This is a genomic window from Chryseobacterium sp. SIMBA_028 (genome assembly GCF_046535285.1).
Classification (GTDB): Bacteria; Bacteroidota; Bacteroidia; order Flavobacteriales; family Weeksellaceae; genus Chryseobacterium.
Genome location: NZ_JAWRWZ010000001.1, coordinates 173,014 through 288,356, shown reverse-complemented (window position 1 = coordinate 288,356; position 115,343 = coordinate 173,014). Strand labels below are relative to the sequence as shown.

Here is a 115,343-nt window from a genome sequence, read left to right as displayed (position 1 = left end):
TGTGGAAGCAATTCCAGCAATCTATGACGCGTTAGAAATTACAAAAGAAAACGGTGAAAAAGTAGTTTTAGAGGTAGAACAACATATTGGCGAAGATACAGTAAGATGTATTGCAATGGACGCTACTGATGGTCTTAAGAGAGGTCAAGATGTAATTGGATATGGAAATCCTATTACTATGCCAATCGGAGAGGCTGTAAACGGAAGACTATTCAACGTTGTTGGTGATGCTATCGACGGACTTCAAGATATTTCTAAGGAAGGTGGTCTTCCAATTCACAGACCAGCTCCAAAATTTGATCAACTTTCAACTTCTGCAGAAGTTTTATTTACAGGTATTAAAGTAATCGATTTAGTTGAGCCTTATGCAAAAGGGGGTAAAATTGGTTTGTTCGGAGGTGCCGGTGTAGGTAAAACAGTATTGATCCAGGAGTTGATTAACAATATTGCAAAAGGACATGGAGGTCTTTCAGTATTCGCCGGAGTAGGTGAAAGAACGAGAGAAGGAAATGACCTTTTGAGAGAGATGTTGGAATCAGGTATTATCAAGTATGGTGATGATTTCATGCACTCTATGGAAAATGGAGGTTGGGATCTTTCTAAAGTAGACCTAGAGGTTATGAAAGATTCAAAAGCAGCATTCGTTTTCGGACAGATGAACGAGCCGCCAGGTGCAAGAGCGAGAGTAGCCCTTTCTGGTCTTACATTAGCGGAGTACTATAGAGATGGTGGTGAAAGCGGACAAGGTAGAGACGTACTTTTCTTCGTAGACAACATCTTCCGTTTTACTCAGGCTGGTTCTGAGGTATCTGCACTTCTTGGTCGTATGCCATCAGCGGTAGGTTATCAACCAACTCTTGCTTCTGAAATGGGGGCGATGCAGGAAAGAATTACTTCAACTAAAAATGGTTCAATTACTTCAGTACAAGCGGTATACGTACCTGCGGATGACTTAACTGACCCGGCTCCTGCAACTACGTTTGCTCACTTAGATGCAACTACGGTACTTGACAGAAAGATTGCTTCATTAGGTATTTACCCAGCGGTAGATCCATTGGCTTCTACTTCAAGAATCCTTGCTCCGGAAATTATTGGTCAGGAACACTATGACTGTGCTCAAAGAGTAAAAGAAATTCTTCAAAGATACAAAGCTCTTCAAGATATCATTGCAATCCTTGGTATGGAAGAACTTTCTGAAGAAGATAAGTCTGTTGTTTACCGTGCAAGAAAAGTTCAGAGATTCTTATCTCAGCCTTTCCACGTAGCAGAACAGTTTACAGGTATTCCAGGATCATTGGTAGATATCAAAGATACTATCAAAGGATTTACAATGATTATGGATGGTGAGTTAGATCACTTACCAGAAGCTGCTTTCAACTTGAAAGGAACTATCGAAGAAGCTATCGAAGCAGGACAAAAAATGTTAGCTGAAAACGCTTAATAAATTAGACATAAAGAGATCAGATACTAGACATGAGACTTTAAGGTTGTCTGAAATCTGAAATCTGAAATCTTCAAATCTAAATTAAAATGAATATAAAAATTTTAACACCAGAATACGTAGTTTTTGAAGGAGAGGTAAACTCTGTATTATTGCCTGGAAAAAATGGTGAATTCCACATCATGAAAAACCACGCAGGAATTGTTTCTTCTTTAATCGGTGGTAAAGTAAAGTTATTTGCTAATTCTGTAGATGAAGCTTATGCTAAAAACTTAACCAAAGAAAACGATAAAGACTCTGTTTTTTCTTATGCTATTAAAAGCGGTGTTGTAGAATTTAATCATAATAAAGGAATTATCCTTTGTGAATAATTAAATGAAAAGCTAAATATATTTTCAAAAAAGTGTAACTTTGGTTACACTTTTTTTATTTCATGTAAAAATTTGATTCTATGAAGAGAAGTATAATCATATTCTTTACAATCCTGGGCCTTTTTCTTAATGCCCAGAATATTAAGACCAAAAGAGGGATTATCAACTTAGACGGAGTTCCGGTTGCTAAAATTTCCAATAAATCCAATGAATATACTTTTATGGATTTGAAGGAAACGCCGCTGTATACCATAAAGTTTATTGATAAAAGTATTGTAGACTCCGTGAGAGACAGTTATATACAAATTAATAGAGTATATAACAGAGATAAGACCATAGAGCTGGATTATATTTCGCCCTCTGCATTTTCAGGAGAAGAAAAGTCCGCAGTATATACCTGTGTGAAAGGTCTTAAAATTATTGATAATAAAGGAATCAATGTGAAAACCCTGGATGAATTGTTTTCAAATGCACCAAAAAGAAAGCTGGATAATAAAACAAAGGATGCCTATACAACCAGAAAAAAAATTGATAAACTTAATCTTGAGGTAAATAAGGTGGGTGAGATCTTAAGCAATGGTGTTCCGGTAGGATATTTTACCAATTTACCGGTAAGCTTTGGATCAGATGATAAAATAGTAGATAAAACCTTTATCGATATTGAGATCTATGATGCTAAAAGTAAATATATTGGAAAATATATTACAACAACGAAGCAACTGAAAACAGCCGGAGGTAAATCTTTTGTGGTGTACAAAGAAATGTCAGGAAGAGCATCGATTCTTAAATATCCGACTTATAAAGCTATTGCTGAGCGTATGGCGATGATGGATCCTAATTTTATTAAAATACAGGAAAAAGTAACGGTGGGGCCTGTTTCAAAAGATACGCCTAATTAATCGATGCAAGATTCAATAAGAATAGAATAATTTAGCCCAAACTTAAAAATAAAAAACCTTGAAAGACTATTTCAAGGTTTTTCTTTTATATTGTTATTTAATATCTCTGGTAAATCATCAGTTAGATTTCTTCAGAAATACAAAATGGGTAGTAATTTCTTATTTTTAATAAAAATTACCCGAATCTTTGAAATCCCTGAAAAAAAACCGAACATTTTTATAAACTCAAAATGACCCCATTTTCCTTTAATTGCTGCATTGGTTTTGAGAACCAAAATAATTCAAAATCCTCAAAATCTTCTTCAAACTGATTCTTAAGTTGCTGAACTGTAGGTTTTTTTAGATTTTCTATAGAGTTTTCTTCTAAAATATTCATCAACCATTCTGCTTTATCTTCTTCCAGTTCTACCTTTACAATATTGGTTTTTAAGTGGAATGTAAGAAGCGTATAGGTACCAGAGTATTTCTTTTTATTTTTTACACGATTCTCAGCGATTACATTTTTGGTCAAAAAGATAACTTTTGAATTTCCTTTAAATTTAAAATCTTCATCTTCCAATAAACTGTCGTGAATATAATCGGGATGAATAGTTGTTCTCGGAATTTTAAAATCAAACCATTCCTGAAGGGGAAGTTCAAAATTAATTCCATGCATATAATTGAACAAAGATTTTTTTAAACCTGAACTAAACTTACCATGATTGATTCCTGTTTTGTCTGTAAAATCAATATCGTTATTCGCAAATAGAATTTCCTGCTTGATTGGGGTAACTCCAAATTCTTCAGGGTTCAATCCGACAGGTGAATGAGCGGTCATTGCAAACTGATGCCAAAAACCACTTTGTAAAATTCCCATTTCAAATAGCTGGCGAACCATTTCCATAGAATCAATAGTTTCCTGAATGGTTTGCGTTGGGTAACCATACATTAAATAAGCATGGATCATAATTCCGGCTTCTGTAAAATTTCTTGTTACCTTTGCCACTTGTTCTACAGAAATTCCCTTATCGATTAATTTTAACAAACGATCACTTGCCACTTCCAATCCGCCAGAAACTGCGACGCACCCTGAAAGTTTTAATAAAAAGCATAAATCTTTAGTGAAACTTTTTTCAAAACGAATATTGGTCCACCAGGTAACCACAAGATTTCTTCGGAGAATTTCCAGCGCTACCTCGCGCATCAAAGCGGGTGGTGCCGCTTCATCCACAAAATGGAATCCGGTTTCACCAGTTGTTTGGATCAGTTCTTCCATTCTGTCTACCAGAATTTTGGCTGAAATAGGTTCGTATATTTTAATGTAATCTAAGGAAATATCACAGAAAGTACATTTTCCCCAGTAGCACCCATGAGCCATCGTCAGTTTATTCCATCTTCCGTCGCTCCATAAGCTATGCATGGGATTGGCGATTTCAATTACAGAAATATATTGGTCTAATTTTAAGTCAGTATAATCCGGTGTTCCGATATCTGCCTGTTTATAATCGTGTCTTTTAGAATTATTTTTATACGTAACTTCTTTATGTTCAATTAAAAATGTTCTTTTGTATTCTGCTATTTCGGGTTGTATTTCCAGATTTTGGTAAAGAAGTTCAATAGGTAATTCACCATCGTCAAGAGTAATAAAATCAAAAAATTCAAATACTCTCTGATCTTTAATTTCCCTTAATTCTGTATTAGGAAATCCTCCTCCCATTGCTATTTTTATGTGAGGGAAATTCTTTTTTATAAATTGTGCACAGCGGAAAGCTGAGTATAAATTTCCAGGAAATGGAATTGAAAAACAAACCAATTTTGGCTGAATGGCTTCAATGGTTTCATGAAGAATTTTCAAAGTAAATTCATCAATGAACGTTTGTTGATCAGATAATTTTGAGTATAATTCATCAAAGGAATTGGCACTTTTTCCAAGGCGTTCAGCATATCTGCTAAAACCGAAATCAGCATCAATATTTTCAACAATATAGTCTGATATGTCTTCTAAATAAAGAGTTACCAAATGTTTTGCTTTATCCTGCAAACCCATATTTCCGAAAGCAAATTCCATATCATCCAGCTGATTAAATCGGGAAGCTTCCGGAAGAAAATTCATACTGCAAATCTGTCTTGCCAACGTAGGATTCTTACCTTGTAGAAAAGGAATAACCTGGTCTATGGTTTTTAAATATTCTTCTCTTAAGGCAAATATTCTTTGGGAATTTTCAGATCTATCATGAAGATCATTTTTTTTATTAAAAACCTTTTTAAGTCCCTCTTTTGAAAATAATTCCAAGATAACATCTATCCCTAAATCAATTTGATAACTGGAAATATTTTTAGTATTTAAAAATCCTTTAATATAAGCAGTTGCAGGGTAAGGAGTGTTAAGCTGGGTAAAAGGCGGGGTAATAAGAAGCAGGTCTTTCAACAGAAATTTTTTGCAAAGTTATTCTAAAGTTTTTTCAGAAAAAAATTTTTTGCATTGATTATATGCTGAGAGAAAACAGGTCCTTAGAGTATGTGGATTCGTGATTACTTAAATAGGGCTTCTACAGGATGATTATTAATAAGATTTAAGAAAGAGTCTTCATCAAAATATCCATTTTCGTCTATCATTTCAGAACTTAACATTTCAATATTATCTGTATTTTCCAGACTTGGCTTTTCAATAAATCGACCTGACTTCCCTTCTATTTCGTTATGAAAACTGATCAAATATTTTGAGTGGATATTTCCTTTAGCAACGGTATAATGCCCGTTTTCAGCAATTAGTACAGAAGAAATATTCCTTTCAATATGGGTTTCATTATCATTGGATGAAGCTCCAAATAAAATATTACAGGTAACGTTTCCTGAACAGTAGAGTGAACCATTGACTATAATATTTTTAGCTTTTATATTGCCTGTTATAATAAGGACAACATATTCTTCAATAAACAGGTTTCCGGATAGATTAATATCATGTTCAATGAGAACGATTTTATAGCCTTCTCCATTTTTTGTCGTTACATCAAGGGAGGTAGTAAGACCTTTGGCTTCTGCAAGCACAATATTGGGAAAATCATCCTCGTCATTTACCTGTGCGGAAGCTTCTTTTATCTTTTCTGCTGTTTCTTCATCCAGCATTTGAAGGAATTCTGAAAGGTCTTCATCATTTAGCGTATGTTCATCAAACAAAGTATTTTCCAAGGCAGTACAAACAGTGGAATTGAAGTTCTCTGATCTGTTTTTAAGTTTATTATATAATTGATCTTTAGTGAGTTGTTGTAGTTCATTCATCATTTGTATTCTATATTGCACCTATAAATTTCTATAAAAAATGGTGTATTATTATTTAAAATAGATAGATGCAATATAAGCAGATAAATCTTGCTATTTCAGAAAGTTAAATTTATTTTCAAATATTTTTCCGACTACAGGAATTGGCTTTTTCTGTTCATTGGCTGTATTGATAATTCCGAATATCCATCCATAATAATAAAATTATATAATGTTGGAATAACTAAGATCACAATAGACAGGGTAATATTTACAACAACTGATAGGAGGAAAATTTTACTATTGAGACTGAAATAGTTATTTTTTTATATATTGTCTTATCTATTTTTTCATGGTTTTCTTTGAAAATTTGAAAGCCAAATAAAAACACATCTTATTTGCAATGTCAAAAGAAACGACTTTACTGATCAACTATTTTAAAAGTTTCATTCCTCTTTCTAAAGAAGAAATTGAAGCATTGGATGAGCGTATTACAGAAAGGAGAATCAAACGAAAACAATTTATTTTGCAGGAGAATGAAATATGCCAGTACTATACATTTGTAGTTTCTGGATGCCTCAAGATGTATAGTATAGATCATCATGGAGAAGAGCATAATCTTCAGTTTGCAGCAGAAAATGAATGGATTGTGGATATTGATAGTTTTCATAATAGAAATCCCAGCAAATTATATATCGTTGCCCTGGAAAACTCTATTGTACTGCAGATTGAAAAAAATGATCTCTGGTATCTTTATACCTATTACCCAAAGTTTGACAGAAACTTTAGAGTGATTATTGAAAATAAGTTTATTGAGCTTCAGAATAGAGTACTGCAAAATATAAGTGCAGCAGGCGAGGAAAAGTACGAATTTTTTCTCAGACAATATCCTCAATTGGCCAACCGCATCTCTAATGTAGAAATTGCTTCCTATCTGGGAATAACCCCACAATTCCTTAGCAAAATCCGGCAAAAAAGAATAAAGAACTAATTTACATATGAAACTAGTTTAAGAATTGATCTTACCAAATATCAAGATGATTTCTTAAACTAGTTTGCTGTTTTTTCATAGCCTTTCCGAGTAATTTTGACTTCAATAAATATTAAAATTTAAAGAAATGGAAACATTGAAAAAAGTAGCTGTAATTGGCTTAGGAAATATCGGAAAAGCAATCGCTAATGATCTGATAAAAAATAATCATGAAGTAATTGTTGCTTCAAGAAATAGTGAAGAGGCCAATAATTTTGCTGAGCAATCCGGAGGGCTTGCCCAAAGTATGAGTATTAAAGAGGCAATCAATACCGTGGATCTTGTTATCCCTGCAATATGGTTTGGCTCATTTAAGGATTTTTTTAATGATTATGGTGATATTTTGAAAGACAAGACCATTATTGATGTATCCAATCCTATTGCGCCTGATGGCAATGGCGGATTCAAAAAAATTATTGGAGAAAGAGAGTCAGCAGGAGAACTTAACAAAGCGATTCTTCCTAAGGGTTCTAAACTGGTGAAGGCATTTGGAACTCTTGGTGCAGGAACTCTTGCAGGGGCATCAAATGGCAGCCCTGAGAAATCTGTATTATTTTATGCATCAGATGATATGGAAGTGAATCATGACGTGGAAGAAGTTATTAAGAATGCAGGATTCGATCCTTTAAGAGTGGGCGGGATTGATCAGTCGATCCGTATAGAGGTTTTTGGGGATTTGCATGAATTCGGGGCACTGGGGAAAACAGTTAACCTTACAGAAGCAAAGTCAAAACTTTAACATTGAGCAGATGAAAAATATTTTAATTCTGATTCAGGCTTTTTTTATAGTGGTAGCCTGTTCGGGAAAGCCGGAAAAAAATAATACACCCAATACAACTCACGAAAAGAACACGATGGAAGCAGCGACAAAAAAAGATATAGAAACAGTACTTTATACCTATCAGAATGCCCTTAATGAGTCATCCACTACCCATACACTTCCTTTGTATACCCGGGATGGGGTATTTATGCCGCAGGGAGGACCTTCTGCAAAAGGTCAGGAACAGCTCAAAGAAGCCTATGATTTTGTATTCAAAACCCTTACACTGGATGTAAAGTTTGAGATTGAAGAGATTACCGTGATCAATGAAAATTATGCCATAGCCCGCACAGTTTCAAAAGGGACTCAAATGCTGCATGCAGATCATAAAACCACCCCTGAAGAAAATCGGGAATTGTTTATACTACAGAAAGAAGATACAAAATGGAAGATAGCCAGATATATGTTTAATAAACAAAAGTAACTGATCTTTTTTATTGTAAAATAGTAAAGCCGGACTAAGGAGTTCCGGCTTTTATTAATATAATTAAAGAATAATATTTTTAAATAGGGCTTTCTTTCTTACGATCTGAAATAACATTCAGGATAACTCCCAGCAGAATCAACGTAATACCTATCAATAGGTTGGTGGTGAAATTTTCATGAAATATCAATACACTTACCATTACTGCAACCACCGGTTCTAGGGCTCCTAAAATGGCAACTGGTGTAGAACCGATATTTTTAATGGCATATACCAGGCAAAGGCTGGAAATAACCGTGGTAAGAAAAGCAAAAATAAGAAAGTTAAAAAAGATTGCCGTTGATGGAATAGCAAAAGATGCATTGCCAATCATCGCTTTTGTCATAAAGAACATGGAAGTAAAAAGCATTGAGTAAAAAGTAAGCTTAAACCCGGATACCTTAAGATTAGACTTATTGACGATCACCATGTACAGTGCATAAAAAAGAGCACTCAGCATTACAATTCCCAAGCCTGCAAAATTGATCTCCAGACCATTTCCTTTAAGGCATAAAACAATTACCCCTGCAAAGGCAAGAAGTAACGAAACGATAGATAAGCCGTTAAGTTTTTCCTTATAAAAGAAAAACATAATCAAAGCTACAATAACCGGATAGATAAATAAAACGGTAGAGGCAATTCCGGCAGTAAGAAAATCATATCCTATAAATAGAAATTCTGAAGAAAGGGCATAGCATATTCCCAGGACTGCTAATATCAAAGCCTCTTTTTTGTTGACTCTAAAATTTTGTCTGGAATAGATCAGATATCCCCCCACCATTAAGGCAGAAAAGAAAAACCTGTAAAACAGGGTAATGTCCATTGAAAAATGAGCCTGCTTGATAGGCAGGATAAAAATTGGAATCAATCCATAGGAAACGGCTGATAAAACGCCCAAGATATACCCCCTAAGTTTCATTTGTTTTTATAGCTTTTATAGTTTTTAAAATAAAAAACCACTGAATCAATCAGTGGTTTTTTTTCTTTATTATTTTAAAGATTAAATCGGTTTAAAACTTAATCCTTGTTCTTGCAATAATTTTTGTTCCTGATCTTTATAGTAACCACTTACTAATTTATCATGAATTCCTTCAAATGCGGCTAGAGTTTCATTAATCTCTGCATCCGTATGAGAAGCGGTAGGAATTAATCTTAAAAGAATCATTCCCTTAGGAATGACAGGATATACCACCACGGAGGTGAAAATGCCATAATTTTCTCTTAAGTCCTTTACCAATAGAGTCGCTTCCACAGGAGTTCCCTGCATCATGACCGGAGTTACACAAGTATTGGTATCCCCAATATTGAATCCTCTTTCTTTTAACCCACTCTGTAGTTTTTCAACATTCTCCCAAAGCTTAGCTTTGATCTCAGGTCTTGATCTCAATAGCTCCAATCTTTTCAAACCTCCAATTACCATTGGCATTGTAAGAGATTTTGCAAAAATTTGTGATCTTAGGTTAAACTTAAGATATCTGATGATTTCTTTGTCTCCCGCAAGGAATGCTCCGAAACCAGCCATTGATTTAGCAAAAGTAGAGAAGTAAACATCAATCTGATCATTACAGTCTTGTTCTTCACCAACTCCGGCACCTGTTTTACCAAGTGTTCCGAATCCGTGTGCATCATCTACCAATAATCTGAACTGATATTTTGATTTAAGCTCACAGATCTCCTTAATTTTTCCCTGCTGACCTCTCATTCCGAAAACTCCTTCAGTAATTACCAGGATACCTCCTCCGGTTTCTTCAGCAACCTTAGTTGCTCTTTGAAGATTCTTTTCAAGGCTTTCCATATCATTATGCTTGTAGGTAAATCTCTTACCAGAATGAAGTCTTACCCCATCCACGATGCAGGCATGAGAATCCATATCATACACAATAACGTCATTTCTGCTCACCAGGGCATCAATGGTAGAAACCATTCCCTGATAACCGAAATTCAATAAATATGCTGATTCTTTTTTTACAAAGTCTGCCAATTCTCTTTCCAGCTGAAGGTGCTGATCTGTTTCTCCAGACATCGCCCTTGCTCCCATAGGATAGAACATTCCGTATTCTGCAGCCGCTTTTGCATCCGCTTCTATTACTTCAGGATGATTACATAATCCTAAATAATCATTGGCACTCCAGAAAATTACTTCTCTACCCTGAAATTGCATTCTAGGTCCGATAGGTCCCTCTAATCTTGGGAAAATAAAATAACCTTCTCCATAATCTGCAAATTGTCCAAGAGGTCCTGGATTTTCTTTTATTCTTTCAAAAATATCCAACATTGTATCGTAATTTTTAAGTAAAAAAGCCTTTCTTGTAGAACACGCAAAAGGCTTTATTATATCGTGATTTTATTTGTTACTATTTAATAAACTCTGTCTTGAAGACTTCGTCATAGTTGTGAACACAGTTGTTGACAAACCCTTGTTCGGCCATCCATTTATCACTGTATACTTTAGTGATGTATCTTGAACCATGGTCTGGGTATATTAAAACAACCACGTCATTTTCTGTTAATTCATGAGATTGTGCATACTGCATCAACCCCTGCGTTACAGCTCCTGTTGTATAACCTCCCATAATGGCTTCTTTCAAAGCTATCTCGCGGGTTCTGTAGGCAGCCATTTCATCATTTACCCTTACAAATTCATCTACCTTATCAAAAAGTAGAGCAGAAGGGATCAAGTTTTTTCCCATTCCCTCAATCTGATAAGGATGTACATCTTCCTTATGAATCTCACCTGTCTCGTGATAGCTCTTTAATATAGATCCATCTGCATCCACCCCGATAATTTTAATATCCGGGTTTTTCTCCTTCAAAAACTTTGCTGAACCAGATAAGGTTCCTCCCGTTCCGGTGCAGGCAAAAAGGTGAGTGATCTTACCTTCTGTCTGTTCCCAGATTTCAGGACCTGTCGTCTGATAGTGGGCATCAATGTTCAGTTCATTAAAGTACTGATTGATGTAAATAGAATTGGGAGTTTCCAAAGCAATTCTTTTCGCTACTTCATAATAAGATCTTGGATCATCCGCCGGCACATTGGCAGGACATATATAGACAGTAGCTCCTAATGCTTTTAGATAAGCAATTTTCTCAGGTTTTGTTTTGTCGCTTACTGCGAGAATACATTTATATCCCTTGATGATACATACCATTGCAATAGAAAACCCTGTGTTTCCGGAAGTAGTTTCTACAACTACGGAATCTTCTTTCAATAAGCCTTTCTCCTCTGCGTTCTCTATAATATGAAGTGCGATTCGGTCTTTGGTGGAATGTCCAGGATTATATGATTCTAACTTGGCATAAATGGTTGCTGGAATATCTTTTGTAACAGTATTTAGCTTCACCATCGGAGTGTGTCCTATCAGGCCAAGAATATTATCGTAAACATTACTCATTATTTGTTATTTTCAATAAAAATCTGACTGCAAAAATACAAAAAAATAAATAATTACTAAACTTTTGTTTGATTTCTCGGAGGCTGTTCCTTAAATATTTATTTTCGTGTTTACAGTTTTAACAGGACTTTAATCGCAAATACCAAGCCAATTTTTTAAAATTTGTTAAAAACAATATAAAATAATATAAAAGCCTTATTTTCGCATAATTGATTTAATACTATGAAAAATTGGACTTTTAGGCAATGGAACACCGTTTTAGGATGGGTGATTTTCGTCATTGCGTTTTTCACGTACTTGTCCACAATAGAACCCAATTTCAGTTTTTGGGATTGTGGAGAGTACATTTCTTCTGCAGTAAAACTTGAAGTAACGCACGCTCCCGGAGCAGCTTTATTCCAGATAGTGGGTGCCGTGGCAGCCATTTTTGCATTAGGGAAAGGCGAAAATTATTCCATCGTAATTAATGCGATGTCTGCATTGTTCAGTGCGCTGACTATTTTATTCTTGTTTTGGACGATCACTCATTTTGTGAGAAGGCTTCTCAACAAGGATTTTGAAGAAATTACGAAACACCAGGAAATCTCTATTTTATTTGCCGGAGCTATTGGAGCACTTTGCTTCACGTTCTCAGATACATTCTGGTTCTCTGCAGTAGAAGGTGAGGTTTACTCTATGGCTTCTATGTTTATCGCGCTTTTGGTCTGGTTGATCACAAAGTGGGAAAATGAGTATAAGGCGGCAGACAGTGAAAGATGGATTATCCTTATTTTCTTTGTTTTGGGACTTTCTGTTGGGGTACACATGATGGGTATGTTGGCAATTCCTGCAGTATGTCTTGTATACTATGCCAGAAATTATAAGTTTACCTGGAAGAATTTCATCTGGGCAAACCTTATTACATTGGGGATTTTGATTATTGTTTTCAAAATTATCTTCCCTTTGATCATGACTATGTTCGGAAGATTGGAAATTTTCTTTGTAAACGGTCTTGGTCTTCCTTTCCATTCAGGAACAATTGTAGCTTTTATTTTAATGGTGGCTATCTGTTATTTCCTGATTAAGTATGCAAGAAAGGCAAAAAGAAACATGTATCAAACAGCTGCTTTATCGGTGGTTTTTATGATGATCGGGTTCTCTTGTTGGATGGTTATTCCAATCAGAGCCAATGCGAATCCACCTATGAACCTTAATGATCCGGATACAGCAATTGGTATGTTGGATTACTATAACAGAGAGCAATATGGTGACTGGCCAACAATATATGGACAGAACTATACGGCTTTCCTTGATGCGAATGGAATTGAGAAAAATGAAGATGGAAGCTTTAAAACAAAAAAGACCGGAGAAATCTACGAAAAAGATGAGAAAACCGGAACCTATAGAAAAACTGGAGACCGATTCAACTATGTTTTCAGTAAGTCGCAGATAAGCTTAATGCCAAGAATGTTTAATGAGGATAAAGATGTAATGGCGAACTATATTTCAATGTATGGTGCTCCTGATTTTACATTCAATTATGCTAATGAAGATGTAGCAGATAACCCTCAGGCTAAGCAAATTTTTGATGAATTGAGAGGCAAGTATGAAGATAAATCCATTACTGCATCAGATTATTTAAAGGTGAAACCTTATAATCTGATCAATGTCCAGAAGCCGTCATTGCTTCAGAATATGGACTATTTTATTTCTTTCCAGAACGGATATTACTTTGTAAGATATCTGATGTGGAACTATGTTGGAAGACAGAATGACCTTGAAGGAAATATGGAAAGCACAAAAGGAAACTGGATTTCGGGTATTCCTTTTATCGATAATGTAAACGTAGGAAATCAGGATAAGATGCCTGCTAAATTTAAGAATGAAAGTACAGTTAAGTTCTTCTTCCTGCCATTAATTTTAGGTTTAATCGGATTCTTTTTCCAATTGAACAGAGACTTTGGAAGATTCTACGCACTACTATCTCTATTTATTTTGACAAGTGTGGGGATTATTTTCTATACAGGAGTAAAGCCATTTGAACCAAGAGAAAGAGATTATGCAATGGTAGGTTCATTCTATGCTTTTGCTATTTGGATCGGAATGGGAGCCGGAGCAATCTTATGGTTCATTCAATCTAAGATCAAATCAAACGGTGCTAATATCGCACTAGGAGTGGTTCTATTAGGTGTACCTTTTATGATGGGCTTCCAGAACTATAATGTTCACGACAGAAGTAACAGATATACCGCCTATGATTATGCATATTCAGTATTGAAATCATTACCTAAGAACGATATCTTATTCGTGTATGGTGATAATGATACTTATCCGGTTTGGGCTATTCAGGAAACAGAAAGGTTCAGAGATGATGTAAAAGTGGTTAACTTTACCCTTGCATCCACCCCTTGGAATCTGGATCAGGTGAAGAGAAGAACGTACAATGCAATGGGAATTCCAAGCCAATTGACCCACGAAGATTATAGAGACGGAGTAAACGATCAGATCTATATGATGAAGAAAGAAGACTGGGAGGGTGTTTTCTCTATGTTGAAAGAACAAGGAGTTCCGGATACAGAATTCCAGGTATTCAGAAAATATCTTACCCAAGATTCACTAACGTTGAAAGAGGCTATTAACTTTATCAAATTCAAGTCTCCTGAAAAAGATCAGTTATTGAAAATGTATTTCGGAGAAGAAAAATATGAGAAATATAATATTCTTCCGGTCAACAAGTTTATTCTTCCGGTGAATAAGGCAAATGCCCTACAGGCAGGAATCATTAATAAGGAAGATCTTCCAAATGTGGTAGACCAGATTATGATTACCTATAAAGGAAATACACTTTATAAAAATAACCTGATCTTATTGGACCTATTGGCGAACTTCGATTGGAAACGTCCTATTAACTTCTCTTCAGGAGGAATTTATGACAGCGAAAATATTTTCTACCTTAATGATTATCTTCAGTTTGACGGATTCAGCTACAGGTTGATACCAATTCAAACCCCACCATCAGTGGACGGAGATATGGGAAGAGTAGATCCGAATTCTCTTTATAATGTAGTGAAAAACTTCAGATGGGGTAATTTTAAAAATCTGAATACCCACTTTGATGAGACCGCTACTTCCAATATCATCAGCTACAGAATGTCAGCAAGCAGAGCAGCTTCAGCACTTGCATTAAATGGACAAAAAGCGAAGGCTTTAGAAATATTGGATCTTGCTGCGAAAGAAATTCCTGCAGAAAAATACAACGATCCTCGTTCATTAAGTTCAATTGTATCCGGATATATTATTGCAGGACAGGAGCAAAAAGGACTACAGCTGGCAGAAGTCCTTAAAAAAGGAATCTTTGAAGAATATGATTACTATTTAAGCCTTTCAAAGTCTGATCAAAGCTATCTGAGAAGACAGATGAGAACAAAACCGATGGAATATTCCTTAGTAGTTGCTGCTGTTACAGACGCTTATACTAAGATTGGGCAAAAAGAAAAAGGATATGCTTATCTGGTAAAATCCATTGAGCCTATTGATAAAAAATTCAATGCCTTTGTAAAAGAACTTCAGCAGATGGGCAAAGAAAAGGCCATGAAAGAATCTGAAGAAGTTCAGAAGATCACGCCATTCTATCAATACTTATTTGATGTTATGCAGCCTTATGATTCTACTTATTCAAAAGAAAAAGAAGATCAGATCACATCAGCGATTATCAAGGCAACACAATAAAATACTTTTAAAACGGAACTTCGGTTCCGTTTTTTTTGTTATTGGGAATCCTAAATTTTAAGATTATATTTGTGGAACTAAAAATGCATAATGGCAAAAACACAAAATAGCAGGTTCCCAATCTATGCCGTAATCGCTACGGTTGTTTTTAAACTTCTTTTTTTATTGACGCATTACATTCAGGAAGATGCTTTCATTACCTGGAGGGTGGCTCAGAACCTACTGGATTACGGAGTAATTGGCTTCAATGGAGATACTAAAATCTCTGCTTCTACCACGCATTTGTATGTTTTTGTATCCTATATTTTCAATTTGGTCTTTGGTAAAGAAAACTTTATTGAGCCCCTTTTGATCTTCAATTCTATACTTTTTACGATAGGAACACTGTTTCTTTCTCATTTGGTTCTTAAAACCCCCTGGCATAAAGCTCTATTTATATTTTTGATAGGTATTTTACCACCTGCCATCAAGATTTCGATCCTTGGAATGGAATACGGAATTTTGTTTTTTCTGGAGATGGCGCTGTTGTACTATGGATTCAATAAAGGAAAAAAATGGGTTCTGACCCTTCTTCCTGTTTTGGTTATGTTTACAAGGATTGATACCGTTATTTTCCTGGGGATTGTATTTATTGTAGATGTGCTTTGGAACAAAAAAATCAGATGGAATTATGTTTTTGGAGGAATTCTGGGTGTTTTATCAACGGTTGCCTTTAACTGGTTCTACTTTGGAGAGCTTGTCAACAATACCATTACCGCAAAAAAATTATTGTACGAACAGCAGTTTACATTAGGGCAGCATATCAACTATTTCATGGTGAGCTTTGGTAATTTCTGGGGAATGCTGAAAGTTCCCGGGAATTTCAACCCAATCACCATTATTGTCCTTATTTTTGAATTACTATGTTTCATTTATCTTATCAGACAGAGAGAAAAGAGAAACTATTTCTTGTGGATGATTTTTATTTTCGGATGGGTAAAGCAGATCGTTTTTATCTCCCAAAAGAGCTTATTTGATTGGTATTATTGGGTTCCTCAGATTCTGCTTTTTGTTCCGGTTCTTATCTTTGTTTTGGAGCAAAAGGAAAGAAGAAATCTGTGGCTATCATTGCTTATTGTATTCTATATTACTCCAATGTTGGCTTTCCAGACCATTCACTCGATTGCAACAGGAAATGGGGAATGGAACTACCGCAGAACCATCGGCGTATTCCTAAACCAATATGAAAAAGATAAAAATCAATGGATCTTGCTGGAACCTGCAGGGTATGTTCCTTATTTTTCAGGATTAAAAACCATTGATGAGGTAGGGCTCGTAGACAAGCAGATTCAAGAAGAAATTAAAAAAGATAAAACGAATTACTGGATCAATACAGTAAAGACAAGAAAACCAAGATACCTTCTTTCTTACCAGAATTTGTACGAAGGAAAAAATGCCGAATATTATCAAATCCATTATAGAGTTTTGAAAGAATTCAGGGTAAAAGATCACTTGAAAAGTAATCATAAGATTTTAGAAAAGATCTATAACCTAAAGCCTTCAGGAACAGACTATAACTTATATATAAGAGTTGATTAAAAGAAGCTAATAAGTTATCAACACCTGCAACCCATTATCTATCACCTAATACCTAATCTATGAAATATTGTGCTTTTCTCCGTGGCGTTAATGTAAAAGGAACCAATATGAAGATGGCAGATGTCTGTCAGGTCTTTAAAGATGCCGGAATGAAAGAGGTGAGTTCTGTACTGGCTTCCGGAAATATTGTTTTTTCTTCAGATAAAAATGTTGATGATTTAAAGAAAATTCTGGAAAAGGCGATGTCAGAATACTTTTCCTATGAGGCTTTTCTGTTTGTAAAATCACAGGAAGAAACAGAGGTATTCTGGAATAGCATTCCTTTTGAAAAGAATGAAAATCTACATATCTATGCCTTTGTAGGAATACCCGGTGTGGAGAATATCCTGATGGAAGAATTTCAAAAAGCCACTCAAGCTGAAAAGGCCGAAATTGTCAATGATATATTTTACTGGCAGGTTTCAAAGGGAAATACCCTGGATTCCACCTTTGGAAAGGTGCTGGGAAAGAAAAGTCTTAAAGATCAATTTACCAGCAGGAATATCAATACGTTTGAGAAAATTTTAAAAAAGTTTTAGAATGGCGGATATATTTCCTTCCTTTCTGATTGCTGTTTCTTGCACCGTATTAATGCATGAAATTTTTAATTACTCTAAAATCCCAAATAATTTCCAAGTCTGAAACTTTCTCAGTATTTTTACTGAACTTTTAATTACAACAAAATGATTCAGTATTTAGATAATATTCAGCACAAAGATTCAAAAAATTTTTTCCTTATTGCAGGTCCTTGTATTATTGAAGGAGAAGATATGGCTTTAAGAATTGCTGAAAAAGTGATTAACATTACAGACAAGTACAATATTCCATATATTTTTAAGGGAAGCTTCAAAAAGGCAAACAGAAGCCGTGTAGATTCTTTCACATCCATTGGAGAAGAAAAATCTCTTGAAATCCTTAAAAAAGTAGGAGAGACATTCAACATTCCTACTACAACAGATATTCATGAAAATGAGCATGCCGCATTGGCAGCACAATATGTGGATGTACTTCAGATTCCTGCATTTCTTGTACGCCAGACCGATTTATTGGTGGCTGCAGCAAAAACAGGAAAATGTGTTACCCTGAAAAAAGGACAGTTCCTTTCGCCGGAATCTATGAAATTTGCCGTTCAGAAAGTTACGGATTCTGATAATCAAAAAGTTGCGATCATTGAAAGAGGAAATTCTTTTGGGTATACAGATCTGATTGTTGATTACAGAGGAATTCCTACCATGAGAGAATATGCGCCTGTAATTCTGGATGTTACCCATTCTTTACAACAGCCTAACCAAAGCTCAGGAGTAACAGGTGGAAGACCAGATCTTATTGAAACCGTTGCCAAGGCCGGAATTGCGGTAGGGGCAGACGGAATTTTCATTGAGACACATCCAACACCTGAAACAGCTTTATCTGATGGTGCAAACATGTTAAGATTAGATTTATTAGAAGATTTGTTACAAAAATTAACAAGAATTAGAGAATCGATTTTGTAATTGTTAAAAAAACATTAATTTTAGAAATTCTAAAATATTTCTTTTGAAAAAACTAGTTTTACCGCTAAGCCTTATGGTCCCAATGCTTATTTTCTCCCAACAAAGGAAAAAAGATACGGCGACCACTAAAGTGACCGATATAGAGGAAGTCGTATTCCAGAAAAAAACAACCGGAAGAACAAATGACCTTACCAACGTAAGAATTTCTGCAAAAGAAGCCAAGGCAGTAGCCTCCATCAGTGGCGGAATAGAGGGGTTGCTTAAAACACTCCCTTCTGTAAACTCCAATACTGAGCTATCTTCCCAGTATATGGTACGTGGTGGAAACTATGACGAAAACCTTATCTACATTAATGATATTGAGATCTACAGACCTTTCCTGATCAGAAACTCTCAGCAGGAAGGGATGAGTATCATCAATCCGGATATGGTTTCAACCGTGAATTTCTCCGCAGGAGGATTTGAACCCAAGTATGGGGATAAAATGTCTTCTGCCTTGAATATCTATTATCGTGAACCTGAAAAATTTGAACTTTCAGGAGAAGCAAGTTTAATAGGAGGTAGATTAACAACCGGTTTGGCATCTAAAAATAAAAAGTTTACCGCTTTATTTTCCGGCAGATACAGAAATACCAACCTTGTTCTTAATACCTTAAAGGAAGATACAGACTTTAATCCTACCTATTGGGATTTCCAGTCCTACCTTAATTATCATGTTAATGATAAGCTTTCCATGTCATTCATAGGGTATTATTCCAAGAATGATTACGAAATGATTCCTAAGGCAAAAAGTGTAACCTTTGGAAGTCTTCAGCAGCCTATTCAGGTAAACATCGGCTATGCTGGTAAAGAAAATGACCAGTATAAAAATATGATGGGTACATTCTCCCTGAACTATAAACCATCCGATAAATGGAGATTAACATTGGATAGTTTTGCCTATCAAAACAGAGAGAAAGAATACTACACCATCCGATCAGAATATGATCTGCAAACATTTGACCCCATCACAAAGGAGCCTGTTGCTACTTATGACGTTGGAGGACAGACAGAGCATGCCAGAAATGATTTATTTGTAAGAACTTACGGAACTCAGTTTAGAGCAAAGTTTTCCCCTAATATCAATACAGATATCGAAGTTGGATTTAAGTATGAAAAGGAAAACCTGAAAGACCTTACCAACGAATGGAAACTGGTAGATTCTGCAGGATACAGCCTTCCAAGACCGGAGGTTATTGACCCAAGAACTGGTACTACAGGAGATCTTCGAATGTTTTATCATATTGCAGGGAAAAATGATATAGAGCCTACAAGACTATCTGCCTATGCTCAATATTCTCAGAAATTTTACTGGGGAGCAAGCAAGGTATTTATCAATGCCGGAGCAAGAGTTTCCAACTGGAGCTTCAATAAGGAAACATTATTCTCTCCAAGATTCCAGTTTGCCATAAAACCAGACTGGGAATCTGATATGCTATTCAAGCTTTCCGGAGGAATTTACTATCAGGCACCATTTTATAAGGAGATCAAAGATTTGGACGGAAATTTCAACTCCAATATCAAGTCACAAAGATCGATGCAGTTGATCCTTGCCAATGACTATGAATTTTATATGTATGACAGACCGTTTAAATTGACGACGGAGCTTTATTACAAGAAAATGGATAACCTGATCCCGTATTATATGGATAATGTAAGGATCCGTTACTCAGGGCAGAATAATTCAAAAGGATATGCATACGGAATTGATACAAGATTATTCGGGGAATTCGTTCCTGGGGTAGATTCTTGGTTGTCCGCAAGTTATGCGCGAGTGTATGAAAATATTGATGGAAGAGGAAATATTCCAAGACCTACCGATCAGAGATTGAGGTTTGCCATGTTCTATCAGGATTATATGCCGCAGTTTCCATCCATGAGGGTAAACCTTACCTTGGTGTATGCAATGGGACTCCCAACAGGTTCTCCTGTAATGTTTAATGGTAACGGACAGCCTGATTTTACTTCAGCGTATAACTATCAGCAAACATTACCGGCTTATAAAAGAGTAGATATCGGATTGACAAAAGTATTCATTGATCCGAAGGATAAAAACAAGAGATACGGCTTCTGGGGGAATTTCCAGGAATTATCATTAGGAGTTCAGGTTTTCAATGCGTTTAATATCAATAATACTGTTGCCAACCAATGGATCACAGATTACAATACCAATTATATGTATCCGGTACCGGTACGTCTTACAGGACGTTTCTTTAATGTAAAGTTAGAATTTAAACTATAGTAAAGTTTCTCGGTAAGAGATCACAAAAAATATAAAAAGCTCCTGAATATTTTTCAGGAGCTTTTTTGTTTACCTGAATTTTATAACAACATTACTGAATTTTATAACAACGGTTTCCGGGATATTTTTAACTTTGCTGTAACAATGAAAAAGATTCTTGCCATATTGTTTTCTATTTTCTACTTCGGATTTTCTTCCGGAGCAGCTTTTAGCGTTCATTATTGTATGCAGGAATTTGTTTCTGTAAGCCAGAAAACAGACGATATCTGTGGAAAATGTGGGGTAAAGGAAAAAAAAGGATGTTGTAAAACAGAGATTAAAATTGTAAAAGTTGACGATTCTCAGAAATCAGATTTGATGAATGTTGACTTTTTAGGACAAATCTCTGAAATCCCGACCACCCATCAGTTTTTCTTTGCAGACAAGTCTTTTTCAGCATCAAAATTTACTCAAATTCAGATCAATGGGCCTCCGGAATACAAACCGGTACCTATCTATCTCCATCATTGTAATTTTAGAATTTAGAATGGGTCTGTCGTTTTTCGGTATTACAATAATATCGATCAAGTCGACACGTTCAGACGCATGTACTTATGTGTCATCCATTATTCTTTATTAAAAAATTAATTCTAAAATTTAAAACAATGAAAAAGTATATCATTACAGCAGCCCTATCTTTATTTTCAATCGTTTCACTTTCAGCACAATCTAAAAAAGACGCCCAGGTTTCAAAACTGTATCAGAACTATATTGCAATAAAATCTGCATTAGCTTCAGATGATGCAGACAAAACTTCAAAGGCTGCCACAGAATTCATTAAAACAGCGTCTGCCATTGATTATAAGTTAGTATCAGAAGGAAACCTTAATATACTTAGAAAAGATGCTTCCGCTATTTCTGATGCAAGAACTGTTGCTGCCCAGAGAGAAACATTCTTCAACCTTTCCGATAATATGATTGCTCTGACAAAAGAGTTCAAGCTTTCCGAAAAACCGGTGTATGTACAATATTGCCCAATGGCTGATGCAAGCTGGTTAAGTGACGAAAAACAAATCGCAAACCCATACTATGGGAAGTCTATGCTTACTTGTGGAAGTGTAAAGTCAGAAATTAAGTAATATATTGTATTAATCTTTAAAACAATAAGTTGCATGATTTAATTTATGTTTAAATGTAAGTCATGCAGCTTCTAAAAAGTTCGGAATATTATGAAAAAGCTAATCATGTTTCTGGTGCTTTTGTTTTCTGTTTTTACCTTCGCACAAACAACAAAAACCTATTATAGCTGTCCTATGCATCCAGAAGTAGTTTCCTCAAAGCCGGGAGACTGCCCAAAGTGCAAAATGACCTTGGTAAAGAAAACAGTTGTGATACAGTCAAAAGTGGTTGCAAAGCCGGTAGTAAAACCTATACAGAAAGTAGAGACTAAAACAAAACCAGTAGAAGGTAAGGTCAATAAGACTAAGATTGATAAAAAAGCTGATGTTAAAAAGGCAAAGAAAGTTGAGAAAGCTCAGGTTGTGAAACCTGATTTGAAACCTAAAAGTCAGATTTCTTCTCAACAATCTAAACCTCAATCTCAAATCACCTACACTTGTCCTATGCATCCTGAAGTTACTTCAGAGAAACAGGGAAGATGCCCTAAATGCGGAATGGACCTAGTTGAAAAAGAACAGCATCAACATGCTGTAGCTGAGGAGCAAAAAGAAGAAAGGCCTGTTCTCAAAAGAAATTCTGAAAATGGAAGACTTACTTTTGGAGGGAAAACAGTTCGTTATGATCTGTATGTAAAAGATACTATTGTCAATTTCACAGGGAAAAACAGAAGAGCACTTGCCATCAATGGAAAATTGCAGGCTCCTACGATGTATTTTACAGAGGGAGATACAGCAGAGATTTATCTGCATAATATGCTTAAGGAAAATACAGGACTTCACTGGCATGGTGTTATCTTGCCCAACGAACAGGATGGTGTGCCTTATCTGACAACAAAACCTGTAAAACCAGGAGAAACGCATTTGTATAAATTCAGAGTTTCTCAAAACGGAACGTATTGGTATCACTCGCACGAAGCCCTTCAGGAACAAATAGGAATGAACGGAATTCTGGTCTTTAAAAAAAGAGAGGGAGAACCAAAGACAGAGTATAATGCAGAAATCCCTGTACTATTAGGAGATTGGAGTGATGATGATCCCATGCAGATTGCCAGAAGGCTTCACATGGCCAATACAGATTGGTATGCCGTAAAGAAAAATGCCGTTCAAAGTTATTGGGAAGCGATAAAGTCCGGAAACTTTGGAACAAAAGCCTTGAATGAGTGGAAAAGAATGGAAGCAATGGACGTAAGTGATGTATACTATGATACATTTTTGATTAACGGAGTACCAAGTTCTGATTATTCCAATCTAAAAGCGGGAGACAAGGTAAGATTAAGAGTAGCCAACGGCGGGTCATCCACTTATTTCTGGCTAAATTATGGAGGCGGAAAAATAAGGGTAGTTGGAAATGACGGAAATGATGTGGTTCCTGTAGAAGTTGACCGCCTGATTGTAGGTGTTTCCGAAACATATGATATTGAAGTCACCATTCCTGAAAGCAAAAGTTTTGAGTTCAGAGCTACTTCAGAAGACAGAATAGGACATGCTTCACTTTGGCTAGGATCGGGTGATAAAGTAGAAGCGCCCAACCTCCCTAGATTAATGCTTTTTGAAGGGATGAAAATGATGAACGGAATGATGGAAATGAGCGGAAACATGAAACCAATGAACATGACGATGGGAAACCAGATGATGGACATGAATGAAGTGATGTATCCGGAACTTTCCGAAAGTCAAAGAAAAACAACAATGAAGCATATGAATGAAATGATGGGGGTAAAAACAAAGGAAGAGAAAAAAGAGGAAGATCATTCTCAACATTCAGGAATGAATACGAAAGAAGAAAAGTCCATCAAAAGATTATCCTACAACATTTTAAAGTCTCCGGAAAAAACAATTCTTCCAACGGACAGTATTCGTGAAATGAAATTTACGCTGGAAGGAAATATGAACCACTATCTATGGACACTGGACAATAAAACGGTTACAGAAACGGATAAGATTTTGGTTAAAAAAGGAGAAATTCTTAGGATTAAAATGTATAATAACTCTATGATGCGCCACCCAATGCACTTGCATGGGCACGATTTCAGGCTGATTAACTCAAAAGGAGAATATTCACCATTGAAAAATGTAGTAGACATTATGCCCATGGAAACCACTACCATTGAATTTGCAGCCAATCAGGATGGAGACTGGTTCTTCCACTGTCATATCCTTTATCATATGATGGCCGGTATGGGAAGAATATTCAGCTATGAAAATTCAAAACCAAATCCGCAGCTTCCTAACAGAAAACTGGCCTGGAAAAACTTCTTACAGGATAACAAGATGGTAAGCTCTATGGCCATGCTGGATGTTGCAAGCAATAAAATACACGCAGAAACCATGACAATGTTTGGACCAAGATGGGCCAACCTAAATGAATTTCATTCTAACTGGAACTTCGATCATTTTGAGGGAAGTGCAAAAGTGGGAAGATTTTTAGGAAAATTCCAATGGGCACTTCCTTATGCAGGGTTTAGGGTTCAGAAGAACCATGAAATTATGGAAAGACAAATGGCGGAAGATATGGGAATGGATTTTCATGGTAAGAAAACCTGGTTCGGACAGCAGAAAGCTTCTAAAAGCAGATATGCGTTTATGGTCGGAATGCAGTATGTATTGCCAATGTTGATAACGGCTGATGCAAGTGTAGACCAAAACGGGAAAGTGTTGCTGGAACTGAGCAGAGAAGATATTCCAATTTCCAGAAGGTGGAGAGGAAACTTCAGTGTCAATTCTGACGGAGAGTTTTCTACAGGACTGAGATACATTGTTCAGAAATGGTTATCCCTTTCCGGAAACTATGATAATGAAATGGGATTTGGAGCGGGAGTTACCTTAACCTATTAATATAAAGCAAAAGACTGTCTCTTGGGGCAGTCTTTTTAATTACTACCAATCTCTGTACAGTAAAACTACATTTCCAATTCAATAATTTTCTTTGCCATTTTCTTATTAATGCTTTCTGGAATTAAACTCATCAGAAAATTACGGAGTGAATTTCCCTTTTCCCACTGAGAAATTTTTCCAATCGTACGGCTTGTACTCACAATATAATCAACCTTTTTTCTTCTGATTTTCTGAAATTCCTCAAATACAGAATTGAAATCCTGATTATTCTCCAGTAACTTTCCAATAATGTAAGCATCCTCAATGGCCTGGCAGGCACCTTGTCCCATATTGGGAGTAGTAGCATGGGCAGCATCCCCAATCAGGCATAGATTTTCAGAATACCATTTCGGGATAGGAGTGAGGTCGGAAATTTCATTACAGATGATATTTTCTTTTGCTGTAGCTTCAATAAGCTTCAAAACCAGAGAATGATACTCTTTAAAAATGTCTGTTAATTCCAAATATCTGCCAAAGCTCCTCTCATTGATGCAGGCATACCAGTATATTTTTTTTTCCGAGATCTTTACAAAGCCAAAACGTTTTCCTTTTCCCCACATTTCAAAGGCCTCATGATGATGTTTTTCAGGCAGCTCAAAGTCTACAAGCCCACGCCAGCATTTTTGTCCGGAACTTCGGATGGTTCCTGTTTTTAATATTTGATTTCTAATAGGAGACTTTATACCATCTGCTCCAAAGACAATTGTACTTTCTACCCGGGTTCCATTATCAAACTCCAAAATATAGTTTTCTTTCTTTTCAATGGCCTTTAAAGAATGATTGAGCCGAATAGCCGCAGGATCTAAATTTTCTGCAAGAATTCTCTGTAGTTCAGCTCTGTGAATAGCTACATTGCAGGAATTATACTTTTTTTCCAGTTCAAGAATCTCTGTTTTTGAAAACGGTTTCATTGACTCGTTGGATAGAGTGATTCTATGGATTTTATTTCCAGCATTTTCAATTTTTTCCTTTAAACCTAATTGATCAAAGACTTGCATTGCATTGACGGCCATCATGATTCCTGCTCCTACAGGCTTTATTGCAGGAGCAGATTCATAGAGCGTAAAATCATATTGATGCTGCTTCAGGATATTTCCAAGAGTGAGACCGCCAATTCCGGCTCCTATGATTGAAATTGAATTCATCAGTATTGGTTTGTTTTATATAAAGCCTGTTGTAAATTTATAGGGTTAGCATATAGCTTTCGGATACTTTTTTAAAACCATATTTACCGAAAAAATGATGCGCACCATGGTTATCAACACCACTTTCCAGCATAATAAAACTGATATTCCAGTTTTTGGATTCCCGAATCACTTCCTCCAAAAGTGTACTTCCAAGAGACTGACCTCTTACGGCTTGATCTAAAAGCATATCTTCCAAAATAGCATACTTTTTAAAAGGACTGTTAATAACATTGAAAACAAGCATTCCTACAATCTCTCCGTTGTCATTTTCTGCAATTAAGATATGCAATTTTGAAGCCTCACTGTAGTCATAATCACTCATAAGCTGTTCTGTGAATACAGCTCTGAGATCAGGATTCCAATGATTAGAATCTAAAGCTCTTCCATACATAATTTCACTGTGGGAGATGTAAGAGTCTGTTTTATGGGCGATAAAAAAATCGACCAGTTCCGGGACACGTGTTTTATCCGTAAGCCATTTTGTAGTATATTTCATAAGAGGTTGTTTATTTTATATTCTTTAATTCTTCCATTAACTTATTTTGCCTTTTGATAAAGCTTTCCAGACTGTCTGTTTTTAAAGGATGGGCATTTTGAAACTTTTCAATTTCTGAAAGTGTTTTTCTGATTTTAAAGGCAGTATATAAATTACCTAACGTTTCATTATTTTTATTGATCTGAACAATAAGCACTTTTATATTTCCGGTTTTAAGATTGTATCTCTCAGCACTGGTCTTAACCGCTGTTTCAACCTGTTTCTTAATCAGAGAATCAGTAATCGACTTCATCTGATATTCTGCTTCCCGATAATAAGATTCAGATATACTGAGTACTTTGTTATAGTTCTGCAAAACCTTTTGAGTTTCCTGACCCGCTTTTTGTACTTTATCGTCAAGTGCTTTAAGGTTTTTATCATTCTTAATTATTTCAGAATAGATTTGATCAATCTGATTTTCATAACGGCCCGATTTTAATGAGCCGGAGATAGAAGATTTTGCATTGTCAACAGCATTTTCTACAATGGGAGCATTTTCAGTCCTATTTTCCTTACATGAAAGCAAGGATAAAGCCATTACCGAAGCGAAAAGTATTTTTTTCATTGTGATTATTTTAAAATTATAATTTAGTGATAGGTTTTAAAAGGTCTGCATTACTAATCGTGTAGAATAAATTGGGATAAATGAAATCCAGCACTCTGTTTTCCTGACCTCTCAGCTGGAAAAACTCTGATTCCTGATCTTGATCTGCCAATGTCAATGTCTCACCAGTAGAAAAATAAGGAAGCTCTTCTTTGAACTGAATATAAGTTTTTGAAGTTCGGAAAGTTATTCCCAACCACTTATTATTGGATGTCGTATTTAAATTTGATGATGAATTCAATATGATTTTATGCTGAAATTTTTTATTAGTTTCAACAGAAAATAAAACCACAGAATTATGATGGAGTATAATTTCAGCCTCTTCATTGCTCACTTTGTCTTTAATAACAAGTTTTCTAAAATGAAACTCCTCGAGTTCTTCAGGTTTCTCATAGCATGTAAAAAGTGCGATAAAAGAATTGCTGTCCAAGTCCAATGCCTGATCAGAATGGTAATTCATTTTAGAATACGTAGAATCATACACTTCAATTAAAGCGTTGTTGAAATTCTGTACAGGTATATCAGCATGATCAGCGCGTAATGTATCATTCATATGATCTACAAGCTGGTGATGAATATCTGAAAATGCAACAGCCGGAGTAGCATATCGGGTGGTGGTTCTCACAATCGGAATAAGTAGCCCATTTGTATTGACAAGATGGTTGCCAAGCCTACCTTTTCCGGTAGATTCAAATTCAGCAGAATTAAATAGTGGATCGAAAAGATTTTCTTCCGTGGTAAGAGTTATGGTATAAAATTCAGGGAAACTCATTTTTCTTTATTTATATATTTAAAAAATAGGTTTTTCATAATCACCAGAGTTCATGCTGAAATGAATTTTCCCATATTCCATCATCTTTTCAGAGATATTTTCTTCATAATAAGAACTGCGCAATTCTTCCTGAAGTTCAGGCGTCATTTTTTCAAGTTTAATATAGCTGCCGTTTTCTTTAATATAAGTCTGATTATCTGTATGCATGGCTTCCAGATCAGAACAACGCACGACATACCCCATTCTTATAGGAATTTGATCAACACCCAAAACAGAAGGTTTGATTTCATGGGTATAGAGCCTGTTGGTGGAAAGCGGGATTATGAATGCAGAATTTGGGTATAAAGTAACACTGAATTCCTTTGCCAAAGAATCATCCTCCACATTTTTCTTTAACTTGAAATGCAATCTTGTCAGGGCACTTGTTTGTTTATAGCACCAATCGAATCTATCGGTAGTTGATGGTTTTAGCTGTTCAGTATTAGAATCATCATAGAAAGTACAAAATGCAATAAGTCCTTCCTTAGGCATGTCTTTGGTTTTATCCGAATGTGCCTTGATTTTAGCTTTTACTTCTTTTTCAGAATCAACAGTTTTCTTTTTATTCTCATAGATCTGTACCAGAGCGTGATTAAGTTCTGTTTTATTATCGAAACTTTCCTGCACGCAATTATTTAATATATTGATAATTTTTGTATCCATACTACGGAAATTATCTGTAGGTCCTGTTAAATTACTGGAGCATCTCAAAAGATGATAATGAAAGGCATCTTTTCCGTCTTCAGCAGTATCTTTGGTGACTTTGCTGAGGTAGATCCCTTTTCTTAGAGCCTTGCTTTCCTTATTGGATTCTGTAAGTTCCTGAAAATCATGTTCAGATTTGATTTGATCAAAATTACGTTCATCTACAAAGAGTTTCCTGTAGTAAACACCAGCATTGCTGATGACTACTGGAACTTCTCCCAGTGTTACTATTTTTGATTTTTCCGGGTTATAATTTTCATCATTAACCGAAAATTCTTCTATAATGTTAAGAAAGAGAGTGGTCTTTGTAAGTAGGCTGAGGTCTCCACATACGTATATCTTTTTATTGCTAAAGTCAATCTCTGTATCAGAAAGGGTATTGATCACCAATCCGCAGAAATTCTCGATGAGGTATTGAAGCTCAGAATTGATAGTATTGTCGTTTTGTAAAACGACAAGAACGTTTTTATCTTTAGAAATTTTGTTTTCAAATGGTGGAGTATTCATGTTTAATCTTTTTCGAATGGAATATTATAATGGTATTAGTTGAAGGTATTTAAAAAATTGTTACAAATGCTTATCAATAGAATGTAATTCAAAAATAAAAAAAACGGAGCCTGAAAAACAGACTCCGCCTATAAAAATAGTTTGCGCTAAAATTATTTACCTAGGTAAGATTTAAGGATCTTACTTCTGGTATTGTGTTTTAGTCTCTTAATTGCTTTTTCTTTGATCTGACGAACTCTCTCTCTTGTAAGATCGAAAGTCTCACCAATTTCTTCTAAAGTCATTGGGTGTTTTCCGTTCAGTCCGAAGTATAGTCTTACCAAATCAGCCTCTCTTGGAGTTAAAGTATTCAATGCTCTTTCAATCTCAATTTGTAGAGATTCAAGCATCAAGTCTTTATCAGGACTTGGTGATTCTCCTGAACGTAATACATCATAAAGGTTAGAATCTTCCCCTTCTACTAAAGGTGCATCCATAGACAGGTGTCTTCCGGAGTTTTTCATAGATTCTTTAATGTCCTCCTCACTCATGTCAAGAACTTCAGCCAATTCTTCCGGAGAAGGTGGTCTTTCATTTTCCTGCTCAAGGTGAGCGTATGCTTTATTAATTTTATTGATGGAACCAATTTTGTTCAACGGAAGTCTTACAATTCTAGATTGCTCAGCTAACGCCTGTAAAATTGATTGACGGATCCACCATACTGCATAAGAGATAAATTTGAAACCTCTAGTTTCATCGTACCTTTTTGCCGCCTTCATTAATCCTAGGTTACCCTCATTAATCAAATCGGGTAAGGAAAGACCTTGATTTTGGTATTGTTTGGATACAGAAACTACGAAACGAAGGTTGGCTTTGATTAATTTCTCTAGTGCGGCTCTGTCGCCAGCACGTATTCTTTGTGCCAATTCTACTTCCTCGTCCGCAGTAATTAGTTCCACTTTACCAATTTCCTGCAAATACTTGTCTAATGAAGCAGTTTCCCTGTTGGTAACCTGCTTAGTGATTTTTAATTGTCTCATTTATTTTATCCTCAAAAAAAGAGTTACTATAATATATACGTTTGGCAAAGTAAAAAGGTTACACCTATTTGGATTTTTTTTGTGAAAAGTAGTATTATGGGGGAATCAAGAGCTAAAACTGTAGAAGTTAATTTAATTATAAAATTGGTAAGAACATTATTTTTAAAGCTTACACATTGAAATAGTGCAAGAGCTTTACATTGTAAACAAAAAAAACGAAACCGAAGTTCCGTTTTATAACTATTAGTAATATTTTAACTGTAGCCAGTATTTTTAAATGTTTACAAGCAATCGGTAATTAAAACAATTCATTCAATACCTTCGCCAGTCTTAATCCTCCGTACAATAATTGTCTCTCCATTGTTTCGTTGAATTTATACTGGTAATCGTAGGATAATTTTGAATCGTTTGGAGTCTGTGCATAGATTTTATTGGCAATTTTGTGCGAATCATACAACCAGTCTTCCAGGGTTCCGGATTGAATTTGTGCTACTTCTTCTTTAGATTTGATATCCAAAAGCTTAGAATATTCAGTATAGCTGTATTTTTGAGAGTCCACTAATTTTCCGTCCCAAACAGAGTGTAAGTTTGTTTTTTCTCCGAAATAAGTAACATTGATCTTATTTCCTCCCAAATCTTCGGCTCTTCCTACGTGTAGCGGCTGAGCAAGATCACCCATAATATGAATAAGGAAGATCAAAGCAATTTTTCTGTCCTTTTCAGAAGTATTTTTATCCTTAATTTGGCTGGATAAAGTGTTTACCTGAGTATAAAGACTTGGACCTGCCTGCATCTTTAGGTTTTGATCAAAAGCCTTAAGGTCTGTTTGTGGATCAATGTTTACATAATGCCAGGTTGAAGCCTGCTTCCATACGCCTGTAGTGTCGGACTTGATAAAATCCGGCCAGTTGGCCCAATATGCCAAACGTTCTTTCCCCATTATTTTTTTGATTTCTCTTCTTGCCTTTCTCGAAAGGTGGTTTTCAGCAATGTCAGCAATGACTCTATGCCCTGTAAGTCCCCACGCATAAGAATAAAGTGAAGAGGAAATGAATGCTAAAATCAGAATTTTAGAATAAATACTTTTCATTTTAAATAACAATTTTCAATCTGCAAAGATACGGCCCGCTTTCCGAATGAGCATAAATTATCCTGAATTTATTCCGTAATAAAGTGTTAATAAAATTTAATTTAAATAAAATAGGGAATTGTACTAGGTTTGGAGAGGAAAGTTAAAGAGGAAGATTATTTTTGTATAATGTATAATGTATAATGTATAATGTATAATGTATAATGGAGGAGGGTAGCATTGTAATAGAATGGGTATTACAAAATAACTGAACAAAATTTTAAATAACTGATTTTTAATACTAAACTTTTACATTTAAACATTGGGCTGATATGCTTTTTACCGTATTTTTACGGAATTTACTTAAAATTATTCCTTTTAATGTCAATAAATTAGTATTTTTAGAATAAAATTATTACCAAAATATTTTTTCAAACTTACGAGATATATTATCTTTACAAGTCATAATCACAGGAAACACTATGCATGAGAACAATATTGTAGACATGAATTACAATAAGCTGCAGACAGACTTTAAGGCTGAAGCGGTGGCTGTTAATCTTTTAAAATATCAACGGACAGTAAGTAATATCTTTATTGAAAGAGTCGGTGTGAATGACCGTGCCTATCTAAAGGATATTAAAAGCATTTCAAGCAGTTATCTAGGCTTTGATGAGGAAGTATTCACTATAGAAAGTTATAGGGAAGGAATTTATGATTATCTTCCTGAGGGATTATTTCATCCGCCGTCCCTTGGAGCTTCCAGAAAAAATGTAGATACTGTAGTAAGGGAAATTCGGAAGCAGAAAAGGGTGGAAGATGATGCCCGAAAGTTTTTTCGCCCTTTTGAGCTGGAGGTGTTTTTTACAGAGATCAGTGCCCTACTTAAGGAATCTGAGTTTGATATTTCCAGTACTACAGATTCTTTGCTGGAAACAGTAAGTGAACTTTGGCCACTAATTAATATGCTGGATAAGAAAAATGCCTATGTCTTTATGCATATTTTGCCATTTTTTCACCAGATCCGCGGAGATAAGAAATGGTTTGAGAGATGTATGACTGCATTTCTACAAGTACCTGTAGAAGTAACTTTCTCTCCAAATGTTATTGACGGAATAGAGAAAAATAATGACTCTATGCTGTTGGGAAACTCAAGGTTGGGAGTTACTTATATTCCCAGTGGAAGACATATGGACGGACAACGGAACTGGGTGGTTAATATTGGCCCGATTCCTTATGAGGAGATGAAAAAATATATTCCCGGAAGCCCGTTCAGAAATGTTCTTCAGGCTCTATATGATTATTTTCTTCCGGTAACGGTGGATATAGAGGAAAATTTTGTCACAGAAAAGGTAGAATACTCATTCAGCCTGATGGACGATGATAGAAATGCCAGCCGCCTTGGATACTCTACCTTCCTCTAAATTATTTTATTATATTTACAACTACCAACAAAGTATAAATTCGAAAAGAAAAAAATGGAAATTTCTTCAGTAAAAGGTATTTTTTTAAGGTATATCCTAATGCCTTTAATCGCAATTATAATGATGTTTATCCTGGGAATTATCAGGAGAAATAAGCCTGCGATAAAAATTAAAGTCATTATTATATACGTTCTTCTGTGCAGTTTATGTCTGGCCATTCCGGGTGTTTTTGGATTTGCCGGAAATCTTTTTAACCCTTACTGGTATCTCATTGCACAGGTTGTTTACCTTATTTTTGGGATTATTCATGTAAACTTATTACACAGATACTTTAAAAAGCATATTGAATCTCTGTCAATGAGTATTCTATTTGAGTCTATCCTTTCATTAACGTGTATAGCATTGGGCGGATTTTTGTTTACCTTGTTATTTAACTGGATGAGCAAAGGAACAGGGTATGCTGTAATGGCAGCCACCAGCATGCTGATCTTTGTGGTACCCATGGTATTTTATTACTGCTATATTCAGTTTATCAGTATTCCTTTTGATATCTATAAAACATGGAGATATTCTCCGGAGCAGAAACTTCCTGATTTTGATGGGGTTGACTTTGACAGATTAATGGTATTAAACGTTGAACTGAGTAAAAACCTTGAGGATACCAACCGATTCAGAATTAAGGCAAAAACACTTCCGACAGGAATTACTTTTGGGGACTGGTTTTATAGAGTAGTGGATGATTATAACCACAAAAATCCAGGATCTATTATTCATCTTTCAGATGAAACAAGAGAGCCTTATTACTGGATCTTTTATACTAAAAAATCGTTTTTCAGCTTCAGAAAATATATAGATTTCGACCAGGACATTACTACAAACAGCATTTCTGAAAATGAAGTGGTTATTTGTAAGAGAGTTATTCAGCATGAAGAGGAGGGAGTCGCCAGAAAATCATAAACACAAAAAAAATTAAAAAGTATTAAGCATGATACAACCTATTAAACATTTTGCAATCAATTGGGTGGATGGGATGAAAGTTTCCCAAAGACACCTTAATGATCAGGATAATTTCTTAATTGATACCATCAGAGATTCCAATTCACTTGGGATTACTACATATAACTATGGCCTTCTGCCTATTTCCACAGAATTTACAGATCGTACTATTTTTGATGTTCACAATACTGCAACCAATGATGTGCAGCTGGTGATCAAAAGATGCAGCGCTGTTACTATGGCCGGATATCGTATAGAATTAATCGATAGAAGAATTAGTGTGAAATCATTGGCAAAGTCAATGAATGAGGAGCAGGTAGATGGAGAGTATTATATCCTGATCTCTGTAAATCCTTTTGATAAGGTTCCGTTTGGAGATATTGACCCGGAAGAGATTCCGCCACGTCACCCTAATGCACAGCCTAATCACCACATTGAGTTGCTTCCTGTAACTTCTCTGAACAGCAGTTATTCGGGAGGAAATTACTTGATTATCGGGAAGGTGGATTTAAAAGCTAATATTGCACAGGTAGATTCCAACTTTATTCCGCCATGTACTTCTATTCAGAGTCATCCGGCTTTAGTGGATTATTACGGAAGCTTTGCAAAATCGATCGGGAATTTACAGCAGTATGCTTTTAAGATTATTCAAAAAGCATCTCACAAAAATCAGAATACAGCATTGGCACAGAATGTTAAGTTTTTGTGTAGCACGATGGTGAACAACTTTGGGGATATGTATTTCCAATTCAGAAATATTACACCTTGGCAGCCACCTGTATTTTTAATTGAATCGTTTGCAAGACTGGCGCTTCATTTATACAACTCAACGCAGCTTCTGGTTCCTGCTGAACTGGAAGAAATGCTAAACTACAGTTTAGAATGGAGTGAGATTGCCCCACATACCTTACTGAACCAGCTTTCTATTGTGGCTGAGACTAATTATGACCACCACAATTCCGGTGAGCCGTTACTTTATATTCAGCAGATGTTGAGAAGCTTAGAAACTATCTTTGCCAAACTGAGCGAACTGGATTATATTGGTCAGAGAAAAGAAAATATTATTGTTAATGAGCAGGAGGTTTCTAGCAATTCTAACCCTAAGAGAGGTTGGAGTGTACTAGATTAATACTATCTGTTACTAAAATATAAATCCCGAATTGAAATTCGGGATTTTTTTATTGTAAAAAAATATAAGCAAATTTATTTTTTGTTCAGAAGATCAAGAGTATGCTCTACATGTCCGCCTCCTTTCCATTCATCATGTCCCGGAATGACCAGAGTTGCCTGAGCGTACTTAGACTTTAGTTTAGCCATAGTTTGTGGCCATTGCGCAACATTGGCCTCTCCGGTATAGCCCAGATCAACTGCCGATTTGCTTTTTACAAGACATCCGCCATCTAATATCTTATATTTTGGAAACCACACCACAACATTGTCAGCAGTATGCCCTTCACCAAGAAAATCTACTGTAAATTCCTCCCCGCCAATGCGGTAAGGTTTTCCTGTTTTTATAAGTTCTGTAGAGGTAGCTTTTCCGTCTTTCTTTAGTAATTCATTGGTTTTTGCGGTTGCATAGGTTTTAATTCCTTTATTGTTATAAAAGCTTAGGTCTCCGGCTCTGTCTTCGTGTGAATGAGTAGCAAATACCGCAATTACAGGAAAGTTATGACGTTTTTGAATCGTATCCATTAAGCTTTGATACTGTGTTTTCTGCCATGGAACATCAAATAATACAACTCCTTTTTTAGTTACCAGATAAACAGCATTGGTAGAATATTCTTTACCTCCGAATACTCCGAAAGTTTTGTAAATATAGAAGTTAGGCTGGATGGGAGGTTCAATCACAAAATCTCTTACCTGAGCATTTGCTAGCGGGCTCAGCAACATAGAAGCAATTAAAAATGGAATGCTTTTTTTCATAATTTTTTTAAGTAATAATTAAGTTTTGTAGTTGTTGGAATGACAAAGTCTGTAGAACGTTTTGCAAACCTAGTTAAAAATAAATCTTCAGATATTTTAGGATGGAGAGTTTAACCCTTTTTTAACAATTACGCTGTCAATACCTTTCAAAAAAGCACTGTAATTAATAGAAACTAAATTATGTTCAATATGAGAATTTGTATAATTTTTTTTGCAAGTCGAAAATATGATGTAAACAATAAAAACTTAAAAAAAATACATTTTTTTTATTGATTCTACTATGAATATAAGTAAAGTAATTGCTAAAAACATTGCTAAAATAGAGTACGGATTAGCAAAGTTAACGGTCCAGCCTAAAAATTTATTTCTTTTCGGCGGAAAAAGCCTCTTGTCATCTTTATTATAATAAAAAATCCCCAATTTCCAGTGGTTTTCATCATCTTTCATAACTTAATATTTTTTTGTTAAATAAATAATACACATCGTTATTTCTATCTCTATAGTATTAATGCTCCTATCATCGAAAACATAAAAGACATAAGACCATGAATTATAAATATACTCAAATGAAATAAAATGCCCAAAAATAATAAAAACAAGAAATTAAAATTAAATAACGCAACATTGTTGCGATAGTGATTTTTTTACTACTTTTGATTTTTATTAATAACCATTTTTTTTACGTTTAACAGAATTTAATAAAAATCTTAATGTATATGAAATTCAGACTGATGCTGGCAGCATCTGCTATCTTTATTGTTTCTACGGTAAATGCTCAGGAGACAGAAGTGACAGGGAAAGTGATTTTTGAAAATGGGGGCAGTCCGACTGCTGAAGTAATGATTAAAGACACTTCGGCAAAAACTATGGTCGATAGAAATGGTGGCTATACGATCAAAAATCTGGCTCCCGGAAATTATAGACTTTTGGTAAAAGCTAAGGGATATGAAGAATTTGAACAGGAGATCTATGTAGAAAAAAAAAGTATGCTTATTCCAAATATTGTACTCATCCGCAATAGTAATAGCATTGATGAAATAGCAATAACAGGAGTTTCAAGAGAAACCTTAATTAAAGAAACACCTGTTGCTATGCTCAGTATTTCTTCCAAACAGATTGAAAGAACTGTGGCTACAAACATCATCAGTTCATTGGTGAAATCTGCTCCGGGATTAAGTGTTGTGGAAACAGGACCTAATATTTCCAAACCTTTTATCCGGGGTCTGGGTTATAATAGGGTACTCACTCTTTATGATGGTATACGTCAGGAAGGCCAGCAATGGGGAGATGAGCATGGCATAGAAGTCGCTCCCTATATTGTGGAACGGGCAGAGGTCATAAAAGGACCTGCCAGTTTGATGTTTGGTTCTGATGCTTTGGCAGGAGTGGTAAGCCTTTTTCCTTATTTGCCCTCTCAGAATGATGGTATGGTGCATGGAAAAATAACCAGTGAATATCAGGGAAATAATAATCTTATCGGAAACGGGATGCAGCTGGGCTACAAAAAGAATTCTTTTATAGCTTCCTTAAATGCTTCTTACAGAATGGCAAAAAACTACAGAAATGCTATAGACGGCAGAGTGTATAATGCCAATTTTGAAGAAAAAAACTTTTCTTTTCTCTTAGGACACAAGACAACTACCAGTTTTTCAAAAATTAACTTTACACTATACGACAATCTGCAAGGAATACCTGATGGAAGCCGTGATCCTAATACCGGAAAATTTACATATCAGATAGGAGAGGGAGATGACGATGATGTGGAAAAAAGGCCTGGTGTTTCAGAAAAAGACCTTAATTCCTACACGCTTTCTCCTTTACATCAGAGAATTCAGCATTATAGATTATATGCACAACACAATCAGCAGATTGGGAATGGTGATCTGGATGTTCAGCTGGCTTTACAACAGAATATCCGCAGAGAATATAACCATCCTACTGTTCCTTCACAACCCGGAATGTATGTACGGCTTAATACTTTGAACTATGGATTACGATATAATTTTCCTAAATTTTCATCTGTTGAAATCTCTGCGGGTATTAATGGAATGGTTCAGGATAATAAAAATAAATCTGCTACAGATTTTCCTATTCCCGATTACGACCTGAGTGAGGGTGGCATCTATACATATATCAAATGGAAATATAAAAGACTTAACATAAGCGGTGGTGCCCGCTATGATATTCGAAAAATCGGCTGGGACAATTTCTTTATACAGACCAATCCGATAACACAATTTGAGGAGCATGCTGCTCAGGCATCTTCCAATACCAGACTTGGGTTTGCTTCTTACAACAAAACATTCGGTGGCTTATCCGCCAGTATCGGATCGGCTTTTCAATTGACAAAGCAAATCAGTCTTAAAGCTAATATTGGGAGAAGTTACAGAGCACCAAACATTACAGAGATTGGTTCAAACGGACTGGATCCCGGAGCTCATATTATTTATAAAGGAAACAGAGATTTCAATCCTGAGTTCTCATTGCAGGAAGATTTGGGAGTGAGTACCAGATTCAAAGACTTTTCAGCAGATGTAAGCTGGTTTAATAATCATATTCAGAATTATATTTATCTTTCATTACTTGTGGATGCACAGGGGAAGCCTATTGTAGATACCCAGGGAAACAGAACTTATCAGTATCAGCAGGCTTCTGCTCAGCTTTATGGAATGGAAGCATGGCTATCATTGCATCCGGAGAAATGGAAAGGGTTTAATTTTGAAACCAGTTTATCCGTTATTTACGGATTCAACCGTGATAAGAAATTCAAAAATAAAGAAACTCAGGGAGAATACCTTCCATTGATTTCACCATTGAAATTATCAGGAAACCTGTCTCAGAAAATATCTGTTCGGTCAAAATTAATTTCATCGGTTACGCCTACAGCAGAAGTAGAGTTTTCAGCAGCGCAGAACAGGTATATGGGCTTGGATAATACAGAAACTGCAACAGCGGATTATACATTATTTAATGTAGGTACGTCAGTTGCCATCCATTATTCTGAAAACCATTCAGCAGTTCTGCAGTTTCAGGTAAATAATGTATTGGACCGCGCCTATCAGTCCCATCTTAGCCGGTTAAAATACTTAGGGAATATCTATAATATGGGACGGAATATATCTTTAAAACTTATCGTTCCTTTTTAATAAATAATCCTAAAGGTGACCGCTTACTATGCAGTCACCTTTAGGATCATCTATTTTTTCACCAATATTTTCTCAGTTGCTTTTTTGCTTAAAATTTCATTTTTTCCCTCAATTTCTATGGTCATCGACTTGTCGAAGTTTTCAATCTTAGTAATCTTTACCTTAGTATTAAGAAGAAGCTTTCTGTCATTCAGGTAGGTAAGGAAAGCATCATCAGAAAGGGTAACGGAAGCAAAAATAACTGTTTCTCCAACTTCGCAGCTGCTTAATTTCTGAAGATCCTGAGCAATGATGTTACCATCCTTATCCGGAATTGGTTCTCCATGGGGATCGAATTTGGGATGATCAAGAATTTCATCCATTTTATCAAAGAAAATTTGAGAGTGTACATGTTCCAGCTGTTCGGCAATTTCATGCACATTTTCCCAGCCAAAATTCATTTTTTTGACCAAAAACATTTCGGTAAGCCGGTGCTTGCGAACCACAAGGGCAGCTTCCCGTCTTCCGTTTTCTGTAACAATCAGCGGTTTATAGGTCTCATAAATGACCCACTTTTTTTCTGCAAATTTCTTCATCATATTATTAACGCTCGGCATTTTCACATTTAAAAATTTGCTGAGTTCATTAATGGTCACCTTTCCTTCATTGTCAACTAAATGAAACAAAGCTTTCAGGTAATTTTCTTCTGTTAGGGTTGTTCTCAAAATGTTAGATGATTTTCAATACAAAACTAACAAAATATTATGGAAAGATCACTCTTGTTATTTTAACTTTTTTTAATTTTACAGTATGAAATTTTCATTTAAAAACGACTATTCTGAGGGATGCCACCCCAATATTCTGCAGGCTCTTTTACAATATAATCTTGACCAGCAGGCCGGTTATGGTGAGGATGAGTATTCTTTGCAGGCAAAAGAATTAATTAAGCAAAAAATAAATAAGAAAGATTCTGAGGTTTACCTTGTTTCCGGAGGAACACAGGCTAATTTAATAGTGATTTCATCTATTCTGAAGCCTTATCAATGCGCAGTTTCTGCATCTACAGGACATATTTTAAATAATGAGACCGGAGCGATTGAAGCTACCGGACACAAAATATTAAGTATTGAAACTGAAGATGGAAAACTAAGACCATCCGATATTGTTCCGGTTTTGGAAAGCCATAGAAATGTTCCGCACCAGGTAATGCCAAAACTGATTTATATATCAAACTCCACGGAGTTAGGTACTATTTATAAGGAAAAGGAACTGGAAGAGCTTTCCGAATTTTGCAAAGAGAATCGTCTCTATTTGTTTATGGACGGAGCTAGGCTGGGACACGGATTAACTTCCGAGATCAGTGATCTTACCCTGGAAAGAGTGGCGGAACTTACCGATGTATTCTACCTTGGAGGAACCAAAAACGGAGCATTGATAGGAGAGGCTATTGTTATTAATACCCCTTTGCTTCAAGAGGATTTTGCATTTAATATCAAGCAGAAAGGAGCGTTATTGGCAAAAGGACGTCTGTTGGGAATTCAGTTTATGGAACTGATGAAAGGTAATCTTTATTTTGACCTGGCAAAACATGCCAATCAACAAGCCATGAAGATAAAGCATGCCCTGCAGGAAAAAGGAATAGAATTTCTTTCAGATACCTATACCAATCAGATTTTCCCGATTGTAAGCAATGATCTTATCCAAATTTTATCAGAACATTTTGATTTTTTCGTCTGGAAAAAAATAGATGAGAGCTTTTCGGCCATCCGCCTTATCACTTCATGGAATACAGGTGATGAAGCCGTGAACCGGTTTATTGAAATTATTGAAAGAGAATTGTCATAAAATAAAAAACAGCCTTCGTGAAGGCTGTTTTTGTTTCTATACATGTTTGCAATTATTTTAAAGCTTTGGTAACCACTTTACAATCTGCAGTATTTAGTGTTTGTCCCTCTTTATAGCTGATCTTTTTTTCGTCGGCATATTTAGATTGTCCGTCTTCTTCTTTATGATCTCCAATACCTTCCGTTAAGACATTATCCTTTTGAAGGAAGTAAATATCTCTTTTGCTTTTTTTACCTTCAGAAGTGAACTCATATGTCAGTTTCAGGGTATCTCCGGATTTAAAACCTGTAATATCTCCTTTTGAACTGTCTTTCTCGCTGTTTTTGTAAGATAATTTTCCGGTAATTGTTCCCAGATTATCATCAATAGAAGCAAAAACACTGTCTTTTCCTGTCGCTCCGATATAGCAGAATGATTTTGTCCCCAATGTATCTACTACAGGCTCAATAGTTGTTATCGTATCAGTCTGAGCTTTAGGAGCCACTGTTTCTGTTTTTTTATTACAATTCATAAGAAAAACCGATACTGCACCCAGTAAGATTAATTTTTTCATATCCAAAGTTGTTATATTAAATTCAAATTTCAATCTACTAAATTAGTAATAGTATTTAAATATGAAAGAATATCATCTACAAATAGACATGATTTTCAATATCCATCTTCTGTATTTTCTTTTAAATGAATAAAATTGATAGTTTCGTGTGAATGCTTTTTTGAGGCCGGTAATACTTTGGGCACGATAAATGATTGATTATACCTTTACATTTCACACCCTATGAAAAAATCAGTGATAATTACCATATTGGGATTCTTGTTTTTAGGAATACAGTTTTTAACGGCACAGACTCCTCAAAATTATATCTACACATCATCCGGTGATTTGCAGAATATTGAAAAAATGATTACCAGAAAAGACATTGGCGGTGTACAGATTGTCTACAACTGGAGAGCATTGGAAACTTCTAAAGACGTTTATGATTTTTCCAGAATTGAAAAAGACCTTCAATATTTAAGCCAGTTAAACAGGAAATTATTTATCCAGCTTCAGGACCGTTTTTTCGAGCCCGAAGCCCGATATGTTCCTGATTATATTTTAAATGAAAAAGAATACAACGGGGGGCTGGTTCCTCAATATGACAATCCGGGCGAAAATAAGCCTGTCGGAAATGGATGGGTTACACAACAGTGGAATCCCATGGTACAGAAAAGATATCAGAAGCTGATAAGTATGCTGGCTGCAAAATTTGACGGGAAAATTCAGGGGATCAATCTTCCTGAAACTGCCATTGATATTGATATGAAGAGAGATAAAACAGGTTTCAGCTGTGACCGGTATTTTCAGGCCGAATTGGATAATCTGAAATATGCCAGAAACGCTTTCAAAAAATCTTATGTCTTACAATATGTCAATTTTTTCCCGTGTGAATGGGAAAATGACCATCAATACATGTCGAGATTATTTGAATTGGCTGCAAAAAATAATATAGGATTAGGCGGACCGGATATTGTTCCGGAGAAAAATGCCCAAATGAAAAATTCCTATCCGTTTTTTAATCAATATAAAGGAAGACTGCCTTTGGTGGCTATGGCAGTTCAGGAACCCACTTTAACCTATACAAATCCCAAAACTAATAAACCTTTTACAAAAGAAGAGTTCACAGACTATGCAGAGCATTATCTGGGTGTTAATATTATATTTTGGAGCGTGGAATCTCCGTGGCTTAACAATAAATAGCTGATTCCTATATAGGTTTTACAAATTGAGCAAATGCTTTTATTGATAGTTAATAGCTATTTCATTCTTTATATACCGTCATCAAAAACAGAGATATCTGATGCTATGATCTAAGGCTGACGCCTTTCATTCTACTTACTATTTTCAGATCAGGAACAGTGGCTTTGTACTAGAATACCAACCACCCATAAAGTTTACTACAACAATTAAAATGAAAAATAAGGCTATTATTATTCCTGAATAGTGACAGCCAATTACTTGGGAAAGGATCTTTTTCTGGGTAGGTTTGTAATGGTCGGAAATCAAAGGAAATCTTCATGGAATTTTTCAGACAGTACTACCTGTGATAAAAAATAAAAAGATTTTCTGTTTATTGATCAACTATAACATTTTACTTTAAAATTAATTTAACACAAATCATATGAATTTTTCAACACAATTTTTAATTAATGGAGAACTGTTTACTCCTGTGGGGCTTGGTACAGAAACTTCAATTAATCCTTCTAATGGGGAAGTTCTTGCAGAGTTCCCTATGGCAACCCAATCAACAGCATGTGAGGCCGTTGCAGCAGCAAAGCAAGCCTTTGAAAAAGGGCCGTGGTCAAAGATGACGCCTGACGGACGTGGACGTCTGCTATGGAGATTGGCAGATCTTGTAGAAGAAAATAAGCTGGAGCTGGCATTAATAGAGACTCTTGATCAAGGGATCGTTATGAAAGACGGACTTAGCTGGCAAATAGAAAATCTAGTCAATGTACTTCGGTATTATGCCGGTTATGCAACTAAAATTGAAGGATATACCAATCCTTTTGCTTCTCCTGATTATATATTTCGTACAAAACGGGAGCCGCTTGGAGTTTGTGCAGTTATTCCCGGATGGAATGCACCTTTAATGGAATTAGGATGGAAGCTGGGTCCTGCCTTGGCAACGGGGAATACTGTGGTGGTAAAAGCAGCTCGCCAAAGTCCATTATCTATTCTGCATTTTGGTAAATTAATTATTCAGGCAGGTTTTCCAGCAGGAGTTGTTAATATTATTACCGGTGCAGGTGCGGAATCGGGTGATTATCTGGCTACACATCCTGACGTGAGGAAAATTTCCTACACAGGCTCCACAGCAACAGGTAAACACCTAATGAAGCTGGCAGCAGACAGCGTAAAGCGTTTTTCTATGGAACTGGGAGGTAAGAATCCTCTTATTGTGGCTCAGGATGCTGATATTGAAAAAGCTATAGCAGGGCAGATTATCGGCGGTTATTTTAATGCGGGACAGATTTGTGCAGCATACAGCCGTACGTATGTTCATGAGTCTGTTGCTCAGGAATTTATTGATAAACTGGTCACTAAAGTCAGCCGTTTAAAAATTGGAAAAGGAGAGGAAAAACTTACAGATATGGGACCGCTCATTAATGCCAAGCAGGTAGACCGCGTTTCCGATTATGTAGCCAAAGGTATCGATCAGGGAGCTAAACTCGCTTATGGAGGCAGGAAACCAGATGATGAATTGCTGGCAAAAGGAAGTTTTTACTTACCTACTATTTTAACGGATGTTACAGACACTAATGTGGTGGCAAAGGAGGAAATTTTCGGACCTGTTGTCAATATTTTAACTTACAGTGATGATGAAGAAGTGATGGCAAGGGTGAATGATACAGAGATGGGATTATGCGGAAGTGTTTTCTCTCAGGATATTGGACGCGCCAACCGTTTTGCTGAACGTATTCAGGCTGGAATGATCTGGATGAATACCGGACCGATACTGGACGGTCCATCTCCGTGGGGTGGATATAAGCAATCCGGAATTGGTAGGGAAATGGGACCGGATCCTCTTAGTGCCTATACTGAAAGTAAATCTATTATAACGTACATAGGATCATAGTTATTTACATAAAAATACATACGATAAATACAATCAGTTTACTATTAGTGGGTAAAGTAGTCATTATTACAAGAGCTGATTCAGGAATTGACTAATTCATCTTTACTACTCCATAAATGATTTACTTTTATCCTGTAATAAAAAATCACACAAAAAAGAATTAATTATTGTATTTACAAAACACAAATGCTTATGAAGACAAATCTAGTCTATGGACTTTTATTGTTAAGCACGTTCACAGTTTCCCTCAATTCGTGTAGAACAGATGAGATGCTGACAGGCACAGAACAAACGCAAAAGGAGAAAATTGCCTTTTTTGAACGCTTTGAAAAGGAAAAGGGTCTTTCCAAAAATGCAGCATCCAACAACTATGCACTCCCTTTGGAAACTCCATGCTTGCCTACTTTGAGAAGTTTCCCGAAAAGAAAACCGAGCTGGAAAACAAGTATGGAACGGTGGATTTAAGGGTTTCCTCACAGGATATAGGAGGAGATGAGGGAGACAACAGAAAGCTTCTATTTTTTCCGATGCTCAAGGATGGAAAGGTAACGGCCGTAATAGCGGGAGTGATTAATGCAGAAAGAGACTATCTCTATTTTGACGTTCACCAAAGCACACATTCCGATGTTATTTATCTTATTAATACATTTCAGGACTACTATGAAACCAAGACAGTTTCCAGAAATAGTAACAATCCTATTGATGTAGGAGAAGTGATCATCAGAGTAACAAGACCGGTAAAGCTGACGATGTATGACGGATGGGCCGGAAATGGAGGTCCTGGCAATGGCGGACACGACATGGGTGGTGGAAATGGTGATTTTGGGGGATATGGTGGAGGTGGTGGATATGCTCCAAATACACCTAATAACACGAATCCTTGTGAGCAAACGAAAAATATTGTGAATAATTCCAAATCAAAACCAGCCATAGATTCGTTAAAACAACAATCTAAATCAGGGGATGAAAAAGGATTTAAAGTAAATTCAGACGGAACTACCACTGCACAGATTAATGGCGGGGCACATCACGTGGATCTAGGAGATACCGCAGGCTATTTAGGAGGGTATCATAACCATACTCCCTCAGGCATAAAAATGTTCTCACCTCCTGATATTACAAAGATGCTTAGCTTTGCAATGGCACAAACTAATGGGAATATTGGAAATGGCTTTATGGGAATGATTGGGTCTGAACCATGCTCTTCTTGTCCGGATGGCTATAGATATTATCATTATATAATTAATTTTAATGGTACCTCTCAGGAGTTGGCTGGGTTTCTATATAATGCGAATTGGGATTTAAAGAAAATTATAAAAGATTATCGAGATAGAGAGAAAGAACTCTCCGAAAATCTATCTTACACCAACCAATTGGGAGGAAACTTAAATAGTAACGGACTTCAAAAATTATTTTTTGATACGTTGAAGAACATGAAAATGGAAGGAAAAGTAAGCCTGCAAAAAATAGAAGATAACGGAACTGTGCAAAGTATAGCATTAACAAGTAATGGAAGCAGTACAACAGCTACACCATGTCCTTAAAAACAAACATTATGAAAACAATATATTTTAAAATAATAATTATACTAGGATTAATTGTAAATACAATATCCTGCAAAGCACAAACACTTCCCTTGAATACATTAATGGATGATATACCTGCAAATGGACATTTAAAAGATCTTAATAATGAACTTTCACCTTATGTAGGAACCTATAAAGCTAGCTATGGGGGAAATGAAATCATTCTATACATTACAAAGATTGAAAACAGATTAGAAGAACGTACAAATAAAAACTTTTATCGAGATGCACTAGTGGTAAACTATGTAGTTAAAAATTCCTCTGGAATAATTTTGCAGGATACTAAAAATAATAACCTTTCCAATATTGAGCTCTATAGTACGAGAACTAGACCAACTCTTAATACTGTAATTTTTTACTATAGTGGAACTAATTGTCGAATAGGCTGGGGTGATATTTTTTTAAAGAAAATTAATAATACCCAAATATCATGGGAATATAGACCAGATGATATCGTTCTAACAACAGGAGACTGTCCCCAAGGTACAGATAAAACTATCTATCTCCCAGAAACAAAAGACTTAATTTTCACAAAACAATAGTGAAAAATATAATGATCATATTAGGGATGTTTGCTGTGTTTTCTTGTAAAGCACAAACATTACCTCTAAATACAGCATTAAATGCCATACCAGCAAATGCATATGTAAAAGATTTAAATAATGAATTAACACCATATATTGGAACTTATAAAGGTAACTTTCAAAATAAAGAAATAACTTTAATAATAACCAAAAAAGATGATAAACTAGAAGTTCGTTCAACTAAGCAATTTCATAGGGATGCCTTAGTTATAAAATATATAGTAAAAAATTCTTTAGGTAATATTCTTCAAGACACGCAAAATAATGCTATACCTAAAATAGAGCTATATAGTATCGCAACAAGACCATTAAATAATTCTGTTATTTTCTATTATAGTGGAACTAATTGTCGCGTAGGCTGGGGTGATATTTTTCTAAAAAAGATAAGTAACACTCAAATTTCTTGGGAATATCGTCCGGATAATATTATAATTGATGACAAAACATGTCCTCCTGGAACAGATATTAATATCTATCTCCCAGAAACAAAAGACTTAATTTTCACAAAACAATAGTGAGAAATGCTCTGCTCATATTAGGGATGTTCGCTGTGTTTTCTTGCAATGCACAACAAATTTACCCTTTAAGAACCTATACAGAAGTACCTGCAAATTCATATATAAAAGATTTAAATGATGAACTACTTCCATATGAAGGAACTTGGAAAGGAGCTTGGAATGGAAAGACTATTTGGGTTTATTTCAATAGGATAAAAAAGCACTTTACCTATTTAGAAAATAGACCATACTATAATGATATATTAATTGGAAAATTTAAGATTGTAAATACAAATGGAAGCATTCTTTTTGATAATACAAATCTTTCTGATGAAAATACTAAAATTAAAGGAAATAGATTTTTCTCAGTTCCAAATGTTAGATATATGTTAAATTATAATGATCCAGACTTGTGTAATGTTTCTGGAAAGATTCTCATCAACTTCACAGGTTCTTCCAAGACACAACTTAGTTGGAAATTTAACTATGTGAGTAATATAATTACTGCTGATTGTTCTTTTTATAACACTGAAGAACCTGAAGTATTTCCTGAAGAAATCATTCTAACAAAACAATAGTGAGAAATACTCTGATCATATTAGGAATGTTTGCTGTGTTTTCTTGTAAATCACAGGTTATTTCTCTAGACCAAGTATCTCAGTGTGAAAGCGGTAATTGTCCTAAGTATACTGCTATAAAAGACACAAATAACAGATTGAATAAATTTATTGGAATGTGGCAAGGAAGTTATACAGATGGAACATCATATGAATTTAAATTCACTAAAGAATTAGACTATTCAGAGTATGGCGGAAAGCCTAGAGATTTGATCATTGGAAGAATCCAAGTTAAAAAAGCTGATGGAACAATCATAGAAAATAACTTAAATGTTTCTGATAGTTATGCTAAGATTAAGGGATTAGAATTTGATAAAAGTTTAACCAAGTATCAAATGTATTATTCAGGAAATGCAGAATGTAATGACAAAGGATTTGTATACCTATCTTTCCCTGATCCTAATAATTTAAATCAAATGAGGCTTATTTTTATGCAAGATAGAGATATTATAGCCAGTTGTCCAAGTGATTATAAAACGGTAATGCCGGATGGAAAAGCTATAATGCTTACAAAACAATAAAAAAATCCCAGTTAAACTGGGATTTTTTGTTTTTACCGTTTAAGCGTCAATCTTTCAGGTTTATATTTTTAATAATCCTCTAAAACCTCTTGCAGCATAATAGGAATCTGCACCATTATGGTACATAAAGACCCTATTGTAGCGTCTGTCACAAAAGATTGCTCCTCCCAGTTCTCTGATGGAGGCCGGAGTTTGTACCCAGCTTGAAGTCTTCTGATCAAACTTTCCCAATTCCTGAAGCTGGCGGTATTGTTCTTCGGTTAGAAGTTCAATGCCCATTTCAGAAGCTTTGTCTATGACATTGCTTTCCGGTTTATTGGCCTTTCGGGAATTCCAGGCTGGGTAATCATAGCAGAGGCTTCTGCGTTTCGGGCTTTCTGGGGAGCAGTCGAAGAAGATGTATTCATCTGTTCTTTTATCATAAGCTACCACATCAGGTTCGCCTTCTGTTTGTTCCATTTCGTTCAGCGACCATAGCTTTTCAGGAGCAGCTTCCAGTTTAGTCTGGATTTTCTCCCATTTCAGGTCCTTATGGCGGTGCATGTTTTTTTCGAATCGGGCTTTTAGTATTTTTAAAAGTTCGTTGATTTGTTCTTGGGTGAGTTTCTTTTTCATGTCAAATTTTGTTTACGATTGGTTTTGTGAGGTTGAGAATCGCAATGACGCGAGTCTTGCTAATGAGGGTTTGCTTAAGGTGCAAGGATTTTCTCTACGATAAAATTTCTGCTTTTTTATCAATCAATAATAGTGATTTTTCTATCTACAGGTCTTAAATACCAGGAAATAATGACTAAAAGTAACAGTAATACTGCCGGAAAAGTTCTTCCTGCTGGGTCACCAACGATAAGGTGTGAAATGACGGCTCCTGACATCACGAAGAAAAATCCTGCATAAGCCCATTCTTTAAGGAGCAAACGCTTGGGGATCAGTATGGCGATAACGCCCAATAGTTTCCATACTCCAAGGATCGTCATGAGATAGGATGGATAGCCGAGGGTAGTAAAATTGGCCAGTTCATCTTTGTTCTGGATAAGCTGAACAATGGCTGTAGAAACCATTCCTAAGGACATCCAAAGGGTGAATATCCAATAGAAGATTCTTTTTCTTTTTTCTGATTTATTAGATGTTTCCATTGTAATTATTTTGTGATTAGTCGTTTAGTCCTTTTCCGGTAAGGATTTGAGGAATGCATTTTTCAATTCTTGCTTCCCGTGTTTTGGGTTGCTTGGCAGAAGAAAAGTGGAGTAGGTAAGCTCTTTGTCGTCCGGGTGTTAAGGATTCAAAGGCTTCTTTTAATGTAGAATTATGGTCCAGTTGATGTTGAAATTCTTCAGGCATTTCAAATTCCCTGGTTTTTTTCATTTCAACTTTAGCTCCTGATTCTTCAATTTCAACGGCTTCAAACATATAAGCTTGAAGATTTTTTTCCAAATCCACAATTTGTTGCAGTGCTGTAAAACGGATTTGTCTTGCAGCCTGTACATTTTCCGATTGCCGGATCAAAATATGGTCAGGATCTTTCATCAAAGCACCTTTAAAAAAAAGGATGGCACAATATTCTTTAAATCCGTGAATTAAGAAAATATTTTTTCCCTCGTAGGTATAACAGGGACAGCCCCATTTTAAATCTTCTACAAGTTCGGTGCTTAGGGCAATCGCTCTTAGTTTTTCAAATTCTTTTTGCCATTGACTGGCGTCATCAAAGAAAAAATTAACTTTTGGATTCATGGGTTTTGGGTTTTAGAGTGAGGGTGTTGGGGAGTATTAGAGTATTAGAGTATTATAGTGGGAGGGTTATAGGGTTGTGGGAAATGAGGTGATTTCTATAATCAACAACCTAAAACCTATTACCTGCTTCCTAGCTGTTCCTGCAAACGATTATGTGCCATATTAATACCCTGTGCGAATGGCATTTTCAAATGCTGATCTCTGAAATCCACAGATTTATAAATGGTTTGAATCGTAATTTTACAGGTGGTTTCCGTTAATTTTTCAAATTCTAAAAACTCGAACTGTGCAGGAAAAGGAGTGTTTTCCATCTGAAACGTTCTTGTAATTTTCTCATTCTGAATAATTTCGTGAATGGTTCCGTTGGCACTGAAGACTACGTCACCCTGAGGGTTTGATGTTTCGAATCTATAGCTTCCGTGTTGCTTGTTTTCAAATTTTGTCACTTTGGTTCCCATCCATTGTTCGAAAAGTTCAGCTTCAGTATATGCCTTGAAAAGCAATTCTACAGGAAGATCAAATTCTCTAATGATGAAAATTTCCTGTTTTCCGTCTTCAGCGTGGATTTTTGTTTTAAGTTCCATATTTTGAGTTTGGTTTTGAGTTTGAGAGTTCTAGGGTTTTAGAGTGTTAGGGTATTAGAGTATGGTTGTGTTATTACTCATTGCTTATATTTTGGAAGGTTTTCATGACACTTTCCAGTTTGTTGAATTTCTCATCCCACATGCTGCGGAACGGTTCTATAAAGTCGGCTATTTCTTTCATTTTATTGGGATTGAGGTGATAGATAATTTCACGACCGTTCTGTTCAGATCGTAGGAGTTCACATTCTGTGAGGATCTGAAGATGCTTGGAAACGGTAGGTCTTGCCGTATCGAAATTAGATGCAATCGCTCCTGCAGTCATAGATTGTGCAGCCACCAACATCAATATAGTTCTTCTGGTAGGGTCTGCGATCGCCTGGAATACATCTCTTCTTAAATTCATTATGTAGGTATTTGACTACAAATATATGTGTAGTTATTTAGCTACGCAAATTTTTAATAATAAAAACTTTCTTTAAATTTTTGTAATATTTTTACAGGACTAATTTTGGATCCAATCTATTGGTATTAACTTTAATCCATTTCTCCACTCTTCAATAATTGCAGTTTCAAATTGTTCTGTTTTTAACTTAGCATGGTCAGTTATAATTACTTGAAAAGAGGGAGATAGTGATTCAGTTACATTGAAAATGAAGTCATACATCTGCCTAACAGCAGCTTCATCAGAACTCTCATTAATTTCACCTGTTTGATTTATATCTTTTTCTGGTGGAAAATATATTTGTGATGGTTGGTCTAGTACAAGGAATCTAGGTACTGGTCTGTTAGTTTTCACAAAATATTGATGCAAAGCAAAGTGAATTAATAAATGGGCTGCAAGCCAATTGGCACCACTACCCATGTTACTTAAAGGAATAGACCTATCAAGAGTATCAATAAATATAGTTAGTTTCTTTATATCAAAACGTATTGGAGAATTTTGATGTTCAATATCTAAATTTGCTGCCCAATTTGTCATTTGTGTATTAATATGGTTTAAGACAGCATTTAAACGGCTTTCTTTTTCTTCAGAACCAATTTGTAGTTCTAATTCTGAAAGTTTTGCTTTCAACAATTGAATTTTATCATGCAATGTTTTATCTTCTTCAACTAGATGAAAACTTTCAAGGAATAATGAAATTTTGCCAATGGCTTTACCCCGCCTCAGGTTTAGGTCTTTTAGCCTCCCAGCTTGTTCCTGTTCAGTATATATTGCTTTAATACTATTTTGCTTTAGCTCGATTTGTTTTTTTAAATCATCTTGATTTGAGGTTAATTTTTCTATATAGCTTCCAAGTTTTGGACGTTCTTGGATTGTGGTTGTTAGGTTCTCCGAAATTTGAGAAAGTGATCGATTAATTGCTTCAATTGAAAGTATTGTTGTATCGATTGTTTGACTACATAAGGGACAATTATGTAATTCTGCTTGAGTTTTGCCAAATAATTGAATAGATTCCAGTCTCACTTTTTGTTGTGTGGCCTCATTAGAATAATCAGAAGATTGGTTGATGAATATTTTTACAGCTTTTACATCATCATTTATTCTACCCAATTCTTTTATTAATTCATTTTTTTCTTCAATTAGTTTTTTCAAATTCTCATTTTCGCCTTCTGTTGTTTCATTAAATGTTGTTTCCCAATTCAAAACTTCTCTTAAAGCAGCTAATGCTGAAGACTCACTTCCTGTTTGCTGATTTACAGGAAGTAAATTTAGTTGTTTTGCTTCTTCAACAAATTCAAAGATTTTTTTACCACCATCCTGTTTAAGGCGTTCATACTCTTTTAGTTCTTTTTCACATTTTGCTAATTCACGTTTTTTTGCAGAAATTTCTTGTTCTAAACGATAAGTATCCTCTCTTAAAACACCTAAAAAATATGGGAGTGTATCTTTTATAGATTGAGCAATATAAGGATCTGATTGATTATAAAACAAATAATTTCGTTGAGCAATTAAATCTTGGGGCTGATAGGAATAATATCTACTGTGTTTAAAATTTACTGTTAGGGGAGCTCTTGTCCCTGAATCAGGGACGTTTGTAAATTCAGCTATAAATAATTTCTTTGTTAAAAAATCTTTCAGAGTATTAATATCTGAATTATTATTAAGTTCTGATAATTCAGGAATTTCTATAGTATCAGCATTTTCAAAATGAATATATTGGGTAGAAGCCTGGTTTAGCCTATTAGGATTTTGTCTAGCAATGAACACTTGTTCCGCATCAAGTTGTAGTAAAATACCAAACCATTCAACTGTATCTCTAATAATACCTTCAGAAATTCTACAATCATCACTACATAGACAATAATTTATAATATCTATAATCGCTGTTTTTCCAGTTTTAGATTCTCCTGTAATGATATTTACTTTGCCAAGTTCAAAAGAAAGGGTTCTTTTATCTCCTTGCCTATTGTAAAAAATTAAACTTTTTATTTGCATGAAAAATATTTTATGGCTTAATTCCAAACATGGAATATATTGTTATTGGTGTACCAGATTTAGAAAATAATTTACCAAGTAGAACAGCTTTGGTTATACAACTTTTGACTTCATCGTTATCTTGTTTAAGTTTCTTTCTTCTTTCTCTTATATCTATATTGCCGTCCTCATCAATACTTAATGAATCATGAGCAATTCCAAACATTATTGCTTCTCTTGAAAAGGGTAGATAGCTATTAACATGTAAAGCAAATCCTATCTTTAAATCTTCGTTTCCGTTTATCCAACTATGAATAGTAGTTGCTTTTGTCTTTGGTAACCTTTCTCGAATTTTACTTGTTAAAATAATTGGTAAAATGAGTACAGATAGTGAAAAAGGTAGGTTTTCTTTTTTTTCATTTTTATATGCCTTAATACATTCTCGTACTATTTCACTACAAAATGCAGGATTGACAAGATGAGCTGTTACTTCCGGTCTGTTTTCCCATTTTGGTAAATTCATATTAATTTATCTTATTTTCAAAATTAGGATGCCAACCTATTTCTTTTTTATCAGAGATCATATGGCAACAACCTGTTATCATATAATTTTCTCTAAAACGGTCTTTAATAAAAATTTGTGGGCATTGATTTACATAGTGTGATTCATAAAAAATTTTTCCAACACGCTTTTGTGTTTCTTCATCATCTGCTGGATTTATTATAATAGAAAACTTTTTATCCCAATCTTCTTTTAACTTGTTTTCATAAATTATATCATCGGTGGGATTAATAAGTCCTTCTCGGAGCCATTTAGATTTTTGGCTAAAAGCTCGATGATAATCACTAATGGCATGATTTATTGATCTTGGATTTACTGTTACCAACTCCAATTGTTTTACGAATGTAAAACCTCTGTATATATTTAATTGATTTGCATCAGCAGTAATTGAAGCATCAAAATCATTAGGCAGATTATCAAATTTTAATGTGTCTGCTACATCAATGACTTTTAATCTAACTTCTTTAGCTGTAATTTCAGCCCTTAGATTTTGTAATTGTAAAATAACTTCACTTAAGAACCAGCCCTCTAGTCTTTCATAAAGAGCATCTTTTTTTAATGTAGAATTTCTTAATTCGTGAAGAATTTTAGTTTTAGCTTCGTTAATATCAACTGAAGCATCTGTAACAATTATTTTTTCAACTAATCCTTTTTGTTGCTCTACAGTTAAACTTAAGAATGAGGTATAAGCCTTAGAATTAATTGTATTAGTAGATGTTCTTGCAATCTGGGAGAGATCATCTACTATCTTATCTACATCGCGAATGGATTGTGTTCCTTGTTTTAATTTAAAAGGAATTGTACCATTAGATGCTGTAGCAGTTGTTACAAGATTAAAAATAGAGTTATCTATATTAAAACTACCGTTCTTAATTCCTTCGCTCCAAACTCTTATTGTTTTCCATAAATCAACACTAGCATTTGTAAGGTTAGCTACAGAATTAACATGGAATTTAGTTTGATAGACATCTAAAGAATTAAGAGAATCAATACTAATGTCATCAATTTTTTCAATTAATAGTTTCGCCTCATCATTAGGTTCAGATATAATAAGCATTAATCCATATCTAATTTGATATAGGTAGCCTAAATTAGGCTCACTTGCAGAAAAAATAGAAGGGTTATTAGTCATATTTATATTTCAATAGTTCTTATGGCATACTTATTTTAAAATATAGATAGATGCATTATATTTTCTTTTCTAATAACCTTTCCAATTTCTCAATCATCTCCTTCTGCTGCTGAAGCATACGCTCATAAAGCTCCACCATTTTATCAAGAGGGTGAAAATTTGGAGAATTATTAATCACACTAGCGAATTGAGGTGAAGAGTGATCATGGTTATTGAAAGTATTAGCGATTATATTAATAGCCTGTTCCTCATCAAAATTCTCAATTGCTTCCGCCGGCACTTTCAGAATTTTTGCTACCTGAGCCAGAACATCGGATTCTACCGTTTCTTTTTGTTCTAGAAGAGAAACTTTCTTCTGGTTCCAGTCGTCACCCAGTTCAAAAGCCATGGCTTCCTGTTTGATGCCTAGCATTTCACGGAAACGTTTGATGTTACGGCCTTGGTGTATTTTTTTACTCTGCATATCTGTGTCAATCATAATAACAAATATAAAGTTTTAAGATATAAAAATAAAGCTCCTGTTCAAAATAAATAAAATTCTAGAATATCCTCAGTTCAAAATAAAATATCCCGTATTCCAGATAAAGTATTCTTTTAAAAACTGATTTATCCTGTATAATCTTCTTTGATTTGCAATATAAAACACCAGATGATGAGAAAGAAGATCAGTCTCAGGAACAAATATAAATTGTTTCACAATCGTAACCTTACGGTTTCCCATAAGTTTTTTCTAAGATCTTACAACAGGCATGTTTTGTTTCCTGAAATCCGAATTGCCGGAAAGTGGGTGCAGGAATGTGGTTTTGAGGCGGGAGATCATGTGGCGGTGATTGTAAGCAGGAATCAGATTATTTTGAGAAAAATGAAGGTGGGCGAGATGATTCGTTAGTGTAAACCTGAGACTGTATTCTTTTTACTCCCGCAGATTGAGCGGATGGACTGATTTTCATGGTTAATTTTAGTATGCTTCATCTGTAAGGTCTGCGGGAGATTATTTTGATTAATTGACTTGTGTTTTTTAACGCAAAGTTTTAAAGTAGATAGTGCTGAATTTCAGGAGGCAAGGAGAGGGAAGTTGAACTTGCCTGATAAAGCGGATGCTTGGCTGGCTACTTTCGGCAGCTGGGTTTTGTCTCTTGGATTTACTATAAATATAAGTTTTTAAAGTTAATGCAGTTACATTTAGAATTGCAAGAAAGGGCAGGCGAGGCTGCCAGATGAAGGAGAGAGAAGGTTTCGGCGGCCAGAGGCCGCCGAAACCTATCTATTATTTTTATAAACTTCGGTTCTCGATAAAGTATCATTTTTATTTTCTCTATCTGTACAGCCGAAAACCTTTGCCTTTCAGACTGAGCTGTGAAGCGTATGCGGAAAGGATGTAGTGAGAAAATTATTATATCTTTGGAAATCCAATGTTTTCTATACATTAATCAATAGTATCCGATGATGAAATTTTTACTAGACCTTTTATTCCGTATTTTTCAGCTTTTTACAGAACCTTATTTCTTATTATTTCTTGCGGGAGTGATCCTATTTTTGCTGAAAAGAAAAAATAAACGCAAAAACCTGAGAACAGGAATCTGTATATCAGTAGTGGTCATCATCATCATGATAGGAAATGGTTTTTTGGGTAAAATCACGTCAGGATATCTGCAGAAAAATTACCTCAAAACGGTTAAGGTTAAGCATTCAGCTTCTCAACATCCTGTTATTGTAGTGTTGGGTGGCGGGATTGTGGATATTGATAAAACAGAAACCCTGCATACAATGTCTTATTCCAGAATGGTAACAGCTTATCAACTGTATCATGAGTTTAAGAAAAATAACCAGCCTTGTACAATATTAATCTCTGGAAAAGGAAGAGGGCATAAAAGTGAGGCAGAGCTTTTCAGCGAAAATTTTAAAAAGATGGGGGTAGCAGATGCTGATATTATTAAAGAAGATCAAAGTATGAATACCTATCAGAATGCAAAATTTTCTAACCAGATCTTAAGCAAGATGGGGTCTTACAGTCTATATTTGGTGACTTCCGGTTTTCATATGAAAAGATCTGTAGCATTGTTTGAGACGTTTGGATTACAACCTATTCCACAGGCATCAGACTTTATCGATACTGAAATCACAATATTTCCTAACAGCTATAATGCGGCATTTACTTTTGTCATGCTTAAAGAGATATTGGGAATATGGCAGGTACAGCTATATAATAGCCTTGGAATTAATAAGTAATATGGCAAGGCTAAGTCTAAAAAACGGCAGAAAAACTCAATCATAAGCCATTTTTACAGAAAAGCTATTAGAAGCTCAAATAAGCACCCTTTTTTCATTCAGTACCTATGCTATCTTATTGATAATTAGTGCGGTAAATTGGTTTTTTTGTTTTTAGAACAATAACCGGTATTTGAGATGTTTACATATGAAATACATTAAATTTATGTCCGTCCGGATCAGCAAAGACAAAGCCGTAATAGTTGTCTCCAAAGCTTTCGGGAGGGGAGATGATCTTTCCGCCGGCTTTTTCAACTTCCTCAGCCCATAGATCTGTTTGTTCCTTGCTTTCTGCTGATAGGGTGAATATAATTTCATTGGCATTTTGAGAATCACCAAACTTGACATTCTTTACATTGGCTTCCAGTATATTTTTTAGGAAAAAATGAATAATGAAATCTTTTTCACCTACGAAAAAACTTACCAATTCATTAGAACTGTTCGGATTATTGGGCTTAAATCCTAATTCTGTATAAAACTTCTGTGTACGCTCTAAGTTGGCCACTGCCAAATTCGCCCAAATCATTTTAGGTTTCATATAATTATTTTTTTGGTTAGGATAAAATTACAGCCTTTCTCAACAATAGAAATTGCCATGTGGCAAGATTTTGTATTTTTAATGAGCACAACAAAAAGATGGTAATTAAAAGCAAGAACGTAATTATTACCAATTGAATTTAACATAATATATTGAAAAACCTGTACATTTAATGAGGACGTTAAGAGTTGAAATAGAGCCGGATATGGAAACCGCAGAAAATCGATATCCTGAAGTTTTGAGACTTATTTTAGAATATACTGACCAATGTGATGAAGAGGGTGATGAGGATAATAGCCAATATAAGCTATTGGAAGACCGGCTTCATCACATGACAGGGAAAGATATGTCTCAATTTAATCTGTGGGAATGGTGGGAAGGTGATGGGGCTGAGAATCTGGCTTTTGATATCAGTTTACCTGATCCTCAGATCGTGAACGCGATCACAAAAGATGAATTGGCAGAAATTGTAAGACGCGTACATACTTTTGAAACTCCTGATCCGGACGATCAATCATTTAAAGCACAGTTTTACAGTTATATATGCTTTGGAAGCGGCTATTATTCAGCATTTTTGAAGCTAAACTGTAAAGGATATCATATCAGGTTATTTCAGTCTCATAAAGATAAAGACGGGAATTATTCTGAGTATAGCATGGAGGAAATAACAGATCATCTTTGGAATGGCGGCATGATAGGTAAAGGGTAATTATAGAGAAAACAAGACTATGAACGAGAATATCATACATAAAATCAATAATTTAGGAGGAAATACAGATGCTGTGAGTGTAGATAAAAATTTTGCTGAAAATTGGCAGAGCATCAGCTTTACGCATTATCTATATGATAAAGACTGGGACGTTTATGGGATTGATGAATTCTATAGCAGGCACAAGGAACTGTATATAAATGATGAGAAGAAATTTTATGAGGATTTATTGAAGCATTATTTTTCTGATCATGAACTGCCGTACGGGCAGTATTTTTTCAGAGATTGGTTTTTTACGCCCTTTAAGGAAGGGACGAACGATCAGGAGGAATTTGACGGACTTATTGAAGAAGATATCGTGCAGAAAGTTGTAAAAGTTTCTAAGCCGGATTTTATCTGCATATTTTACTCATACGGATATCCGGATCATTTTTTTATTTGTACAGGAGATTCTGAGCCATCTAATCCGACAGTTTATAGTACAGACCATGAAATGTATTTTGACGAGATTGAAAACGAAGGAAGTCTTGATGAGTTTCTGGATAGATTTATGACCCAAGAAGAATTTCTAGATGTTGTAAAGGAATATCTGAGTGGAAAACCGAACACATAGGGACATTGGATAGGATAATATTCTATTTTCGGTAAATTATAATAATCCTATAATTTATATTATGTTAAATTGAATATGTTAACCGATTTGTTTTCTTCATGTTATATATTATTGGAATCTATAATTATTGAATAATAAACCGCTGTTATAGAGATTATAACAGCGGTTTATTTTATATGGTTACTTTCACACCCACCGAAATATTAATTCCAGGTAAAGGGCTAATAAATTTTAATTGTGAATTCTGAAGCCTTGCTTCTGAGTTTAGCAGATTATTTCCTACAATATAATACTCCAGTTCACCTATATTCAGACTGTTGTCTTTATAGGCAATACGGGCATTTAGAAGTGAAAATGCAGGCATTGGAAGTTCCGGATTGATGTTTTTTCCCAGATACTTTTGCTCTAAATAATGATCCAGAGCAACATTGATGCTTAGTTTTTGTACAGTTCCGGTAAGATTGAATCCAAAACGGCTGGTTGGCATATTGGGCATATAATCTCCGTCACTCCATTTTCTTATAGAGCTGTCAGCGGTGCTGATGTTTCTTACCAAATCATAATACCCTCCTATTTCCCACTTTCCAAATTTTTGAAGATCTGCCTTGTAAGCTGCTTCTGCTTCAATTCCGTTGATTTCAGTATTGTCAGAACGCCATTCTTTTACTAAGAAAACTTCTCTGGAAATTCCGGTATGAGCAAGATAAATATAGTTTTTATAAGATGTGTGATACCAATTGGCTGATAATCGGATATTCTTTAGATTAATTCCTCCTCCGATTTCAAATGTTTTTGCCGTTTCTTTATCCAGACTGTCATCGCCGTTTTCTTCTGTCAGGATTGCAAAATGATTGTTTCCTGCATACAACTCATTGATTTCCGGAGCCCTTTCAGAATAATTATATTGTACTTTCAGGTAAGCTTTTTTAAAGATATTCCATTGAGAAGCAACATGGAATTGATTGAGTGTAAAGTCTCGGTCAGAAAGTTTTCCACCGGAAAGCCCTCGACTTCGAACATATTTTTGATCTGCATCAGCTCTGCGTTGCACATGATCATTTCTATATCCTAAATCAAATTCGATACTGTTAAAATCAAGATGCTGCATGGTAAATATTCCTATTTCACGGCTGATATTGCTAGGTAGGTATCTTTGAGTTCCGGTGCCTTCCATGCCTCTGTATTGCACTTCAAGTCCTGTAGTTCCGGTGAGAAACTTTAATTTCTTTTGTGCAATTTCCAGTCGGCCATTATGCTGGTTCACCTTAAACTGATTGGCGCGATAACGATCAAGAAGTTCTGCATTGCTTGAAAATACTCCCATATAATTAAGCTTTATACTGGCAATTGGAAAATTGTTGAATCTATATACAGATTCGAACATGGCTTTATGAGATAAACTTCTTACATTAATTGGCAGGTATTCTATTTTCTGCTGAGGCTTACCATGAGAATGTTCCGGCATTTTAGCAAGGGCATAGCCGGGCACTCCAAAGTATGAATATGAATTTTGGTAAGCTCCTCCTGCATAAAATGATTTTCCTATATAACTTGTACCTACATAAAATGAATTGCTTTCTGAATGACTATTGGGAATGACTCCGTCTTTTGTCTGTACATAATCCCTGATACTGTTGACCTCGCTTCTGTAACGGTCTTTTACGGGATCTTGTCCGGAAACGTATTGGTCATTTTTGGGATTAGGATAATGCTTCCCATCTGAAGGATTATAATAGGTTGGACTGAAGGTATAAAGATCATCTTCGGACAATTCATAGTCTATCATATGATCTTTGGCAAACTGGCTGATGTAAGGAAAAAGACTTTTGTTCAATACCCGTCTTGAATCAACATCTACCTGGCACAAGGACTGCAAAATACTGTTGAAGCCCATAAGGTCTGGATCATAGCATCTGCTGTCTTTTGATTTTCCGGGAATTCTGACAATTTCCTGCTTCTGGTTGGCTGCTCCTACCGTCCATACCCAGTTTTTAGCAAGGGTGCCTCTGGCTGAAAATGCCTGTTTCTGCCCGCTATTGCTTCCTCCTTCAAGAAGGGCACGGAAGTTTAAGTTTTTTGACGGTAATTGTCGGGCTACATAATCTGTTTCAATATCAATAGCTCCTCCAATCGCTTTTCCACCATACAAGACTGAAGCAGAGTTTTTGTAAATATTGATACTTTGTACGTTACCCATTCCTATATCTGTATTGAAGTCTGGGCTTATTCCTGAAAGGTCATTTACTGCGGTTCCGTTTTCCAATATCCTTACCCTGTTTCCACTTAAGCTTCGAATGACGGGAGCCCCCGAATGAGGCCCATACCCTGAATTTTGAATACCGGGGATTTTGCTCAATGTTTCACCAAGCGTATTAGACTGAATAAAATCCAGCGTCTTTCTGGAAATATTTACCGAATTGTGATTCAATTTCCCCTGTACCTGAACAGACTCAATGTCTTTTATTACTTTTTTTTCCGGATCTTTTTTTTGTGCTTTTAAAATAGAAGGGCAATAAATAAGAGAACTCCCCATCAAAAAAAACATAGTTTTCTTCATGTGTATATACTTTAATAATCTGGCAAAGCTATATAATTAAATTCTTTAATGCAACATTGTTGCTTTATTGATTTTTGATATTGCTTCTTTTCCAGAACTATCTTGTAGTATAATTAATTGATTTCTAAAATTGTATAGGCATCTCTGTGAAAAATAAAAACCGCTCTGAAAAGAGCGGTGGAAAACTTGATCATGAGGTTTTCAGTAAAACCTCTATTAAACATAATGAACTATACTATAAACAGAGACGCAATCGTCTGTGCATCGCTGCCACTTAATATTTCATCATATGCAGCAGAACCGGCCGCTGCTCCAAATAGGGTACTTGTATTGTAACCTGCCTGGTTAATATTGTCTTCTCCTGCATAAACAGGATTGGTTGCTGATGGCATATTTCCTCCATTGGCAAGCTCAATCCAACCTTTATTGGCTCTCATTCTTCTCACTTGTGAAGCATGTCTTGCTTCTACAGAGTGAATTTGTAAAGCTGCCTGCAGGACAACCTTATTGGACATTACATTTCCAGCCTGTCCCTTATAAGCCCTTACCCCTGTATCTTCAAAAGCCTGAGCCAATACAAGAAATTGGCTATAATCAGTAAAAGGAGCAAAATTTCCATTAGCTGTAAAATCAAAAGTGGGCTTAGCACCTGGTGTTGTCCCTAAAGAGGTAAGGGTACTTTTCAGAAAACTGACATGGGCTGATTCATGTTTTGAAATCTGCATAAATACTGCTCTGTCCGCATTAGGGATCAGTCCTGCTGTAGATAATCCTATGCTGTAATACTCATTTTCGAGGTATTCCAATACCAATGCTAGTTGTAGGGCATCAGTTAAGGTACTTTTTAAGGCAGCTCCGCTTACATTCATCTTTGTTGTTTCAGCTTTGGTAGTTGCCATTAGACTCCCTAACCCAAGTGGTACAGCTGCTATTGCTGCTTTTTTCCCGAATAATGATAGATCCGTAATCGTTTCCAGTCTTGAAGCTTCTGTGGTAAAGAATTTATCATGAGAAAGCTTATCTAGTAATCTAAGAATGTTCATAATGTAATTTTTAAGGGTGAATGATTAATTTATGCCTCTTTCTTTCCAGGTAAAGCGTGTTTTTATAAACCCACCGGCAGCCATTACGATATCTTTTGGCTCTTTAGCAAGATCTAGCCCATTAGCATCTATAACATCATCTCCTGAAAAATCAGCAGATCCGGGATTGATTAAATTTCTAATAGCTGAAGCATGTCTGGCCTCTACTGAAACTATTTTACCGGCGATGACAAGGTATGCAGGGTTTGAAATGTATTTCCCAGCGCCATTGTATGCTGCTACCCCTGTATCTTCCAATGCTTTTGCTGTAGCGAGTACCGAGTTTCGATCATTAAAATTTACATTAGGATACTGAAATTCAAGCTTAGGCAGCACGTGATTTGTAGCACCGCTAATGGCTGCCTTGAAAAAGTCTCGATGGATGACTTCATGATGATAAAGATCAGTAAACACTTCTTTTTCAATACTGGAAATACCGGTATAAAAATTATTGACCACTTTTGTATAAAAGTCTGCTTCCAGCTGTTCAAGAGCATATGCATAGTTTAATATGCCTACATCACCGGTTCCCAAATCATAGATTTCATCATTTATAATCTGAAAATCATCGTTATCATCACATCCTACTAAGGTAAGACCGGCAATAGCCAATCCTACTCCACTCAATTTTAAAAAGTTTCTTCTGCTTGTATCAAGAGTTGCCCCCTGATTAGAAACATGAATTGTTTTTTTCATAATATTAATTTTTAGTGTTAGGTTAATGGTAAGAAGAGAAAACAGCATATTGTGATATGCTGTTTTTAATCTCAAGGGTATTAAGGCATCAAAACTGTATCTATTACATGAATCACTCCGTTAGACTGGTTCACATCAGCGATGGTTACTTTTGCACTGTTTCCTTTAGCGTCTTTCACATATAGGTCTTTACCCTTTGTCCAGAACGTAAGTTCTTCACCTTGTACTGTTTTCATCATACTTTTTCCGTTTCCGGTTTTTATAGCAGCCCAAATTTCTTTAGCGCCATATCTTCCTGGCAGAACATGGTAGGTTAGTATGGTGGTCAGTGTAGCTTTATTTTCAGGCTTTACAAGGCTTTCTACGGTCCCTTTCGGAAGCTTGGCAAATGCTGCATCGGTAGGAGCCAGTACAGTAAAAGGTCCGGCGCTTTGTAATGTTTCTACAAGTCCGGCAGCCTTTACTGCTGCTACAAGAGTCCTGTGATCTTTAGAATTTACAGCGTTTTCAATAATATTTTTGGACGGGTACATAGGAGCCCCTCCTACCATTACTGTTTTTTCTTTCATCGTTTGTGCTGTTACCTTCCCGCTAAAAGCAAATGATAAAGCTACCATTGCTAAAACTGTGAGTGTTGATTGTGTGTTCATTGTGTTGAATTTTTTTATTAATTATAGTTAATTGTGCTTTTAATGTCATTTACGAGGTTGGTTCTGTTTTAGATTGTAAAAAAATGAAATTATTTGTAACTATATGATATGTAATGTTTTATTTTTTATTGGATACGAATTCAAGACAGATTGAGTTCATACAGAATCGTTTTCCGGTAGGTTTTGGACCATCATCAAACATGTGCCCAAGATGGGAATCACATCTTCCACACAGAACCTCCGTCCGTTCCATATGATGAGAAGTATCTTTTCTATATCTGACACTGTTTTTACGGATTGGCTGATAAAAAGAAGGCCAGCCGCAGGTTGTTGCAAATTTGGAAGTAGAAAGGAAAAGAGCATTGCCACAAACGGCACAATAGTACATTCCTCTCTCATCGAACTCATCATACTTTCCGGTAAAAGCTGTTTCTGTGGCTCCCTCTCTGGCCACTTGATAGAGTTCAGGCTTTAAAATCTTTTTCCATTCAGCATTGCTTACTTTCAATGAGTTTTGAGCTGTATGGGAGTAATAGGGATTTGTGATTTTAAAAAGAGCGTTTTGTGCTTTGCATATTCCGGTAGATAAAGCAATACAAAAGATGAAGATTGCTTTTGAATTTATATTTTTCATATTTACTATTTTTTAATTATTTCCTAATAATCATGTACGAAATAAAAGATGATCTGGATTTTATTGTCAATATGTTTTATTTTGTTACATTTGGACGGAAAAATAAAAGCTATTAAAACAACCTATTCGGAAGAAGAACTTATCGTTTTACTAAAAGAAAAAAACGAAAATGGTTTTCATTATCTGTATGACCACTATTCTGGTGCGTTGTATGGAGTAATTTTTCGAATTGTTCAGTCTAAAGAATATACGGAAGAAATCATTCAGGATGTTTTCGTTAAAATTTGGAATTCCATTCATCAATACGACGTGTCTAAAGGACGATTTTATACCTGGATGATCAACATTGCCCGAAACACGGCAATAGATTATCTAAAGTCGAAAGGATTTCAGAATGAACTTAAAAACCAATCCCTTCCGGATTTCGTATATAATACTACAGAGCTTTCAACAGTCAATGATTCATCCGATTATATTGGATTTAATAACGTGCTTGAAGGCCTTGAGGTTGATAAACAGGAACTTATCAATATGGCTTATTATCAGGGATATACCCAACATGAAATATCCGAAAAACTGAAGATACCGCTGGGAACGGTAAAAACGAAAATGCGGAACGCACTGATGAAATTAAAGGATTTGCTAAAAGACTATCAATAAATTGAACACTAAAGAATACATATCATCCGGAATTATAGAATCTTATATTCTAGGCCATGCTTCTCCAGAGGAAGCGGGTATTTTGGAGTGTGTGATGAAGAATAATGCTGAAGTAAAAGCTGCTTTTGAAGAAGCGCAAAAAACTTTGGAACATCTTGCTACGGCTCAGGCTGTAACACCTCCAAGTGATTTGAAATCTAAAATTTGGAATAAAATTCAGCAGGAACAGAGCATGGAAGAGGAAAAACCTTCCCTTTCTATTCCGGCTCCTGTTGTTAAACCTTTGGAAGAAAATAGCAGCATTAAAACCAACAATAACTGGAAAACCTTAGGTATTGCTGCTTCTGTTTTATTTTTAGGAAGTATTGCAGGCAATCTTTTTTGGGTGAGCAAACAATCTGAAAGTCACAAAGAAATTGCAAAAATGAAGACTGAGAAACAGTCTCAGGATCTTGCCATGAAGAAAATGAATCAGAAAATGGCTATGTTTTCCAATCCTGATATGCAAATGGTAATGCTAAAAGGAGTGGAGAAACACCAGGATGCAAAAGCCATGGTTTTCTGGGACAAAAAAACAAAAGAAGTGTACCTGAGTGCAGAAAGTCTTCCAAAAGCTCCCACAGGAATGCAGTATCAGCTTTGGGCAATTGCAGACGGAAAACCTGTAAGTGCAGGTATGTATAGCCAGGATAAAGACAGTTTGATTGCATTGGCTAATATTCCAAATGCACAGGCTTTTGCCATTACTCTTGAAAAAGAAGGAGGAAGCGCTGTTCCTACTATGGAAAACATGTATGTAATGGGAGGAATATAATAATGGATTTGATTATTATGATGTTATTCAGATACATAAAATCTTATTGTATATAAAATTATAATATTTAAAAGTAATAAATTCAAAAAGCATCCTGATGGATGCTTTTTGATTGGTATACAATTGGAAAATTTACTTTTAAATTGAATATTCAACAGCAGCCTCCTTGGCAGCGGCAACCATGGCGATTAAAGCCTTTTCAGTTTCTTCCCAATGTCTTGTTTTCAATCCACAGTCCGGATTTACCCAAAGCTGATGGGCAGGAATTACATCCTGAGCCTTTTTCAGAAGTTCTATCATTTCTTCTTTTGACGGAACCCTAGGTGAATGAATATCATAGACTCCAGGACCTATTTCATTAGGATATTTAAAATCTGCAAATGCATTTAAAAGTTCCATTTGGGAGCGGGAACATTCTATGGTAATAACGTCTGCATCCATATCAGCGATATTTTTAATAATATCATTGAATTCCGAATAGCACATATGCGTATGGATCTGGGTCGCGTCGTCTACTCCACTTGCCGAGATTCTAAAGGCTTCTACAGCCCATTTCAGGTAATTCTGCCATTCTGTTTTTCTTAATGGAAGCCCCTCTCGTATAGCTGGTTCATCAATTTGAATAATTCTGATTCCTGCTTTTTCAAGATCTACCACTTCGTCTCGAATAGCCAAGGCAATCTGCTTACAAGTTTCGGAGCGGGGTTGGTCATCACGTACAAAAGACCACTGCAGAATGGTAACCGGTCCTGTTAACATCCCTTTTACCCACTGATTGGTTTGTGACTGTGCATATTGTGACCAGTAAACCGTCATGGGTGCAGGGCGGGAAACATCCCCAAAAATGATCGGAGGTTTTACACATCGGCTTCCATAGCTTTGCACCCACCCGTTTTTGGTAAATACAAAACCCTCAAGTTGCTCACCGAAGTATTCCACCATATCATTACGTTCAAATTCCCCATGAACCAAAACATCGATTCCGATTTCTTCCTGCCAACGGATTGTTCTCTGGGTTTCTTCTTTCAATAAGGTATCATATTGCTCTGCGGTTAATTCTCCTTTCTTGAACTTGGCTCTCCAGCTTCTTACTTCGGCAGTTTGTGGAAATGATCCAATGGTCGTGGTAGGAAATAATGGCAGTTGTAATGCTTTTTGCTGTTCTTCTCTACGAATTTGAAATGAATTCTTTCGCTGTGAATCTTCTTCCGTTACAGCTTCTGCTCTTTGCTTTACAATATTATTATGAATTAAAGAAGATGTTTTTCTACTTAAAACTGCTTTTTTATTTTCCTCAAAATCATTAATAATATCTTGATTTTCTGTTCCGGAAGCTAATTCCTTAAGGTTGACAACTTCTTTTACCTTTTGCTTGGCAAATGCCAGCCAGTCCTTAATTTCAGGATTAAGACTGGTTTCAAAGTCTAAATCACATGGAGAATGGAGCAATGAACATGATGGGGCAATAAGAACTCTTTCCGAACCTAATTTTTCAACGGTTTTATTGATAAAGGCTAAGGAATTCTCATAGTCATTTTTCCATATGTTTCTTCCATCTACAAGTCCCAGTGATAAACTTAGACTTTCCGGAATTGAATTGATTACCTCTTCTAATTGCTCGGGATTTCTTACCAAATCAATATGTAAAACATGTACAGGAAGTGAAACGGCAAGAGACAGATTATCTTTTAATCCATCAAAATAAGTGGCCACAATGAATTTTAATGATGGGAATTGCTTTCTAAGTTCCGAATAAACAGCCGTATAGGTTTCTTTAGCTTTTTCTGTAATATCCAGAGAAAGGAACGGTTCGTCAAACTGAATCCATTCTGCACCCTGTTCCTGAAGTTTTGATAAAATCTCGATGTAGACAGGTAGAATATTTTTGGCAAGATCCAGCTTATCAAATCCCTCTTCTTTTTCCTTTCCTAAAAGTAAATAGGAAACCAATCCGATAATGACAGGTTTGGCATTGATCCCGGCTTGCTTAGCTCCTGCAAATTCATTGAATATTTTACTTGAAGTAAGTTTAAACTGCTGGTTTTTATAGAATTCAGGAACAATATAATGATAATTGGTATCAAACCATTTGGTCATTTCCATGGCGGTAATATCCAGCCCGTCTTTTTGATATCCTCTGGCCATTGCAAAGTAAAGATCAAGTTCTGAGTTGTTTCTTTTAAGGGCAACCTCATGATAACGTGTCGGAATAGCTCCTACGATAAGGCTCATATCCAATACCTGATCATAGTAGGAAAAATCATTACAGGGAATAAAGTCTATTCCTGCTTCTTTCTGAATATTCCAGTTTTGGTTACAGATATTTCTTCCCACCGTAAGAAGTTCCTCCAAAACAATCTTGCCTGACCAATATTGCTCGCAGGCTTTTTTGAGTTCTCTTTTGCTACCAATACGCGGATAGCCCAGAATGTGTGTTTGCATTTTTAAACTTTTAATTAAACTTTTTTGTTAAAAGTCCTTTGAATGCTTCGGAATGTTTGGCGGATAAGAAGATCTTGACATAAGTGATAAAGGTAAACAGTGTCATTCATCCTTGGAAAAATGCACTATCCTATATCATCTGTATGACTCAAAAGCTTCAGCCCGCGAAAGCATTGTCATTCAGTAAAGGCAGGTCTCCTGACTTGTAACAGTTTCTGTCATCCTTCCCGCTTTTGGCAGTGGATATCCAAGGACAGAAACTTTTGGTGTGTTACTTACAGTTGCGCGACAGCTCGTGATTCTCACACGATTCCCTATTAATCTACCTTACGTAAAACCTTTCCTGTTTGATGAAGTATATAAAGAACTGTTTTTACCACCCTTTAATGAGTACTGGTAAAAGATTTTAATTTTGTGTAAAATTAGTGATACAGAATATATTGACAATTGTTTAGTATTTATTAAGCAAATAAAACTTTATAAATTATATTTAAAAGAATATAATTCTGTAATTTTGATTGATTTTAAATTTAAAAGAATAATATTCTGTGGAACAACTTGATGATAAGGACCTGAATTTACTGAGACTGCTTCAGAACAATTCAAAATTGACCGTTAAAGAACTTGCCAAGGAAATAAACTTGTCTCCCTCTCCTGTTTTTGAAAGGGTAAAAAGACTTGAACAGGATGGGTATATTAAAAGATATGCAGCTGTTTTAGATGCTGAAAAACTCAACCGTGGATTTACGGTTTTTTGTCAGATCAAGTTAAAAATTCATGATCGGTCTGTAGGGTATGATTTTGTAAATGAAATTCTGGAAATTGAAGAAGTAGCAGAATGTTATAATATTTCCGGCGATTTTGACTTTCTATTGAAAGTACAGGTTAGGGATATGAAGCATTATCAGGATTTTGTATTTAACAAGCTTGGTTCGGTGGATTCTATAGGAAGTACCCACAGTACATTTGTAATGGCTGAAGTAAAAAACAACCACGGCCTGACGATATAATATTTCCCATAAAAAAACCGCTCTGAAAAGAGCGGTATACTTTTTAAGTGCTTGTTCGTTTTTTCTTAGCAAGTAGATCCACATTCAAGTAACTTGATGTGAATTACACCGTTAACAACGCATTGAGTTTGACATAATGCATTACCTACAATAGTACCTACACCGCCAACAACGCCGCCAACTACACCGCCTACGCCACCTACAACTCCTCCTACTACACCACCTAGGCCGCCAACAACGCCACCAATTACACCTCCAAGACCACCAAGTAATCCTCCGATTGGATCAAGTAACCCGTTTCCTGAAATAGTTTTTAGTTCGTTTCTGTCTAGTTTTTTGAAATTTTTCATGATTAAAATTTTATATGATTAATACATCACAAATATATGACAAATAAACATATGTAGATATTTTTTTGAATAAAATAATTAAATAATTTTATAATTTAATATTTCGTTAATATAATTGTTATTTTATGAATATTCCGTTTTTTAATATATCTATTTGATTTTCTAAATGTTAAAAAACATATTTCAACTTGGGAATTTTAGAGTTAATTTTTTTAACTCAAATGATGTTTTATTATGATTAATATCCCTGTCACGTAAAAAAACTTGTTTTGATCCGAAAATCAGGGGTTTAGATTCGGAAAAGAGGGTTTTCTGCTGCTATATTTAACCAACTTGATCGGAGAAAAGGCGAATATCCTGACTTTTTATGGTAAAACTGATTCTGGTTATTGATAACGGAGTCAAAATTTGTATTTTTGCGTACATACTTGTATCAATGTCAATTTTTTCAAATAATATACGCTTTTTAAGAGCCAAGAGAAAGCTCTCCCAACAAAATGTTGCCGACGAACTGTTGATCTCCCGAGTGAGGTATTCCAAATATGAAAACGGAATTTCAGAACCCCCTATTGAACTTTTGATCAAAATATCAAAATATTTTCATGTCAGCATTGACCTTATGTTGTCTGTAGACATTCAGAAATATCCAATGGACGAAATGCTGAAGCTCCCTGATAACAGAATTGTTCTTCCTGTAGCCGTTGATGACCTCGGGAATGATACCATAGAAATTATTCCGCAGAAAGCTTCCATGGGATATCTGGAAGGGTATAGTGATGTGGAATATATAGAAAGTCTTCAAAGGATTGCACTGCCCTTTTTAACCAATGGGAAATACAGAGCTTTTCCGGCAGACGGAGATTCTATGCCGCCATTTAGAAGTGGTTCCTATATTGTAGGGAAATATGTAGAGGGAATAGATGAGTTGAAGCCTGGAAAAACCTATGTTTTTATCACCCTGAATGATGGAATTACCTACAAACGCTTTAAGGAGAAGAAAGGAAATTCTATTTCTGTAAGTGCAGATAATTCTTTCTACGAGCCCTATGATATTCCGTTTGAGGATGTTGTAGAAATCTGGCAGTATGCTTCTGGAATTTTCCCTGAGGATTTTGAACCCGGAGATTATGAGAGCTATAACTTTAAGGAAATGTTCCGCGAATTGAGACAGGACATTAAGGATCTTGATAAAAAGGTTTCCGGACGTCGTAAAAAAACTTCATAAAGTATATGATAAACAGGATATTTAACCTGATAAAATAAACAGGCTATTCAAAAGTAGTATACTTCGGATAGCCTGTTTTTAAAAACCTGTTAAAAATGTAAAATATGTGTTTAAAAATGTCTCCTTTTTATATTGAAGATGCTTTCAGCATGAAATAATGCAGATCTGTATTTTTAATAAAAGGCTGCAATAGCTCACTCCCTGGACCGTAGGCTGCTACTTCTACATAGTCTCCCGAATGATCCATACTGATCCACCCTACCGAATTTCGACTTTTCTGAATTTCAGAATACAGTTTAAATGGTAATTTCTTATAATTATAAAGTCCCTCCTCCTTTTCCAGACCGTTGTAAAAGCTCAATAAATGTTTGGCTTCATCATCATTCAGAATAAGTTTGTTGCCCTCATATATCCAGTCTTTAATATCCTTAATGGAAAAATCCTTGTGGATTTTATTCAGAATATATTCATTCGTGTACTGATATGCTGAAATACTGTTGAAATGAGGGGTCGCCTCGGAACCGTAAATAGTTCCGGGATTAGCATTACCATGATCTGTAGTAATGATGACCAGGGTATTTCCATCTTTTTCGGCAAAATCCATTACGGTTTTCACGGCTTCATCAAATGCAAGCTGATCATGGATGAGTGCGGCTACATCATTCGCGTGGGCTGCCCAGTCTACTTTTCCTCCCTCTATCTGGAGAACAAAGCCTTCCGGATGTTCTTTCATCTGATTAATGGCAACACTGGCCATTTCTGCCAAGGTAGGTGTATTTTTAAATTCAGCGAGGTTGTTTTTATCGATGGTGTAAGGTAATGCTCCCGTACTGAAAATTCCTAAAACTTTTTCTCCTTTCTTAATGGATTTAAGGTCATTACGGTTCTTTAAAATTTGATATTTCTTTTCTTGGTATACGGAATAAAGATCTTTTTTGTCTTCCCTTTTATCGGGGTTGAAAAATTCATCCCCACCTCCCATTAAAACATCTATTTCCAGATCTGCATACATCTCAGCGATCTGAGGTTCGGCATTTCTTTTCGCAGAGTTGACACAAAAGCCTGCAGGAGTGGCATGGGTAGCAGTAACCGTAGTCACACAACCTGCTTTCTTCCCTGCCTTTTTAAATTTCTGCCATATGGGAAGATGCTTTTCGCCATTGGCGCCCATATTCAATACCCCATTCTTTACTCTTATTCCTCCTCCGAAAGCAGAACTTGCGGCCGCAGAATCCGTTACAATTGAGCTGGCCGAAGCAGTGTCCATTAACGCACGTGAAACTTTTTTCTCATGATACAGGTTGAGCCAATGGCTTCCTTTTCCTAAAATATTTCTTGAATAAAGATCAGCCATTGAAAGAGTTCCGAGGCTCATCCCGTCACTGACCATAAATATGATGTTTTTTGCTTTTCCGATTTTAGGCTGATCCACATTTCTTTTGGAACCCCAAAGTTCTGAGGGCGAGAGAGACAACAACCCTGAAAGCAATACCGAACCTTTTAGAAATTTTCTTCTGTCCATAGCTGTAAAAATAATGGACTAAGTTATTGCATATATTTCTTCTATCGTAACTTAGTTGCATTAATAAATGGTTAATTTTAAATGTTTTGTGGAAAAGGATCTTCAAAATCCCGTTTTTGATCTAATAATTCTTTTTCCTGATCATTGATGAGACAACCCTTAAGATCCTGTAACATTTGGTCTTTGTCCAGATTTTGTCCGATAAAAACAAGCTCATTGATTCTGTCACCCCAGTCTTTATCCCATCTGCTTTCAATAAACTCCTGATTTTCTATAAATGAGGCATATTGTGCTCTATGGCTCATAGGCATACTTCCCCACCATATTCCTGCTTTTTCCAAACGAAAGGAACCTCCCGCCTGAGAAAAACTGAGGGCGTCATTGGTTCTGGAAGCCAGCCAGAATAAACCTTTGGCTCTTAGTATTCCCTCAGGATAATTATTGAGATACTCCCAAAGTCTCATAGGATGAAATGGCCTCTTATCTCTGAATACCAGGGAACTTATTCCATATTCTTCAGTTTCCGGAGTATGATGATCAGACTGCAGTTCTTTTTGCCAACCTGCAGAAGCCTGTGCTTTATCAAAATCGAAAAGTTGTGTATTTAAAATATGCTGTGGATTTACTTTACTAAATTCTGACTGAAGAATTGTAGCTTCCGGATTCAGTTTTTTTAGGGCTGATTTTAAAAATCCAAGTGTTTCCGGATCTACAAGGTCTGTTTTATTCAGAATGATGATATTGGCAAACTCAATTTGGTCGGTAAGAAGGTTTACAATGGTGCGATAATCTCCTTCCATATCAGTAAGGTCACGATCCATCAGGCGTTCATTGGATGCAAAATCTTTCATGAAATTGAGGGCATCCACAACGGTAACCATAGTATCAATATAACTGAAACGGGAAAGATCAATTCCGCTTTCTTCATCAATATAGGTAAAGGTCTGGGCCACGGGAATAGGTTCACTAATTCCGGTACTTTCAATCAAAAGATAATCGAAACGGTTTTCGTGGGCCAAACGTTCTACTTCTACCATCAGATCTTCTCTGAGCGTACAGCAGATACAACCATTACTCATCTCTACCAGTTTCTCTTCTGTTCTTGAAAGTGTATTTTGGTTTTCTATAAGACGTGCATCAATATTGACTTCACTCATATCATTAACAATGACTGCAACTTTCAAGCCTTGCTTATTATGCAGGATATGATTCAGTAAAGTTGTTTTTCCGGCTCCTAGAAAGCCACTGAGTACTGTTACAGGAAGTTTTTTCGTCATGTATTCTTAATGTTTATGATTTTTAAAGTTGATGATATGCCCTGCGATTAAACCTACAGCTCCAACGTATATCAATGGAAGATGGATTTCAAATAGTAAATCTGTAAAGACTGAAATTGAAATCATAAGAATAGAAGCCCAAAACAAAACTGCTAGCCAACGATTGGCCATATGTCTTGTTATTCTAAAAACAACCAAGGCTCCAATAACAAGAAAAGCCAAATCAACATAAGGATTATGCGATATTCCCAATGGAATGATTAGCAATAATGGAAAAACAATACAATGAATCAGACATAAAACGGCAGCTGAAATTCCAACAGCATCAAGAATTTTTGATTTCATACAACATAGGATTTAAATTTCTTATCGTAACTTTGTTGCAAATGTAAATATAAAAATCCAAATAACGCAACTATGTTGCATTAAAATATGAAACAGGTAAGGAATACACACGCAAAAACAGAAATTTTAAACCTTATTAATCACTCTGATATAGCTTTAACGCATTCTGATATTCAGAAAAAACTTGGAGATCTTTGCAATAGGGTTACGATTTACAGGGTGCTGGAAAGGCTTGAAAACGAGGGATCTATTCACAAGATTGTTAATGTTGATGGTGTTGTGAATTTTGCAAAATGCAGCGGTAAATGTACACATGAACAGCATTTTCATAATCATGTTCATTTTAATTGTAAAAAATGTCATTCTGTAACCTGCATTGAAAATGCTATTCCTGAAATTAGTCTGCCTGATCATTTTGTAGCCGAGGAATATAACTTTGTGATCAGTGGAATTTGCCCGAAATGTATGAGTATATAATTTTTTTAATCGTTATATTTTAAGAACCTTGCCCGTAAGTTGGGTTAAAATAATACGATTTAAAAGTTCATATAAGAAAGGAATAAAATATCAAAAAACCTCTCCAAGTATAAGCTTAGAGAGGTTTTTTAATTGATAATATTGAAATCTTGTTATAAAGAAGAGATATACACTTCTATTTTGGTTCCGTCATAATTAAAGGTTCCATCGGAATTCATTTTTCCTAAAACCCATTTCATATCTACGGGAACAGACCATGCTGATCCCAGAGAGAACCCGTTCACTGATCTAATTTCATTTCCGTTTCCTGTTGTAATGGCAGAGTGAAACCATGTTTTGTCTATTAATCTATAAAAACCAATGGCTTTTCCTTTAGGAATTGGTGAATATCCGTCCCATTTTTCTCCTGCAGGATAGTTGAATTTACTTAACCATTTTTGGCCTGATGATCCAGCAAGTTCATCTGGATTAATACTAGCCCCTCTCATGTACAGGGCATAAGCAACAACATCATGGCAAACTCCATTACTGTACTTTGAAATATTTTCTGCTCCCGAAAGAACAGCATGGGCAACCGGGGCCCTTTCAGATAAGGATAACTGAGCCTTCCTGGCTCCTTCTGGTGTAACTGACATATTGTGAATATTTTGTTTGGTTCTCGTAAAGATAATCTTTTTTAAATTAATCAATATTTTATATTGAAAATCAATTATTTACTATGTGCGATGATGAAAATAAGGCAGTGTGTTTTTAATATTTCCTCTACAAAATTGCCACAAAGACTTTCTTTGAAGTTATTTTGATATCATTCGGCTGTTTTGTAACTTTTTGATGGATGTGATTGACATATTGAATATTATATTTTAAGTCATGATCCGAACATCATTTATTTTAAGTATTATACTGTTAACCTTATTCTCTTGCAAGGGAAAATCAGAAAAAGATGTTCTTGTGGATTTTTATGAAAAAGGAAAATTTAACGGTACTGTTCTCATTATAAAAGAGGGAAAAGTAATTTGTGACACCGCCTTGGGTTATAAAAATTTTGAAGAAATGAAACTTTTAACGGTAGATACTCCATTTTGTATTGCTTCTCTCACGAAACCCTTTACTGCTGTGGGAATTATGATACTGCAGCAGGAGCATCTGTTGTCCTATGATGATAAGGCAAGCCGTTATATTCCGGATCTCCCTGTATATGCTCAAAATATAAGCATACGGCAATTGCTTACTCATACTTCGGGATTGGCAGATTATGAAAATGTTTTAGTTTTAGATCATGATAAGGTTACCAATCGGGATGTTATGAATTTTCTGAAAAAGCAATCAGGGCTGAGATTTCTTTCGGGAAGCCGGTTTGAATATAGTAATAGTGGTTATATTGTGTTGGGCCAGATTATAGAAGCTTTATCAGGGCAGTCGTTCAATAAATTTATGAATAGCCGGATGTTTTTGCCTTTGAAGATGAACCATTCATTTGTTTATGATGCTGAAACCATTCCAACCTCTGAGATGATTAAAGCTTATGATATTCATAAGAAACCGGACGATTATTCTTTGCTAACTACCGGAGATGGCAGCATCTATTCTACCACGCGGGATTTGTACAAATTTGATCAGGCTTTAAGAAAACATCAGCTACTGAATGAAGAAAATTCTAGACTAATGTATGAATTGCCGATTTTAAAAGACAAAAAACCTAGTGAATATGGTTTTGGCTGGTTTGTTTCTGATCATGCTGCACTGCATACAGGCGGTGTGGATGGTTTCAGAAGCGTCATCTGGAGGGATTTGAAGAATAATACCTGTATTATTGCATTAACCAATCAGGGAGATGCTTTTCCGGTATATGAATTTCTGGATGCTGAAAAAAAAGCATTAGGCAGTAAATAAAGGAGGCTTTTTTTCAATATATCTGTTTAACTTGAGTTTAATAATCAGAACTTTATACAAAATACAATGAAATATAACATTCTATCAATCATTGCTTTATTATTCTCATTTGTCTTATTTGGACAAGATAAGCCATGTGATCAATATGGAGAAGCCAGAGAAGTTATCAAGGATTTGGACTCCATTGTGAGTCCCAATGGAATTCAGGAGAGGTACAAGGCAACTGTGGGGGGAGTTCAGCAATGGGTGTATGTACGTGGACAGAACAAGGAAAATCCGGTAATATTATTTGTACATGGAGGTCCTGCCTCTCCTATTGCTCCGGTAATGTGGATGTTTCAAAGACCGATGGAAGAATATTTTACAGTGGTTAATTATGATCAGAGGGCATCCGGAAAAACCTATAATGCCAATGATACATTAAGGCTAAAGAATACTATCAATATCAATCAATATGTGGATGATGCTATACAAATGGCAGAGCTGGTAAAGGAAAAGTATAAAAAGAAAAAAGTAATTCTTATAGGACACAGTTGGGGAACTATAATTTCCATGAAAGCCGCTTTGAAAAGACCGGATTTGTTTTATGCCTATGTAGGAATCGGGCAAATTATCAATACCAGAGATAATGAACGTCTGAGTGTTGATTTTGCTGTAAAAGAGGCTACAAGGCTCAAAAATGATATTGCATTAAAGGAATTGGCATCCATTGCTCCTTATCCGGGAAATACACCCATTACAAGACAAAGAATCATTATTGCAAGAAAATGGCCTCAATATTATGGTGGTTTAACGGCCTACAGAAACAATTCCAGATATTTCTTTCAGGCTCCATTATGGTCTCCGGAATATTCCTATCAGGATGCGGAAGCGATCGGTAAAGGAAGTTTATTTACTCTTTCAAAGGTTCTTTCGGAATTTCTTGATACTGATTTTAAGAATGTTAAAATATTTCCGATACCGGTTTTTATGTTTATGGGCAGACATGATTATACCACGCCATCAGAGCCTACTGCTCAATGGCTTCAGAATGTAAAGGCTCCGACTAAAAAAGGAATTTGGTTTGAAAATTCAGCACACTTAATTCCTATTGAAGAGCCTGGTAAAATGCTGGTGACGTTATTAAATGACGTTCAGCCTGTCTGTAAATAATAAAATGCTAAGCTTCCAGTTGGAAGAGTCCCATGATGGCATTATGATAATGGGCAGGCCGTCCCTCAGTATCAGTAATCTTTTTGTCGCCCAAATAAGAAAACCCGCATTTCACGTAATAGTCTGTAAGTCTTTGATTTCCTGCCGTAGTATCCATTCTTACATATAATTTTTGGTGTTCTTTGGCAAATTGCTTGGACCATTCCACGATTTGTTCTACAAATTTTTGCCCCCGAAAGTGAGGATTGGTGGCAATTCTGTGGATGTATATGGCTGGATCTGCATTTTTGTCTTCCCAAACCTGCTGATCTTCAAAAGTAATGCTCCAGACACAGGCAACCTGCTGATCTACGGTGATTTTAAAAAGTCGGTTTTCCTGGATTTCGGTTTCTATCATGCTTCGTTCAAACTCCGGCCATTGTACACCGGATACTTTTTTCTTAAAATCAGAAGCCATTTTATATAAGTCAAGGATCTCATCAATATCCTGTGGAGAAGTGTTCATTGTCATTATTACCGTTCTTGTTCCCAAAAATACTGAAAAAAGAGCGGATCTCTCCCTGTTATCGTTATTCAGAATGGGTATAAATTCCATCTTGTTCTCATAGTTTCGTTGGGTAGAGTAAATAAAAATACTATTTTTATCGCCCGATAAAGAAAAAACAATTATGCCGACTGATGCTTCCCACAAGCTGATTCCGATGACAACCTTCGTGCTTGAATACTACGCCAACGAAGGGTATGCTGATCTTCAAATTTTAAATTTGATGAATAATTATGCCAATTTTCTAAAACAATCCCTCACTTTGGGAATGTTTGTTCCTGTAGATTCACAAGGAAATGTTCTAAAGGAACCTAAAAACTATACTTCATGGAAATCACTTGAGCATAATGAGGGAGAAAGAAAAGATCTTCTTGGTTTTGAAGAATATGGCGAGTATCAGAAAGCAGAAAGAAAATGTATGTTTGAGGGATTTAAAGTGGGCTATAACGGGTATTCAAAGGTTAGAATTATAGCTTCCTATGATGAGTCTATAGAACTGTCTTTTAATAAAAATGATTTGTTGCCAACAGGATTCAATGATGTGGAATCATTGACTGTTTTTGATGATATCTTTTTGACCTCTAATGCTTTAAATTTAATTGGAATAAAGAATAAGTCATAATTTTTGATAATACAATAATATAAAAGCCCCTTATCACATTCTGATAAGGGGCTTTTTAAATCGTTTTTTCCTGATAAATATTGATAATCTGTTAGATATAAATTATAGAGCTGATCTGTTTTTATAACAATGATTTTACGATGGTTATCAGACTCATGATAATAACCACTACTCCTACTACGACAAACATTTTCTTCGTGGGTAGTTTTGAAGTAAGCATGGCAGAAAACGGAGCTGTAAAAACTCCACCTAAAAGAAGTCCCAGAACAATATTCCAATGATGGATACCAATGGTAAAAATAAATGTAATGGCACTGGTGACCGTCAGCAGGAACTTAGCGACAGTTGAGCTTCCGACCACATAGCGGGGAATTCTTCCCTCCTTGATCAATGTTCCGGTTACTAACGGTCCCCAGCCACCTCCGGCAAAGGAATCTATGAAACCTCCAACAAGTCCCAGTACTCTGAGATTGGTTCTTCTCTTGGACTTGATGCGGTTTTTCTTATTGTCCTTAAAGGCATTTTTCAGGATATTGGCTCCCAAATACAAGGTATAACATGCAATGATGGGCTTTACAATATGGGCATAATGTTCGCCATAGTGAGATAAAGTTAATGCACCAATGACTGAACCTACAATGGCCAAAGGAAATAATACCCAAACCATTTTTTTATTTACATTTCCCAATTTATAATGACTGAATCCCCCTGCAGCGGTTGTAAAAGACTCTGCAGAATGAATGCTGGCACTTACCACAGGTGGCGGAACATTCAATAAAAGCAATATGGTTGTACATATTACCCCATACCCCATTCCCATTGATCCCGCAACGATTTCTGCCATAAAACCGGCAAAAAGCATCCAGTAAAAGATATGATTATCCTGATTAAGGAAATCCTGAATATCACAGGAAAGATTAAACTGATACACCACAAGACCCAATATCCCGAAAAGAAGCATAACTCCTATGATGGCCAGATAGATGTTGGCTTTTCTTTGAGCTATTTTGGTAATATTGATCAGCTTTTCAATTTCAAGATCTGGTTTTGCTGACGAAACGGCTCCATCAGATAAATATTGGGTAGTTATTTTGTTGAGTTCCGTTACTTTATGGTTGAAATCACCTTTTAACTGATTACGTATACTCTGCATATTGTCCAGTACCAGATCCATTTCATCAGGAATTGTTTCTGTGAATGTTTCCCTTAACCTTTTTGCAATGGTTGGAGATTTTCCATTGGTTGAAATGGCAATTTTAAGGCTGCCTTTTTTAACGATTGAACCCAGATAGAAATCACATAAATCAGGTTTATCGGCAATATTAACCAATACATTCTTTTGATGGGCATCATTGCGGATCTGTTCTGCCAGTACAATATCATTTACAGCTATAATTGCCAGATCTGTGTCATTAAAATCATCATTATTGTAGGCTCTTTCATGCAATGTTATATTGGCAAACTGATCCTGTAGGGACCTTACTTCAGGAATAATTTCACTGGCGACCAGCCTGATGGAAGTTTCGGGAGAATTACCAAGTACAGATTCTAGCTTTTCGAGGGCAATTTTCCCTCCACCGATGATCAGCAATGATAATTTTTCTAGCTTTAAAAATACGGGATATAAAGAATTACTCATCTTGATTACAGTTTTAAATCATACGTAAAAGCGAGATAATATAAACCTCCAATTTCAGGTCCAGCTGCATATTGGAAGTAACGTCTGTTCAGTAAATTGGTTGCCCCAATTTTTATATTGGCGTGTATTTCAGGAAGCTTCCAGGTAGCTTGTGCATCAATGGTATAATAAGCGGGAATATCTCCTGAAGCTAAGGGGCTTTCCCAAGCAAAATTGCTCTGCCATCTTGCTACAATCGTAAATCCTATATTTCTGATGATTTCCCTATTCCCTACACTTACATTCACCATCCATTTCGGGGTATTGAATGCGGTAATAAACAAGTCTGAAGTATTGTTGGAGGCAAGATCATTATAAGATACATTAGCATTAACGTTATAATTTCGAACGACATTATATCGGATGCCTAGTGAAGTTCCGTAACTTTTGTACCTATTATTACTATTTGTATATACTCTGTATCGGTCTTGTTTGCTTCGGTCAAGCATGGCGAGGATAGCCGTATTGCTTCCCACCTGACTGTTTTTAGGAACAGCGACTTCTACCTGCCCAAGAAATCCTTCATAGATGTTGTAGTAAAAATCCCAATCCAATACCAGTTTATTATTAAAGAAAACAGATTTATAGCCTACTTCAAAGGAATTGATTTTTTCCGGTTGCAATTTTTGGAGATTGGCAACAGTTAAAAGTTGTTGATTGTCCTGAGCGGCCTGGCTTTGGCTTTTTCCTCCGTCTACATCGGCATTTACTGCAGAAGTAAACCTATCTATGGATGCCAGTGTGTAGGAATTTTCCAAATACCCTAATCCGTCATTTACTTTAGAGAGTCCTCCTACTCTTCTTACATTTCCGTTATTGACAAAGGAAAGGGCTTCAAACAAGGATGGAAATCGGTATCCATTTTGAAAGGATGCCCTGAAATTATGTTGATTAACGGGAGAATATACAATGCTGATTCTTGGATTAAGCTTGGCTTCAAACTCCGGATTTCTGTCGATGCGTAAAGCTGCATTAAGTTTTAACTTATCATCAAAGAAAAGCTTGGTAATCTGAGCAAAGGCACCGTACTTTTGATAAATAACATCCTTACCAAATGTTCCGTTAGATAAAGGGATATTTCTTTCTGTAACAGGTCTGTTGAAGTCTACAAAATTATTTCCGTCAGGTGTTATGCTGTACAAACGGTAATCTATACCGGCAAGAAGATTGAATATTTTTACAAATCTGCTGAGATCATACGTAAGTTCTCCCTGATAAAAACGGGATTTCTGTTCAAGTTTGGCACCTCCTGTTGCCGGAGCTCCGGCAATTCCTGCGTTGGCAGAGTCCCAGTTATTAATTCCAATAATGGTGTTTTTTAATTGTTCAAAAGCAGAGGTTCCGGGTACTACTCTATTTTTGTCTGCTTCCTGTCGGGCAAGAATAAAAGCTTCGTTAAGACCTCTTCCGGCATTGATGTTATTTTGTAATGTTGTCTGGAAAATATTCTTCCAGTTGTTATTTGAAAGGTTCGTTAGATCAAGATTATCTGCCAAAGGTTTCAGGTTATAAGAATCTCCTGTATTTTCTATGGAAACATAGGCCCTGAAAGTAAGTTCTTTGCCGGTAAGTTCTACCTTATGGTTTTGAACGGTAGCATTTTGTAAACGAATTTTATTTCCTCTTTGAAAGGTCCCGTCCAGCAAACCATATCGGTAAACATAGGATGCTTTCCACTGGTCGCCAAAACGATAATATAATCCGGCATCGAATTTTATATTCTTTACTTCCGGGCTTACCAAATCTTTTTCAAAATATCCGGATCTCGAAACATTGAATGTTGTCGGCTTTCCATTGTAATCCACTTTTACGGCAACGCGGTTATTTCTTTCATCACCGTATTTGTTCCAAAGATCTTCTGAGGGATTATTGGCTAGTGAAAAATTGGGGTTGGCAGTGATGAACGAATTAGGATTCTGATCTGTATGGTTGTCTGAAATCCAGTCTGTTCCACTAAAGTAAGAAGCGTTTACCTTGATGGCAAAATTTTTATTGAATGCTTTTGCAAATCTGATGGCACTCTCTCCCAGAGAACTTATTTTATGATTGAAATTGTCTACATGATTAACCCCGCCCCGAAAGTATACACTTAATCCCTGAGAGGTAAATGGATCTTTCGTCTGGAGACTGGCCAACCCATTGATGGCGTTCATCCCATACAACGCGGAAGCAGCTCCCGGCGTAACTTCCATAGACTGAATATCCAATTCTGTAGGACCAATTGCATTTCCCAAAGGAACACCTAATGTTGCAGATTGTACATCTACCCCATCCACCAGCTGCATAAACCGGAAGTTATTGGGAGAATTAAATCCTCTGGAATTAGGAATTTTCAGGGTAAGGCTGGAGGTAAGCAACTGTAATCCTTTTACGTTTTCCAAGGTCTCATAAAAAGAAGCTGCCGGACTTTCCCTGATTGTTTTGATATCAATTTTTTCAATGGCAATCGGAGATCTTAATACTTTTTCCGGAACACGTGAAGCAGAGATCACCACATCATCAATAATAGTGTTTTGTGGATTAAGCCCAATGGTTAGTTTATTGGAAAGAGAAAGTATTTCCACTGTTTGATGGGAAAAACCATCTTTATTGATAGCCAATCGGAATGGAATGGTAACCCTTGTTCTTATCTTAAAGTTTCCAAGTTGATCGGTGGAAACGGTATCCTGTGTATTTTCAATCTGTACCTTTACAGCATCAATTCCTTTTTGGGTTTCTGTATTTTTAATAATTCCGCTTACTTCTATAAGCTGCTGTGCCTCTGCTAGATTGCAAAATAAAAATGTAATTAATATAAGCCCTGTTTTAGGCAGAAAATATCCATGTTTTTTGTTTTTCATTTTTCTTCATTTTTTAAGTTAAGAATGAAGCTGTTTGAACCTTGATGTCTTTGAAGAATAATGACATCGCTTATCTTTAACCATAAAAGGGACAAAAGTTTTTTAACACTTTAGGTATTCTAAGTGAGATACTTTATCTTAAGTCCTATGGAACCTGATATCCCAATTGGAGTACCGAGGATGCCCCCTCTTGATGAAAGGGTTCTGAGTATCCTGCAAAAGTTAAATTATGGTTGAAATAAGTTGAAACAGCTTATATGTTGTCATTGTTTAAGAATCAACAACACATACACATTCGTTCACTTAAAATTAAAAGAAGAGATTGCTGTTTTTTTAGTTTTTTCAGATCATAAAAAAGGCTTGTCATATATTCAGTTTAAAGTTTTTAAGTAGCGGTATGAAAAATCACCAAATGTTTCTTCTGTAAGTCTTTTCTGTACATAAATTCCGAAAAGTTCGTCAAGAGTAGTCAGAATTTCCTCTTCACCAATATTTTCCCTGAATTTTGTATTCAATCGCATTCCCAGCCTGTCTCCACCAATATGGAGGTTGTATTTACCGTAGGCTGTTCCTACAAATCCAATTTCAGCATTGGGAGATCTACCACATCCATTGGGGCATCCGGTCATTCTAATGGTAATATCATCCTGTAAAAGGCCATGTTTTTCAAGAATGGGTTCTATTTTGGTTACCAATGACGGTAAATAACGCTGTGCTTCTGCTAAAGCCAATGAACATGTATTTAAAGCAACACAGGCAACAGAATTCTTACGCAGGGCACTTGCTTTTTCTGTGTACTCTGAAATTCCATATTCCTGTAACAGGCTTTCCACTTTTGCTTTATCGTCTTCGTTGATATCTGCAAGGATCAGGTTTTGGTTACAGGTAAACCTGAAGTTGGCTTCAACGGTTTGGGCAATCTTTAATAATCCTGATTTTAAAGGATATTCTTCGATATCCAATACTCTTCCATGCTCTACAAACAATGTATAAAACCATTTTCCCTCATGATTTTGTGTCCAGCCATAGCGGTCTTTTCTCTGTTCAAACTTAAATACTCTGGCAGGCTCAAAGCTAAATCCGGTTCTTTTCTCTACTTCGGTTCTGTACTGATCTATTCCAAGCTTATCAATGGTATATTTTAATCTTGAAAGTTTTCTATCACTTCTGTTTCCGAAATCGCGTTGTACTGTTATGATCTCGTATACTGCCTGTAGGGCCTTTTCTTCGGAATCTACAAATCCAAGTACAGAAGCAAGGCGTGCATAGGTGGCTTCATTTCCGTGGGTAGCTCCCAGCCCTCCTCCGGCAGCAATATTATAGCCTGCAATCTGATTATTCTCAATAATGGCAATCAGGGCAATATCATTGATAAATACATCTACATCATTATTGGGAGGAACCGCAATACCAATCTTCAGTTTTCGGGGAAGATATCTGTCCTGATACAAAGGGTCTTCTTCTGCTTTTCTGTCAACAATCAGTTCATCATCAATCCAGATATCATAATAAGATTGTGTTTTAGGGAGACACATTTCACTTATTTTACCTGCCAGTTCATAGGTTTGCTGATGTAAAGGAGATTCTGATGGGTTTGCTGTACAGGTAACATTTCTGTTCACATCACCACAGGCCGCAATAGAGTCAAGATGATTTAGATTAAAGTTCTGAATGGTTGGCTTTAAATGGGACTTTAAAATACCATGCAGCTGAAGCGTCTGTCTTGTTGTTATTTTTATGGTTCCTGTAGAATGGTCCTGGGCAATTTCATTCACTCCGATCCATTGATCTGAGGTTAAAAATCCGCCGGGAAGCCTAAGCCTGATCATATAGGAATACAGCCATTCCAGTTTTTTGGAGACACGTTCTTCTCTCCTGTCCCTGTCGTCCTGCTGATACATTCCGTGAAACTTGATCAGGGTTTGGTCATCTTCTCTTATGGCTCCTGTGAAGTCGTCTGCGAGGCTGTCTTTTAATGTACCCCTGAGTCCGTTACTTTGGGTTTTAATCCTTTCTACAGGGGAAAGGTTATCTTTATTGCTCATAATTGTTTTTTTAATGTTACGACTGGTCTTTTTAATAAACATCTTTGGCATATCGGCCGCTAAGCTCCATTTCCTCTAAGTAATGAAGAGCTTCTTCCTTGCTTCGTTTTCCCTGATGCTGAATAATATTTAAAAGAGTGTTTTCAACATCCTTACTCATAGGATCTTTGGTACCGCATACATACACTGATGCTCCTCCCTCAAGCCAGTAAAAGACTTCCTGTGCTTTTTGTTCCAGTTTGTGCTGAACATATATTTTCTCTTCAGTATCTCTTGAAAAAGCAAGATCCAAATGAGTCAGACTGCCGGTTTTAAGAAAATCCTGAAGCTCAGATTGATAGATAAAATCTGATACAAAGTTCCTGTCTCCAAAAAAGAGCCAGTTTTTCCCTTCTGCTCCAATGGCATCACGCTCCCAAAGAAAAGATCTGAAAGGGGCAATTCCGGTTCCCGGCCCAATCATGATGATATCCTTATCAGGTTCCGGCAATTTGAAATGCCCTGCATCCTGAATGTAGAACTCAATATCTTGCTCCTCACTGAATTCGCTGAGAAACCCACTGCATAAGCCATTATGTTTCTGATGATCTATGAAGAATTCTGATTTTGCTACGGTGATATGTACTTCATTTTCACCATGAGCTTCCAGAGAAGATGATATGGAGTACAGACGAGGCGCCTGACCTGTAAGGCTCTGGATAACTTCTTCAAATTCCTCCGCATTTTTCACGGGATAAATTCTAAGCAGATCGAGAAGACTTAAACGAACTTCCGGAATAGAATGACCCGTAATCTTTGCATATTGGATTACCACGGTTTTTAGCAAATAGCTAATATTAAGATGCTTATGCAATAACTCTTCTACGGTATCTGTAACTTTTGAAGTTTCAATCTTTTTATTGGAATCAATTCCCGTTAATGCAATAATTTCATCAACAACTGTTTTGGAATTGAACGGAATAATCCCTAGGGCTGCACCGGGTTGATAAGCTAGGTCTTCTTCTGTTTCTATTTCTATATGGTAAGTCTCTTTTTCAGAGGTAATATCATTGAGGTTAATGATGGTTGATATTTTCCCCAGATATTTTTTTCTTCCTGTTGAAGCCTTTTGTGCTGGTATGTTTTTGATACGGTCTGTTGAGTTTTTATGAATACTTTCAAAAACATGTTCTATCCAGCTTTCCGCATCCTGTTCGTAATCAATATCACATTTTTTTAATGGAATGATTCGCTGAGCCCCCAGAATTTCAAAGCGGGCATCTACATCTTCTCCTGTTTTGCAAAAGAGAGGATAACTGCTGTCTCCCAAAGCCAAAACTCCAAATTTAAGATGGGTGAGATTGATTTCATTTTCATAGATATAATCATAGAATTTCTTGGCAAGAATTGGAGGATCTCCTTCGCCCTGTGTACTGATCACGACAAAGAAAAATTTTTCTTTTGTAAGATCTTTGGGTTTGTATTGAGAGAGATCGGTCAATTTAACCTGAACTCCTTTTTTCTTAATGATTCCTGCCAGTACTGTTGCCAATTTTTTACTGTTTCCGGTTTCTGTTCCGTAGGCAAGTGTAATTTTCCTAACTGTATTTTGTTCTGTAAAACCTGCTTGCAACGGTGGTTGTACTGCAGTAAGAGGCGCTCCGGCAAGACCTGCCAGATATCCGCTTGCCCAGATGGATTCATCTCTGGAAAAATCACTGGAAATTTGTTTCAGTGTGTTTAATTTCGTTTCAGACAGCATATTCGAAGAAATTTTGAGTTTTTGGGATGAGACTTCCGTTTTCTACCGATTTAAAATAAAGACCTTCCTGCTCTGCATTTTCAAGCCAGGAGAACTCTTCGTGCAGGTTCACTATTTTGCCTATGATGACTAATGATGGCGATGCAAAGTTTTTATCACCCAGAGTTTTTCCAAAATCATCAAAAGAAGCTGTATATACCTTTTGAAAAGGAGTTGTAGCCTGCTCGATTACTGCAATTTTTTTCTCTTTTGAAACTTCTAATGCAATAAATTTTTCTACAAGTTCAGTAAGGTTCCCTTTAGACATATAGAATACAAGGGTATCATTAGTAATGGCGAGTTCCTTCCAATATTCATCCGTAAGGATCTCAGATTTATAATAAGTGAGAAAACGTACTGATGTAGCATATCCTCTGGCTGTTAAAGGCATTCCGGCATAAGCAGCGGCACCCAATGCGGCTGTAATTCCGGGAATAATCTCGTATGGGATATGGTTTTGCTTCAACGCCTGTAGCTCATCCAAAACATTGGAAAAGATGGAAACATCCCCGCCCTTAAGCCTTACCACTGTTTTATTCTGAAGGGCATAGTCCACCATTAAAGTATTGATAAGAGATTGAGGAGTTGATGCATTTTTGCAGCATTCTTTACCTACGTAGATGATTTCCGTATTTTTATTGACATAGGTCTCTAAAATTTCAGGACTTACCAAGCGGTCAGATAAAACAACATCTGCCTTGGCGATGGCTTTTACGGCTTTTACTGTGATCAAATCAGGGTTGCCGGGCCCTGCACCGATAAGGTAAACCTTAGGTGATTTTATATTTGTATTCATTGAAGTCGGTGTTAATTAAAGGATTTAGAAGAGTCCCTCAATGGAAAGATACCTTTCGCCGGTATCGTAATTGATGGTGAGAATTTTAGCTCCGGATTCTATTTCCGGCAAATGTTTTGCGATGGCAGCCAAAGCCGCTCCTGTAGAGATTCCTACAAAAAGACCTTCTTTTTTTGCTGCGTTCAGCGCATATTCATACGCTTCCTCTTTTCCTACTGTGATGACACCGTCCAGAAGAGTAATATCCAAAATGGATGGAACGAATCCGGCTCCCAGACCTTGTAATGGATGTGGTGCAGGGCTTCCTCCACTTAGTACCGGAGATAGTTCAGGCTCTACAGCAATTACTTTAGTGTTGGGATATTTTTCCTTTACTACCTGTGCAATTCCGGTGATATGACCGCCGGTTCCTACACCTGTAATGATGTAATCCAGACCGTCCGGAAAGTCCTGTAGGATTTCCTGTGCTGTGGTTTGGGTATGTACCTGAACATTGGCAGGATTGTCAAACTGCTTCGGGATCCATGAGTTGGGTGTTTCCTGTGCCAGTTCATTGGCTTTTTCGATGGCCCCCTTCATTCCTTTTTCTCTTGGAGTAAGTACAAATTCAGCACCGTAAGCTTCCATGATTTTACGGCGTTCTATGCTCATGCTATCCGGCATTACCAGAATAAGCTTATATCCTTTTACAGCAGCTACCAATGCCAGTCCTATTCCTGTATTTCCACTGGTAGGCTCTATAATGACGCTGTCTTTATTAAGTAGTCCTTTAGCTTCTGCATCTTCAATCATGGCCAGAGCAATTCTGTCTTTAATACTTCCGCCAGGATTGCTTTTTTCCAGTTTGATCCAGACTTCATGATCTGAATTGAATAGCTTATTGATTTTTACGACTGGTGTATTTCCAATCGTTTCTAGTGTATTCTGAAATTTCATACCAATACAATTTTTTGTTTTTTCTGTTTTTATATGACAAAGGTTAAAGATTCTGGTAATGAACTGTTATCCTTTATTTTTATTTCACTTTTATGATAGACCAGAGAATGGGGAGGAACGTCCTGTGTAATCCATACATTTCCTCCGATAATGCTTTCTGTGCCTATTGTTGTATTCCCGCCCAAAATGGTGGCTCCGGAATAAATAATAACATGGTCCTCAATATTGGGATGCCTTTTTTGATTGGCTTTTTCTTTAGAAACATTCAAGGCTCCTAAAGTGACTCCCTGATATATTTTGACATGATTGCCAATGACGGTTGTTTCTCCAATGACAATTCCGGTTCCGTGGTCGATGAAAAAATATTCTCCAATGACTGCTCCCGGATGTATATCTATTCCTGTTTTGCTGTGTGCATATTCTGAAATTACGCGGGGTAAAACCGGAACTTCCTGATTCCAAATCTGATGCGAAATACGATATACGTAGGTCGCAAAATATCCGGGATAAGCAAGGTGGATTTCTTCTAAAGAGCCTGCTGCCGGATCAAATTCCAGGATAGCTTGTGCATCCTGATGAAGATGATCATATATTTGGGGAAGGGCTTCAAAAAAAGCTGTCACCTGTACTTCGGTAAGGTCTCTATCTCCAGTTATTGTATAGATCAGGTTGAAAAGATGATCCTGTAGTTTTGCAAAATCCTGCTTCAATTGATCCCTTGTATTGTCTTGCTGAGGAAGAAACAATATTTTATACAAATCTGTTACAAAAACCTTTACTCTTGCTCTGTCAAAGAATCCATGAGTTTTATTTTGCTTACTTTGATGAATTCTTTCAATTAAATGATTTGAAACTAGCATTTTTTACTGAATTATACAGGCTGCAACAGTAGAATGAGAGGTTTCATCTACTAAAATTGCAGAACCTGTTCTTTTGTTATTGATAAAACTATCGTACACCAACGGTTGCGCAGTTCTTATGGTCACTTTTACCACTTCATTGAGTCTGATATCGTCACTGGCTTTTTCTTGTGTAAGAGTGTTGACATCAATCTTGTAATCTACTTCCTTTACTACAGCTTTTACCACTCTGCTGTTTTGCTGTAATAGATACTTATTTCCGGGTTGCAATGATTTTTGATCAAGCCAGCATAGCAGAACTTCCAGATCTTTTTCTACAACGGGAAGCTGTTCTTCGGTGGCAAAAATATCACCTCTGCTGATATCCAGATCATCGGTCACATGAATAACAACAGGTTGTCCCTCGAATGCCTCTTCTGTTTCAACTCCATTGATCTCAATCTTAGCAATTTCACTTGTAATCCCTGCCGGAAGTATATGGATCTTATCTCCTTTTTGGAATTTTCCGCTTAATACCTGTCCTGCATATCCTCTGTAGTCATGCAGCTCTTCAGTTTGAGGCCGAATCACATACTGAACCTGAAAGCGGCTGCCGTTATTCAATTCTTCATTCAATGTCACTTCTTCCAGATATTCCAAAAGAGAATCTCCCTGATACCAGTCTGTATGAGAGGATACGGAAACAATATTGTCTCCTTTAAGGGCAGAGATCGGAAAATAACTTACCTCATGTAATCCGAGGCTTTCAGCAATTTTTGAATACTCTTCTTTTATGCTTTCAAATACTTCCTGTGAATAATCTACCATGTCCATTTTATTAATGGCTACGGCTACTTTCTTCAGTTTCAGTAGTGAGGCTATAATGGAGTGTCTTCTTGTTTGTTCAATGACGCCTTTTCTGGCATCGATCAGGATGACCATCAGATCAGAGTTTGAAGCACCTGTGATCATGTTACGGGTATATTGTACATGGCCCGGAGCATCGGCAATAATAAATTTTCTTTTTGAAGTTGAAAAATATCTGTAAGCAACATCTATGGTGATCCCCTGTTCCCGTTCAGCACGAAGTCCGTCCGTTAGCAGAGCAAGATCTACCCCGTCATCATTTTTGTTTTTAGAATGTTTTTCAAGGACTTCCAACTGGTCCTGTAAAATACTTTTGCTATCGTATAGCAGTCTTCCGATAAGGGTACTTTTACCATCATCTACGCTTCCTGCTGTTATAAATCTTAGAATATCCATCCGTTTTAATTATGAGTAATGAGTGAGTTTAATAAACAAAGAACTGTTATTCCTGTTACTGATTGCTTATCTAGAAATAACCTCCTTTTTTGCGGTCCTCCATGGCTGCTTCTGTAACGCGGTCATCAATTCGGGTTTCTCCACGTTCAGAAATTCGGGTGGCTACAATCTCTTCAATAACAGCATCTATCGTTGTTGCTTTAGATTCTACTGCTGCAGTGCATGTCATATCTCCTACGGTACGATATCTTATCTTTTTTACTGCTATTATATCATCTGTTTCCAGGGAAGCATGATGAGAGTTGGCAATCCATTGTCCGTTAAGGTCTACCACTTCTCTGTCGTGCGAAAAGTAAATAGAAGGCAGATCAATTTTTTCTCTTCGAATGTAGTTCCAGATATCAAGTTCTGTCCAGTTACTGATTGGGAAGACCCGTACATTTTCGCCTTTCTGGATTTTTCCATTGAAAATACTCCACAATTCAGGACGTTGAAGTTTGGGATCCCATTGTCCAAATTCATCTCTTACCGAGAAAATTCGTTCCTTGGCACGGGCTTTTTCTTCATCCCTACGTGCTCCGCCAATGCAGGCATCAAATTCAAATTCTTCTATGGTATCAAGTAGTGTATAGGTCTGCAGCCAGTTTCTGCTGGGAAATTTGCCCTTAGGCTCAGTTAAGCCTTTCTTTTCTATTGTATCTTCCACTTTACGTACCACAAGATTAACATCTAACTGATTGACAAGCTGATCCCGGAAATTTAATACTTCAGGGAAATTATGTCCTGTATCTACATGAACAAACGTAAAAGGTATTTTCCCATAGCGAAATGCCTTTGAAGCCAGATGAGCAAGCACAATACTGTCTTTTCCTCCACTAAATAAAAGCGCCGGACGTTCAAACTGCCCTGCAACTTCCCTTAAAATGTAAATAGATTCAGCTTCCAACTGATCCAGATAGTTTAAATGATATGTTGACATATTTTATATTTTTTATTGATGAATATGTAGGCCACATTCCTTTTTATTGGCATCTTCCCACCACCAGCGGCCTGCTCTGAAATCTTCTCCTTCTTTAATGGCTCTTGTACAAGGTTCACATCCAATGCTTACAAATCCTTTTTTGTGCAGATAATTGTAAGGTAGATGATTGTCTTTAACATAGTCCGTTACCTGCGCTGTACTCCAGTGAAGAAGGGGATGATACTTAATGATCCTGTTATCTTCATCCCATTCTAATGAGGGCATATTCTGCCGGTTTGAAGAATGTTCTGATCTTAATCCCGTTATCCATACCTTGTATCCTTTTAACGCAGATTTCAAAGGATGTACTTTACGGATTGTACAGCATGCTTTCCTCTGCTCCACAGATTGATAAAAGGAATTGGGCCCATTTTCTGCTACAAACTTTTTCAGTTCTTCAGTGTCAGGATAATAGGCTTTAATATCCTTTTTAAAGAATGCCTTCGTAGAAGCCCATGTTTCATAGGTCTGCTCAAAAAGTCTTCCGGTATCCAATGTGAAAATATCTACGTTCAGATTCTTTATCAGATGAGTGATTACCTGGTCTTCATAGCTGAAGCTGGTTGAAAAGATGACTTCGTTCGGAAACCTTTCCACCAGTACTTGTAAAAAGTTGGTTTGAAAAGATCCCTCTGTAAGCTCTTCCTTAAGATTTTCAAATTCATTTTTCAGACTATTTTCCATTTCCATTTGAAATTTGTTCTTGCAAATATATATAAAATTCTATAACTCCTATCAAATTAGTAGAATTTAAATAAAAAAAATTATTTTTTGTTTATAAACGTAGTCAGAGTGGCCTCCATCATGCTTTGTCTGGTTTTTTCACGGACAATAATAAGTTCATTTCTAAGATAACATGTTGCTTCATCTACACAATCATCACACGCTTCATAGAAGTTTAAGGATACGCAGGGAGTTAAGGCGATAGGTCCGTCGAAAATGCGGTAAATGTCAGCCAATGAAACGTCATCCGGAGATTTTAACAGATAATATCCGCCTACCTTACCTTGCTTGCTATTGACAAGTTTGGCTCTTTTAAGCTCCAGAAGAATTTGCTCTAAAAATTTTTTGGGGATGTTTTCATCCTGTGCAATAATAGAAGTGGGCAGAAAGCCTTGATTGTAATTTCTTGCTAACCTGACCATGGCTTTTAGCGCATATTTGCAACGTTTGGACATCATAATGTACGCAAGTTATAACAAATTATCTGATTAATGAAATGTTTTAGATTCTACCCAGAAGAATTACGGATAATATTTTTCCATAGATAGAAAGTAATTATAGGAAGAGTGCTGAGAAAGCTGAATTGTTATTCTTGCTTTTTCAGCACCCTTTATTTATTGTTTTAAATTTCATTTTTTGAAAATAAAAAATATGCTAATTCTGAGTTTTCCCTTACCAGGTTTTCAATTCTGTTAAATCCGCTCTTCATCAGAACTTTTTGGGAACCAATATTATCAAGATCTGTTACAGCAACGACGTCTTTCTTTTCATTTAAAGAAAGGGAATGTTGGGTGAGTGCTTTGCAAACCTTAGTTCCAATTCCTTTGCCCCAGTAATTCTCATCTAAAGTATATCCTATTTCTGTTTGATCAGGATTATCAAGAAAAACTCTGGCCAGACACATTCCAACAAAATTATTATTCTGAGCATCAAATATTCCCCATCTGCTTAATTCCCCTTCTTTATAATCTGCTAATGCTTTTTCAAACATCTCTCTGTATTCTTCGGGTGTTTTATAGGGCAGGTAGCGGGTAACATTTATGTTATCAAAAAGGGCAAGAAACAAGGAAAACTCTTGAGGCGTAAATTCGCGGATGATGATGGTATCGTCTTTATAATGCATGGAAATAAATGTGATGTTATAGTAATAGAATAAAGGTACATAAATAAATTAAAAATCGCTGTAAAACCTGTGATAATACAGTCTACCAATTGATGGATAAAGAATTCATGAGGTTAAGAAGAAATATGTCTGCTTTCAAAGCTGCCATACTGTTCACCAGTTTCGATCTTTTAAGTTCCAGAAGAATTAAGCATAATTCTTTTTTCAATAGATCGGAAATAATGAAGGGTACAAACAGTACAAAATTGTAACTTTAAGCTTTTAAAATAAAAAGTATTCATAATATATGTTTTCAGCACAAACCTATCAAGACAGAAGAGCCGTATTACAAAATAATGTGGCTAATGGAATTTTATTGTTTTTAGGAAATATAGAGAATCCTGTAAATTTTGAGCATAATCCTTATTATTTCCGCCAAGACAGTACCTACTTATATTATTGGGGAGTTCAGGAGCCCAAAATTGCAGCTATTATAGATATTGATGAAAATAAGCACATTGTTTTCGGAGATGAACTGAGTATAGATGACATCGTATGGATGGGCAGACAGGAAACCTTGAAAGAGAAATGTTTGAAGTCCGGAGTACAGGAAACCTTACCCTATGCAGAACTTTCTCAATATATTTTAAAAGCAATAACATCAGGGAGAAAGATACATTACCTTCCACCCTACCAGTCTTCAAATAAAATTATATTGGCCGACCTTCTGGGGGCTAAAATAGCCGACCTTCAACCTTCTGTAGAGATGATTAAGGCTATTGTAAAGCAAAGATCTGTAAAAGAAGCTCAGGAGATAGTACAGATAGAACAGGCAGTAAATGTATCCAATGAAATGCACCTTTTGGCAATGCGTATAGCAAAACCCGGTATTAAAGAATATGAAATAGCAAATGCCATTCAATACCTTGCTGCTAATAAAGAGTGCCAGATGTCTTATCCTCCGATCGTTACCATACATGGAGGTATCCTTCACAACCATTACCGTCTCAATACTTTGAAAGATGGAGATCTTTTTCTTAATGATTCCGGAGCTGAAACAGCAATGGGATACGCAGGAGATCTAACCAGAACATTTCCTGTAAGTACCTCTTTTAGTACTAAACAAAAAGAAATGTATGAAGTGGTTCTGAATGCTTTTAATAAGGCACAACAGCTTCTAAAACCCGAAATGCAATTTAAAGATATTCACCTGAAAGCATCCCAGCATCTGGTAGAGGGACTTATTGATTTAGGATTGATGAAAGGTAATCCTGAGGAAGCAGTACATAACCATGCACATACCCTATTCTTCCAATGTGGATTAGGGCACCAAATGGGGCTTGATGTACATGATATGGAAGATCTTGGTGAACAATATGTTGGCTATACCGAAGAGGAGCCAAAGGATACCAAAACGTTTGGACTTAAATCTTTACGTTTAGGAAAAGCTTTGGAATCAGGATTTGTAGTAACGGTAGAACCAGGTATTTATATGATCCCTGAACTGATCGATATTTGGCAGTCAGAAAATAAAAATGCTGATTTCATTAATTATGATAAAGTAAATGAATACCGTGATTTTGGAGGAATACGTATAGAAGATGATTTCCTGATTACCAATGATGGTTACAGGCTTTTGGGGAATGGATTAATCAAAACGGTTGATGAAATTGAAAATTATAGAGCAGAACATTTAGCTTAAATACAACATTTTCCTTTGGAAGAAAGATAAAACAAAGCCTCATAATAAAATATGAGGCTTTGTTTTATGGTATTATCAAGTATATTTCCTATTCAAAAAACAATTATTATCCTTAATTTTGATTCAGCATCACTAAAATCATTCATGTGAAACTACCCCTTTCCTACTATTCCAATCAGGATGTACTTTTTATGGCTCAGGATCTGCTGGGCAAAGTATTGTTTACAGAAGTTGACAGCCATATTACCGCAGGTGTTGTTGTAGAAACAGAAGCTTATTTTGGAGTAAAGGATAAAGCATCTCATGCCTATGGGGGCAGGCGAACAGACCGAACGGAGACGTTATATCACCATGGTGGAGTTTCTTATGTATATTTATGCTATGGGATTCATCACCTGTTCAATATTGTAACCTCTGTTGAAGATGATCCACATGCTGTATTGGTGAGGGCTATTGAACCCTTGATTGGTAAGGAACTCATGGAATTAAGGAGAAATATGCCTGCTTGCAAAGCTGCTATTTCCTCAGGGCCCGGATCTGCTGCAAAAGCTTTGGGAATTGATCGTTCTTTTAACAAAAAAGATCTGGCAGGAACTGAAATCTGGATTGAAGATCATGGCATTTTTTATCATCCAGACGAAATCATGGCAGGACCTCGTATAGGGGTTGCTTATGCACAGGAAGATGCTCTGTTACCCTGGCGATTTTTTGTGAAAGGAAATAAATACGTGAGTAAGCCCAATAAAATATAAATATCACGATTCATGAATTGTTTGATAAAATTCTTTGTAATAAGTGACAAGTTGATCAAGAGAAAATCCGCGATTTAACCCACTGGTATTGGGTAAAACCCATACTTTAGCTCCACAAAAACCCTCCGGCTGTTGTCCCCATTGGATCTCTTTTTTTTTAGAAAAAGCCTTGTAAGCAGCTTTACCAAGAAAAGCTACATATTTAGGTTGGAATTCCAATATTTTGTTGGTGAAACTTTCAAGTGCATCATCAAACTCTTCTTTCGAAAGTTCGTCAGCACGAGAAGTTGCTCTTGTTACAGCGGTTGTTAATCCATACCCAAAATCCAGAATAGAAGTATCGTTCACAGGCTCAATTTCGTAATGAGTAAAACCTGACTGATGAAGAACTTTCCAAAAACGGTTGCTCTTTCCTGAAAAATGATGACCATCATTTGATGATTTTAAACCGGGATTAATTCCACAAAAAATAACATTGAGATGGGGAGTAATGATATCTGTTAGCATAGCTGAAATGAATTAAATACAATAGATCCGCACTTATTTTTTTACTGCTTAAAGGTATTAATATTCAATGATATTTAAACCTGGATTTGATATCAAAATGTCCATCGTTTCACGGTAGGTATCCTACGTTTCACCAGTTATTTTTACCGTGTCACGTGATTTACTCTGCTGAATATGAATAGATAACGGTAATTTCGCAACAATAATGTAGTTGAATTATTCTATTGTAGAGAATCATTTAAACGTAACGATATTCTTCATACACTAGATTTTCATTCTGAATATCATTAAAATAAATATTATGAACTGGATTGCATTAATCATTGCAGGAATTTTTGAAATCGGATGGCCATTGGGTCTTAAACTCTCTCAGCAACCGGAAAATAGTAAATGGAACTGGATCATATTTTCGATAGTATGTATGACGGTGAGTGGCGGATTTCTCTGGTATGCTCAGAAAAGCATTCCTATTGGAACAGCCTATGCCGTCTGGACAGGAATAGGTGCAGTAGGAACTTTGGCGGTTGGTATTCTGTTTTTTCAGGACTCTGCAAGTATTTTAAGACTATTGTCTGCATTACTGATTGTAGTAGGAATCGTTGGACTCAAGCTTTTTTAATATAAAAGTACGCTTACTAAAAATAGAAATTGGCTTAAGATCATTACTGATTTAAGCCAAAACATTATTCAACATTGGAATAATAAACCAACCTCATTATATTTATATTGTTTAATCTCATCGCAGGAAAATTATACTGTAAAATATTTTGATACTTTCCTGATTATTATGTCTCTCTGCTTCCACAAGAGATCTATTTCAATCCTTAAGATGATACTTCAAATTTGGGTAAATGGATAGAGATACGGAAAAATTATCTATCAAGGGAGAACTATGGTCTATAATTGGTGAAGAGAGAGATTAAAGATCAATAAATGGTTTATAGGTTCTGCCAATAGGTAGTTTTTTTCCTTTAATCTGAACGGTACTGGCCGATTTTTCTTCTACCTTGGGTTTGGATATAATATAGGATTTATGAATACGGGTAAACATTTTCGGGTTTAGGCTCTCCTCTATTTTACTAATCGGCATTTTGAACGTAAAAGTGTCTGTCTTGGTATGAATATTAATGTATTCTCTTAAGCTTTCAATATAAAAAATATCCTGTAGGATAATCTTAACCTGCTTTTTACCGCTGCTGATGAATATATAATCACGCTCGGCCATTTCCAATAAAGCATCCTCTGCTTCCATTAAGTATTTAAACTTTCCAATCGAGGTAACAAATCTGTCATAAGGAATAGGCTTCAGGAGATAGTCTGCAATATCCAGTTCATATCCTTCTACTGCATATTGATGATAGGCTGTTGTTACAATAACAAACGGAGGGTTCTTAAGCTTTCGTAAAAAATCAAAACCTTTTACCACCGGAAGATGGAGATCTAAAAACATCAGATCTACCTCATGAATGTTTAGAAGATTGTTGGCATACACTGCATCAGCACATTTGCCAACAAGGTTCAGTTCTGGATCCCGGGAAATAAAGGTTTCCAGAATTTCCGCAGCAATGGGTTCGTCTTCTACAATAATGCAGTTGTATTTTTTAGGAGCTGAATTCATCATTGAAATCTATAATGAGTTGTACAATATATCTGTCGCTTTTATTTTCTACAGTAAGTATATATTTAGGATAAAGCAGTTCCAGTTGTCTGCGTATGTTTTTCAGGCCTATTTTAGTGGAATGTTCATGTGGTCTTTCTTCCTTGGAGTTTTCTATAAAATAAGTCAGAATTCCATTTTTCAATTGAATGTCAATATGGATAAATGCATCACCCAGACTTTCAGAAATGCCATGTTTAAAAGCATTTTCTATAAATTGAATCAGGATAAGCGGTGATATTTTCTGAGAATCGTTATCAATATCTTCATGTAAACTGATGCTCAGGTGATGGTGTCGTATTTTCTGGATCTGTATAAAATCCTTAATGTTTTCAATGTCCTTTTCAATCGAAATATTTTTTTCTGCAGCTTCATAGATGTTGTATCGCATGACCTTTGACAGCTGAAGAATAACATCAGGAGTTTCATCGGCCTTTTTAAGGGCCATTCCGTAGATGTTATTCAATGTGTTAAACAGAAAATGAGGATTGATCTGAGCCTTGAGCATCGATAGTTCCTGATCCAGTTTTTCAGATTTCAATTGTGAAATCTGGTCCTTTAAAAGGTTTTTCTGCCTTGTAATTTCAATTCCAAATACCAATCCCACCATAAAAATAAGATCCATAAATGAATTGAATGCCACCAAACCATTGATATATCCTGATTTCTGCTTACCATCCAACATTTCTGTAACGCCATAGATATAAGGATAAATAATATAATGAGTAAGAAACCGATGTCCCAGAACAGCTATTATTACCATAAAAATAGAAAGAAAATACTTGAAGAAAATATGAGCATATACTTTCTCATAAACATATAATAAAGAGTAAGCAAGAGGGATTTTAACCAAAAGATACCCTAATTCCAGAATGAGGGTATTCTGAAGTCTTATCTGCCATTGGAAATTTGGAAACTGATATCTGGACCAGTAAAAGTCGAGATAAACCTCCAGTATATAATACAATATCCAAAAGAGCAAATGAATCCGCAGCTTAGATTTTAGGTCTGATTTCAAGCTTATGATGGTTTTAGATGGTAAAGTAATATTGTTCAGTCAAATATAAAAATATAAAGGCTACCAAATCTAGCTATTCATCTACAAACTACCATTATTTTTTCTGCCTGAGAATGATACTTCGGGAAATATAAGATTGAAAAAACAAAATATCAGCAGAACGTTAAATTCAATACCGTTGGTTCCACCACCTACAACAAACCATCCGTTCTGCCAATGAACGAAATAAATTCCTAAAATAAAGATCACCATATTGCCAATGGCTACAGGTTTAAGATATCGATCAAACCAAAGCAATGGAACAGAGACAAGATGTATCAATTTGACAATCCACGCAAGATAAAGCCCTGCCGGACTGAATCCGATGGCATTCAGGTATTGAAGTCCAAAGGTATTGACATCTCCGCTAAAGATAGAAATCACACTATGCATCAGCAAAATGACAGATAATGCTAGTCTGAGATAGTAGTTTTTTTTCATAAAACGAAAGTACATGGTGTGAAAAGGAGTTTTTAGATATTGTATATCAACTCCTTGTAAATGTATATGAAAGGTTTTGTCATAGAAAAAGAGCAGTAAAATTCATTACTGCTCTTAAAATATCAAATAAAATTATTTTACTCTAATTCTGGCTTAAGCTTTTCTTTAAAAAGTCTTCCAATTCTTTACCGTGAAGATTTTTAGCAATGATAGTCCCCTCACCATCAATGATGACATTAAAAGGGAGTTCATCAACTTCATAGGATTTTGCAACCGGACTTTTCCAGAACTTCAGATCACTTATCTGTAACCAATTGATATTGAATCGGTGTATTGCTTTCTGCCAGCTGTCTTTATTCTTGTCCAAAGAAACCCCAAGGATTTCAAACTTATTGCTTTTTACTTGTTCGGCATAGGTGTCATACAACGTTTTCAGTTCAGGCTGTTCTTCTACACAGGGGGCACACCAGGTTGCCCAAAAATCGATAAGGACCAATTTTCCCTTTAATGTTGAAAGTGAAAAAGAATTTCCATCTGCCTTGGGCATTGTAATTTCAGGAGCTTTCTTCCCAATTTCTATTTTGCTGTTTTGGGCCCGTACAAGTCCCGAAAAAATGATGAAAAATAATACTGTAAAGTGAGTTCTCATATTAATCATTTGTTGGATAATCTTTATCTAGCCAATCCGTTTTGATGTTTTTGGGAAGGTTCAAAAGTTTTGCATTTTTGAAGCCCATTTCCATTAAAAGGTTAAAGGCTGGTCGAATATTCGGGCACTTTACAAAAGGGCAGCATCCGCAGTAAATGACAACTTCCCTATTTTTAGGAATATCCTTAAGGTAATTTTTTAATTTTTCAAGGTTTTCAGGTTCATGAGTCGGGCCAATGTCTATAGAACCCTTAATGATGGCCTCAGGACCTACTGAAATGATTAACAGATCCTTTGTTTTGTGTTTTACAATTCTGGAAGCCAATAATGCAGGATCCATCAACTGACTTTCTTTCCACGGATTCTGTGTTTGCTGCGCCTGTCCAAAAATTGAGCAGACAAAGCATACCATAATAAACAAATACTTCATACTTCTATTTTTCACAAATATATAAATGATTTGTTGGATGGTAAAAAGCTATAAGCTGTATTTTCCTGATGGTGACTGGATATTTTAAACATCTATATTCTTTTTCGGAGTGATATGGACTACATTGGAGGCTCCCGGTTCTATAATAAGCCTGGTTCCTAATCCTCTTTCCTGTTCCCGACCTTCGATGGCGGACCCTGTTGCTAGTGTTAACTTCCCCTGAAAAACAGGATGTGGCGGTATTCAATTTCCTCTTCCTCAAGCTGAATGATGATGGACGTGGCATCAATTCTATGGCGTGTTCCATCTTTTGCGACTGCAAATGCAGCATATTGTTTAAGCTCTTTCATTTTTTTCAGATAATGACCTTAACAAAGATAAAATTTAAGATAAATCTATTTTGGGTATTTTAATTTTTACTTAAAAAAGTTAAAACAGCTTTGTGGTTTTATGTATTGAAGTACAAATATTTTATACATTTATATAAAGTATTATTAATTAAAAAAATACCCTTGAAATGGAAGAAACATTTCAGCCAGATGCTATAATCATAGGAACCGGATTGGCAGGGCTCACTGCTGCGATGGAAATAACCAATGCAGGAAAAAAAGTACTGTTGCTGGATCAGGAAACCGAACAGAATATTGGCGGGCAGGCATTTTGGTCATTTGGAGGTCTTTTTCTGATTAATTCTCCACAACAAAGAAGAATGAGAATCAAGGATTCCTATGAACTTGCCTTACAGGACTGGAAAGGCACCGCAGGCTTTGACCGTCATGAAGACTACTGGCCCCGTAAGTGGGCTGAGGCTTATCTCAAGTTTGCTGCTGGTGAAAAATATGAATACATTTCCAAGCTGGGAATCAAGCTGATGTTTATGGTGGGGTGGGCAGAACGTGGTGACGGATCCGCTGCTGGTCACGGAAATTCGGTCCCTCGTTTTCATGTGAGTTGGGGAACCGGAACTGGTGTCATAAAACCCTTTGTGGAAAAAGCATATGAAGCTCAGAAAAAAGGACTGTTACAGATGAAGTTCCGGCATCGGGTTACTGAATTGATTACAGAAAATGGAAAAATAAAAGGCCTTAAAGGAGATATTCTGGAAGGCGATAATAAAGAAAGAGGCGTTGAAACCAATAGAAATATAATTTCACAGTTTGAATACACAACATCTCACATCATTATTGCCTCAGGAGGAATAGGCGCCAACCATGAGCTCGTACGAAAGAATTGGCCTGAAAGACTCGGTAACCCTCCCGAAAATATGGTTTGCGGAGTGCCTGCCTATGTAGATGGTAAAATGATTGGTATTGCCGAAAATGCAGGGGCAGACATCATTAACCGCGATAGAATGTGGCACTATACAGAAGGATTACAAAACTGGGATCCAATCTGGCCCAGCCACGGAATCCGAATACTGCCGGGACCATCTTCCTTGTGGTTTGACGCAAAAGGAAATCGTCTTCCTGCCCCTTTTCTACCGGGATTTGATACCTTAGGAACCCTGAAATACATACAGGATACAGGATATTCTTATTCTTGGTTTATCTTGACACAAAAAATTATTAAGAAAGAATTTGCCCTGTCAGGTTCAGAACAAAATCCAGACATCACCAATAAAGATTATAGTCTTTTTTTGAAAAGGATTTTTGGTAAAAAGGCGCCTGGGCCTGTAGAAGCCTTTAAAGAACATGGTAAAGATTTTATTGTATCGGATAATTTGAAAAATCTGGTGGAAAAAATGAATGAGCTTTCCGGAGATCATCTATTGAATTATGAAAAAATAAAATCACAGATCGAAGCAAGAGATCGAGAATTGGATAACAAATTTTCCAAGGATACACAGGTTAATTACATACGGAATACCAGAAATTATTTAGGAGATAAACTCGGACGTGTTGCTGCTCCACATAAAATACTTTCCCCGGAAAACGGACCTTTAATTGCAGTCCGTCTTAATATTTTAACCCGAAAAACCTTGGGCGGAATAAAAACCAATCTGAACGGACAGGTATTAAGGGAAGATGAAAGTATTATCGATGGGCTTTATGCTGCAGGAGAAGCCTCAGGTTTTGGCGGTGGCGGAATGCATGGTTACCGTGCTTTAGAAGGAACATTCCTTGGAGGGTGCATTTTTTCAGGAATGAAGGCCGGAAAGTATATTGCAGGATTAAAGGAATACTGAACCAATTTATAAAATGGAAATATGAGCAATTATTATAACGATAAGGTAGTCTGGATTACAGGAGCGTCTTCAGGAATTGGTAAAGCCTTGGTAAAAGAGTTAGCCAAAACAAGTAATGCTAAAATTATTCTTTCATCCAGAAAAGAAGAACAGTTATACGAGATTGCAGAAAGTGAAGGCCTTACGGTGAATCAATATGCGGTGATTCCTTTAGATTTAAAGAATTATAAGGATATGCCTGATATTGCATCCAAGGCTGTTGAACACTTTGGTAAAATAGATATTCTCATTAATAATGCAGGATTATCCCAACGCTCTCTTGCAATGGAAACAGATATTGAAGTTGATAAACACTTAATGGATATCGATTTTATCGGAACAGTAGCTTTAACCAAGGCTATTCTACCCTATATGATAAAAAATGGCGGCGGGCAAATTGCAGTAGTTTCCAGTCTTATGGGAGTATTCGGTGCTCCTATGCGTAGTGGATATGCCGCTGCTAAACATGCCTTACATGGTTTCTTTGATGCTTTGCGAGCAGAATTATATGATAAAAATATTGTAGTTACAATCATTTGTCCTGGTTTTATACAAACCAATATTTCTATACATGCTGTTACCGGTGATGGTTCAGAACAAGGAACGATGGATGATGCTACCATGAAAGGAATGCCCGTGAACGTTTTTGCAAAAAAAATGCTGTCTGCCATTGCCAGAAAGAAAAACCAAAAAGCCATTGGTGGCAAGGAAGTCGTAGCAGTGTATTTAAAGAGATTCTTCCCCGCATTATTAGCAAGGATTATCCGTAAAGCAAAGGTAGTCTAGAATAATTTTCATGCGATAAATCTATATTTAAATTTTGATGAAATTTTAAATTTTCTGAAATAATGCGCTTTCCTCCTGATACAGAGTTTTTCATGATGATTTTAATGGCTTTTTGAGATCGTTCCGTTCGTTTTTAGAAGTAAGAAATCAAATATTTCTAAAGATATTTCATAAATTTACACAGCTGTATCCAATTGAGGTCAGTATAAAATTCTTCCCAGGTGAAAATTCACAACAAAAAAAAGTACCTAAGTTTTCTAAAATTTAAAAGAGATTTCCAAAAATACGGACTGGAAAAAGCGCGCAGCTACGAACTTATTCTGCATTGGCTGAACAATAGGCTGAGCCGTAATCAGTTTCTTGTACTTTCTGGAATTCTAGTGGGTTGTACTGCAGGACTTGCAGGAGTTATATTGAAAACATTGGTTCATAACATCCATTATTTTATTACCAATAAAGTTCATTTTGAATATCAGATACTATTCTACATTGTTTTTCCATTTTTAGGAATTGTCCTGACGACAATGATTGTTTTGACCATATTTAAAGGACAGGACAGAAAAGGAATTGGGGCCATTCTCTATGAAATTGCACAGAACTCAAGCATTGTAGCTTCTGTAAAAATGTATTCTCAGGTGATTCAAAGTGCGGTTACCGTTGGGCTTGGAGGTTCTGCTGGTCTGGAAAGTCCGATTGCAGTTACGGGAGCTGCGATAGGATCCAATTATGCACAGACGTACAGACTCAATTATAAGGAACGTACGCTATTGCTTGCTGCAGGTGCTACTGCCGGAATAGCTTCGGCCTTCAATGCTCCTATTGCCGGAATTATGTTTGCCTTTGAGATTCTGTTGACCGGAGTGGTTTTTACAGATTTTATACCTTTGGTAGTTGCCGCCGTATGTGGAAGTCTTTTATCCAGAATTTTACTTCAGGAGGATGTTCTTTTCAGATTTTATACAAGAGAAGCATTCAACTATAGGAATGTTCCTTATTACCTTATTTTAGGGCTTGTGACAGGATTATATGCACGCTATTTTGTAATTGTTTCTCAAAAAGTGGAACATTTCATAAAAAAGCTTCAGTTGTCCAGAATGCGTAAAGCAATGTTTGGAGGCGCTGTACTTTCGCTGCTTTGTGTTCTTTTTCCACCTCTGTTTGGAGAGGGATATGAAACGGTAAAGGCTTTTACAAATGGAAATACCCACTCCATTATTGAAAACAGTTTTTTCAGATACTTTGAAATCGGAGATTGGACGATTATTGTATTTTTAGTATTGGTATTGCTGTTAAAAGCTTTTGCTACTTCTTTCACCATATTCAGTGGCGGAAATGGCGGAAACTTTGCTCCTTCTCTTTTTGCAGGCGGAACGCTGGGATATTTATTTGCTCTGATTTGCCAGCATATCGGTTTTACAGATGTTCCCGTAACGAATCTTGTTCTTGTAGGAATGGCCGGTGCCATGAGTGGTGTTTTGTATGCTCCTTTAACGGCTATATTCCTGATTGCAGAATCAAGCTTTGGATATGATTTGTTTATTCCGTTGATGATTGCTTCAGTAATATCTTATCTGATTGCTAAATGGTTCTCCCCGATTTCTCCAGAATTGAAATCTCTTGCAGACGAGGGGAAAATATTCACAAATAAGCATGACAAGAACCTTTTATTTGCGTTGAGAACAGAGGACTTTATTGATCGATATTCACAGACAATCAATGAGAATGCTTCTATTACAGAACTGTTTGAGTTGGTAAAAAATGGAGACAAAAATATTTTTGCCATAGTAGATGATCATAGAAAACTAAAGGGTGTTTTAACGCTGGATGATATAAGACCTTATCTCTTCAATAAGGAAATTGATTCTTTACAAACCATTATTCAGGTGATGAAAGCTCCGCCAGCTATACTCCATCCAGAAAATAAACCTCTGGAAATTCTTCAAACATTTGATGATACAGGAGTCTGGAATCTTCCGGTAGTAAGTGATAATAATGATTTCATTGGCTTTATCTCTAAATCTTCTATTTTAATGAGTTATAGACAGCTTTTGAAAGAATATTCAGAATAATGAGTTAAAAGAATACTTATAAAAAAATCCGTTCAGTCTTGAACGGATTTTTTTTATCTAACAATGATAATTGTAAACTACTGGCTTACTTTATTAAGCAAATCAATATCTCCTTGGTCTAAGGTAAGCTTTGGAGCGTTGAAGAGCGTTTCAAGCTGCGATGCACTCGTAGCGCTTACAATTGGGGCTGTAATCAAAGGATTTGATAACAACCAGGCCAAAGCAACAGTTCCCTGATTGCTATGGTATTTTTCACTTATCTGATCCAATGCATTTAAAACTTCCAGACCTTTTGGATTTAAGTATTTTCTTACGCCCTCTCCTCGTGCACTTTTTGCAAGATCTTCCTCATTACGGTATTTTCCGGTTAAAAATCCTGCAGCCAGAGACCAATATGGGAAGACACTCAGATCAAACTGCTCTACTAATGAAGCATAGTTTTTTTCAAAGCCTTCTCTTTCCAATAGGTTGTAATGAGGCTGCAATGCAACATATTTCGGCAGGTTGTTCTTTTCAGAAGCTTCAAATGAGGCTTTTAAACGTTCCGGAGAAAGGTTGGATGCTGCAATATAACGAACCTTTCCGGCTTTGATGACTTCGTCATATGCAGAAAGGGTTTCTTCTACCGGAGTAACATTATCATCAAAATGGGTATAATAAAGATCAATATGATCAGTCTGTAGTCTTTGCAGGGACTCATCCACAGACTTTAGGATATGTTTTTTACTGATATCGAAACCATGTTCCTTTGTTTCGGAACCAACCTTGGTTGCCAAAACAATATCCTTACGGTTATTACGGCTTTTCATCCATTTTCCGATAATTTCCTCAGATTGTCCGCCTTTTCCGTTGACCCACCACGAGTAAGTATCTGCAGTATCTATAAAATTGAATCCGGCTTCTGTAAACTGGTCCAGTATATCAAAAGATTGTTTTTCGTCTAGGGTCCATCCAAAAACATTACCTCCAAAATTAATTGGGGCAATTTCCAAATCGGTATTTTTGATTTTTCTTTTTTCCATAAAAATAATTTTACTAACTGACCTCTAAGGTAAGGAATATTAAGCCGGATGTAGATTTAAAATAACCATACGATTTATAGTTATTATAAATGGAAAAGCCCGTGTTTACTCATTTATTTTATAACAAGAATGTTTTTTTAACTTTTACTATAAACAAAAAACAGCCTTTAGATAAAGACTGTTTTTATGATTTTCTGAATATAAAATTATAAAATAAACGTAATTGATACTTTAAATTATACTCCTACTTTTTGACCTGAGGAATTTCAATAGCTGTAAGTATGAGTTTATACCCTTGAAGCTGATCATCGATGGTTTGCAATTTCTGGCTGAAGAATGATGATGTTTTAAAAAGATTGTGATAATATTCTATCCCTTCAAGCATATTTTTTTTGAAAGTATTCCATTTTTTGGATTGAGAATGGGTTATCTGTATGGAGGTATCTGTAATTTCTTTTTTCAGATAATCAACATACATTTTCAGCTCATTAATGAACATATTGGGACGCTGAATATCTGAAAGAATATTGGTGTTGCCATAAATATGCTTTACCATTTCCGAAAGAGAAACCTCTTTATCAAAAAACGCGATATTCGGTCCCGGACAAATAACCACACCCTGTTTTTCGCCTTTGATTTCGAGCCCCTGCTCCATGTAGGCAGCATTGACAAGTCCTACACACAGACAAGCCTTGTCTGTGATTTCAGATTTCCTTTTATCAAATTCTTCAGCAGATAAGAATTCCTTTTGTGTATAAAGTTCTTCCAATTTGATATCCTGATATTTTTTGGAAGCAGTACATGTCCCTTCCTGCGAAAACTCTTTAGATAATGCTAAGAGCTTCTTTGGGCATGAACTTCCGTGTTTCCCTTTTGCTTCTTTCTGATGTTTTAATATTTCGTTAGAAGTTCCTTTTACGGTATTGAATGGTACGCCAAGCGGTGAAATCTGACTCAGGTAAAAGTCCTGTTCTTTAGATTGTAAAAGTAAATTTCTGGTTTCTGTGTCTACAGAAGTTGCTTCAGGAACCAGTAAAAAGGGCGACCCCCATCCTACACTGTCTACATCATAGGTAGCCAGCAAAAAATCGTGTTCCTCAGAGGTTCCCACACCGCCCTGTACAGTAATTTTCATCTCTAAAGGTTTAGAGACAAGATGCTTGCCTTTTTGTTCCAAAGCATTGGTCATTAATGTGTGGGCTGATTGTATCAGTTCATTTTTTTTCTGCTTGAATTCTTCCATGATAGGTCCCAAAAGCATACCTTCTGTAGCGAAAGCATGACCACCACAGTTTAATCCCGACTCTATTCTGTATTCTGAAACCCATAGTCCTTTTTTTGCCAGAAAATTCCCCTGGATCATTGCAGAACGGAAATCACTCACCTTAAGAATGATTTTCTTTTTCAACATCCCATTTTCATTGGGGAAAAAATCATCGAATTCTTCCATATAACTGTATAAACGAGGATTCATCCCGGCAGAAAGAACCATGGAGGAAGATAATTTACTATTGGCAAATCCGCGGAGTGAGGCATGAGCATCATTGTACATCACCGGAAGCTGCTCGTTTTTCTTATAGTTGTCCTTATCAACTTTTGTCATGATATTGACATCAATACTTCCCGGTATTAAATTGGCCTCTATGAAATTTTTAATGCTGTCCCCCCAATTATCTTTTTGGCTGATAAGATTTTGGAGGCTGTTTTTCAGATCTGAAGTATTGGGAAGCATGGTCATAAAGTCTTTCAATGCTTCTTTATTTTTACTGATTTCCTGTTTGAAAGATTCGAATTTTTCATTCACGATATCATCTACCATGTCCAGATAAGCAGTAACCCTTTTGGCTCTGTAATCCTCTGTTTTTGTTGATATACCCAGATAATCCAGATTAAACTTCTTGGTATAGAAGTTTTTCATTTTTTCCAGGATTTCATCATCAATAATGGAAATCACAGAAGAAATTCCATATTGTGCAACGCGGATCGGGCTGTCTATGGTATAAGCCAATCCCATTACGGGAATATGAAAATTGTGTAACGGTTTAGTTGTCATTATGTTTCAATAAAAGTTTTTTACTTAATGCAACTAAAAATTCCTAAAAACTATTCACTGCTAAAAATATCATTTTTTAATAAATTATGCATTAAATAATACTTGTAATTTTGAAAATATGCTAAAAGTCACTTTATTCTGCAAAAATGAAAAAGAATGAAAATAGTTTCAAGAGGTTCTGCTGGAAAACGTTTTTTCTCTGTAATCATAGAACCAAGAAAATACTTATTTAATAAAAAAGGTTTTATTTACCTGTTACAGTAAACAAAACCTTTGCTTTAAAATATTTGTCAGGAAAACTACTCTGCTTTGTTCTTAAGCATCATCAGTAAGCTGTAAGCTCCTTTCTGTATAATTTTCTTATCCTTTAAAAAATCTGCCTTTACAATTTCTGTAAACTGATCGTCTGAAATTCCGGTAACTACAGGAATCATTTTATATTTTGCCTTTCCAAGATCTTCAAAGACATAATTTTTATTTTCAAAGGAAACCACGGCTTCATTGGGAAGTCCTTGGATGTATCGGCTGCTGATATTAACTTCCGCATTGATGTACATCCCTTTTACAAATTCGGAATTAATGGAAGATAATTTAGCGACAGCCTTTGCAGAACCTCCATTTTCAATACTTGGAACTACGCTTACAATTTTAGCATTGGATTTCAGATCAGGTTTCTGATTATTGTAGACTAAAATTTCCTGTCCAACTTTTATATCATTCACATCATTCTCAAAAATCTTTAATTCCAGAAGTAATCCGGTTGGATTAATCAATTCAAATAAGGTATCTGCAGGATTGATATATTGCCCGTTATTCACCAAAATCTTACTTACAAAACCATTGAACGGGGCGTAAATATTGATTTTACTCCTAATGTTTCCAGTGTTTAATCCTTTGGCATTTATTCCTATCATTCGGAGTTTTTCTTCAAGGCCCTTTAGTGTGGCATTCAATGTAGAATAGTCTGCCTGAGCGGTTTGCATGGTTTTATCACTGCTTGCTTTGCTTGTGTTAAGGTCCTTTTGACGGTTGAAATTCAATCTTGCTGCTTCTAGCTGTGCCTTGGTTACCAGATAATCCTGCTGAAGTTGTATGAATTGTGGGTCTTCTACCACGGCCAATACCTGTCCTTTGCTGAAGTGGCTTCCATTGATCACATTGATGGATTTGATATGCCCTCCCATAATGCTTGAAACCGAGCTGATGTGGGAAGGTGCAATCTCTGCTTTCCCGTTCAAACGTACCAGTTTTTCCATGTTTCTGTTTTGGATGGAAGTGGTAGTTAAGGCTACAGACTGAATTTGCTTTTCTGTAAGATGTACCGTGTTTTCAGCCCCTTTAGCAAATTTTGTGTTTTCGTAAACCGTTTTTTCTTCTTCTTTTTTTCCTGAGCATGAAGATAAGATAAGTGCTAAGGAAAGACTGTATATTGATATTTTTCGGAATTGCATGATGCTGTTTATTTTGAAATTAAGAAATTAAGTTCCGCTCCAATCTGATTAAGCTTTTCAAGGCTGTCAATGTAATCGGCCTTGGTTTTTACGGCTTGATTCACCAGTATTACCCAGTTCAGATAATCAATTTCTCCTACATCCATTTGTTTCTGGGCTGTTTTCAGGATGGTTTCAGATTTTGGAAGCTGTTTTTGTTCGTAGTTTTCAATAATTTTCTGTTGATTCAGATAGTTGCTGATCTGTTGTCTCAATCTGTTTTTAAGCTCAATTTCCTTTCTGTGGTATTCGTTTTCAGAGATGGCAATTTTTGCCTGTGCCGCTTTTGCCATAGCTCTCTGTCCTTTTGTAAATAATGGAATTCCTATTCCGACCTGAACGGAATTAAAGCGGTTATTGTTAATATTTTTCATGCTTTGGTTGGTATATCCTACCATAAGTTCAGGAAGCAGTCTGCTTTTCTCAAGTTGTACTTCCGCCTCTCCTATTTTGATTTGCTGTTGCAAATATTGAAGTTGAGGATGTTGCTTAATCATTTCTTCAGAAAGTTGAAGTCCTACATTCATAACAGCCTTATCTGCAATGGGTTGATAAGGACTTTCAGATTGAAGAAGCAACTGAAGCTGTAAGATGGCTATATTCAGATCATTTTCAAGAGAATTTAGCTGTACCTGCATTTGTTCTTTTTGGATTTCTGCAGTTGACTCCTCCAAAATATTGGCTTCACCTTTTTTTAATCTTAAACTGGCTTTATTGGCAAAATTACTGTACAATTGGCTGATATATTCCAATACTTTTTTCTTTTCCTTCAGTACCAGAATTCTATAAAAAACATCTGTAACCTCTTTGGTAAGCTGTGTTTTTGTAAGGTTTTGATTAATAACACTTGCTGTCCATTCCGCATTTAGCATCTGCTTTCTTTTCGAATAAACTGTCGGAAAACTAAACTTCTGGGAGATTCCGAATGAATTGTCGGTTTCTTCTCCCTGAATCTGTCCAAATGCCCCGGTAACTTCCAGTTGAGGAAGATTAAGGTAGCTGGCCTTTAATTTTTCCTGATAATCTGAGATTAATTTTGAGCTTTTAAAGGTTCCGTTTTGCTGAATTGCTTTTTCCAGAGCTTGTTCAAAAGTAATATTTTCCTGAGCCTGAATACTTCCGAAAGAAACTAATAGCAAGAAAACAGATCGTTTTTTATAGTTTATTTTTTTAGAGAATTTCATTTTATCTTTATTAATATGTTCAAATAAGACGTACAGAATAGGAAGTACAAATAAGGTTAAAAGGGTTGCCAGCATTAGCCCGCCAATCACTACCGTGGCCAAAGGCCTTTGTACCTCGGCTCCTGCTCCGTTACTTATGGCCATAGGAAGAAAACCTAAAGACGCCACAAAAGCCGTCATTAAGACCGGACGAAGCCTGATTCTTGTTCCCATAAGCACAATTCGGCTCGTATTGGTTATTCCGTTACTTTTCAATCGGTTAAATTCTGATATCAAAACAATTCCATTCAATACGGCAACTCCAAATAAGGCAATGAACCCGACTCCTGCACTGATGCTGAAAGGCATTCCTCTTAGAGCAAGAAAATACACTCCTCCAATTGCGGACAACGGAATGGCTGTATAGATCAATAAGCTGTGCTTTACAGAACCAAACGCAAAGAACAACAACAGGAAAATCATTACCAGAGAAATAGGAACGGCAATTCCCAGTCTTGCCTTGGCTTCATTTAAATTCTCAAAGGTTCCGCCGTAGGAAACGGTATATCCGGGTGAAAACTTAATGCTTTTATTCACTTTTTGCTGAAGCTCTTCCACAATAGTCTGTACATCTCTTCCTTTGGCGTTGAAACCCACAATGATTCTTCTTTTGGTATCTTCCCTCTGAATCTGGTTCGGGCTATTCTTAAGCGCTACCTTAGCCAGCTGAGATAATGGAACCTGTTCACCCGAAGCCGTAGGAACCAATAAGTTCTGAATGCTTGTTATATCTTTTTTATATTCATTATCCATGCGGATAACAATGTCAAATTTTTTCTCGCCTTCATATAAAGCTCCTGCGGTTTGCCCTGCAAAAGCCATATTGATGACCCTGTTGATTTCTGCTACAGAAATGTTGTATCGGGATAATTCTGAACGGTTATAATCAATGACTACCTGTGGAGCACCAACAACGGGTTCAATGTAAAGGTCCTGAGCACCTTTTACAGAATTAATAACGCTTCCCAATTTTTTGGCGTAGGTCGTAAGACTATCAAGATCTTCACCATAGATTTTACAGACTATATCCTGTCTGGCTCCGGTCATCAATTCATTGAAACGCATCTGTACAGGAAACTGGAAGCTCGTTGTTAATCCCGGAATAACACTTAAGGCTTTACTCATCTTTTCGGAAAGTTCCGGAAACGACGAGGCAGAAGTCCATTCCTTTTTAGGCTTTAAAACGATAATCATATCTCCCGCATCCATGGGCATGGGTTCTGTAGGAATTTCGGCACTTCCAATCTTTACAACGATTTTCTGTACTTCAGGAAACTGTTGTAAAAGAATACTGGAGGCTTGAGTGGTTACTTTTTTGGTCTCATTAATGTTACTTCCCTGAAGAATTCTCATTTCCACCGCAAAATCACCTTCTTCCAGTGATGGTATGAACTCTCCTCCCATTCTGGAAAGGGTAAAAACGGCTCCTGCAAAAAGGATCAATACGGCAAGGATGATTGTTTTTTGGTATTTAAGAGCTTTCATCAGGAACTTTTGGTGTGCTATTTCTACCTTGGTCATTACCTTGTCCGAAATATTGTCTTTTTCCTTTTTCTTTCGGCTCAATACCAGAGAGCTCATCATTGGAATATAGGTAAGAGAAAGAATAAATGCACCAATTAAGGCAAAAGCTACCGTTTGAGCCATCGGTTTGAACATTTTTCCCTCAATTCCCTGAAGGGTAAAGATGGGAAGATATACAAGCAGGATAATGATCTGACCGAAAACAGCACTGTTTACCATTTTAGTAGCAGAGTTTGAAACCTGTTCATTCATATCATTTTTGCTCAGCATATTATCTTTTCCAAAGTGTTTTTTGTGAGCAAGCTGATGCAGGACGGCTTCAACAATAATCACTGCGCCATCCACAATAAGACCAAAATCCAGTGCCCCGAGACTCATCAGGTTACCACCAACCCCAAAGATGTTCATCATGATAATGGCAAACAGCATGGCTAAAGGAATAACAGAGGCTACCAATAGCCCAGCTCTGAAGTTTCCTAAAAATAAAACCAAAATAAAAACGACAATCAATGCACCTTCCATTAGGTTTGTTTTTACAGTACTGATGGTGTTGTTTACCATTTTAGCACGGTCAAGGAATGGTTCAATAACAACGCCCTCAGGCAGGGATTCCTGAATTTTTTCCAGTCTTTGCTTGATATTGGTGATGACTTTGTTGGCATTTTCTCCTTTAAGCATTAAAACAATAGCTCCCGATACTTCTCCGGTATCATTATAGGTCATAGCACCGTATCTTGTTGCATATCCTATCTTTACGGATGCTACATCTTTAATATGAACAGGAATACCATCTTTCGTTTCTGCCACCTGAATGCTTCCTATATCTTCTGTACTTCCCAAAAGGCCCTCGCTTCTGATAAAAAGAACCGTTTCTTTCTTCTCAATATAAGCACCTCCGGTATTCTGGTTGTTTTTTTCCAGAGCAGCAAATACATCATTGATATTAATATTGAATGCCTGAAGCTTATTTGGATTGATCGCTATTTCATACTGTTTCAGCTTTCCTCCAAAACTGCTGACATCAGCAACCCCCTTGGTTCCTAGTAGCTGACGTCTGACCACCCAATCCTGAATGGTTCTGAGTTCTGTTTCGTCATACACATTTTCATAACCCTTTTTTGCTCTTACCACATATTGGAAGATCTCTCCCAGTCCTGTGGAAATAGGTCCTAGTTCCGGCTTCCCAATTCCTGCGGGAATATTGTCCTGTACAAGCTGCAGGCGCTCCTGAACCTGCTGACGAGCCCAATACACGTCGGTATTATCATCAAAAACAACAGTTACCAACGAAAGTCCAAATCTGGAAAGACTTCTAAGTTCTGTAATACCACTGATATTACTGGTTGACTGCTCAATGGGAAATGTGACAAGACGTTCTATATCTGCGGCTCCGTAAGAGGGTGCTGTAGTGATAATCTGGACCTGATTATTGGTGATGTCAGGCTGTGCGTCAATAGGGAGTTTAGTGGTTTCATAGATTCCGAAGAGGACAAGCCCTATGGTGAACAGAGCAATGATGAGCTTATTCTTTACAGAAAACTCAATGATTTTGTTTAACATGAAAAAATATATTATTTGCTAGCCTATAGTACTTTGGATGCTGCTTACATTCTTAATCATAAAAAACACAGAAGATTTAGAACACTTAAGTATTTAAGTGATAAGCTTTGTGTGTATAAAGTTCCCTTCAGTTCTTATTGGAGGAACATTAGATTGCATTATTTTAAACTTATTATAGTGTTATAAAGTGCTTAAAATAAAAGCTTGCGATTAAAAATACAATCGAAATAATAAAAGGCTACAGATTTATTGATACGTAATAAGAATTGACTGCTTTGAGTAAAGAACTTAAAGCATTAATTTTCAATCTAAAATCAATTATGAAAGCCGTGGAGGCTGAAAAATTCTGGAAAGGTAAAGGTTTGAAAAATCCTTTTCCTGATAGATGCTATTTTTCTGAGGAATTTTGATTTCCTTAGGTTTTTTGATTTCAAAGGTAAGTTCCGGAAGCTGGGCATGCACAGTTAATACAATAGGTGGATTAATAAACGGCAGCTTTTGGTCTAAATCCCAGTCAGAGTCCTTTTTGTGGTTGTCATAATGTTCCATGACAAATTCTGACAGATTTCCGTGGTATTCCATAAAGTGCTCCACAAACATAGGCACCTTTAATACTTCCCCCGCATTGGTGGTAGCCAGCACATATATCATCGAGCATAATATGGAGAACCATTTTAACATTATGGCAAATATAAGGCTTAAATTTTTTTTAAAAAGACT

Annotated in this window: 107 protein-coding genes and 1 riboswitch (1 of these 108 running past the window's edge); of the genes, 45 read left to right on the top strand and 62 right to left on the bottom strand. The window is 36.2% G+C overall.

Annotation, left to right across the window (positions count from 1 at the left end; genetic code table 11):
- The 3 genes from atpD to SCA31_RS01325 form a co-directional block, all read left to right on the top strand.
- Positions 1 to 1,441, top strand: partial view of a F0F1 ATP synthase subunit beta gene (atpD, locus tag SCA31_RS01335; protein WP_076351809.1) — the 3' portion only. Its footprint begins 68 nt before the window's first position; only the last 1,441 of its 1,509 coding nucleotides appear in the window; its start codon lies beyond the left edge, outside the window; it ends in the stop codon at positions 1,439 to 1,441.
- An 89-nt stretch (positions 1,442 to 1,530) separates the two neighbouring features.
- Entirely contained in the window at positions 1,531 to 1,812 is a 282-nt protein-coding gene (locus tag SCA31_RS01330; RefSeq protein ID WP_410695013.1) for a FoF1 ATP synthase subunit delta/epsilon, read from the top strand.
- 80 nt (positions 1,813 to 1,892) lie between these two features.
- Positions 1,893 to 2,711, top strand: a complete 819-nt coding sequence (locus SCA31_RS01325; RefSeq protein WP_410695012.1) for a hypothetical protein — start codon at positions 1,893 to 1,895, stop codon at positions 2,709 to 2,711.
- A gap of 217 nt (positions 2,712 to 2,928) precedes the next feature.
- Here the strand turns inward: SCA31_RS01325 and SCA31_RS01320 are convergent, their stop codons facing one another.
- A complete protein-coding gene (locus SCA31_RS01320) occupies positions 2,929 to 5,118 on the bottom strand; it encodes a B12-binding domain-containing radical SAM protein (protein WP_410695011.1) in 2,190 nt (729 codons plus the stop codon).
- Positions 5,119 to 5,222: 104 nt separating this feature from the next.
- Positions 5,223 to 5,969 carry a polymer-forming cytoskeletal protein gene (locus tag SCA31_RS01315; RefSeq protein WP_410695010.1) on the bottom strand — a complete coding sequence of 249 codons (747 nt, stop codon included), beginning with the start codon at positions 5,967 to 5,969 and terminating at the stop codon, positions 5,223 to 5,225.
- A gap of 382 nt (positions 5,970 to 6,351) precedes the next feature.
- Here SCA31_RS01315 and SCA31_RS01310 point away from each other — a divergent pair, with 382 nt between their 5' ends.
- The 3 genes from SCA31_RS01310 (at position 6,352) to SCA31_RS01300 (ending at position 8,222) form a co-directional block, all read left to right on the top strand.
- Entirely contained in the window at positions 6,352 to 6,939 is a 588-nt protein-coding gene (locus SCA31_RS01310) for a Crp/Fnr family transcriptional regulator (protein WP_410695009.1), read from the top strand.
- A gap of 127 nt (positions 6,940 to 7,066) precedes the next feature.
- The gene (locus tag SCA31_RS01305) at positions 7,067 to 7,717 is read left to right on the top strand and encodes an NADPH-dependent F420 reductase (protein ID WP_410695008.1); all 651 of its coding nucleotides are present in this window, start codon (positions 7,067 to 7,069) and stop codon (positions 7,715 to 7,717) included.
- A gap of 10 nt (positions 7,718 to 7,727) precedes the next feature.
- A complete protein-coding gene (locus SCA31_RS01300) occupies positions 7,728 to 8,222 on the top strand; it encodes a YybH family protein (protein WP_410695007.1) in 495 nt (164 codons plus the stop codon).
- A gap of 79 nt (positions 8,223 to 8,301) precedes the next feature.
- Here the strand turns inward: SCA31_RS01300 and SCA31_RS01295 are convergent, their stop codons facing one another.
- The 3 genes from SCA31_RS01295 to SCA31_RS01285 all read right to left on the bottom strand — a co-directional run bounded on the left by SCA31_RS01295 (position 8,302) and on the right by SCA31_RS01285 (position 11,653).
- Positions 8,302 to 9,180, bottom strand: a complete 879-nt coding sequence (locus SCA31_RS01295; protein ID WP_410695006.1) for a DMT family transporter — start codon at positions 9,178 to 9,180, stop codon at positions 8,302 to 8,304.
- 81 nt (positions 9,181 to 9,261) lie between these two features.
- Complete coding sequence (locus tag SCA31_RS01290) at positions 9,262 to 10,533, bottom strand: aminotransferase class I/II-fold pyridoxal phosphate-dependent enzyme (protein ID WP_174567009.1); 1,272 nt, start codon at positions 10,531 to 10,533, stop codon at positions 9,262 to 9,264.
- Positions 10,534 to 10,615: 82 nt separating this feature from the next.
- Positions 10,616 to 11,653, bottom strand: coding sequence for a PLP-dependent cysteine synthase family protein (locus SCA31_RS01285; RefSeq protein ID WP_410695005.1), 1,038 nt, complete (start codon positions 11,651 to 11,653; stop codon positions 10,616 to 10,618).
- Between the two features lie 222 nt (positions 11,654 to 11,875).
- Here SCA31_RS01285 and SCA31_RS01280 point away from each other — a divergent pair, with 222 nt between their 5' ends.
- From SCA31_RS01280 to SCA31_RS01245, 8 genes are all read left to right on the top strand, one after another.
- The gene (locus SCA31_RS01280; RefSeq protein WP_410695004.1) at positions 11,876 to 15,361 is read left to right on the top strand and encodes a DUF2723 domain-containing protein; all 3,486 of its coding nucleotides are present in this window, start codon (positions 11,876 to 11,878) and stop codon (positions 15,359 to 15,361) included.
- Positions 15,362 to 15,451: 90 nt separating this feature from the next.
- On the top strand, positions 15,452 to 16,939 hold the full coding sequence (locus SCA31_RS01275) for a hypothetical protein (protein WP_410695003.1): 1,488 nt from the start codon (positions 15,452 to 15,454) through the stop codon (positions 16,937 to 16,939).
- 59 nt (positions 16,940 to 16,998) lie between these two features.
- The gene (locus SCA31_RS01270) at positions 16,999 to 17,517 is read left to right on the top strand and encodes a DUF1697 domain-containing protein (RefSeq protein ID WP_410695002.1); all 519 of its coding nucleotides are present in this window, start codon (positions 16,999 to 17,001) and stop codon (positions 17,515 to 17,517) included.
- A 144-nt stretch (positions 17,518 to 17,661) separates the two neighbouring features.
- Positions 17,662 to 18,471: a 3-deoxy-8-phosphooctulonate synthase gene (gene kdsA / locus SCA31_RS01265; RefSeq protein WP_076351837.1), complete on the top strand. Its 810-nt coding sequence runs from the start codon at positions 17,662 to 17,664 to the stop codon at positions 18,469 to 18,471.
- Positions 18,472 to 18,514: 43 nt separating this feature from the next.
- Positions 18,515 to 20,752 carry a TonB-dependent receptor plug domain-containing protein gene (locus tag SCA31_RS01260; RefSeq protein ID WP_410695001.1) on the top strand — a complete coding sequence of 746 codons (2,238 nt, stop codon included), beginning with the start codon at positions 18,515 to 18,517 and terminating at the stop codon, positions 20,750 to 20,752.
- Between the two features lie 144 nt (positions 20,753 to 20,896).
- On the top strand, positions 20,897 to 21,277 hold the full coding sequence (locus SCA31_RS01255) for an HYC_CC_PP family protein (RefSeq protein WP_410695000.1): 381 nt from the start codon (positions 20,897 to 20,899) through the stop codon (positions 21,275 to 21,277).
- A 119-nt stretch (positions 21,278 to 21,396) separates the two neighbouring features.
- Positions 21,397 to 21,870, top strand: a complete 474-nt coding sequence (locus SCA31_RS01250; protein ID WP_410694999.1) for a DUF3347 domain-containing protein — start codon at positions 21,397 to 21,399, stop codon at positions 21,868 to 21,870.
- 105 nt (positions 21,871 to 21,975) lie between these two features.
- Complete coding sequence (locus SCA31_RS01245; RefSeq protein ID WP_410695191.1) at positions 21,976 to 24,744, top strand: multicopper oxidase domain-containing protein; 2,769 nt, start codon at positions 21,976 to 21,978, stop codon at positions 24,742 to 24,744.
- Between the two features lie 65 nt (positions 24,745 to 24,809).
- On the opposite strand, the gene SCA31_RS01240 is transcribed toward SCA31_RS01245, so the two are convergent.
- From SCA31_RS01240 to SCA31_RS01210, 7 genes are all read right to left on the bottom strand, one after another.
- Positions 24,810 to 25,928, bottom strand: coding sequence for an FAD-dependent monooxygenase (locus SCA31_RS01240; protein WP_410694998.1), 1,119 nt, complete (start codon positions 25,926 to 25,928; stop codon positions 24,810 to 24,812).
- 37 nt (positions 25,929 to 25,965) lie between these two features.
- Positions 25,966 to 26,466 (bottom strand): GNAT family N-acetyltransferase, encoded by a 501-nt coding sequence (locus SCA31_RS01235; RefSeq protein WP_410694997.1) that lies wholly within the window; start codon positions 26,464 to 26,466, stop codon positions 25,966 to 25,968.
- A 10-nt stretch (positions 26,467 to 26,476) separates the two neighbouring features.
- The gene (locus tag SCA31_RS01230; protein ID WP_410694996.1) at positions 26,477 to 27,070 is read right to left on the bottom strand and encodes a hypothetical protein; all 594 of its coding nucleotides are present in this window, start codon (positions 27,068 to 27,070) and stop codon (positions 26,477 to 26,479) included.
- Positions 27,071 to 27,086: 16 nt separating this feature from the next.
- Entirely contained in the window at positions 27,087 to 27,881 is a 795-nt protein-coding gene (locus SCA31_RS01225; protein WP_410694995.1) for an alpha-ketoglutarate-dependent dioxygenase AlkB, read from the bottom strand.
- An 18-nt stretch (positions 27,882 to 27,899) separates the two neighbouring features.
- On the bottom strand, positions 27,900 to 29,132 hold the full coding sequence (locus SCA31_RS01220; RefSeq protein WP_410694994.1) for a hypothetical protein: 1,233 nt from the start codon (positions 29,130 to 29,132) through the stop codon (positions 27,900 to 27,902).
- Positions 29,133 to 29,284: 152 nt separating this feature from the next.
- Positions 29,285 to 30,151 (bottom strand): RNA polymerase sigma factor RpoD/SigA, encoded by an 867-nt coding sequence (locus SCA31_RS01215; protein ID WP_002979276.1) that lies wholly within the window; start codon positions 30,149 to 30,151, stop codon positions 29,285 to 29,287.
- 298 nt (positions 30,152 to 30,449) lie between these two features.
- Complete coding sequence (locus SCA31_RS01210) at positions 30,450 to 31,241, bottom strand: S1/P1 nuclease (RefSeq protein ID WP_410694993.1); 792 nt, start codon at positions 31,239 to 31,241, stop codon at positions 30,450 to 30,452.
- Positions 31,242 to 31,726: 485 nt separating this feature from the next.
- Between SCA31_RS01210 and SCA31_RS01205 the strand changes: the two genes are divergently transcribed.
- Genes SCA31_RS01205 through SCA31_RS01195 form a run of 3 tightly spaced genes read left to right on the top strand, consistent with a single transcriptional unit; the run spans position 31,727 to position 34,769 of the window.
- Positions 31,727 to 32,644 (top strand): type VI secretion system baseplate subunit TssG, encoded by a 918-nt coding sequence (locus tag SCA31_RS01205; RefSeq protein WP_410694992.1) that lies wholly within the window; start codon positions 31,727 to 31,729, stop codon positions 32,642 to 32,644.
- A 54-nt stretch (positions 32,645 to 32,698) separates the two neighbouring features.
- Entirely contained in the window at positions 32,699 to 33,601 is a 903-nt protein-coding gene (locus SCA31_RS01200; protein ID WP_410694991.1) for a TssN family type VI secretion system protein, read from the top strand.
- A 28-nt stretch (positions 33,602 to 33,629) separates the two neighbouring features.
- Positions 33,630 to 34,769, top strand: coding sequence for a hypothetical protein (locus SCA31_RS01195; RefSeq protein ID WP_410694989.1), 1,140 nt, complete (start codon positions 33,630 to 33,632; stop codon positions 34,767 to 34,769).
- Positions 34,770 to 34,843: 74 nt separating this feature from the next.
- Here the strand turns inward: SCA31_RS01195 and blaIND are convergent, their stop codons facing one another.
- A complete protein-coding gene (gene blaIND / locus SCA31_RS01190; RefSeq protein ID WP_410694988.1) occupies positions 34,844 to 35,563 on the bottom strand; it encodes an IND family subclass B1 metallo-beta-lactamase in 720 nt (239 codons plus the stop codon).
- Between the two features lie 246 nt (positions 35,564 to 35,809).
- The gene (locus tag SCA31_RS01185) at positions 35,810 to 36,010 is read right to left on the bottom strand and encodes a DUF5808 domain-containing protein (protein WP_410694987.1); all 201 of its coding nucleotides are present in this window, start codon (positions 36,008 to 36,010) and stop codon (positions 35,810 to 35,812) included.
- Positions 36,011 to 36,279: 269 nt separating this feature from the next.
- Between SCA31_RS01185 and SCA31_RS01180 the strand changes: the two genes are divergently transcribed.
- Positions 36,280 to 38,709: a TonB-dependent receptor gene (locus SCA31_RS01180; protein WP_410694986.1), complete on the top strand. Its 2,430-nt coding sequence runs from the start codon at positions 36,280 to 36,282 to the stop codon at positions 38,707 to 38,709.
- 50 nt (positions 38,710 to 38,759) lie between these two features.
- Here the strand turns inward: SCA31_RS01180 and SCA31_RS01175 are convergent, their stop codons facing one another.
- The gene (locus SCA31_RS01175; protein ID WP_410694984.1) at positions 38,760 to 39,413 is read right to left on the bottom strand and encodes a metal-dependent transcriptional regulator; all 654 of its coding nucleotides are present in this window, start codon (positions 39,411 to 39,413) and stop codon (positions 38,760 to 38,762) included.
- 85 nt (positions 39,414 to 39,498) lie between these two features.
- Between SCA31_RS01175 and SCA31_RS01170 the strand changes: the two genes are divergently transcribed.
- Positions 39,499 to 40,533: a threonine aldolase family protein gene (locus SCA31_RS01170; RefSeq protein WP_410694983.1), complete on the top strand. Its 1,035-nt coding sequence runs from the start codon at positions 39,499 to 39,501 to the stop codon at positions 40,531 to 40,533.
- A 52-nt stretch (positions 40,534 to 40,585) separates the two neighbouring features.
- Here SCA31_RS01170 and SCA31_RS01165 read toward each other — a convergent pair whose 3' ends face one another.
- Positions 40,586 to 41,086, bottom strand: coding sequence for a hypothetical protein (locus tag SCA31_RS01165; RefSeq protein WP_410694982.1), 501 nt, complete (start codon positions 41,084 to 41,086; stop codon positions 40,586 to 40,588).
- A gap of 222 nt (positions 41,087 to 41,308) precedes the next feature.
- Between SCA31_RS01165 and SCA31_RS01160 the strand changes: the two genes are divergently transcribed.
- The 8 genes from SCA31_RS01160 to SCA31_RS01125 all read left to right on the top strand — a co-directional run bounded on the left by SCA31_RS01160 (position 41,309) and on the right by SCA31_RS01125 (position 47,952).
- Positions 41,309 to 42,268, top strand: coding sequence for a hypothetical protein (locus SCA31_RS01160; protein WP_410694981.1), 960 nt, complete (start codon positions 41,309 to 41,311; stop codon positions 42,266 to 42,268).
- Between the two features lie 421 nt (positions 42,269 to 42,689).
- On the top strand, positions 42,690 to 44,147 hold the full coding sequence (locus tag SCA31_RS01155; RefSeq protein ID WP_410694980.1) for an aldehyde dehydrogenase family protein: 1,458 nt from the start codon (positions 42,690 to 42,692) through the stop codon (positions 44,145 to 44,147).
- 192 nt (positions 44,148 to 44,339) lie between these two features.
- On the top strand, positions 44,340 to 44,612 hold the full coding sequence (locus tag SCA31_RS01150; RefSeq protein WP_410694979.1) for a hypothetical protein: 273 nt from the start codon (positions 44,340 to 44,342) through the stop codon (positions 44,610 to 44,612).
- Complete coding sequence (locus SCA31_RS01145; protein WP_410694978.1) at positions 44,540 to 45,691, top strand: hypothetical protein; 1,152 nt, start codon at positions 44,540 to 44,542, stop codon at positions 45,689 to 45,691. The genes SCA31_RS01150 and SCA31_RS01145 overlap by 73 nt, the downstream gene beginning before the upstream one ends.
- Positions 45,692 to 45,702: 11 nt before the next feature.
- On the top strand, positions 45,703 to 46,275 hold the full coding sequence (locus SCA31_RS01140) for a DUF6705 family protein (protein WP_410694977.1): 573 nt from the start codon (positions 45,703 to 45,705) through the stop codon (positions 46,273 to 46,275).
- A complete protein-coding gene (locus SCA31_RS01135) occupies positions 46,275 to 46,832 on the top strand; it encodes a DUF6705 family protein (RefSeq protein ID WP_410694976.1) in 558 nt (185 codons plus the stop codon). Before SCA31_RS01140 ends, SCA31_RS01135 begins: the two co-directional genes overlap by 1 nt.
- On the top strand, positions 46,832 to 47,392 hold the full coding sequence (locus tag SCA31_RS01130) for a DUF6705 family protein (RefSeq protein WP_410694975.1): 561 nt from the start codon (positions 46,832 to 46,834) through the stop codon (positions 47,390 to 47,392). Before SCA31_RS01135 ends, SCA31_RS01130 begins: the two co-directional genes overlap by 1 nt.
- On the top strand, positions 47,392 to 47,952 hold the full coding sequence (locus SCA31_RS01125; RefSeq protein ID WP_410694974.1) for a DUF6705 family protein: 561 nt from the start codon (positions 47,392 to 47,394) through the stop codon (positions 47,950 to 47,952). Before SCA31_RS01130 ends, SCA31_RS01125 begins: the two co-directional genes overlap by 1 nt.
- Before the next feature lie 60 nt (positions 47,953 to 48,012).
- Here SCA31_RS01125 and SCA31_RS01120 read toward each other — a convergent pair whose 3' ends face one another.
- The 9 genes from SCA31_RS01120 to SCA31_RS01080 form a co-directional block, all read right to left on the bottom strand.
- A complete protein-coding gene (locus SCA31_RS01120; protein WP_410694973.1) occupies positions 48,013 to 48,567 on the bottom strand; it encodes a DUF4256 domain-containing protein in 555 nt (184 codons plus the stop codon).
- 119 nt (positions 48,568 to 48,686) lie between these two features.
- A complete protein-coding gene (locus tag SCA31_RS01115; protein ID WP_410694972.1) occupies positions 48,687 to 49,085 on the bottom strand; it encodes a DoxX family protein in 399 nt (132 codons plus the stop codon).
- Between the two features lie 16 nt (positions 49,086 to 49,101).
- A complete protein-coding gene (locus SCA31_RS01110) occupies positions 49,102 to 49,680 on the bottom strand; it encodes a YdeI/OmpD-associated family protein (RefSeq protein ID WP_410694971.1) in 579 nt (192 codons plus the stop codon).
- 119 nt (positions 49,681 to 49,799) lie between these two features.
- On the bottom strand, positions 49,800 to 50,264 hold the full coding sequence (locus SCA31_RS01105; protein WP_410694970.1) for an SRPBCC family protein: 465 nt from the start codon (positions 50,262 to 50,264) through the stop codon (positions 49,800 to 49,802).
- A gap of 73 nt (positions 50,265 to 50,337) precedes the next feature.
- Positions 50,338 to 50,667: an ArsR/SmtB family transcription factor gene (locus SCA31_RS01100; RefSeq protein ID WP_410694969.1), complete on the bottom strand. Its 330-nt coding sequence runs from the start codon at positions 50,665 to 50,667 to the stop codon at positions 50,338 to 50,340.
- A gap of 99 nt (positions 50,668 to 50,766) precedes the next feature.
- On the bottom strand, positions 50,767 to 52,701 hold the full coding sequence (locus SCA31_RS01095; protein ID WP_410694968.1) for a DUF3732 domain-containing protein: 1,935 nt from the start codon (positions 52,699 to 52,701) through the stop codon (positions 50,767 to 50,769).
- Between the two features lie 10 nt (positions 52,702 to 52,711).
- The gene (locus SCA31_RS01090; RefSeq protein ID WP_410694966.1) at positions 52,712 to 53,203 is read right to left on the bottom strand and encodes a three component ABC system middle component; all 492 of its coding nucleotides are present in this window, start codon (positions 53,201 to 53,203) and stop codon (positions 52,712 to 52,714) included.
- A 1-nt stretch (position 53,204) separates the two neighbouring features.
- Positions 53,205 to 54,374, bottom strand: a complete 1,170-nt coding sequence (locus SCA31_RS01085; RefSeq protein ID WP_410694965.1) for an ABC-three component system protein — start codon at positions 54,372 to 54,374, stop codon at positions 53,205 to 53,207.
- A gap of 55 nt (positions 54,375 to 54,429) precedes the next feature.
- Positions 54,430 to 54,852: an XRE family transcriptional regulator gene (locus tag SCA31_RS01080; protein ID WP_410694964.1), complete on the bottom strand. Its 423-nt coding sequence runs from the start codon at positions 54,850 to 54,852 to the stop codon at positions 54,430 to 54,432.
- A gap of 174 nt (positions 54,853 to 55,026) precedes the next feature.
- Here SCA31_RS01080 and SCA31_RS01075 point away from each other — a divergent pair, with 174 nt between their 5' ends.
- Entirely contained in the window at positions 55,027 to 55,263 is a 237-nt protein-coding gene (locus tag SCA31_RS01075; RefSeq protein ID WP_410694963.1) for a SymE family type I addiction module toxin, read from the top strand.
- 557 nt (positions 55,264 to 55,820) lie between these two features.
- Positions 55,821 to 56,603: a YdcF family protein gene (locus SCA31_RS01070; RefSeq protein WP_410694962.1), complete on the top strand. Its 783-nt coding sequence runs from the start codon at positions 55,821 to 55,823 to the stop codon at positions 56,601 to 56,603.
- Positions 56,604 to 56,784: 181 nt separating this feature from the next.
- Here the strand turns inward: SCA31_RS01070 and SCA31_RS01065 are convergent, their stop codons facing one another.
- Positions 56,785 to 57,180: a VOC family protein gene (locus tag SCA31_RS01065; RefSeq protein ID WP_410694960.1), complete on the bottom strand. Its 396-nt coding sequence runs from the start codon at positions 57,178 to 57,180 to the stop codon at positions 56,785 to 56,787.
- Between the two features lie 172 nt (positions 57,181 to 57,352).
- On the opposite strand from SCA31_RS01065, the gene SCA31_RS01060 reads away from it, so the two are divergent.
- The gene (locus SCA31_RS01060) at positions 57,353 to 57,889 is read left to right on the top strand and encodes a hypothetical protein (protein ID WP_410694958.1); all 537 of its coding nucleotides are present in this window, start codon (positions 57,353 to 57,355) and stop codon (positions 57,887 to 57,889) included.
- Positions 57,890 to 57,908: 19 nt separating this feature from the next.
- The gene (locus SCA31_RS01055) at positions 57,909 to 58,502 is read left to right on the top strand and encodes a hypothetical protein (protein WP_410694956.1); all 594 of its coding nucleotides are present in this window, start codon (positions 57,909 to 57,911) and stop codon (positions 58,500 to 58,502) included.
- A gap of 172 nt (positions 58,503 to 58,674) precedes the next feature.
- On the opposite strand, the gene SCA31_RS01050 is transcribed toward SCA31_RS01055, so the two are convergent.
- The 5 genes from SCA31_RS01050 to msrB form a co-directional block, all read right to left on the bottom strand.
- Entirely contained in the window at positions 58,675 to 61,059 is a 2,385-nt protein-coding gene (locus SCA31_RS01050; RefSeq protein WP_410694954.1) for a TonB-dependent receptor, read from the bottom strand.
- Between the two features lie 230 nt (positions 61,060 to 61,289).
- A complete protein-coding gene (locus SCA31_RS01045; RefSeq protein ID WP_410694953.1) occupies positions 61,290 to 62,102 on the bottom strand; it encodes a ferritin-like domain-containing protein in 813 nt (270 codons plus the stop codon).
- Between the two features lie 24 nt (positions 62,103 to 62,126).
- Positions 62,127 to 62,837, bottom strand: a complete 711-nt coding sequence (locus tag SCA31_RS01040) for a ferritin-like domain-containing protein (RefSeq protein ID WP_410694951.1) — start codon at positions 62,835 to 62,837, stop codon at positions 62,127 to 62,129.
- An 80-nt stretch (positions 62,838 to 62,917) separates the two neighbouring features.
- Positions 62,918 to 63,487, bottom strand: a complete 570-nt coding sequence (locus SCA31_RS01035) for a fasciclin domain-containing protein (RefSeq protein ID WP_410694950.1) — start codon at positions 63,485 to 63,487, stop codon at positions 62,918 to 62,920.
- Positions 63,488 to 63,605: 118 nt separating this feature from the next.
- Entirely contained in the window at positions 63,606 to 64,121 is a 516-nt protein-coding gene (gene msrB / locus SCA31_RS01030) for a peptide-methionine (R)-S-oxide reductase MsrB (protein WP_410694948.1), read from the bottom strand.
- Between the two features lie 48 nt (positions 64,122 to 64,169).
- Between msrB and SCA31_RS01025 the strand changes: the two genes are divergently transcribed.
- Both SCA31_RS01025 and SCA31_RS01020 read left to right on the top strand, forming a co-directional pair.
- Positions 64,170 to 64,781: an RNA polymerase sigma factor gene (locus tag SCA31_RS01025; protein WP_410694947.1), complete on the top strand. Its 612-nt coding sequence runs from the start codon at positions 64,170 to 64,172 to the stop codon at positions 64,779 to 64,781.
- A gap of 1 nt (position 64,782) precedes the next feature.
- The gene (locus tag SCA31_RS01020; protein ID WP_410694945.1) at positions 64,783 to 65,595 is read left to right on the top strand and encodes an anti-sigma factor domain-containing protein; all 813 of its coding nucleotides are present in this window, start codon (positions 64,783 to 64,785) and stop codon (positions 65,593 to 65,595) included.
- Between the two features lie 138 nt (positions 65,596 to 65,733).
- Here the strand turns inward: SCA31_RS01020 and metE are convergent, their stop codons facing one another.
- On the bottom strand, positions 65,734 to 68,037 hold the full coding sequence (metE, locus tag SCA31_RS01015; RefSeq protein ID WP_410694944.1) for a 5-methyltetrahydropteroyltriglutamate--homocysteine S-methyltransferase: 2,304 nt from the start codon (positions 68,035 to 68,037) through the stop codon (positions 65,734 to 65,736).
- Positions 68,038 to 68,207: 170 nt separating this feature from the next.
- Positions 68,208 to 68,394: riboswitch (cobalamin riboswitch) on the bottom strand.
- A 191-nt stretch (positions 68,395 to 68,585) separates the two neighbouring features.
- Between metE and SCA31_RS01010 the strand changes: the two genes are divergently transcribed.
- Positions 68,586 to 69,047, top strand: coding sequence for an Lrp/AsnC family transcriptional regulator (locus SCA31_RS01010; protein WP_410694943.1), 462 nt, complete (start codon positions 68,586 to 68,588; stop codon positions 69,045 to 69,047).
- A 65-nt stretch (positions 69,048 to 69,112) separates the two neighbouring features.
- Here the strand turns inward: SCA31_RS01010 and SCA31_RS01005 are convergent, their stop codons facing one another.
- Positions 69,113 to 69,397, bottom strand: coding sequence for a bacteriocin-like protein (locus SCA31_RS01005; RefSeq protein WP_410694942.1), 285 nt, complete (start codon positions 69,395 to 69,397; stop codon positions 69,113 to 69,115).
- Positions 69,398 to 69,833: 436 nt separating this feature from the next.
- Between SCA31_RS01005 and SCA31_RS01000 the strand changes: the two genes are divergently transcribed.
- Positions 69,834 to 70,622: an XRE family transcriptional regulator gene (locus tag SCA31_RS01000; RefSeq protein WP_410694941.1), complete on the top strand. Its 789-nt coding sequence runs from the start codon at positions 69,834 to 69,836 to the stop codon at positions 70,620 to 70,622.
- A 127-nt stretch (positions 70,623 to 70,749) separates the two neighbouring features.
- Here the strand turns inward: SCA31_RS01000 and SCA31_RS00995 are convergent, their stop codons facing one another.
- The 3 genes from SCA31_RS00995 to SCA31_RS00985 form a co-directional block, all read right to left on the bottom strand.
- On the bottom strand, positions 70,750 to 72,144 hold the full coding sequence (locus tag SCA31_RS00995) for an alkaline phosphatase (RefSeq protein WP_410694940.1): 1,395 nt from the start codon (positions 72,142 to 72,144) through the stop codon (positions 70,750 to 70,752).
- Positions 72,145 to 72,221: 77 nt separating this feature from the next.
- On the bottom strand, positions 72,222 to 73,421 hold the full coding sequence (locus SCA31_RS00990; protein WP_410694938.1) for a GTP-binding protein: 1,200 nt from the start codon (positions 73,419 to 73,421) through the stop codon (positions 72,222 to 72,224).
- 6 nt (positions 73,422 to 73,427) lie between these two features.
- Complete coding sequence (locus SCA31_RS00985) at positions 73,428 to 73,766, bottom strand: MerC domain-containing protein (RefSeq protein WP_410694937.1); 339 nt, start codon at positions 73,764 to 73,766, stop codon at positions 73,428 to 73,430.
- Positions 73,767 to 73,853: 87 nt separating this feature from the next.
- Here SCA31_RS00985 and SCA31_RS00980 point away from each other — a divergent pair, with 87 nt between their 5' ends.
- A complete protein-coding gene (locus SCA31_RS00980; RefSeq protein ID WP_410694936.1) occupies positions 73,854 to 74,243 on the top strand; it encodes a Fur family transcriptional regulator in 390 nt (129 codons plus the stop codon).
- A 152-nt stretch (positions 74,244 to 74,395) separates the two neighbouring features.
- Here the strand turns inward: SCA31_RS00980 and SCA31_RS00975 are convergent, their stop codons facing one another.
- A complete protein-coding gene (locus tag SCA31_RS00975) occupies positions 74,396 to 74,878 on the bottom strand; it encodes a hypothetical protein (protein WP_076351898.1) in 483 nt (160 codons plus the stop codon).
- Between the two features lie 235 nt (positions 74,879 to 75,113).
- Here SCA31_RS00975 and SCA31_RS00970 point away from each other — a divergent pair, with 235 nt between their 5' ends.
- Both SCA31_RS00970 and SCA31_RS00965 read left to right on the top strand, forming a co-directional pair.
- Positions 75,114 to 76,136 (top strand): serine hydrolase domain-containing protein, encoded by a 1,023-nt coding sequence (locus SCA31_RS00970; protein WP_410694934.1) that lies wholly within the window; start codon positions 75,114 to 75,116, stop codon positions 76,134 to 76,136.
- 66 nt (positions 76,137 to 76,202) lie between these two features.
- The gene (locus tag SCA31_RS00965; RefSeq protein WP_410694933.1) at positions 76,203 to 77,288 is read left to right on the top strand and encodes an alpha/beta fold hydrolase; all 1,086 of its coding nucleotides are present in this window, start codon (positions 76,203 to 76,205) and stop codon (positions 77,286 to 77,288) included.
- Positions 77,289 to 77,295: 7 nt separating this feature from the next.
- On the opposite strand, the gene SCA31_RS00960 is transcribed toward SCA31_RS00965, so the two are convergent.
- The gene (locus SCA31_RS00960) at positions 77,296 to 77,883 is read right to left on the bottom strand and encodes a GNAT family N-acetyltransferase (RefSeq protein ID WP_410694932.1); all 588 of its coding nucleotides are present in this window, start codon (positions 77,881 to 77,883) and stop codon (positions 77,296 to 77,298) included.
- 73 nt (positions 77,884 to 77,956) lie between these two features.
- On the opposite strand from SCA31_RS00960, the gene SCA31_RS00955 reads away from it, so the two are divergent.
- Positions 77,957 to 78,454 (top strand): hypothetical protein, encoded by a 498-nt coding sequence (locus SCA31_RS00955; RefSeq protein ID WP_410694931.1) that lies wholly within the window; start codon positions 77,957 to 77,959, stop codon positions 78,452 to 78,454.
- A gap of 121 nt (positions 78,455 to 78,575) precedes the next feature.
- Here SCA31_RS00955 and SCA31_RS00950 read toward each other — a convergent pair whose 3' ends face one another.
- From SCA31_RS00950 to SCA31_RS00895, 12 genes are all read right to left on the bottom strand, one after another.
- Complete coding sequence (locus SCA31_RS00950; RefSeq protein WP_410694930.1) at positions 78,576 to 80,093, bottom strand: TSUP family transporter; 1,518 nt, start codon at positions 80,091 to 80,093, stop codon at positions 78,576 to 78,578.
- A 5-nt stretch (positions 80,094 to 80,098) separates the two neighbouring features.
- A complete protein-coding gene (locus SCA31_RS00945; protein ID WP_410694929.1) occupies positions 80,099 to 82,972 on the bottom strand; it encodes a TonB-dependent receptor in 2,874 nt (957 codons plus the stop codon).
- 371 nt (positions 82,973 to 83,343) lie between these two features.
- Positions 83,344 to 85,017 (bottom strand): NADPH-dependent assimilatory sulfite reductase hemoprotein subunit, encoded by a 1,674-nt coding sequence (locus tag SCA31_RS00940; protein ID WP_410694928.1) that lies wholly within the window; start codon positions 85,015 to 85,017, stop codon positions 83,344 to 83,346.
- Between the two features lie 31 nt (positions 85,018 to 85,048).
- A complete protein-coding gene (locus SCA31_RS00935; RefSeq protein WP_410694927.1) occupies positions 85,049 to 86,758 on the bottom strand; it encodes a sulfite reductase flavoprotein subunit alpha in 1,710 nt (569 codons plus the stop codon).
- Positions 86,748 to 87,593: a uroporphyrinogen-III C-methyltransferase gene (gene cobA, locus SCA31_RS00930; RefSeq protein WP_410694926.1), complete on the bottom strand. Its 846-nt coding sequence runs from the start codon at positions 87,591 to 87,593 to the stop codon at positions 86,748 to 86,750. The genes SCA31_RS00935 and cobA overlap by 11 nt, the downstream gene beginning before the upstream one ends.
- A gap of 24 nt (positions 87,594 to 87,617) precedes the next feature.
- Positions 87,618 to 88,529 (bottom strand): cysteine synthase A, encoded by a 912-nt coding sequence (gene cysK, locus SCA31_RS00925; RefSeq protein ID WP_410694924.1) that lies wholly within the window; start codon positions 88,527 to 88,529, stop codon positions 87,618 to 87,620.
- A 29-nt stretch (positions 88,530 to 88,558) separates the two neighbouring features.
- Positions 88,559 to 89,389 (bottom strand): serine O-acetyltransferase EpsC, encoded by an 831-nt coding sequence (gene epsC / locus SCA31_RS00920; protein ID WP_410694923.1) that lies wholly within the window; start codon positions 89,387 to 89,389, stop codon positions 88,559 to 88,561.
- A gap of 3 nt (positions 89,390 to 89,392) precedes the next feature.
- The gene (locus SCA31_RS00915; protein ID WP_410694922.1) at positions 89,393 to 90,631 is read right to left on the bottom strand and encodes a sulfate adenylyltransferase subunit 1; all 1,239 of its coding nucleotides are present in this window, start codon (positions 90,629 to 90,631) and stop codon (positions 89,393 to 89,395) included.
- A 70-nt stretch (positions 90,632 to 90,701) separates the two neighbouring features.
- On the bottom strand, positions 90,702 to 91,610 hold the full coding sequence (gene cysD / locus SCA31_RS00910; RefSeq protein ID WP_410694920.1) for a sulfate adenylyltransferase subunit CysD: 909 nt from the start codon (positions 91,608 to 91,610) through the stop codon (positions 90,702 to 90,704).
- A 12-nt stretch (positions 91,611 to 91,622) separates the two neighbouring features.
- Positions 91,623 to 92,336: a phosphoadenylyl-sulfate reductase gene (locus tag SCA31_RS00905; protein WP_410694918.1), complete on the bottom strand. Its 714-nt coding sequence runs from the start codon at positions 92,334 to 92,336 to the stop codon at positions 91,623 to 91,625.
- Positions 92,337 to 92,416: 80 nt separating this feature from the next.
- Entirely contained in the window at positions 92,417 to 92,833 is a 417-nt protein-coding gene (locus SCA31_RS00900) for an RrF2 family transcriptional regulator (protein WP_106915619.1), read from the bottom strand.
- 164 nt (positions 92,834 to 92,997) lie between these two features.
- Positions 92,998 to 93,498: a GNAT family N-acetyltransferase gene (locus tag SCA31_RS00895; RefSeq protein ID WP_410694916.1), complete on the bottom strand. Its 501-nt coding sequence runs from the start codon at positions 93,496 to 93,498 to the stop codon at positions 92,998 to 93,000.
- 286 nt (positions 93,499 to 93,784) lie between these two features.
- Here SCA31_RS00895 and SCA31_RS00890 point away from each other — a divergent pair, with 286 nt between their 5' ends.
- Together SCA31_RS00890 and SCA31_RS00885 are read left to right on the top strand one after the other, a co-directional pair.
- Complete coding sequence (locus tag SCA31_RS00890) at positions 93,785 to 95,179, top strand: aminopeptidase P family protein (protein WP_410694914.1); 1,395 nt, start codon at positions 93,785 to 93,787, stop codon at positions 95,177 to 95,179.
- A gap of 146 nt (positions 95,180 to 95,325) precedes the next feature.
- A complete protein-coding gene (locus tag SCA31_RS00885; protein WP_410694912.1) occupies positions 95,326 to 95,931 on the top strand; it encodes a DNA-3-methyladenine glycosylase in 606 nt (201 codons plus the stop codon).
- A 3-nt stretch (positions 95,932 to 95,934) separates the two neighbouring features.
- Here SCA31_RS00885 and mug read toward each other — a convergent pair whose 3' ends face one another.
- On the bottom strand, positions 95,935 to 96,438 hold the full coding sequence (gene mug, locus SCA31_RS00880) for a G/U mismatch-specific DNA glycosylase (protein WP_410694910.1): 504 nt from the start codon (positions 96,436 to 96,438) through the stop codon (positions 95,935 to 95,937).
- 301 nt (positions 96,439 to 96,739) lie between these two features.
- Between mug and SCA31_RS00875 the strand changes: the two genes are divergently transcribed.
- Positions 96,740 to 97,057, top strand: coding sequence for a DMT family transporter (locus SCA31_RS00875; RefSeq protein WP_410694908.1), 318 nt, complete (start codon positions 96,740 to 96,742; stop codon positions 97,055 to 97,057).
- Positions 97,058 to 97,357: 300 nt separating this feature from the next.
- On the opposite strand, the gene SCA31_RS00870 is transcribed toward SCA31_RS00875, so the two are convergent.
- From SCA31_RS00870 to SCA31_RS00845, 6 genes are all read right to left on the bottom strand, one after another.
- Entirely contained in the window at positions 97,358 to 98,059 is a 702-nt protein-coding gene (locus tag SCA31_RS00870; RefSeq protein WP_410694906.1) for a LytR/AlgR family response regulator transcription factor, read from the bottom strand.
- On the bottom strand, positions 98,040 to 99,113 hold the full coding sequence (locus SCA31_RS00865; protein ID WP_410694904.1) for a sensor histidine kinase: 1,074 nt from the start codon (positions 99,111 to 99,113) through the stop codon (positions 98,040 to 98,042). Before SCA31_RS00865 ends, SCA31_RS00870 begins: the two co-directional genes overlap by 20 nt.
- Before the next feature lie 81 nt (positions 99,114 to 99,194).
- On the bottom strand, positions 99,195 to 99,593 hold the full coding sequence (locus SCA31_RS00860) for a DoxX family protein (protein WP_410694902.1): 399 nt from the start codon (positions 99,591 to 99,593) through the stop codon (positions 99,195 to 99,197).
- 142 nt (positions 99,594 to 99,735) lie between these two features.
- On the bottom strand, positions 99,736 to 100,242 hold the full coding sequence (locus SCA31_RS00855; protein WP_410694900.1) for a TlpA family protein disulfide reductase: 507 nt from the start codon (positions 100,240 to 100,242) through the stop codon (positions 99,736 to 99,738).
- 1 nt (position 100,243) lies between these two features.
- On the bottom strand, positions 100,244 to 100,672 hold the full coding sequence (locus SCA31_RS00850; protein WP_410694898.1) for a rhodanese-like domain-containing protein: 429 nt from the start codon (positions 100,670 to 100,672) through the stop codon (positions 100,244 to 100,246).
- Positions 100,673 to 100,881: 209 nt separating this feature from the next.
- The gene (locus SCA31_RS00845) at positions 100,882 to 101,022 is read right to left on the bottom strand and encodes a hypothetical protein (protein ID WP_410694896.1); all 141 of its coding nucleotides are present in this window, start codon (positions 101,020 to 101,022) and stop codon (positions 100,882 to 100,884) included.
- Between the two features lie 167 nt (positions 101,023 to 101,189).
- Between SCA31_RS00845 and SCA31_RS00840 the strand changes: the two genes are divergently transcribed.
- The 3 genes from SCA31_RS00840 to SCA31_RS00830 all read left to right on the top strand — a co-directional run bounded on the left by SCA31_RS00840 (position 101,190) and on the right by SCA31_RS00830 (position 105,751).
- On the top strand, positions 101,190 to 102,857 hold the full coding sequence (locus SCA31_RS00840; RefSeq protein ID WP_410694894.1) for an FAD-binding dehydrogenase: 1,668 nt from the start codon (positions 101,190 to 101,192) through the stop codon (positions 102,855 to 102,857).
- A 21-nt stretch (positions 102,858 to 102,878) separates the two neighbouring features.
- Positions 102,879 to 103,682, top strand: a complete 804-nt coding sequence (locus SCA31_RS00835) for an SDR family oxidoreductase (protein WP_410694892.1) — start codon at positions 102,879 to 102,881, stop codon at positions 103,680 to 103,682.
- 221 nt (positions 103,683 to 103,903) lie between these two features.
- Entirely contained in the window at positions 103,904 to 105,751 is a 1,848-nt protein-coding gene (locus SCA31_RS00830; protein WP_410694890.1) for a chloride channel protein, read from the top strand.
- Positions 105,752 to 105,828: 77 nt separating this feature from the next.
- Here the strand turns inward: SCA31_RS00830 and SCA31_RS00825 are convergent, their stop codons facing one another.
- From SCA31_RS00825 to SCA31_RS00805, 5 genes are all read right to left on the bottom strand, one after another.
- Positions 105,829 to 106,773 carry an aldo/keto reductase gene (locus tag SCA31_RS00825; protein WP_410694888.1) on the bottom strand — a complete coding sequence of 315 codons (945 nt, stop codon included), beginning with the start codon at positions 106,771 to 106,773 and terminating at the stop codon, positions 105,829 to 105,831.
- A gap of 244 nt (positions 106,774 to 107,017) precedes the next feature.
- The gene (locus tag SCA31_RS00820) at positions 107,018 to 108,826 is read right to left on the bottom strand and encodes a hypothetical protein (RefSeq protein ID WP_410694886.1); all 1,809 of its coding nucleotides are present in this window, start codon (positions 108,824 to 108,826) and stop codon (positions 107,018 to 107,020) included.
- 299 nt (positions 108,827 to 109,125) lie between these two features.
- Complete coding sequence (locus SCA31_RS00815) at positions 109,126 to 110,277, bottom strand: efflux RND transporter periplasmic adaptor subunit (RefSeq protein WP_410694884.1); 1,152 nt, start codon at positions 110,275 to 110,277, stop codon at positions 109,126 to 109,128.
- Between the two features lie 8 nt (positions 110,278 to 110,285).
- Positions 110,286 to 114,623 carry a CusA/CzcA family heavy metal efflux RND transporter gene (locus SCA31_RS00810; protein WP_410694882.1) on the bottom strand — a complete coding sequence of 1,446 codons (4,338 nt, stop codon included), beginning with the start codon at positions 114,621 to 114,623 and terminating at the stop codon, positions 110,286 to 110,288.
- Between the two features lie 318 nt (positions 114,624 to 114,941).
- Positions 114,942 to 115,274, bottom strand: coding sequence for a hypothetical protein (locus SCA31_RS00805; protein ID WP_410694880.1), 333 nt, complete (start codon positions 115,272 to 115,274; stop codon positions 114,942 to 114,944).
- Between the last annotated feature and the right edge of the window lie 69 nt (positions 115,275 to 115,343).

What these genes read in the sequence shown, in the direction of transcription:
- SCA31_RS01330 (WP_410695013.1), top strand. Translation starts at nt 1,531, where the DNA reads ATGAATATAAAAATTTTAACACCAGAATACGTAGTTTTTGAAGGAGAG.
- SCA31_RS01325 (WP_410695012.1), top strand. Translation starts at nt 1,893, where the DNA reads ATGAAGAGAAGTATAATCATATTCTTTACAATCCTGGGCCTTTTTCTT.
- SCA31_RS01315 (WP_410695010.1), bottom strand. Translation starts at nt 5,969, where the DNA reads ATGAATGAACTACAACAACTCACTAAAGATCAATTATATAATAAACTT.
- SCA31_RS01310 (WP_410695009.1), top strand. Translation starts at nt 6,352, where the DNA reads ATGTCAAAAGAAACGACTTTACTGATCAACTATTTTAAAAGTTTCATT.
- SCA31_RS01305 (WP_410695008.1), top strand. Translation starts at nt 7,067, where the DNA reads ATGGAAACATTGAAAAAAGTAGCTGTAATTGGCTTAGGAAATATCGGA.
- SCA31_RS01300 (WP_410695007.1), top strand. Translation starts at nt 7,728, where the DNA reads ATGAAAAATATTTTAATTCTGATTCAGGCTTTTTTTATAGTGGTAGCC.
- SCA31_RS01295 (WP_410695006.1), bottom strand. Translation starts at nt 9,180, where the DNA reads ATGAAACTTAGGGGGTATATCTTGGGCGTTTTATCAGCCGTTTCCTAT.
- SCA31_RS01285 (WP_410695005.1), bottom strand. Translation starts at nt 11,653, where the DNA reads ATGAGTAATGTTTACGATAATATTCTTGGCCTGATAGGACACACTCCG.
- SCA31_RS01280 (WP_410695004.1), top strand. Translation starts at nt 11,876, where the DNA reads ATGAAAAATTGGACTTTTAGGCAATGGAACACCGTTTTAGGATGGGTG.
- SCA31_RS01275 (WP_410695003.1), top strand. Translation starts at nt 15,452, where the DNA reads ATGGCAAAAACACAAAATAGCAGGTTCCCAATCTATGCCGTAATCGCT.
- SCA31_RS01270 (WP_410695002.1), top strand. Translation starts at nt 16,999, where the DNA reads ATGAAATATTGTGCTTTTCTCCGTGGCGTTAATGTAAAAGGAACCAAT.
- kdsA (WP_076351837.1), top strand. Translation starts at nt 17,662, where the DNA reads ATGATTCAGTATTTAGATAATATTCAGCACAAAGATTCAAAAAATTTT.
- SCA31_RS01255 (WP_410695000.1), top strand. Translation starts at nt 20,897, where the DNA reads ATGAAAAAGATTCTTGCCATATTGTTTTCTATTTTCTACTTCGGATTT.
- SCA31_RS01250 (WP_410694999.1), top strand. Translation starts at nt 21,397, where the DNA reads ATGAAAAAGTATATCATTACAGCAGCCCTATCTTTATTTTCAATCGTT.
- SCA31_RS01245 (WP_410695191.1), top strand. Translation starts at nt 21,976, where the DNA reads ATGTTTCTGGTGCTTTTGTTTTCTGTTTTTACCTTCGCACAAACAACA.
- SCA31_RS01240 (WP_410694998.1), bottom strand. Translation starts at nt 25,928, where the DNA reads ATGAATTCAATTTCAATCATAGGAGCCGGAATTGGCGGTCTCACTCTT.
- SCA31_RS01235 (WP_410694997.1), bottom strand. Translation starts at nt 26,466, where the DNA reads ATGAAATATACTACAAAATGGCTTACGGATAAAACACGTGTCCCGGAA.
- SCA31_RS01230 (WP_410694996.1), bottom strand. Translation starts at nt 27,070, where the DNA reads ATGAAAAAAATACTTTTCGCTTCGGTAATGGCTTTATCCTTGCTTTCA.
- SCA31_RS01225 (WP_410694995.1), bottom strand. Translation starts at nt 27,881, where the DNA reads ATGAGTTTCCCTGAATTTTATACCATAACTCTTACCACGGAAGAAAAT.
- SCA31_RS01220 (WP_410694994.1), bottom strand. Translation starts at nt 29,132, where the DNA reads ATGAATACTCCACCATTTGAAAACAAAATTTCTAAAGATAAAAACGTT.
- SCA31_RS01215 (WP_002979276.1), bottom strand. Translation starts at nt 30,151, where the DNA reads ATGAGACAATTAAAAATCACTAAGCAGGTTACCAACAGGGAAACTGCT.
- SCA31_RS01210 (WP_410694993.1), bottom strand. Translation starts at nt 31,241, where the DNA reads ATGAAAAGTATTTATTCTAAAATTCTGATTTTAGCATTCATTTCCTCT.
- SCA31_RS01205 (WP_410694992.1), top strand. Translation starts at nt 31,727, where the DNA reads ATGAATTACAATAAGCTGCAGACAGACTTTAAGGCTGAAGCGGTGGCT.
- SCA31_RS01200 (WP_410694991.1), top strand. Translation starts at nt 32,699, where the DNA reads ATGGAAATTTCTTCAGTAAAAGGTATTTTTTTAAGGTATATCCTAATG.
- SCA31_RS01195 (WP_410694989.1), top strand. Translation starts at nt 33,630, where the DNA reads ATGATACAACCTATTAAACATTTTGCAATCAATTGGGTGGATGGGATG.
- blaIND (WP_410694988.1), bottom strand. Translation starts at nt 35,563, where the DNA reads ATGAAAAAAAGCATTCCATTTTTAATTGCTTCTATGTTGCTGAGCCCG.
- SCA31_RS01185 (WP_410694987.1), bottom strand. Translation starts at nt 36,010, where the DNA reads ATGAAAGATGATGAAAACCACTGGAAATTGGGGATTTTTTATTATAAT.
- SCA31_RS01180 (WP_410694986.1), top strand. Translation starts at nt 36,280, where the DNA reads ATGAAATTCAGACTGATGCTGGCAGCATCTGCTATCTTTATTGTTTCT.
- SCA31_RS01170 (WP_410694983.1), top strand. Translation starts at nt 39,499, where the DNA reads ATGAAATTTTCATTTAAAAACGACTATTCTGAGGGATGCCACCCCAAT.
- SCA31_RS01165 (WP_410694982.1), bottom strand. Translation starts at nt 41,086, where the DNA reads ATGAAAAAATTAATCTTACTGGGTGCAGTATCGGTTTTTCTTATGAAT.
- SCA31_RS01160 (WP_410694981.1), top strand. Translation starts at nt 41,309, where the DNA reads ATGAAAAAATCAGTGATAATTACCATATTGGGATTCTTGTTTTTAGGA.
- SCA31_RS01155 (WP_410694980.1), top strand. Translation starts at nt 42,690, where the DNA reads ATGAATTTTTCAACACAATTTTTAATTAATGGAGAACTGTTTACTCCT.
- SCA31_RS01150 (WP_410694979.1), top strand. Translation starts at nt 44,340, where the DNA reads ATGAAGACAAATCTAGTCTATGGACTTTTATTGTTAAGCACGTTCACA.
- SCA31_RS01145 (WP_410694978.1), top strand. Translation starts at nt 44,540, where the DNA reads ATGCTTGCCTACTTTGAGAAGTTTCCCGAAAAGAAAACCGAGCTGGAA.
- SCA31_RS01140 (WP_410694977.1), top strand. Translation starts at nt 45,703, where the DNA reads ATGAAAACAATATATTTTAAAATAATAATTATACTAGGATTAATTGTA.
- SCA31_RS01120 (WP_410694973.1), bottom strand. Translation starts at nt 48,567, where the DNA reads ATGAAAAAGAAACTCACCCAAGAACAAATCAACGAACTTTTAAAAATA.
- SCA31_RS01115 (WP_410694972.1), bottom strand. Translation starts at nt 49,085, where the DNA reads ATGGAAACATCTAATAAATCAGAAAAAAGAAAAAGAATCTTCTATTGG.
- SCA31_RS01110 (WP_410694971.1), bottom strand. Translation starts at nt 49,680, where the DNA reads ATGAATCCAAAAGTTAATTTTTTCTTTGATGACGCCAGTCAATGGCAA.
- SCA31_RS01105 (WP_410694970.1), bottom strand. Translation starts at nt 50,264, where the DNA reads ATGGAACTTAAAACAAAAATCCACGCTGAAGACGGAAAACAGGAAATT.
- SCA31_RS01100 (WP_410694969.1), bottom strand. Translation starts at nt 50,667, where the DNA reads ATGAATTTAAGAAGAGATGTATTCCAGGCGATCGCAGACCCTACCAGA.
- SCA31_RS01095 (WP_410694968.1), bottom strand. Translation starts at nt 52,701, where the DNA reads ATGCAAATAAAAAGTTTAATTTTTTACAATAGGCAAGGAGATAAAAGA.
- SCA31_RS01090 (WP_410694966.1), bottom strand. Translation starts at nt 53,203, where the DNA reads ATGAATTTACCAAAATGGGAAAACAGACCGGAAGTAACAGCTCATCTT.
- SCA31_RS01085 (WP_410694965.1), bottom strand. Translation starts at nt 54,374, where the DNA reads ATGACTAATAACCCTTCTATTTTTTCTGCAAGTGAGCCTAATTTAGGC.
- SCA31_RS01080 (WP_410694964.1), bottom strand. Translation starts at nt 54,852, where the DNA reads ATGATTGACACAGATATGCAGAGTAAAAAAATACACCAAGGCCGTAAC.
- SCA31_RS01075 (WP_410694963.1), top strand. Translation starts at nt 55,027, where the DNA reads ATGAGAAAGAAGATCAGTCTCAGGAACAAATATAAATTGTTTCACAAT.
- SCA31_RS01070 (WP_410694962.1), top strand. Translation starts at nt 55,821, where the DNA reads ATGAAATTTTTACTAGACCTTTTATTCCGTATTTTTCAGCTTTTTACA.
- SCA31_RS01065 (WP_410694960.1), bottom strand. Translation starts at nt 57,180, where the DNA reads ATGAAACCTAAAATGATTTGGGCGAATTTGGCAGTGGCCAACTTAGAG.
- SCA31_RS01060 (WP_410694958.1), top strand. Translation starts at nt 57,353, where the DNA reads ATGAGGACGTTAAGAGTTGAAATAGAGCCGGATATGGAAACCGCAGAA.
- SCA31_RS01055 (WP_410694956.1), top strand. Translation starts at nt 57,909, where the DNA reads ATGAACGAGAATATCATACATAAAATCAATAATTTAGGAGGAAATACA.
- SCA31_RS01050 (WP_410694954.1), bottom strand. Translation starts at nt 61,059, where the DNA reads ATGAAGAAAACTATGTTTTTTTTGATGGGGAGTTCTCTTATTTATTGC.
- SCA31_RS01045 (WP_410694953.1), bottom strand. Translation starts at nt 62,102, where the DNA reads ATGAACATTCTTAGATTACTAGATAAGCTTTCTCATGATAAATTCTTT.
- SCA31_RS01040 (WP_410694951.1), bottom strand. Translation starts at nt 62,837, where the DNA reads ATGAAAAAAACAATTCATGTTTCTAATCAGGGGGCAACTCTTGATACA.
- SCA31_RS01035 (WP_410694950.1), bottom strand. Translation starts at nt 63,487, where the DNA reads ATGAACACACAATCAACACTCACAGTTTTAGCAATGGTAGCTTTATCA.
- msrB (WP_410694948.1), bottom strand. Translation starts at nt 64,121, where the DNA reads ATGAAAAATATAAATTCAAAAGCAATCTTCATCTTTTGTATTGCTTTA.
- SCA31_RS01025 (WP_410694947.1), top strand. Translation starts at nt 64,170, where the DNA reads ATGATCTGGATTTTATTGTCAATATGTTTTATTTTGTTACATTTGGAC.
- metE (WP_410694944.1), bottom strand. Translation starts at nt 68,037, where the DNA reads ATGCAAACACACATTCTGGGCTATCCGCGTATTGGTAGCAAAAGAGAA.
- SCA31_RS01005 (WP_410694942.1), bottom strand. Translation starts at nt 69,397, where the DNA reads ATGAAAAATTTCAAAAAACTAGACAGAAACGAACTAAAAACTATTTCA.
- SCA31_RS01000 (WP_410694941.1), top strand. Translation starts at nt 69,834, where the DNA reads ATGTCAATTTTTTCAAATAATATACGCTTTTTAAGAGCCAAGAGAAAG.
- SCA31_RS00995 (WP_410694940.1), bottom strand. Translation starts at nt 72,144, where the DNA reads ATGGACAGAAGAAAATTTCTAAAAGGTTCGGTATTGCTTTCAGGGTTG.
- SCA31_RS00990 (WP_410694938.1), bottom strand. Translation starts at nt 73,421, where the DNA reads ATGACGAAAAAACTTCCTGTAACAGTACTCAGTGGCTTTCTAGGAGCC.
- SCA31_RS00985 (WP_410694937.1), bottom strand. Translation starts at nt 73,766, where the DNA reads ATGAAATCAAAAATTCTTGATGCTGTTGGAATTTCAGCTGCCGTTTTA.
- SCA31_RS00980 (WP_410694936.1), top strand. Translation starts at nt 73,854, where the DNA reads ATGAAACAGGTAAGGAATACACACGCAAAAACAGAAATTTTAAACCTT.
- SCA31_RS00975 (WP_076351898.1), bottom strand. Translation starts at nt 74,878, where the DNA reads ATGTCAGTTACACCAGAAGGAGCCAGGAAGGCTCAGTTATCCTTATCT.
- SCA31_RS00970 (WP_410694934.1), top strand. Translation starts at nt 75,114, where the DNA reads ATGATCCGAACATCATTTATTTTAAGTATTATACTGTTAACCTTATTC.
- SCA31_RS00965 (WP_410694933.1), top strand. Translation starts at nt 76,203, where the DNA reads ATGAAATATAACATTCTATCAATCATTGCTTTATTATTCTCATTTGTC.
- SCA31_RS00960 (WP_410694932.1), bottom strand. Translation starts at nt 77,883, where the DNA reads ATGGAATTTATACCCATTCTGAATAACGATAACAGGGAGAGATCCGCT.
- SCA31_RS00955 (WP_410694931.1), top strand. Translation starts at nt 77,957, where the DNA reads ATGCCGACTGATGCTTCCCACAAGCTGATTCCGATGACAACCTTCGTG.
- SCA31_RS00950 (WP_410694930.1), bottom strand. Translation starts at nt 80,093, where the DNA reads ATGAGTAATTCTTTATATCCCGTATTTTTAAAGCTAGAAAAATTATCA.
- SCA31_RS00945 (WP_410694929.1), bottom strand. Translation starts at nt 82,972, where the DNA reads ATGAAAAACAAAAAACATGGATATTTTCTGCCTAAAACAGGGCTTATA.
- SCA31_RS00940 (WP_410694928.1), bottom strand. Translation starts at nt 85,017, where the DNA reads ATGAGCAATAAAGATAACCTTTCCCCTGTAGAAAGGATTAAAACCCAA.
- SCA31_RS00935 (WP_410694927.1), bottom strand. Translation starts at nt 86,758, where the DNA reads ATGCTGTCTGAAACGAAATTAAACACACTGAAACAAATTTCCAGTGAT.
- cobA (WP_410694926.1), bottom strand. Translation starts at nt 87,593, where the DNA reads ATGAATACAAATATAAAATCACCTAAGGTTTACCTTATCGGTGCAGGG.
- cysK (WP_410694924.1), bottom strand. Translation starts at nt 88,529, where the DNA reads ATGAAATTTCAGAATACACTAGAAACGATTGGAAATACACCAGTCGTA.
- epsC (WP_410694923.1), bottom strand. Translation starts at nt 89,389, where the DNA reads ATGCTAGTTTCAAATCATTTAATTGAAAGAATTCATCAAAGTAAGCAA.
- SCA31_RS00915 (WP_410694922.1), bottom strand. Translation starts at nt 90,631, where the DNA reads ATGGATATTCTAAGATTTATAACAGCAGGAAGCGTAGATGATGGTAAA.
- cysD (WP_410694920.1), bottom strand. Translation starts at nt 91,610, where the DNA reads ATGTCAACATATCATTTAAACTATCTGGATCAGTTGGAAGCTGAATCT.
- SCA31_RS00905 (WP_410694918.1), bottom strand. Translation starts at nt 92,336, where the DNA reads ATGGAAAATAGTCTGAAAAATGAATTTGAAAATCTTAAGGAAGAGCTT.
- SCA31_RS00900 (WP_106915619.1), bottom strand. Translation starts at nt 92,833, where the DNA reads ATGATGTCCAAACGTTGCAAATATGCGCTAAAAGCCATGGTCAGGTTA.
- SCA31_RS00895 (WP_410694916.1), bottom strand. Translation starts at nt 93,498, where the DNA reads ATGCATTATAAAGACGATACCATCATCATCCGCGAATTTACGCCTCAA.
- SCA31_RS00890 (WP_410694914.1), top strand. Translation starts at nt 93,785, where the DNA reads ATGTTTTCAGCACAAACCTATCAAGACAGAAGAGCCGTATTACAAAAT.
- mug (WP_410694910.1), bottom strand. Translation starts at nt 96,438, where the DNA reads ATGCTAACAGATATCATTACTCCCCATCTCAATGTTATTTTTTGTGGA.
- SCA31_RS00875 (WP_410694908.1), top strand. Translation starts at nt 96,740, where the DNA reads ATGAACTGGATTGCATTAATCATTGCAGGAATTTTTGAAATCGGATGG.
- SCA31_RS00870 (WP_410694906.1), bottom strand. Translation starts at nt 98,059, where the DNA reads ATGATGAATTCAGCTCCTAAAAAATACAACTGCATTATTGTAGAAGAC.
- SCA31_RS00860 (WP_410694902.1), bottom strand. Translation starts at nt 99,593, where the DNA reads ATGAAAAAAAACTACTATCTCAGACTAGCATTATCTGTCATTTTGCTG.
- SCA31_RS00855 (WP_410694900.1), bottom strand. Translation starts at nt 100,242, where the DNA reads ATGAGAACTCACTTTACAGTATTATTTTTCATCATTTTTTCGGGACTT.
- SCA31_RS00850 (WP_410694898.1), bottom strand. Translation starts at nt 100,672, where the DNA reads ATGAAGTATTTGTTTATTATGGTATGCTTTGTCTGCTCAATTTTTGGA.
- SCA31_RS00845 (WP_410694896.1), bottom strand. Translation starts at nt 101,022, where the DNA reads ATGAAAGAGCTTAAACAATATGCTGCATTTGCAGTCGCAAAAGATGGA.
- SCA31_RS00840 (WP_410694894.1), top strand. Translation starts at nt 101,190, where the DNA reads ATGGAAGAAACATTTCAGCCAGATGCTATAATCATAGGAACCGGATTG.
- SCA31_RS00835 (WP_410694892.1), top strand. Translation starts at nt 102,879, where the DNA reads ATGAGCAATTATTATAACGATAAGGTAGTCTGGATTACAGGAGCGTCT.
- SCA31_RS00825 (WP_410694888.1), bottom strand. Translation starts at nt 106,773, where the DNA reads ATGGAAAAAAGAAAAATCAAAAATACCGATTTGGAAATTGCCCCAATT.
- SCA31_RS00820 (WP_410694886.1), bottom strand. Translation starts at nt 108,826, where the DNA reads ATGACAACTAAACCGTTACACAATTTTCATATTCCCGTAATGGGATTG.
- SCA31_RS00815 (WP_410694884.1), bottom strand. Translation starts at nt 110,277, where the DNA reads ATGCAATTCCGAAAAATATCAATATACAGTCTTTCCTTAGCACTTATC.
- SCA31_RS00810 (WP_410694882.1), bottom strand. Translation starts at nt 114,623, where the DNA reads ATGTTAAACAAAATCATTGAGTTTTCTGTAAAGAATAAGCTCATCATT.
- SCA31_RS00805 (WP_410694880.1), bottom strand. Translation starts at nt 115,274, where the DNA reads ATGATATATGTGCTGGCTACCACCAATGCGGGGGAAGTATTAAAGGTG.